Consider the following 110,465-nt stretch of genomic DNA (forward strand, 5'->3'; position numbering starts at 1 on the left):
CTGAGCGGCAAGGCTGACGCCCTCAAGGCGCTGGGCCTCACCGCATCGGTCGGTTCGGGCACCGCGACGGTGCAGGCGAACCGCACCACCGGCACTGGCACGCTGTCCTCGCTGCTCCAGACCAACTCGACGCTGAACGTCAACGGCCATGTCATCAGCTTCAAGGATGGCAATGCGCCCGCGGCGGCCAACGTTCCGGCCGGCTCCGGCGTTGCCGGCAATCTCGTCACCGATGGCAGCGGCAACTCGACCGTCTATCTCGGCGGCGCCACCGCGGCGGACCTCCTGAAGGCGATCGATCTTGCCACCGGCGTGCAGTCTGCATCGAATGCCGGCGGCACCGCGACGGTGACGACGACCACCGGCCAGATCGCCTCGTCGATCAACTCGAGCGGCCAGCTCAAACTCTCGACCGGCGTCAATGCCGACCTATCGATCACCGGCACTGGGAACGCGCTCGCCGCGTTCGGCCTTGCCGGCAACACCGGTACGGCCTCGGCCTTCACCGCGGCACGTAGCGCCGGCACGGGTGGCATCAACGGCAAGAGCTTGACCTTCAGCTCCTTCAACGGCGGCACCGCGGTCAACGTCACCTTCGGCGACGGCACCAACGGCACGGTCAAGACGCTCGATCAGCTCAACTCGCAGCTCCAGGCCAACAACCTGACTGCCACGATCGATGCCAACGGCCTGCTGACCATCAATGCAACCAACGACTACGCGTCTTCGACGCTCGGCTCGGCTTCGGCCGGTGGCGCAATCGGCGGCACGCTGACGAGCGCTCTGACTTTCTCGACGGCTTCGACCCCCGTCCAGGATACGGTTGCCCAGACCTCGCGTGCGAACCTGGTCGGCCAGTACAACAACATCCTTGCGCAGATCGACTCGACCTCGCAGGACTCCTCGTTCAACGGTGTGAACCTCTTGAACGGCGATCAGCTCAAGCTAGTGTTCGACGAGACCGCCAAGTCGAGCCTGAGCATCACGGGTGTGACCTACAACTCCAAGGGTCTGGGTCTTGCCGCGTTGACGCAAGGAACGGACTTCATCGACAACGCTGCGACCAACAAGGTGCTGACAAACTTGAACACTGCGTCGAGCACGCTGCGTTCGGAGGCATCGGCCCTCGGTTCGAACCTGACCATCGTGCAGGTTCGTCAGGACTTCAACAAGAACCTGATCAACGTGCTGCAGACCGGCTCGTCCAACCTGACCCTGGCCGACACCAACACTGAAGCGGCCAACAGCCAGGCGCTGTCGACCCGCCAGTCCATCGCGGTCTCCGCGCTGTCGCTGGCCAACCAGTCGCAGCAGAGCGTGCTGCAGCTGCTCCGCTAACAAGCGGACAACATCGCAAGCAAGACACGACGGCGGGGCTTCGGCTCCGCCGCTTTTTTTCGTGCGTCAGCCGACATTTCGTAGCCACGCAGTGCTCTGAAAAAGTAACCAGCGGTTATGGTTAATGGAGAGTAAGCGCGGATAAAAGCCAATGATTTCAGCCTGATTTGCGGACGGCGACCACGCTTCTGCGCGCTTATGGTGAACGCGCGCTTATGCAGGCGATGTTCGTTTCACCCTTTGTTAGCCATGTCGCGGCACGCTGTCCCCGTCACTCGATCCGAAGCGATCGAACGAAGACGCGTAAACCAGAAGGGTAAGAGTTATGTCCGGTATCGTTCTCTCCACGTCGGTTCGCCAGAACCTGTTGTCTCTCCAGTCCACCGCCGACCTCCTCGCCACCACGCAGAACCGTCTGTCGACCGGCAGGAGCGTCAATTCGGCCCTGGACAATCCCACCAACTTCTTCACGGCCCAGTCGCTCGACAACCGCGCCAGCGACATCAACAATCTGCTCGACGGCATTGCCAATGGCGTGCAGGTGCTGCAGGCTGCCAATACCGGCCTGACCTCGCTGCAGAAGCTGATCGACAGCGCAAAGTCGATCGCCAACCAGGCGCTGCAGACCACTGTCGGCTATTCCTCGAAGTCCAGCGTCTCGACCACGATCGCCGGCGCGACTGCGTCCGATCTGCGTGGCACGACGACCTATGCCAGCTCGACCGCGAGCAGCAACGTGCTGTACTCCGGCGCTGCTGGCGGTGCGACCGCTGCGGCTTCGACCACGAAGCTCGGCGGTGTCTCGGGTGTCCTCACCGGCGCCGTGACGCAGGACAACGCCGGTACCCCCGCCAACATCTCCGGCACCACGCTGATCTACGGTGCGAGCGGCGCTCTGACCACGCAGGCCACCACCAAGTTCGCTGACGGCGATACCTTCAGCGTCAACGGTAAGACCGTCACCGTGAAGTCCGCGGCGACCCCAGGTGCAGCCACTCTGATCGGTGGCACCAGCGGTGTCTTCGGCAACGTCGTCACCGACGGCTCCGGCAACTCGACCGTTTACCTCAATGCCGCCACCACGGTTGGCGACTTCGTCAACGCCCTCGATCTCGCCAGCGGCACGCAAACGGCGACGATCACCTCCACCGCGGGCACGGCGGCCTTCGCGCAGACTGCGGGCCAGACCGCATCGAGCATCACGGGCGGTCAGATCTCGCTGCAGAGCACGACCGGCGCCGATCTGGTGCTGAGCGGCAAGGCTGACGCCCTCAAGGCGCTGGGCCTCACCGCATCGGCTGGTTCGGGCACCGCGACAGTGCAGGCGAACCGCACCACCGGCACCGGCACGCTGTCCTCGCTGCTCCAGACCAACTCGACGCTGAACGTCGACGGTCATGTCATCAGCTTCAAGGATGGCAATGCGCCCGCGGCGGCCAACGTTCCGGCCGGCTCCGGCGTTGCCGGCAACCTCGTCACCGATGGCAGCGGCAACTCGACCGTCTATCTCGGCGGCGCCACCGTTGCCGACCTCCTGAAGGCGATCGACCTTGCCGCCGGCGTGCAGTCTGCATCGAATGCCAGCGGCACCGCGACGGTGACGACGACCACCGGCCAGATCGCCTCGTCGATCAACTCGAGCGGCCAGCTCAAACTCTCGACCGGCGTCAACGCCGACCTCGCGATCACCGGCACTGGGAACGCGCTCGCCGCGTTCGGTCTCGCCGGCAACACCGGCAATGCGTCGGCCTTCACGGCGGCCCGCACGTCCGGCACGGGTGGCATCAACGGCAAGAGCTTGACCTTTTCCGCCTTCAATGGCGGCACCGCCGTCAACGTCACCTTCGGCGACGGCACCAACGGCACGGTCAAGACACTCGATCAGCTCAACTCGCAGCTTCAGGCCAACAATCTGTCCGCGACGATCGATGCCAATGGTCTGCTCACGATTTCTGCCTCGAACGACTATGCGTCCTCGACTCTTGGGTCGACGGTCGCAGGTGGTGCGATCGGCGGTACGCTGACTTCGTCGCTGACCTTCACGACCGCCTCCACTCCGGTGCAGGATGTCGTGGCCCAGTCGACCCGAGCAAACCTGGTCTCGCAGTACAACAACATCCTGAACCAGATCGACACGACCTCGGTCGACTCCTCGTTCAACGGTGTCAACCTGCTGAACGGCGACCAGCTCAAGCTGGTGTTCGACGAGACCGGCAAGTCGAGCCTGAACATCACGGGTGTGACCTACAACTCCAAGGGTCTCGGCCTCGCCTCACTGAGCGTCGGTGTCGACTTCATCGACAACGCCGCAACCAACAGGGTGCTGTCCAACCTTAACTCGGCGTCCAGCACGCTGCGGTCGGAGGCCTCGGCGCTTGGTTCGAACCTCTCGGTCGTGCAGATCCGTCAAGACTTCAACAAGAACCTGATCAACGTGCTGCAGACCGGCTCGTCCAACCTGACCCTGGCCGACACCAACGTCGAGGCGGCCAACAGCCAGGCGCTGTCGACCCGCCAGTCGATCGCGGTCTCGGCGCTGTCGCTGGCCAACACCTCGCAGCAAAGCGTGCTCCAGCTGCTCCGCTAATAAGTATCTGTAATTACAACAATAACTACGAGCGGCGGGGCTTCGGCCCCGCCGTTTTCCTTTGGCGGAGGAACCGTGTGAAACCGGGGGACGGGGCGCTAACCCCGCATTAACCCTATCTCTTAAACCGGCGTTAACCATACTTTAAAGGACAGGCCCTAAGACTGGACAAAAGCCCGCTTCCAGACCCGCGTGGCCGATTCGTATCCGGTTCAAGAGGAAGACTCGCCAATGTCCAACATCGTTCTCTCGGCGTCCGTTCGCCAGAACCTGTTGTCGCTGCAGTCGACGGCCGACTTGCTGGCCACGACGCAGGAGCGGCTGTCGACCGGTAAAAAGGTCAACACGGCGCTCGATAACCCCACCAACTTCTTCACGGCCCAGGGGTTGGACAACCGGGCGAGCGACATCGGCAACCTGCTGGATGGCATCAACAACGGTGTGCAGGTGCTGCAGGCCGCGAACACCGGCATCACCTCGTTGCAGAAGCTGATCGACAGCGCCAAGTCGATCGCCAACCAGGCGCTGCAGACCACGGTCGGCTATTCCACCAAATCAAACGTCTCCACCACGATTCCCGGTGCGACGCCCGCCGACCTGCGCGGCACGACCTCTTATGCGAGCGCGACCGCCAAGAGCAACGTGCTCTATACCGGCGCGGCCGGTGGCGTAACCCCGGTCACGGGAACCGCCGCGCTTGGCGCCTCCCTGGGCTCAAACGCCGGCACGAATGTCGGGTTTGCCGCGACCGCGGCCGACGGCGCGACTGCACTATCCGGTGCCACCACGCTGGTCGGCACCACGACATCCACCACCTTCGGCGCCCCGCCTGCGGACGGCGACACCATCACGGTCAACGGCAAGACCATCACCTTCCGCACCGGTATCGCCCCGACGACGCAGCCGACCGGCTGGGGCCTCAACCCCAGCGGGCACATCGCCACCGATGGTAACGGCAATTCGATCGTCTACGAGGGAACGCCGACTGCGCCCGGCGCGACTGTCAGCGACGTGCTCAGCGCGATCGACCTCGCCAGCGGCGTCAAGACCGCGGCAATCAGTGCAGGCGCAGCAACGATTACGGTCAGCGGTTCGGCCGGTCCGATCGGCACGCTGCAGGTGGCATCGTCCGTCACGGGCGGCCAGGTCACGCTGAAGAGTTCGACCGGCGCCGATCTGAGCCTGACGGGCAAGGCCGACTTCCTCAACAAGCTCGGTCTGACCGCCGCGACCGGCGCGGGCAATGCGAGCGTGACGGCGGACCGATCGACCACCGCGGGCTCGCTCGGCTCGCTCGTTCAAGACGGCTCGACGCTGAACATCGACGGCCACACCATCACTTTCAAGAACGCCCAGTCGCCCCAGACGGCGTTGAGCGTGACCTCCGGCGGCGTCAACGGCAACATCGTCACCGACGGCAACGGTAATTCGACCGTCTACCTCCAGAGCGCGACGCTCTCCGATCTGCTCAATTCGATCGACCTTGCCACCGGCGTCAAGACCGCCAACATCTTCAACGGCGCGGCGACGCTGCAGACCACTGCGGGCCAGATCCCCTCGTCGGTCAACAGCAGCGGTCAGCTTGCGCTCTCCACCGGCATCAACGCCGATCTGTCGATCACCGGTACCGGCAATGCGCTCAACGCGTTCGGTCTCAGCGGCAATACGGGAACGGCGACCGCTTTCGCCGCGGCGCGTAACTCCGGTGTTGGTGGCGTCGCGGGCAAGACGCTGACCTTCACCTCCTTCAACGGCGGCACGCCGGTTAATGTCACCTTCGGCGACGGCACTAACGGCACCGTCAAGACGCTCGACCAGCTCAATGTGCAGCTTCAGGCCAATCACCTGACGGCGACGATCGACGCCAACGGCGTGCTGACGGTCACCACTGTGAACGAGTACGCATCCTCGACCCTCGGCTCGAGTACCGCCGGCGGTACGGTCGGCGGTACGCTCACCGGCGTGCTGGCCTTTACCACCGCGCAGCCCCCGATTCAGGATCCCGTCGCACAGACCGCGCGCTCCGGCCTGGTCAGTCAGTTCAACAACATCCTGGCGCAGATCGACACGACCTCGCAGGACTCGTCCTTCAACGGCGTCAACCTGCTCAACGGCGACACGCTGAAGCTGGTCTTCAACGAGAACGGCAGCTCGACGCTCGGCATCAACGGCGTGGTGTTCAACGCGGCCGGTCTCGGTCTCAGCAATCTCGTTCCGGGCACGGACTTCATCGACAACGGTGCCACCAACAAGGTGCTGGCCAGCCTGAATGCCGCCTCGAGCACGCTGCGCTCCGAGGGTTCTTCGCTCGGTTCGAATCTGTCGATCGTGCAGGTGCGTCAGGACTTCTCCAAGAACCTGATCAACGTTCTGCAGACCGGTTCGGCCAACCTGACGCTCGCCGACACCAACGAGGAAGCGGCGAATAGCCAGGCGCTGTCGACCCGCCAGTCGATCGCGGTGTCCGCGCTGTCGCTGGCCAACCAGTCGCAACAGAGCGTGCTGCAGCTGCTCCGCTAATTTCGCGGCGAAAGGTCGCTCATCGATTTCGCGGCGGAGCTAACGCTCCGCCGTTCATTTTACGGAGATCGCTAAGGCAGGATTAGCTGAGATCGACGCACACCACGCGTGACGTGTTTACAGCGTGCACATGCGCGTCTAGCTTCACGATGACGAAGAACTCCGAGACCCGTAATAATCCGGAGTGCTTCCAAGCACACATGTAAGCAAATCTTAAGCGGTGCTGCCTAGGGTCGGAAAAGAAATCCTTAAGCGCGTTCAACGGGCTAGGTAACCTCCAGGGTGTGATTGATGTCGAATTCCGCTGCCTCGGCCTACGCGCGTGTTGCAACGACCACCGCATCTCCTCGCGACATCGAAGCGCAGACCCTGCTCAAGGCCGCGAACAAGCTTCAGGATGCGATCAACAGCGCCGAGCCGTTCAGCGAGCAGACCACGCAGGCCCTGATGTTCAATCGCAAGCTCTGGACGATTTTCCTGAGCGAGGCCATGCGCGAGAACAATCCGCAGCCGATCGACGTCCGGCAGAAGATCGCCAACATCAGCGTGTTCGTGTTGAGCCAGACCGCCGCGCTGCAGATGAGCCCGCAGTTCGATCACTTCCGTCCGCTGATCGAGATCAACCGCAATATCGCCGCTGGTCTGTCCGGCCGTCCGTGATCAAGGACGGTCGTTTGGCCTCGGCAATACGAAGTTCATGCGGATGGATAGCGGCAAGGCGCAAATCACGAACGTCGTCACCGATCCACCGACCGGTTCGAGCGATCTCGATGTTGCCGTTACGAGGCTCGACGCCTGATGGTCAGGCGCTGCGGTCCGTGCTGGCCGGACGCGAGGGCTCGGATTTCAAATCCTGCGCATGGAAATAGGCCCGCCGGCGCAGCATTGCTTCGTCGGGGAACTGGTTGACCACCGCGTCGGTCCTGTCGTTGACGACCTGGAAGACGAACGACGCCGCCGCCTGGTCGAACACGACCTGGCGTGAGACGTTCTCGTTGCTTCGCAAATCATTACGTGCAGGCGCGCTCGCCTCGCCAGCGGCCACTGTCTGGCTCACGGGCAGATCGGTTTGCACGGCCTCGTTCGCCGCCGCATTCGACGTCGTTACGATCTGCACGGCGACCGGTATCCCCACCGGCCTGATGCTGAAATCTGTACTCATGGCAGCCTCCTGGTTGCCTCACGTGAGTCAAATCCCAACCCCTCTCAATACGCAACCATGGAACACCAGGATTGAACACCCGGTAAGGAAACGTGCCTAACCGCGCGACGATGTTGCCGCGCGGTTTTTCGTAAAATTGTCGCTTGTTGTTGCGCGCGCTCAGAGCGAGCGGCTGACCGCGAGCGGCGTGATGTGGCGCGGGCCCGGCGTGGCGCGGCGTCCCGCGGCCGTGTAGGTGTTCGGCACGTTGCGCTTCTGGATCTCGGCGTTGACGCCGCGCACGACGCTCTCCGACACCGCGTGAGCGGTTGCGAGAACGGTGAGGTTGACCTGGAGCATCGCGCGGAATGCATCGTGGTGCCGATGCAGCGTCGAGAGCAGCTCGGGCGCCGACTTGGCGAGCTGCGCCTGGTTCGCCTTCAACTGGGTGACGGCGCCGACATAATTTCGCGACAGCTCCTGCTTCTTGCTCTCGAGGGTCATCGCCTCGCGGACCTGGCCGGCGCGCACGAGCTCGGTCTCGCGCTCAATCAGACCGAGCAGGGCACTCATCGCATCCATCAACTGCTCGGCGATCTTGCGCGCCTCGGCGCTGCCGGGTGCGGTGTTCGGGCGCTGCGCTTGCACCGGCTGACGCGAGGCGTTGAAGTGGTTCATCTCGTTTGACCTTATGCCGTGCGGATCGTTTTTGCCTGCTGCATGATCAGGGTGCGATAGACGTCGGTGGCGATGCCGACGCCGCCGGCGTTGGCGAAGTTCTTGGAATATTGCTCGGTCAGCATCGAGCGCCACACGCCGGTGCCAGGCGTGTCGCCGAACGGGCCTTCGCCCTTCAGGCCCGAGGTCATCTGCGAGAACATGCTGTTGAGGAACATCGCCTCGAAGTCGGTGGCGATCTTCTGCGCCTTGGCCTGCTGCTTCGGCGAGACCTTTTGCAGTGCCGCGGCGAGATCGAAGTCCGGCCGGCCGTTGCGGCTCTCCACCGAGAAGGCGGAGCTGGCGAGCCGTGCGGGGTTGACCATGCCGGTCTGCATCACATCACCTCGATGTCGGCTTCGATCGCACCGGCGGCCTTGATCGCCTGCAGGATGCTGATGAGATCGCGCGGGCCGATGCCGAGACCGTTAAGGCCGTCGACGAGCTGCTGAAGCGAGACGCCGTCCTTGACGACGGCGAACTTCTTGCCGTCCTCGGTGACGCTGACGCTGCTGCGTGGTGCGACCACGGTCCGCCCCCGCGACAGCGGGTTGGGCTGGCTGACCTGCGGGCTCTCGGAGATGGTGACGGTGAGGTTGCCCTGTGCGACCGCAACGGTGGCGACGCGGACGTCGCGACCCATCACGATGATGCCGCTGCGTTCGTCGATGATGATCTTGGCGGCGAGATCCGGATCGACCTGGAGCTGCTCGATCTCGGTGAGAAAGGCGACGACGTTGCCCTTGAACTCCGGCGGGATCGCCAGCTGCACGGTCGACGGGTCGATCGGCTCGGCGGTCTTGACTCCGAGATAGTCGTTGATCGCGGCGGCGATCCGCTTGGCCGTGGTGAAGTCGGCATTGCGCAGTGCAAGGCGGACGTTCGGCAGGCGATTGAGGGCGAACTCGATCTCCCGCTCGATGATGGCACCGTTGACAATGCGTCCGACGGTCGGCACGCCACGTACGATTTTCGCCGCCTCACCCTCGGCCTGGAAGCCGGATATCGCGAGCGAACCCTGTGCGACCGAATAGACGTTGCCGTCGGCGCCTAGGAGTGGGGTGACGAGCAGGGTGCCGCCCTGGAGATTCTTGGCGTCGCCGAGCGCGGAGACGGTGACGTCCATGCGCGTGCCCTGGGTGGCGAAGGCCGGCAGATTGCCTGTCACCATCACGGCTGCGACGTTGCCGGTGCGGATGGTGGCGCCGCGGATGTTGACGCCCATGCGCTCGAGCATCGCCTGCAGCGACTGCTTGGTGAAGGGGATGTTGTTGAGGGTGTCGCCGGTGCCGTTGAGGCCGACGACGAGGCCGTAGCCGATGAGCTGGTTCTGCCGCACGCCTTCGATGTTGGCGAGATCCTTGATGCGCGATGTCGCGCTTGCAGAATTGACCGAGAGCACCAGCGCTGACAGCGCGGCGCAGGCCACCCCCACAAGTCTCTCCCAACGAACGCTTGGCATCCTCTGCTCCCCGAGGCTCCTCAAATCAAAGGACCATCACGACACTCCCATGACGAGCTGGTCCGACGCTGTCCTTGCGAGCGCTGTGCCAACTCGGGGCAGCGGCGGTAGGTAGCTGAATAGGTTGAATAAATCTGTTTCGAGCGACCTCAGCCTGTGTTGTCCCTGAGGAGCGAAACTGCCGCCTGTCGGCAGATTTTGCCGGGCTGTTTACGGGCCGTTAACCATAAAACGGCGAATGTGGCGCATCGATCACCCGGATTGCTTCCGATGCGCATCTACGGACCGAACGGCACCACGCTTGGAACGCCGGCCAGCCAGGCCAGGCGGACGAGCTCCGGCACCTTCGTGCTGCCCGACACCTCGTCGGCGCCGGAGACGCGAGGCGCCGCCGCACCGAAGGCCGCAGCCAACATCGACGGGCTGCTCGCGCTGCAAGGCATCGAGGAGGATCCCGTCGAGCGTCGCAAGCGCTCGGTCGTGCGCGGAAAGACCGCGCTCGACGTGCTCGACGATCTCAAGATGGGACTTCTGTCCGGCAAGCTCGACGCCTCGACCGTGATGCGGCTGCGTGACGCTGCGGCGAACCTGAAATCGTCCTCCGGCGATCCCGGCCTGGACTCGGTGCTCTCCGAGATCGAGCTGCGCGTCGAGGTCGAGCTCGCCAAGGCTGGGCAGGCATAGCGTCTTACGCCGCTTCATCCTTCAACTGCGAATCGTAGCGGCGCTGGGCGGCGAGCACGTCTTTCAGATTCTGTTCGGCCCAATCGCGCAGCGGATCGACGGCGGCGGCGAGCGTCACGCCAAGCTGCGTGATCGAGTATTCCACGGTCACCGGCACGGTTGCGATGGCGTGACGCTTGAGCAATCCATCGCGCTCGAGCGACTTGAGAACCTGGCTCAGCATCTTCTGCGAAATGCCTTCAATCGTCCGGCGCAACTGATTGAAGCGCATCGGCTCCTCGCGCAGCAGCAGCAGGATCAGCACCGCCCATTTGTCACCGACGCGGTCGAGGATCTGTCGCGTGGGGCAGTTCGCTGCGTAGACGTCTGGCTTCATCGTCGGGTCCTCACGATCCATTCCACTGATTTGCCGGCCGCCGCCGGTTACTCTTGTGTAATCAGGTAAGCACAAAGTGCTCTCTTAACACCAGCGCTCTTTGCGATATCTAGTTACCCATAGTTACCACAGAAGCAAAGGAGCCTTCCATGAAAATCGCAGTTACCGGCGCCTCGGGCCGGGCCGGGTCGGAGATCACCAAGGAACTGTCCCGCCGCGGCCACGCGGTCACGGCCATCGCCCGCAACCCCGAGAAGATCGCGGCCCTGCCGAACGTCACCCCCACCAAAGGGGACGTGCTCGACCAGCCAGGCCTTGCCAAGCTGTGGGCCGGGCACGACGTCGCCGTGAGTTCCGTGCACTTCCTGGCCAGTGACGCGCTCAAGCTGATCGGCGCGGCCAAGGACTCCAAGGTCGGTCGTTACCTCGTCGTCGGCGGAGCCGGCAGCCTGGAGGTCGCTCCGGGCGTCAAACTGGTGACAACTCCCGGCTTTCCGGCTCAGTACAAGGCTGAGGCGGAGGCGGGTTCGGCCTTTCTCGACCTGCTACGGCGGGAAAAGGAGCTGAACTGGACCTTCATCTCGCCGTCGGCCCTGTTCATCGAGGGGGAGCGCACCGGCAAGTTCCGGCTTGGCACCGATCAGCTTCTCGCAGATGCGAACGGCAAAAGCTGGATCACCTTCGCGGATTACGCCATCGCGCTCGCCGACGAGATCGAGCGGCCGGTCCATGAAAGGCAGCGTTTCACGGTCGGCTACTAGGCCGTCGGCCGCTCCCGGGCCCTTCAGGATAAACCTTTCCTGTGCAAGGGCTTGGGGGCGCCGGTCCGGCGATCAGGGAAACATTGTCTGTCACAGGAGGCCGCTATATAACGCCCCGCTCAGCGGACCCCATTCCGCGTACGAGTCGTTGCTTAGACAGATAGGCCGCCCTTGGAAAAGTTGAAAAACTACCGACCGACCGAAAAAGAGCCTTTCATGAACGACCGGCAGAAGGAGTACTTCCGCTTGAAGCTCCTCGCCTGGAAGGATGAGATCCTCAAAGAGTCCAAGCTCACCCTGCAAGCCCTGCAGGAGGAGAACGTGAACCACCCCGATCTCGCCGATCGGGCATCGTCCGAAACCGACCGCGCCATCGAACTCCGTGCCCGCGACCGCCAGCGCAAGTTGATCGCCAAGATCGACGCCGCGCTCCAGCGTATCGAGGACAACACCTACGGCTATTGCGAGGACACCGGCGAGCCGATCTCGTTGAAGCGGCTCGAGGCCCGTCCCATCGCGACGCTCTCGGTGGAGGCGCAGGAGCGCCACGAGAAACGCGAGAAGGTCTATCGCGACGAATAGAGTCCGAGCCGCAGCGATGCGGCTCTTTGTTTTTGAACGCAAGGCGCGCCTTTTCGCGCCGTGATCAGCATTTTGCCTGTCGCTTGCAACCGTGCGTTCGGCGCGCGAGCGCAATCACGAAAAGTGAATCGCGATCAATGGGCTAGACTCAACTCCTCCGAGCTCACGTGAGTTCGGATGAGAAACAGCCTTCACTTCAGGTGCGGGAGGTTTTGCGAGTCGCATCAAGGACATCGACTCGAATGCTGAGGCACGGATCCAGCAGCTTCACGCATTGCTGCAATCAGGCCTGATGCGACGCTGCAAGGCGCGCATCCCCATAAAGCCCGGACCAGCTCAATATTTCCTTAAGCGCCGGCACAGCCCGTGTGGCTTGCCATGATGTGCCCGATCAGCGTTCGCAGCTCATCCAGCTTGGGTTGGCGATGACGTGCTGCCGTGGGGTCTCTTGCGCTTGTCACGCCCCGGCGGGGATGCTGAAGTGCCGCCCTCGATTGTGGTGTGTAGGAGGCGGCGCCGATGGACACAATTCTCGCAGCCGCAAAGGCGATCGCGCTGGCGCGCCGCAACCATGCACCGCTCGCGGCGCTCGAAGTTCCTCCGGCCGATGAAGCCGAGGGCTATCAGGTCCAGCGCGCGCTGCACGATCTACTGCTGCCGCATGTCGGCCCGCTGGTCGGCTACAAGATCGGCTGCACCAGCCAGGTGATGCAGGATTACATCGGCATTCCACACCCTTGCGGCGGCGGCGTGTTCCAGAAAGGCGTCCACGACAGCGGCGTGCAGCTCGCGGCTGCCGACTATGTCCGCGTCGGCGTCGAATGCGAGATCGCGGTGCGGCTGAAGCGCAATCTCGCCGCCGGCGAGGCGCCGTTCACGGCCGAATGGGTCGGCGAAGCCGTCGAGGCCTATCATCCCGCGATCGAGATCGTCGACGACCGCTATGTGAAGTGGGAAACGATGGGGGCGCCGACGCTGATCGCCGACGATTTCTTCGCCGCCGGCTGCGTGCTGGGTGAGGTCGTGCCGCGCTCGTCGGTGCCGGACCTGAAGGCGGTCAAAGGCCGCGCCATCGTCAACGGCGAAGAGGTCAGCCACGGCACCGGCGCCGACGTGCTCGGCCATCCCCACAACGCACTCGCCTGGCTCGCCAACCATCTCGCCGCCGAGGGCAAGGGTCTGCACGCGGGACAGCTCGTGCTGACGGGGAGCCTGGTCAAGACGCTGTGGCTGAAAGCCGGCGACAAGGTGCGAATGGAGCTGGACGGGCTGGGGACGGTGGAGGCGGAGTTTACGTAGGCGCTGCGGGCGCGCTGCGGGCACTACGTCGTCATGCCCCGCGAAGGCGGGGAATCCAGTACGCCGCGGCTTCTCGGTTCATCACTGACGTCTCGAAATACTGGATCGCCCGCCTTCGCGGGGCATGACAGTTGAGAGGGCGGATAGGGGGAGCGGCGTCGCTGCAATCGCGCGTGCCCGACGCGCTGTATGCAGCCGTCGCAAAATACATGCGGCCCTCGCCAGGGGAGCTAGCGAGGGCCGCGTCGTACATCGTCGTCCGCGCCTAGGTTCGCGAACACGATGTGGGAGCTCGGGAGAAGCTAGAAGGGCAGCAGCACGTCCATGACTTGCTGGCCGTAGCGCGGTTGCTGCACGTCCATGATCTGGCCGCGGCCGCCGTAGGCGATGCGGGCCTGCGCGATCTTGGTGGAATCGATGGTGTTGTCGCTCTGGATGTCTTCGGGACGGACGATGCCGGCGACGATGAGCTCGCGGATCTCGTAGTTGACGCGGATCTCCTGCTTGCCTTCGACCACGAGGTTGCCGTTGGGCAGGACCTGGGTGACGACGGCTGCGACGTTGGTCTGCAACGCTTCCTTGCGGTCCACGCTTCCTTTGCCCTCGCTGGACGCGGTCGAGTCGGCGGTGAGGATGCGGCCGGGCAACACCTTCTGCGCTTGGGCGCCCAATGTCTTGGCGCCGATGAAATCAGTGATTCCGGAATCTTCCTTGTTGGTGCGGCTACGCTGGGTGTCGTTTTCGATATTGGCCTTGTCGGTGATGTTCACGGCCACCGTCAGGAGATCGCCGACCTGATGGGCGCGTTGGTCCTTGAAGAAGGCGCGGCTGCCGTTCCGCCACAGCGAGTTCGGATTGTAGGAGGCGACTTCCGGCTTCGGCATCGGCATCTGCACCGGCTTGTAACCGGGCTGCGTCGTCGGATTGTCGATCGCCGATAATTTCGGCTGCTCGCCGATCTGCGACAAGCGGTCGATCGAGGAGCAGCCGCTCGCCAGCGCGCAAGTCGCCAGCAGCAGGGCAGAGATCGCGATGCGACGAAGACGAAAAGCCGAACTGAACGTGGACATGACTTACTCTGACTTGGCTGGAGCTTGCGGGATCTGGGCTTGCGCGATCTGGGCCGGAGATGCCGGGGTCTGGACCAAGTTCCGGACGAGGGCTGCGGTATCGACGGGGGCGGGCGCCTCGTCGCGCTTGAGCGAGGAGGTCTGCTCGACCGCGGCCGGCATCGGCGCGGCCTGGCTGGCGCCCTGGACCGTCACCTGGCCGCGGCCGGTGACGACGCCGCTCAGCGTGCGCTTGGTCTGCAGATTGAGCACGCTGATGGTGTCGCCCTCGGCGCCGCTCTCGATCGCCTTGCCGCGCGTGGTGAGGTAGATTCCGGGGACCTGATAAATAACAGTGACGTTCTGGTCGCGCTGCACGAAGTCGGGCTTGACGATGTCGGCGACGCGGATCGGCGTCCCCGCCCGCATCGGCCGGCGGAGCTGCATGCCGAGCGTGCGATCGCGCGAGGCGGCCTCACCCGTGACCTCGGCCTTCGGCCGGCGCTCCATGGCGACGTCGGAGGCCTTTAGGAGATCGACACGATCGATGTCGCGCGTCAGCACGGCTACTTCCACCGTTTCGATCGCGGTGCCGGTGAAACGCAGCTTGGTCGGCGCCGGATTGTTGTCGTTGTTGATCTCGAAGGCGATGTCGAAACGGCCGCTGCGGGCGTCATAGCGGGTTGCGACCGGCTGCAGCGTGCCGGTGTTGGAGGCATCCAGCCGCATGTCGGCAATGCCGCGGTCGAACGTGACGGTGATGTTGGCGGCATCGCCAAGTCCGAAGCGGCGCTCGAGCGCCGTGGCGACCGCGGTTTCGAGGTCCTTGTTCGCCAGCGTGCGGGCGAGCCGGATGACCTGGACCTCCTTGATGTCGCCGGTCATCACGCCGATCACCTGTTTTGCGCGCAACACCGCCAGCACCTGGGCGACCGGCAGCGCACCGGTGGTGCCGAGATCGGGCGAGCGGTAGACCGGGATCAGCGCGGCCGAGCCGGCATTGTCGATGAGATCGCCGATCCGCACCACGTCCGAGGTCACGGTGATGCTCGCGCGCAGCGTCGGCGTCGCGATGAAATCGTCGGCGGCCCGTGCGGGCAGCGCCAGCACGAGGAGAGCGGAGATCGTGGCGAGGGTGGTGCGGATCATCGTCATCACCTCAGCGGAACAGCGCCGTGGTCGACTGCATCATCTGGTCGGCGGCGCTGATCACCTTGGCGTTCATCTCGTAGGCGCGCTGGGCGGCGATCAGGTCGCTCATTTCCGAGACGACGTCGACATTGGCCTGCTCGAGGCTGCTCTGGGTGATGTTGCCGAAACCCTCGGAGCTCGCGGTGCCGTCCTGCGGCGGGCCGGAGGAGGGCGTCTCGGTGAACTGATTGTTGCCGACCGGCTGGAGGCCGGCCTTGTTGATGAATCGGGTCAGGCCGATCTGGCCCTGGACGGCCGAGGTCGACGAACCCGGCAGCGTCACCGAGACCTGGCCCTGCACGTTGATGGTGAGGCCCGAGGCGTTGTTCGGGATCGTGATCGTCGGTTGCACCGGGTTGCCCTGCGCCGTGACGATGCGCCCCTGATTGTCCATCTGGAAGGTGCCGTCGCGGGTGTACTGGAAGCTGCCGTCGGGCATCAGGATCTTGAAGAAGCCTTCGCCCGTAATGGCCATGTCGAGGTCGTTGCCGGTCTGCGACAGCGTGCCCTGGGTCATGCTGCGCGGCGTGCCGACGGTCTTGACGCCGCCGCCGATGTCGACGCCGACCGGCAGGATGGTGCCCTGGTCGGACGACTGGGCGCCGACGCGGCGGACGTGTTCGTAGATCAGGTCTTGGAACGCGGCGGTCTGCTTCTTGAAGCCGGTGGTGCGCAGGTTCGCGATGTTGTTGGAGATCACCTGAACGTTGAGTTCCTGTGCCGCCATTCCGGTTGCTGCGGTGTGAAGCGCCTGCATGTCAGTTCTCCCTCAATCAGGCCGGAACGTCGGCGAGCTTCTCGATCGCCGACTTGTGCATGTCACTCTGCTGCTGGAGCAGGTTGGCGATGGCGGTGTAGCTGCGCATGACTTCGACCATGCGGCTCATCTCACCGACCGAGTTCACGTTCGACTTCTCGACGTAGCCCTGCTGCACGGTCGACTTGGTGTCGGCCTGCGGAGTCGCGGAGCCGATGTTGTAAAGGTTGGCGCCGAGCTTGGTCAGCTTGGCCGGATCGTCGAACGAGGCCATGCGGATCTTGCCGCGGATCGAGTCGTTCTTGGCCGTGCCCTCGAGCACCGTGACGGTGCCGTCCGGCGCGACGTTGATATCGTGGTCGGTCGGCTGGAAGGTGATCGGGCCGCTGGTGCCCAGCACGAGGTTGCCGTCGGAGTTGACGAGCTGGCCGGTGCTGTTGAGCGAGAATTTGCCGTCGCGGGTGTAGCGCTCGGCGCCATTGGCCTGAACCGCGAAATAGGCGTTGCCGCTGATCGCCATGTCGAGCGGATTCTTGGTCGGTTCCATCGGCCCCTGACCGACGTCGCGGAAGGTGCCGCGGTCCTGCACATAGGAGACCCGGCGGTCGGAGCCGACGAAATTGTCCTCACGCGCGTTCGAGTTGAGGTACTCCTCGAACAGCGAATGGTCGGCCTTGAAGCCGTTGGTGTTGGCGTTGGCGACGTTGTTGGCGATGACATCCATCTGCCGTTCCAACGTCATCTGTCGTGACAACCCGATCAGAAGCGCGTTCTGCATCGGAAATCTCCCCTGAGTGAGATCTGCCAGCTCGCTCTCCCAAGCGCCTTGGCCGATCCCGTGAACGAGACCTCGGGTTCTCCCAAACCCTGGGTCTCGATCCTTTCTCAGCGAAACTCGTGCCAAGCTGGAAAATTGTGTTGTTTCAGTCTCTTGTCTGTTTTTCGAGGGCGCGGGGAGGCGGCAGAAAGGGTCTGTTAGCCATGTTTGCCCGGCAGATTTTTCCTAGTGAAGGCCCAATCGAAAGGTTCCGTTAACCATTATTACCGTAGCGTTTGCGCGTAAGAGGAGCACTGCGCTGGGGCATTTGTATCGCGTCACTGTCTGCCAGGAGCTTCGCTCTTTCGACCCATTTGAGAGATGAGCGAGCGCGGCGATCATGGCAGAGAATGAAGCGGAAGGCGGCGGAGCCGCTGAGGGCGCGGAAGCCGCTCCGCCCAAGAACAAGTTCAAGCTGATGATCATGGTGGTGGGCCTGCTCGCCGTTCTCGGCGGCGGCGCCGCGACCTGGTTCTTCTTTTTCCGTCACGGCGACGACGAGCATCACGCCGAGGCGGCGCCTCCGCCGAAGCCGCCGGCTTTTGTTGAGGTTCCCGACATCATGGTCAACCTCGCCGGCGCGCCGGGCGAGCGCGTGCAATATCTGAAGCTCAAGATCGTGCTGGAGCTGAAGGAAGAGAAGCAGGTCGAGGCGATCAAGCCGACGATGCCGCGCATCACCGACATCTTCCAGACCTATGCGCGCGAGCTGCGCTCCTCTGACCTCAACGGTTCCGCCGGCATCTTCCGCCTCAAGGAAGAGCTGACCAAGCGCGTCAACGCGGCGGTCGCTCCGGTCCAGGTCAGCGCGGTGCTGTTCAAGGAAGTCGTGATCCAGTGAGCATGACGGGCTAGGGATCATGGCAGGCACCGACCAACCAGACCAGGATGCAATTGCCGCCCAATGGGAGGCCTCGCTCGATTCCGAGGATCCCGCCGAGGCCGCGAAGGCTGCTGCTGAAAATGAACTGTCCGAGACCATGGCCCTGCAATGGGCGGCCATGGTCGAGGATGGCAGCCGCGATCTCGGGGCCGGCAAGAATTCCGGCGAACGGGTGCTGTCGCAGGAGGAGATCGACAACCTCCTCGGCTTCGCGGTCGGCGACGTCACGCTCGACGATCATTCCGGCATTCGCGCCATCATCGATTCGGCGATGGTCTCCTACGAGCGTCTGCCGATGCTCGAAATCGTCTTCGACCGCCTGGTGCGGTTGCTGACGACCTCGTTACGCAATTTCACCTCCGACAACGTCGAAGTCTCGCTCGACCGCATCACCTCGGTGCGCTTCGGCGACTACATGAATTCGATTCCGCTGCCCGCCGTCCTCACCGTCTTCAAAGCCGAAGAGTGGGACAATTTCGGCATGGCCGTGGTCGATTCCAGCCTGATCTACTCGATGATCGACGTGCTGCTCGGCGGCCGCCGCGGCTCGAGCCAGCTGCGCATCGAGGGCCGGCCCTACACCACGATCGAGACGGAGTTGGTCAAGCGGCTGGTCGAAGTCGTCATGACCGATGCCGAACAGGCGTTCCGGCCGCTGTCGCCGGTGACCTTCACCATCGACCGGCTCGAGACCAACCCGCGTTTCGCCGCGATCAGCCGTCCCGCCAACGCCGCGATCCTGGTGCGCCTGCGCATCGACATGGAAGATCGCGGCGGCAACATCGAGCTGTTGCTGCCTTACGCGACCATCGAGCCGATCCGGGGCGTCCTGCTCCAGATGTTCATGGGCGAAAAGTTCGGCCGCGACCAGATCTGGGAAGGCCATTTCGCCACCGAGATCGTCCAGGCCGAGATCTCCGTCGACGCCGTGCTCTACGAAGCCGACATTCCGCTCAAGCAGTTGATGCGGCTGAAGGTCGGCGACACGCTGCCGCTGGACATGCGCGCGGATGCCAACGTCACCGTTCGCTGCGGCGACGTCACCATCACCGAAGGACGCATGGGCCGGGTCGGCGATCGCGTCGCGATACGGGTGACGAAACCCTTGCGCAAGCCAAGTACGACACTTGCGATGTTCGAAAAGGTCGACGAGCAGAACAAGATGATGGAGGCCCCATGAACCACTCCCTAGGAATGGCGATCGAGACGCTGGTGGCTATCCTGCTGATGCTGACCATCGTCTACTGCGTCACGCTCAACAAGCGGCTGACGCGGCTGAAGGCGGACGAGCATTCGCTGAAGGCGGTCATCGGCGAGCTGATCACCGCAACCGAGATCGCCGAGCGCGCGATCGGCGGGCTGAAGCTCGCCGTGCGCGACGTCAACGAGAACCTCGGCAGCCAGCTCGCGTCGGCGACCCAGATGTCCGAGCAGCTCTACAAGCAGCTCGGCGAAGCCGATAATGTGGTGCGGCGCCTGTCCAAGATCGCGATCGCCGCGCGCCCCGTGACGAACCCGGAGACGGTCGCCGCGCCCGCAGTCAAGCCCTCGTCGGCGAAGGCGGTGGCGGCTGCGGCCGAAGCCTTCTCCGAGCGCCGACGATCCAACGGTCTTGCCGCATAAAGTCAGGGTATGAAGTCTTTTCGCAACATCCGCGTCATTCCGATCGTGCTGGTTGCCGTTGCTGGCCTCGCCACGCTGAAGGTCACGGGTCTTGTGATCAATGGCGGCTATGTCTTCGACTACAAGCCGAGCCAGACCAAGAAGTCCTGGGCGCAGGAGAATCTGAACTTCCCGGCCAGCCGTGAGGATCCCGACATCACGGGCTCGACCCATGGCGCGCCGAAGGAGGCGCCGAAGCCGGCCGCACCCGACACCAAGTCCGAAGGCGCCGCCGTCAAGGAGGAAGCCCAGTCGCAGATCTCCGCCTCGGAGCGCGCGATCCTGGAACGCTTGCAGTCGCGCCGCCAGGAGATCGAGGCCCGCCAGCGCGAGATCGACATCCGCGAGAGCCTGTTGAAATCCGCCGAGAAGCGCATCGAAAACAAGGTCGAGGAGATGAAGGCGGTAGAAACCCGTATCTCCGCGACACAGGCCGAGCAGAAGGCCGCCGAAGCCCAGCGCATGAAGGGCCTCGTGACCATGTATGAGGGCATGAAGCCCAAGGACGCCGCGCGGGTCTTTGACCGGCTCGAGATGGGCGTGCTGATCGAGATCGCCTCGCAGATCGCGCCGCGAAAAATGTCGGACATCATGGGATTGATGTCCCCGGAGGCCGCCGAGCGGCTGACGGTCGAGATGGCCCGCCGGGCCAATGGCGGCGGCGATCAGTCCGCTTCGGCCGGCGAGCTGCCCAAGATCGACGGCAAGCCGACGCAAAAGCCGAATTGAGGGCTCATACTTAAGAAGTCCTTAATTGCCAAAATCTACAGTCTGGAGCAGGGGCCGGCATCAATACCGGCGTGGACCGTCGAACCGGAAGAAATGCCGCCAATGGCGCGAGAGGCTGCCGCTGGATTTGTGTCGCGAGCCCGCGCCCTGGCGCGGAGGCTGTCGCGTCATGTCCGCGCGGCGCCGCTGCTGGCAGTCAGCCTGCTGATCGGCTTCACGGCGCCTGTCCGGGCGGCCGATGCTGTCAGGGGCGAGGCGACTTTCTCGGCCAGCGGCGGCTTTGCCCGTCTCGTGATCAAGCTCGGGGAGGACATCCCTTCCGAGGTGACGACGGCCGGCTCCATTCTCGTCATCCGCTTCGACCGGGCGGTCGACGTGCCCGTCGACCGCGTCCCGGAAGGTGCGCCCGACTACGTCAACTCCGCCCGCCGCGATCCCGATGGCGGCGCCATCCGTCTGTCGCTGGCGCGGCGCGTCACCGTCAATACCATGAATGCCGGCGAACGAACCTTCATCGACCTCTTGCCGGAGGGTTGGAAGGGGCCACCGCCGAGCCTGCCGATGGACGTGGTCAAGGAACTCGCCGAGCGCGCGCGCGTCGCCGAACGCGCCCTGCGTGCCCAGCGCGCCGCGGCGGAGAGCAAGAAGCACCCGCAGATCCGCGTGCGCGCTTCGGTGCAGCCGACCTTCGTTCGCTTCGTGTTCGAGATGCCCGACGGCGTCGGTGTATCCTCCGTGCTCAACGAGCAGAAGCTCACGCTCGCTTTCAACGCCAACCTCAATTTCGATCTGGCGGACGCGGTCGTCGCAGCGCCGCCGAACGTCGCCTCGATCAAGCAGAAAGGCGATATCGACCAGACCAGTGTCGAGATCGCGCTGATCGGCGATTCCGACGTGCATTCGTTCCGCGACGAGAAGAACTACGTCGTCGACATCTCCTTCCAGCCGGACAAGAGCAAGATGGCCGATTCGGCCGAGGCTGCCATCGCGCAGGCCAAGCCCGCCGCTCATGGACCGGCGCCTGCGCCTGAAAAGCCTGCGGCCGAGAAGCCGATCGCGCCGCCGACGTCCGAGGCGATCGCGCGCGAAGCCAGGATCGACGTGAAGCCCGAGGTGAAGCCGGAGGCGCCCGCCGCCATGCCGCCCGCTGAAGCGCCGAAATCGGTGCCGGCTCCTGCGGCCGAAGTTGCACAAGCGCCCAAAGAAATGTCGAAGCCTGCGCCCCCAGCTGCAGAAACCGCGGTCGCGCCTGCCAAGCCGGTCATGGCCGAAGCGCCTCAAGAGGTCGTGAAAGAAGCTGCCAAGGAGCCCGTCAAGGAGCCGGTCAAGGAAGCCGTCAAGGCCGTGCCGGCAGAGGCGCCCGCCGCGCCGCAGCCGACTGGTGCCAGCGTCGATGTCCGCCGCGACAGCGACGGCCTGCGCGTGACCTTCCCGCTTCAGGTCGCAACGCCTGCGGCGGCGTTCCGCCGTGGCGACACAGTCTGGCTGGTGTTCGATACGGCGAAGCCAATCGACGTCGAGGCGATCCGCACCAAGGGCGGTGCGATGATCGGCGAGGTCGGCCGCGTCCCGCTCGAGAAGGGACAGGCGGTGCGCATCCGTCTCACCCGGCCCCTGGTCTATTCGCTGACGAGCGAGGAGGTCGGCAAGCAGACCAACTGGCTCTTGACCCTCGCCGACAAGATCCAGGCGACGCCGCTGCCGCTAATGATCTCGCGCAACATTACCGACCCGGCGCTCGCCAACATCGCGATTCCTTTTGCCAATCCGGGCCTCCTGCACAAGCTCACCGATCCCGATGCCGGCGACACGCTCTATGTCGTCACCGCGCAGCGGCCGGTGCGCGGCTTCATCAAGCGACAGGACCTCGTTGACCTCGCGCTGCTGGAGTCCGCGCATGGCATCGCGATCCGGCCGAATTCCGACGAGGTCGGCGTCGAGGTGGGAGCCGACAAGGTCATCCTCGGCAAGAAGGGCGGGCTGACGCTGTCGCCGGTCGACATCTCGGCCGAGCGCGCGCCCACCGCAGTGCGGCCGGTCTTCAGTCCCGAAGCCTGGCGCAAGGGCCAGTCGGAAAATTTCATAGCGCGCCAGAACGAGCTGATCACGGCGATCTCCAACGTCGAGCCGGCGATGCGTTCGCTGCCGCGGCTCGACCTCGCGCAATTCTACATGTCGCGCGCGATGTATCACGAGGCCAAGGCCGTCACCGAATTGATGCTGGCCGATCCCCTCAACAAGGAGGAGAGCGGTGCGCTGATCATGCATGCGATCGCGAGCATCCTGATCGGCCGGCCGGCACAGGGCCTGAAGGACCTCGCCAACCCCGTGATCGGCAACAGTCACGATTCTCAGCTTTGGAAGGCGCTCGCCTATGCGCGCCAGGGCAAATGGGCGGACGCGCGCGAGAAGTTCAAGAACGTCGAATTCGCCATCGCCTCGCTGCCGCTCGACATCCAGCGCATCGTGACGATGGAGGCGATGCGCGCTTCGCTCGAGGTGAAGGATTATGCCGGTGCCTCCAAGCGCCGCAGCGAGCTCGAGGTGGTCGGCGTCTCGCCCGAGGCAGCGCCCGGCTTCGCGGTGCTGCGCGGCCGGCTCGCCGAAGCGCTCGGCCACGATAAGGACGCGCTCGACGACTACAAATTCGCGGTCGGCTCGTCCGACCGGCCGGCTGCGGCCGAGGCCAAGCAGCTCGAGGTCGCGCTGCGGCAGAAGCGCGATGAGATCGGCAAGGAAGACGCGTTGCGCGAGCTCGAAACGCTCTCGATGACCTGGCGCGGCGACTCGATCGAGGTCAAGACGCTCCAGATGTTGTCCCAGATGTTTGCCGAGAACGGGCGCTACCGGGATGCGCTCACCGCGGCGCGTACCGCGACAAAGCTGCAGCCGAACGCGGAAGCCTCGCGCCAGGCGCAGGACCTCGCCTCCGACCTGTTCACGCAGATCTTCCTGGGACCCAAGGGCGACGAGCTGCCGCCGATCGAAGCGCTGGGGATGTTCTACGAGTTCCGCGAGCTGACGCCGATCGGCCGCCGCGGCGACGAACTGATCCGACGCCTCTCCGACCGTCTCGCCTCGATCGATCTGCTCGACCAGGCCGCCGAGCTCCTGCAATACCAGGTCGACCATCGCCTCGAAGGCGCGGCGCGTGCGCAGGTCGCCGCGCGACTCTCCATGATCTATCTCGCCAACCGCAGACCCGACATGGCGATCACGGCGTTGCGCGCGAGCCGTATCAGCGACCTCTCGGGCGAGCTCAGGCAGCAACGGCTGCTGCTGGAGGCGCGTGCCCAGAGCGACGTCGGCCGCCACGATCTCGCGCTCGACATCGTCTCCAACGTTACAGGACGCGAGGTGCTGCGGCTGCGCTCGGACATCTTCTGGGCGGCGCGGCGCTGGCGTGAATCCGCCGAGCAGATCGAGCTTTATTACGGCGAGCGCTTCCGTGACTTCAAGCCGCTCAACAGTGTGGAGAAAAGCGACATCATCCGCGCGGCTGTCGGTTATGCGCTCGCCGACGACTCGATCGGCATGTCGCGCTTCCGCGAGAAATATGCGCCGCTGATGAGCGAGAGCGCCGATCGGCTCGCCTTCGACATCGCGAGCAAACCGACCGGCGCCTCCAGCGCCGAATTCGCCGATATCGCCAAGCTGGCTGCCAGCGTCGACACGCTCGACGGCTTCCTGCGCGAGATGAAGCAGCGCTTCCCCGATGCCACCGCCCGCGCGCCGGCCTCTCCGCAGGCCAAGGACGAGTCCGACCACACCGGCTCGTTGCCCACGATTCCCGTCGTGCGGCAGATCAAGATGACGCGGTAGTTTGCAAGATCGTTAGTCAGCAGCACAGCGGATCCGCCACGGCGTCGGTTCTTTGCGCTTTTCAAAATCTCAAAAATGAGATAATGTCGATCCGTGTCCTGGCGGGTTGAAATTCTCGATGAGGCCGTCGCCGCAGAGATTGCGGCTCTGCCGGCCGATATGCAGGCACGTTTTCTGCGGCTCGCAGAGCGCATCGCTTCGGCAGGGCTGGAGAGCCTTAGCGAGCCACACGTGAAACATCTAGAGGGGAAGCTCTGGGAACTGCGCTTGGCCGGTCGCGATGGAATTGCCCGCGCATTATACGTGACTGCGATCGGACGCAGAGTGATCGTTGTGCGCGCGTTTGTGAAAAAGACACAGAAGACGCCGCGTGCCGAGATCGAGCTCGCGCTGCGAAGAGCAAAGGACGTCTCATGACGATCGCTTTTGAGAAGCTGAAGGCGCGTCTGCTCGCCAACCCGAAGGTGAAGGCGGAGTATGACGCGCTGGCGCCCGAGTTCGAGATCGCTGCCGAACTGCTCAGGGCCCGCTTGCGTGCTGGTCTTTCGCAAGCGGAACTCGCGGCTCGGATGGGCACCAGTCAATCTACGATTGCCCGGCTCGAAAATGGCCAGACCCTGCCCAGCACCAAAACGCTTCTGCGCTTCGCCGAGGCGACAGGCAGCAAGATGCATGTGACGCTTTCGGCAGCGTGATGCAGGTCAATGCGACCTCACCGCATGCTGGTGCTGATTGGCGATCAGTTCAGCAAGCAGCACGACGTCTAGGGGGAGGGCGGGCGCTGCCGTATCGCGCGAAGCGCTGCTGGTCGCCCCATTCTCCGTCATCGCGAGCGCAGCGAAGCAATCCAGCGTCTGTCCGCGGCGGCAGCCTGGATTGCTTCGTCGCAAGAGCTCCTCGCAATGACGGGGAGATAGCGGGGCCAAGTCGAGTGCGGGAGGGATGCAAGGCCGGCTCCGCAGTTCGCCCCTGGGCACGCGCCCGCTAACCTCCGTAACTCTGTACCAGACTCCCTGCCACCAGCGACCAGCCGTCGACGAGCACGAAGAAGATCAGCTTGAACGGCAGCGAGATGGTTGCGGGCGGCAGCATCATCATGCCCATCGACATCAGCACGGACGCGACGACGAGGTCGATGATCAGGAAGGGAAGGAACAGCAGAAAGCCGATCTCGAAGGCACGTTTCAGCTCCGAGATCATGAAGGCGGGGACGAGGATGCGTAAGCCGAGCTCGTCGGGGGTTGCCGGCGGCGGCTCGCCGGAGAGATCCAGGAAGAGCTTGAGGTCCTTCTCGCGCACGTTCTTCTGCATGAAGCCGCGCAGGGGGACGGAGGCGCGCTGAAGCGCGTCTTCAACGCCGAGCTGATTGGCGACCAGCGGACGGATGCCTTCGTCGTAGGATTTTTGCAGGACGGGTCCCATCACGAAGAAGGTGAGGAACATCGCCAGCGCGATGATCACCGAGTTCGGCGGGGCGGTCGCGGTGCCCATCGCGGTGCGCAGCAGCGACAGCACGACCACGATGCGCGTGAACGACGTCATCATGATCAGGATCGACGGTGCGATCGACAGCACCGTCAGCAGCGCGATCAGCTGGATCGCGCGCTCGGTGACGCCGCCACCGCCAGCGCCTCCTCCGCCGAGATTGATGCTGATATCCTGCGCATGCGCCGGCATCGCGAGCGAAGCCGCGCCGATCAGGACAGAAAGAAGAAAAACTCTACGCGGGAGGGCCGGCAGCCTCACGAAGACGGCTTCGGACGGCCGAGCAACGAGGCCATCTCGTCTTCGAGATTTTCAAAGCTGGTCTTTTCCGGAGCCGGCTTTGCGGGAGGGGCCGGGGGTGCCGGCGGCTCGCTGCGGGCCACACGCGGAGGAGCGGCCGGGGGCTCCGGGGCGACCGGAGGGGCAAGCGTCTCGCCGGCGGGGCGGCGGAGTGCTGCTTCGAGTCGCTGCGCCATCTCCGCGAGATTTTGCTCGGCGCTCGATGGCGCCGCAGGAGCGGGCGCCGGCGGCGGAACGGGCGGAGCCTGCGGCACGGGCGGAGGTGGTGCGGCGACGCGCTCGGCGCGCACTGGCGGCGCCTTCACCGGCTCGCTCTGGCGCGGCGGACGCGGCATCAGAGGGGGTTCGTTGCGCGCAACGCGCGGCGGAACAGGTTCGGGACGCAGCTCGCGCTCGGGGCGCGGCGCGATCGGCTCGGAGGTGAAGCCGGCCGGTGGCGGCTCGTTGCGGCGTTCGGCCAGCGCGGGAGCGGGCCGGCGCACTTCGTCGGCAAAGGACGGGCGCGCGGGCCGCGGTGGCGGCTCGGGCATGTGCGGCTCGGGATGATCGAGCAGCTCGGGCCGCGGTGCTTCGTCGGCCCAGCTGCTGCTATCATGCATCGGCGCGAGACGCGGCGGCTCGGCAGCATTGGAGCGCTGCGGGAGCTGGTCGCGGCCGGGCGCTGCGCGAACGATGTTGGGTTCGACGACGATGTCCGTGGGGCCGCCGATCATCAGAAGATGCTCGACATTGTCACGCCGGACCAGCACCAGACGGCGGCGGCCGTCGACTGCGGCGGCATCGATCACGGCGAGCCGGGGCATCCGGCCGCGCTGGGTGTTGGCGCCGAGCCGGCTGGTGGCGAATCGGCGAACCAGCCATGCAGCGACGCCGATCAACGCCAGAACGACGATGAACGCGACGATGAAGGTGATAGGACTGCCTTGCATACTTGTCCCCGACAAATGGCGCTTGTCTCGGGCCCGTGGTCAGATGCGCCAACCACTGGCTTACGTTGCCCCAAACTGCGATTTCTTAACGTCCCACGGCAAGTTTTGCCGTCCCCAACTCTTAATAACCCATGAATCGCTCGATCCAAAACGACTTCTTGGCCTGTGCATGCGCCGCCAAGCGGTTGGGTTAATGCCGCTTTTGGAGGCGTAGAATCACGGGGCGTGCGCGTTCGTGTCCCGGCGGGGGGCAACTGCCTGCGACCTCCTTAACCAGCTGTTAACCATACAGGCGGCAAATTCTGCCTAGCTTCGGACCCATGGGTCCTGCGAGGCGGAAGGAGCCGCAACGATGTCCATCAACGATCTTCCGGTGCTATCGGCGCTTCGCACCAAGATGCAATGGCACCAGGAGCGCCAGCGCGTCCTTTCCGAGAACGTCTCCAATTCGGACACGCCCAAATTCCGGCCGCGCGACCTGGTCGAGCCGAAGCTGGACAAGAGCGGTGCCGTCACGGGTTCGATGGGCCCCTTGGCGCTCACCCGCACCAGCGGTTCCCACATGGCGCCGTCAGGCGCGGCCTCCGGATTCGACCAGAACAAGAATGCGGGTTTTGAGACCCGCCCCGCGGGCAACGCCGTCAATCTCGAAGAGGAGATGATGAAGGCCGCCAGCAACCAGATGGATTATGCGGCGGTGACCTCGCTCTATTCGAAGAGCCTGCATCTGCTCAAGACCGCGATCGGCAAAGGCTAGAGCTAGAGGAAGCGCATCATGGCGAATGACAGCAGCGACTTTGCCCGCTCGATGGCGATCGCGACCTCCGGTCTGCGGGCGCAGGCCGGGCGCATGCGGGTGATCTCGGAGAACATCGCAAATGCGGATTCGACGTCGCAGACCGCCGGCGGTGATCCTTACCGGCGCAAGGTGCCGACCTTCTCCTCGGCGCTCGACCGTACACTCGACGCGCAGGTCGTCACCCTCGGCAGGATCAAGCCCGACCAGTCCAATTTCCGCACCAAATACGAGCCGAACAATCCGGCGGCGGATGCGACCGGTAACGTCAAATATCCGAACGTAAACTCGGTGGTCGAGATGACCGACATGCGCGACGCGCAGCGGTCGTACGAGGCCAATCTCAACATCATCAGCGCGACACGCCGGATGATCCAGCGCACCCTCGACATCCTCAAGAGCTGAACAGGACATTTGAACCATGGCAACACCGACAATTGCCGCCAACGCCTATGCAAACCTCGCTCGCGTGCTGGAGAACAGCGGTGCCGGCAAGGGCAACGAGCCGAGCGGGCAGTCCTTCGCCTCTCTTCTGAAAGACACTGTCGGCAGCGTCCTGGAGTCTGGTCGAAAATCCGATGCGCAGACGGTGGCGATGGCCGCCGGCAAGGCCAACGTGATGGACGTGGTGACGGCGGTCGCAGACACCGACGTCGCCGTGTCGACGCTGGTCTCGGTCCGCGACCGTGTGATTGCGGCCTATGAAGACATCATGAAGATGCCGATCTGATTTTTGGCGCTCGCGCCCGCCCCAATCGTCATTGCGAGCGCAGCGAAGCAATCCAGAGTCTTTCCGAAGCGGCAGTCTGGATTGCTTCTCTACGCTCGCAATGACGGGGGATAGGTCTTCGCATCGCTCGCAAGAGCGGTGGGAGGCGAGGAATAAGACAAGGGAATTGTGCAATGACCGGACCGGAAACCCTCGACGTCGCGCGTGATGCGATCTGGACCATCGTGATCGTGTCGTCGCCCCTGATGTTGGTCGGCCTCGTGGTCGGCGTCGTCGTGTCGCTGTTCCAGGCGCTGACGCAGATCCAGGAGCAGACACTGATCTACGTGCCGAAGATCCTGGCCATCTTTGCCACAATGCTGTTGGCCTTGCCGTTCATGGCCGACGCACTGCATTCCCACATGCTGCGGATATCGTCGCGAATCATCGGCGGTTGAGGCACTATGCGCCCATCATGCGCATCGACGTCTCGCTGCTGCCGGCGCTTGCCGCCTCCTTCATGCTCGCCTTTGCCCGGGTCGGCGCGATGGTGATGCTGTTGCCGGGCCTGGGCGAGACCAATATCCCGACACGGATCAAATTGTCGATCGCGCTGCTGCTCACGCTGATCATCCTGCCGCTGCATCGCAACGCCTATCAGGTCGACATGGGTTCGATCGCGCCGCTGCTGGTCCTGATGCTGCATGAGATCGTGATCGGCATCGTTCTGGGGGCGACTGCGCGGGTGACGTTGTCGGCGCTGCAGGTTGCCGGTGCCGTGATCGCGCAGCAGATGGGGCTCGGCTTCGTCACCTCGGTCGATCCGACGCAGGGACAGCAGGGCGTGCTGGTCGGCAACTTCCTGACGATATTGGGGGTCACGCTGCTGTTCGCCACCGACAGTCATCATCTGGTGATCGCGGCACTGAACGACAGCTACACGATCTTCGCGCCGGGCGAGACCGTGTCGAGCGGCGATGTCGCCGCGCTGGCGACGCGCGCCTTTGCCGCCGCGTTCCGCCTGGGTTTGCAACTTTCCGGACCGTTCCTGGTGTTCGGCCTCGTCTTCAACATCGGGCTCGGCGTGCTGGCGCGGCTGATGCCGCAGATGCAGGTCTATTTCGTCGGCGTGCCGCTCTCGATCTTCGCCGGCTTCCTGGTGCTCGCCGTGGTGCTCACGGCGATGATGGGCACCTATCTCGACTATTTCATCGGTGTCATGCACCAGATGATGCCACTCAAGTGACCGGGTGATCGATGGCGGAAGACAATGATCCAGAGAGTCAAACAGAAGACCCGACGCAAAAACGTCTCGAAGAGGCGCTCGAACGCGGTGACGTCGCCAAGAGCCAGGAGATCAATACCTGGTTCATGATTGCGGGCGCCACGCTGGTGGTCTCGAGCTTCTCGGGATCGGTCGGCAGCGGGCTATTGGCGCCGATGCGCAACCTGCTCGCCAATTCCTGGATGATCAAGACCGACGGCAGGGCGCTGCTCGCCCTGATGCAGCAGATCGAAGTCGCTGTGCTCGCGGCGGTGGGCGTGCCGCTGCTGATGCTGGTGCTGGCTGCAATTGCCGGCAACGTGCTGCAGCACCGCCTGGTCTGGTCGGCCGAATCCCTCAAGCCCAAGTTCAGCAAGCTGTCGCCGGCCGAGGGCCTCAAGCGCATCTTCGGCAAGCAAGCGGCGGCGAACTTCCTCAAGGGTCTCGGCAAGCTGATCGTGCTCGGCGCGGTCATGACCATGATCCTGTGGCCGGAGCGGCATCGCATGGAAGCGATGGTCAGGCTCGATCCGGCCGCCCTGCTCGGCGCCTCCACCAGCCTGACCATTCACCTGCTCGGCGCGGTGGTCGCGGCGCTCGCGATCATCGCCATCGGCGACTATTTCTTCCAGTATCGCAGCTGGTTCCAACGGCAGAAAATGTCGCTCCAGGAGATCAAGGAAGAGTTCAAGCAGTCCGAAGGCGACCCGCACATCAAGGGCAAGCTCAGGCAGTTGCGCCAGCAGCGCTCCAAGAAGCGCATGATGGCGGCGGTTCCCAAGGCTTCCGTGATCATCACCAACCCGACCCACTACTCGATCGCGCTGTCCTACGAGCGCGGCATGTCGGCGCCGATCTGCGTCGCCAAGGGCGTCGACAACCTCGCTTTCAAGATCCGGGAGATCGCGCGCGAGCACGACATCCCGATCGTCGAGAACGTGCCGCTCGCCCGCGCCCTCTACGCCACCGTCGAGATCGACGAGGAAATCCCGACCGAGCACTACCATGCGGTCGCCGAAGTGATCGGCTACGTCATGCGTCTGAAGAGCGGATTCGGTGCCAGCCGGCAATAATACCCCTGAAAAGTACTGGAAATGGCCGTAATCTGGGAATCAGCGTACCTTTCGCCCCTGCTGCCCTTGCGTCTGCGGGTCCGATTCAGGCAGGGAGGACCCTGCGCGCCCTGTAGCGCGTTGATTCTCTGCCGACAGGCTGTGCCAGCTTGAGATGACTGCCGAGACCGACCACGACCTCACACGCGAGCCCGTTGCGGCGCACGAGCCGTCGCCGCGCTCGGGCAGCATTGCGCTGGTGCTGCTGGTGGCCGCCGGCCTCGTCGCCGTTGCCGTCGGGTTGATGACGCTCGGGCGCGCGCAGGCCCAGCCCTATATCCTCGGCATCCTCGCCGTGCTGGCGATGGTCGGCCTGTTCAACCTGTTCGCCTTCGCCGCCGGCATCATCCGCTTCGTCGATCGCAATCTCGACGATCCCGTGATGGGGCGCATCGCCGACCACGCCTTTGACGGCCTCGCCGTGACCGACCCGCGCGGCCATGTGGTCTATTCCAATGCGGCCTATCTGACGCTGACCGGCGCCGCCGGGCCACAGGACGTGCGCCCCGTGGAACGCGTCTTCATCGGCAATCCCGACGTCTCCGAGGCGGTGTTCCGCCTGTTGAAAGCCGCGCGCGAAGGCAAGCGGCAGCAGGAAGAGGTGCGCATCTCCGGCCATGACGGCAGCCAGGGCCGCTGGCTGCGCATGCGGGTGCGGCCCCTCGGCACCGGCAAGCGCGAGACGAGATACGCGGTGTGGTCGATCGCCGACATCACCCGCGACCGCGAGCGCCAGGAGGACGTGTTCCAGGAACTCCAGCACGCGATCGAATATCTCGATCACGCGCCTTGCGGTTTCTTCTCGGTCAATCCGGCCGGCGAGCTCGCTTATGTCAACGCGACGCTGGCGAACTGGCTCGACTACGACCTCGCCGAGATCGGCTCGGGCGGGCTGAAGCTCACCGACATTGTCTCCGGCGATGGCGCTTCGCTGCTGACCGCGATCGTGTCGGTGCCGGGCGAGGTGAAGACCGAGGTCTTCGACATCGACCTGCGCATGCGTACCGGCAAGACCATGCCGGTGCGGCTCTATCACAAGCTCGCCTTCGGCGCCGACGGCGCGCCGGGCCCGTCGCGCACGCTGGTGATCAGCCGTGCCCGCGACGAGCGCAGCGATCCGGACCGTGCCGCCGAAGTGCGCTTCATGCGCTTCTTCGACCATACCCCGATGGCGATCGCCACCGTCGACCGCGGCGGCAACGTCGTGCGCGCCAATGCGCGCTACGCCAAGCTCGGGCAGGCGCTAGGGCTCGACAGCGCCAGCAAGTCGATCTTCCGCGCGGTCAATTCGCGCGACCGGCATCTTTTGATCGCGGCCATCAACCAGGCCGCGGAGGGCCAGGCCGACGTCGCGCCGGTCGAAGTGGCGCTCGAAGGAACCAGAGAGCGCTGGGGCCAGTTCTTCGTCACGCCCGTGGACGCGGCCGAGAACGACGCCGAAGTCGCCATCGTGCACATGCTCGAGACCACCGAGCGGCGCGCGCTGGAGAACCAGATCAATCAGTCGCAGAAGATGGAGACCGTCGGCCAGCTCGCCGGTGGCATCGCCCACGACTTCAACAACGTGCTCTCCGCCATCATGATGGCGAACGACTTCCTGCTGAACGCGCACAAGCCGACCGACCCGTCGTTCCAGGATATCATGCAGATCAAGCAGAACGCGACGCGGGCCGCCACGCTGGTGCGGCAGTTGCTGGCGTTCTCACGGCGGCAGACACTGCGGCCGCAGGTGCTCGACCTCGGCGATGCGCTCTCTGATCTCGCCATGCTGCTGCGTCGCCTGATCGGCGAGAAGGTCAAGCACGAGACCATCCACGGCCGCGATCTCTGGCCGGTCAAGGTCGACGTCTCCCAGTTCGAGCAGGTCATCGTCAACCTCGCGGTCAACGCGCGCGATGCCATGCCCGACGGCGGCAAGCTGATCATCCGCACCGCCAACGTCACCACCGAGGAAGCGGCCAGGCTGGCCTACAAGGGCATGCCGGCAGCGGACTACGTGCGGATCGAGGTCGCCGACACCGGTACCGGCATCCCCGCCGATATCCGCGACAAGATCTTCGAGCCGTTCTTCTCGACCAAGGAAGTCGGCAAGGGCACCGGCCTCGGGCTCTCCACCGTGTATGGCATCGTCAAGCAGACCGGTGGCTTCATTTATGTGGACTCCGAGCCGGGGCAGGGCACCTCGTTCCAGATCTTCCTGCCGCGCCATCATGCCGAGCCGGAGGTGCAGGTCGAGCAGCCGGCGCCGGTCGTTGGCGCCAGCAATGGTGCCGCGAAGGAAGCCGGGTCCGTGACGGACGCCAAGCCCCGCACCGATCTCACCGGACAGGGCACCATCCTCCTGGTCGAGGACGAAGAGGGCCTGCGCGCGCTCAACGCGCGCGGTCTGCGCTCGCGCGGCTACACAGTGGTCGAGGCCGAGAACGGTGTCGAGGCGCTGGAGGTACTGGAAGAGCAGAGCGGCGGAATCGATCTCGTCGTGTCCGACGTCGTGATGCCGGAGATGGACGGCCCGACACTGCTCAAGGCGATGCGCGAGAAGAATCCCGACATCAAGTTCATCTTCGTCTCCGGCTACGCGGAAGACGCATTCGAGAAGAGCCTGCCCGAAGGCCAGCAGTTCGACTTCCTGCCCAAGCCGTTCACGCTCAGCCAGCTCGTGGCGGCCGTGAAGGAGACGATGGCGAAGGCGGGGTGAGGGCCTCGACGCCATGACGACGGGAAACCGGAACTCCCGTCGCACTAGTGACCGGTAACCCGCGACCGCGGCTCCTTCGCACGCCCGGCCAAGCTGCCGCCAAAGATGGGCTTTTGCCACATCCCCGCGACTGAGGGCCGCAGCCATAAGTTCCGATAGTGGCTTCCTTTTTACGGAAGGCTGCCCATCTTAGGGGCACGTCCCCATGCCGGGGATCTGGGAAACCAACATGAATTTCTCGCAACGCTCCCGCAGCCTCTTCAAGACGATTGCCGTCGTGCTGGCGCTTGCGCTGCCGACTGCGCTGGCGATCTCGTCCGCCGACGCGCGCGTCGGTGGCGGCATGTCGTCTGGTTCGCGCGGTTCGCGCACCTATTCGGCCCCGCCATCAACCACGACCGCGCCGGGCTCGACCTCGCAGTTCAATCGGACCTACACCCAGCCGGGCGCAGGCATGAATTCGGCTGCCGCCGCACCCGCGCGTGGCGGCCTGTTCGGCCGCGGTGGCGGTTTCCTGGGCGGCCTTGCGGCCGGGTTCCTCGGCGCCGGCCTGCTCGGCATGCTGTTCGGCGGTGGCCTGTTCGGCGGCCTCGGCGGCCTGTCGTCGATCATCGGCCTGATCATCCAGATCGTGCTCGTGGTGCTCGTGGTTCGGCTGGCGATGTCCTGGTGGCAGCGCCGGCACACCCCGCAGGCGGCCTATGCCAACGCTGACGCCGGTGCCGGTCCGGGACCGCAGGCGAATAACCGTGGTGGTCTTGGCGGCGGTCTTGGCGGCGGCTTCGGATTCGGCGCCAACAACGCCCCGCTCGAGATCAAGCCGGACGACTATGAAGCGTTCGAGCGCCTGCTCGGCGATGTCCAGACCGCGTGGTCGAATGAGGACGTGGCCAAGCTGCACACGCTGGCGACGCCGGAAATGGTCTCCTATTTCGAGCAGGACCTCGGCCAGAACCGCGCGCGCAATGTCGTCAACAAGATCAGCGGCGTGAAGCTGTTGCAGGGCGACCTCGCGGAATCCTGGCGCGAAGGCGAGACCGATTACGCGACGGTGGCGCTGCGCTTCGCGCTCACCGACAAGACGCTCGACCGCAATACCGGCGCAATTGTCGCCGGCAGCGAGCAGCCGGGCGAGGCCACCGAAGTCTGGACCTTTGCCCGACGTCCAGGCGGCGCCTGGGAATTGTCGGCGATCCAGCAGACCAACTGATCGCGCGTATAGCGACAAACGAGGGCGTCGTGCTTCGGCACGGCGCCCTTTTTGTTTGAGCGGCAGGTTTAAGGTCAGGCGGCCATTTGGGCGAAGCACTTAATTGCTTGTTGGCCGCGCAGAGCTGCCGCAATTTCGCACATGCCGGTTGGATGAGGAGATATTCCGTGAGCCAGTGTGTCGCGCGCCTCAGGACAAACTACGAAGGCATTGCCAGGAGTTCGTCCCTGCTGCTGGAGGCGATCGGAACGGCGTATGACCGGATCGAGGCCGAGCGCGACCGCAATTGCTGGATCTATCTTCGCCCACGGCAGGAGGCACTCGAAGAATGCCATAAGCTGGTGGCGCGCGCGCGGACGGGCGAAAATCTTCCGCTGCTTGGCATTCCATTTGGTGTGAAGGACAATATCGACGTCGCGGGAATGCCGACAACTGCCGCATGTCCGGCGTTCAGCTACACGCCCTGGCATTCCGCGCATAGCGTCGAACGCCTCACCGCAGCCGGCGCAATTTGCCTCGGAAAGACCAATCTCGATCAGTTCGCCACAGGCCTGTCCGGCGCGCGCTCGCCCCATGGCCCCTGCGCGTCGATTGCCGATGCGCGCTATGTTGCGGGCGGCTCCAGTTCCGGGTCCGCGGTCGCCGTGGCGGCCGGGCACGTCGCCTTTGCGCTCGGCACCGATACCGGCGGCTCGGGGCGCATACCTGCCGGGTTCAACAACATCGTCGGAATCAAGCCGACCGTTGGGCTGGTGTCATCACGTGGCCTGGTGCCGAATTGTCCGACGATCGATTGCGTGTCGGTATTCTGCAATACCGTCAGCGACGGCGAAGCAATCCTCGACATCATCGAAGGGTTTGATTTCGAAGATCCCTACAGCCGCCTGCCCAGAACCTTTTTCTCCGCCAACGGGGCGGCGGCATCATTCCGGTTCGGCCGCGTTGCGCCGGCAGATATCGAATGCTTCGGCATGTCGGAATGCGGCGAACTCTACGAGAGCGCCTGCGAACGTCTTGCTCATATCGGAGGGACGGCGATCGAGGTGGACTTTGCCCCATTCCGCCAAGCGGGGGAGTTGATGTTCAGCGGTCCCTGGGTCGCTGAGCGGCGCTCCGCCATCGCTTCTCTCATCGATGTCGAATCCGGCTCCTTGCTTGATGTCACGAGGACCGTGCTGGGCTCAGCCGCCGGCTATTCGGCGATCGACACGTTTGGCGCCATTCACCGGCTGCACCGGCTTCGCCGCGACGCCGAAGCAATCTTTGCCGGCATCGATGCCCTGGTGGTTCCGACTGCACCGCGGCCGTTCACACTGGAGGAGATGCATCGTGATCCGATCACCCTCAACAATCGTCTGGGCTACTACTCGTACTTTGCCAATCTACTCGATCTCTGCGGCGTCGCCGTTCCGAATGCGAAATTGTCAAACGGCATGCCCATGGGCGTGACCCTGCTAGCGCCGGCCTGGCACGATCGCGCGCTGATCGGACTGGCGCGGCGGTTCGAGGCAGGCGCAGACGGATCGGCGTTCGAATTGAAGTCTGGCGGCTAAAGGGCGGACATTATCCCATCGCCTGCCCGAGCGTAGAAATATCCAGGATCGAAATCACGGATCTTTCGTATCTGATCACGCCTTCGTCCTGGAGCCGCGCGAGTTGCACGGTCACCCATTGGCGGGTGGATCCGATGAGGTTGGCGAGATCCCCGTGGGTGAACGGCATGCCGACGACGACCTCGTTGTCGCGCTTCACGCCGTAGACGTGCGACAGGAAGATCAGCAGGCTGTGCAGCCGCTCGGTCACCGAGCGCGTCCCAAGCATCTGGGCCATCGCCGAATAGCATCGCGCCTTGAATGCGAGGGCATCCAGCAAGGCGACGGCAATCGTCGGCGATTCCAGCGCAAGCCGCCGCAGCGCCGGTCCGGGCATGAACGTCAACCGGCTGCGCTCGGCTGCAACCGATGTCCACATGTGCGGGCCCGTCCCGAATATGTCGGGCCCGCCGACGAAGTTGCCGGGAAACCAATAGGCGAGCGTGACTTCGCGCCCCGACGGTGCAGCATAGTAGCTGCGTATGCGTCCCTCGCTGATCAGGTAGATCCCGGCCTGTGCGTCGCCCTGAGACCAAACCAGTTGGCCGGCTTCCAGGATCTTTTCGCGTCCGATCGCACGCAAGCGATTGCAATCAGCCCGGTTGAGACCATCCAGCAAGCCGGGCAGCGGTCTGACGAGATCGTCCGACTCCGCGAGCATCACACCTGCCGCTATCGCGCTGTTCGCCCTGTGCATGGCCGGCTCCGCATGTGAGACCCGGCATCGAATATTCAAGAACCATGCCAGCCCGCTGCGTCCGCCTCAGACCCGCGGGCTCCGGGTCATCAGTCCGCGTCCGACTGATTGAAAGCCCGCAACCCTTCTACGCGGATGACGTCGAGACAATCCTTCTTGAGCGACAGATAAGCTGGCTCGACCATGACAGAACTCGACCGTGGGCGCGGCAGCTTGACCGCGACTTCGCGCAGGATGCGGCCGGGTCCCGCGCTCATGATGAGAACGCGGTCGGCCAGCACGATGGCTTCATCGATATCATGCGTCACGAATACGATTGTCGCCTTGATCCGGTCGCGCAGCGCCAGCAGATTGTCTTGCATCACCGCGCGGGTCTGCGCGTCGAGCGCCCCGAAGGGCTCGTCCATCAGCAGCACACGGGGCTGATTGGCCAGCGCTCGCGCGATCGCCACGCGCTGTTGCATGCCGCCGGACAGCGTGTTCGGATAAGCGTCGGCGAAACGCTTGAGGCCAACCATCGCGATCAGATCGTCGGCGATGGCATACGCTTCCGTCTTGGACTTCCCGAGCATCCTGGGGCCGTGGGCGATGTTGCTGCGGACGGACTTCCAGGGAAAGAGATGCGGCTGCTGGAACACCATACCGACATCGGGACGCGGACTGTAGACGGGTGCGCTCTCGACTAGGATCTCGCCTTCGAACGGCACTTCCAACCCGGCGATCGTATTGAGCACCGTCGACTTGCCGCAGCCGGAGGGTCCGGCGATGCAAACGAATTCGCCAGGCGCCACGTCAAAGGAAACGCGATCGACCGCGATGACTTGCCCGCGCTTGGTGTCGAAGACGATGCTCAGGTTCGAGACTTGAATGGCCGGTTGTTTCCGCGCCGATTCGACGGAGGCAGGCGAACTTGCCAGCGCCAGTTTCATGCCCGATCGAGATCCCGACATCAGCGCCACCAGACGATACGTTCGGCAAGAGCCGCAAACAGCCGGTCGGCGATGAACGACATCAACCCGAGCGCTGCGAGCCCGCCCATGACCTGGCCCGTTTGCAAATTCTGCTGCGCAATCTCGATCCTGTAGACGATGCCGGCGAAAGCGCCGGCCAGTTCAGCCGCGACAAGCGTATAGAAGGAGATGCTGACGGCGGTGCGCAACCCGACCACAATGTAGGGAAGCGCGCCCAGCAGCACGATCTCCTGCAGCATCTGCCGTCGGGGCGTGCCGAGCATCAACGCCGCCCGAATCAGGCCACGGTCGACCTTCTGCACGCCGATGTGAGTCGAAAGCCATACCGTGAAGAATACGCCCCATACGACGAGGAACAATTTTCCCGCCTCCGACAGGCCGAACCAGAGGATGACGATCGGCACGAACGCAATCGGCGGAATTGGCCGCAAGATATGGAATAGCGGGGACAGCAAGCTCGAGATAACGGGGAATTGGCCGGTGAGAACACCGAGCAGGATGCCGAGCGCGCCGCCTATGATGAATCCCGTGGTGACGCGAAAGAGGCTGGCCAACAGATCGCTAAAGAACTGTCCGCTTCGGATCCATTCAAGCACGGCCGCAGCAACCACCGTGGGCGGCGGAAACAGCACCATGTTGACGGTTCCGGAACGGGAGACAAGTTCCCAGAGCCCAATGAACAAGGGAAGCGAAAGCGCCCCGACCAGAATATTGAGACGGCGAAGCCGAACTGAATTCGGCCGCCGAGCGCGACCGCCAGTGCGGATGGCAATATCGCGTCCCGCTGAAGTGGCTTCCTGCATGGCCGCGCGGGTGCCTATTTCCACGACAGGGTGACGCGTGCGGGATCGACCTTTTTCAGTGGCTCGGTGACGACGAATTTGCTGAAGTCGGGCATCGCCGCTCCCGGAGGATGGTTGCCGCTCTCGAGGCGCCATGCGGAGTGGGTCTTGAGAATCTCGATCAGCCGGTCGTCGAGACGCACCCGGTAAACATAGTCGGCCCAGATGGGCGCGAGTTCGTCCCGCTTCATTCCAACCGCGTCCGCCACTGTCGTGATCGCTTCATCCGGGTGTTCCTTCATCCAGACCTCGGCATCGATCAGTGCGGCGATGAACTTCTCGACCAGCGCAGGGTTGGCATCCAGATAGGGCCTCATGACGACGATGTTGAACGTCTCGGAGTAAGTGCCCGTTGTATCGAGCTCAGCGACGGCTTCGCCCAGGGCCTTCTTCGCGTTGGCGACGTGGGGCTCCCAGGTGTCGATCGCGTCGATGCTTCCGGCTGCAAGTGCCGGCAGCATTTCCTGCGGCCGCAGATTGACGAGGGTGACATCCTTGGGCGTCAATCCCGCCGACTTCAGCAAAGTCGCCGTGTAAACCTCGCTGCCGGTGCCGGCCGTGAAGGCGATTCGCTTGCCGCGAAGATCGGCCTTGGTCTTGACGCCGGCCTTGGCTGCGACGACCGTCTTGAGGTCGGAATATTCCATGCCGGCGACGAAGGCGATGGGCTGGTTTGCCATCGCCGAAGCGGTGACCGGCGCCTCGGCCGTCGTCGCGATGTCGGCGCCGCCCCCGATCACCGTGTCCAGGCACTGCTTGCCGGACGTGAAGTTCGAGACCGTGATGTCCAGTCCGTTCTTTTCGAAGATTCCCTTCGATTTGGCGACGATCGCAATGCCGGAGATCGGTCCGAGGTTTTGCGCAAGTCGGGCTTTGAGCAGTTCCGCGGCCAAGGCGCGGTCCGGACCGATGGCAAGGCAGCAAAGCGCGGCATAGCCGGCAATTGCCGCGCAACGCCTACTAAACTGGCGGCGGACGGTGTTCCAGTGCATGACGATCTCCCCTCGCGCCGCGCCCGGCGCAGCCCCGATGTGATCGCGGATACCGCCCTGAACGGTTCCGCAACAGTCTGCCGCGTCCTCCCCTGGGCGATCGCTTGAGCATCGGCCCACAATGGCTATGCTCGCCCGGCACTGCGGTCTCGGGAAGCAATTAATCGACATGGCCTTCGGGGCGGCCGGCCGCCGGAATAATGCTCGTCGTGACGGGTTCATGTCAGCGGACCAAAGATGGCCCAGGGGCAATCGCAGCAACAATCGGGAGGATAGGATGAGCATTCTTGCCAGGGTCATCGTGCCAGCGGGCGCCGCTCTTGCGGTCTTCGTAAGTCCAGCTGTGCGGGCGCAGTCACCCGACATGACGTTCTTTGTGACCTCCAACGGCCCGGGCAAAGGCGCCGATCTCGGTGGTCTCGATGGCGCCGATGCGCAATGCCAGAAGCTGGCACAGGCTGGTGGCGCTGCTGCCAAGACCTGGCATGCCTATCTCTCCACCCAGGCCGCCGACGGCAAGCCGGCGGTCAACGCGCGCGACCGCATTGGCAAGGGGCCGTGGCAAAATGCAAAAGGCGTCGTGATCGCCAAGGACGTGGCTGAACTGCACAGCGCCAACAAGGTCAACAAAGATAGTTCGCTGACCGAGAAGGGCGAGGTTGTGAGCGGCTATGGCGACCAGCCCAACCGTCACGACATCCTCACGGGATCGCAGCCTGACGGCACGGCGTTCGCAGGCGCCGATGATCGCACCTGCAAGAACTGGACGTCGAGCACGCAAGGCGCAGCGATGCTCGGCCATTCCGACGTCAGCGGCCCGGCGACCAACCCGACGGTGAAGTCATGGAACGCCGCGCATCCCTCGCGCGGCCCGGATGGCGGCTGCTCGCAGGCCGATCTGAAGAGTACCGGCGGCGACGGGCTGCTGTATTGTTTTGCGGTGAATTGAAGCTCTCTCTTCCGTCGTTGCGAGGACGGAGTGTGCGGGCCGGCGGCTCCGTCTCATCCTGACGGAACCTTCGGCTGCATGCTACATTGCTTCCGTCGCTCCCACGCTCACGGACCCCCTCTCATGAAGTACGAGCTCTACTACTGGCCCGAGATCCAGGGCCGCGGAGAATATGTGCGGCTGGCGCTGGAGGAGGCGGGGGCGGCTTATGTCGACGTCGCGCGGGGGCCGCGCGGGACGGCTGCGATGATGAAGATGATGGACGCGCAGAAGGGCACGCCGCCCTTTGCGCCGCCGTTCCTGAAGGCCGGAAAGCTCGTCATCGGCCAGACCGCGAACATCCTGCTCTATCTCGGCGCCCGCCATGGCCTCGCGCCGAAGACGGAAGCGGGAAAACTTTGGGTGCACCAGCTTCAGCTCACCATCACCGACTTCGTGCTGGAGATCCACGATACCCATCATCCGCTCGGACCTTCGCTGTACTACGAGGACCAGAAGCCGGCGGCGAAGAAGCGCACCGCCGATTTCTGGAGCGCGCGCGTGCCGAAATATCTCGGCTATTTCGAACAGCTGCTCGATGACAATGGCGGCACCTATGTCACCGGCCGCAGGCTGACCTATGTCGATCTCTCGCTGTTCCAGATCGTCGACGGCCTGCGCTATGCCTTCCCGAAACGCATGACGGCGTTCGAGGGCGACATCCCCGGCCTCGTCGGCCTGCACGACCGCGTCGCGGCGCGGCCGAACATCAAGGCCTATCTCGCAAGCGAGCGCCGCATCCCCTTCAACGAGCAGGGCATCTTCCGGCGCTACAAGGAACTAGATACCTGAACTACCAGATCCCCGGCAGCAGACGATAGCGCACGCGGGTCGCGTAGTCGGCATAGCCGGGCAGGCCCTCGCGCAGCGTGTGCTCCTCGATGCGGATGCGGACGGCGAACAGCACGAGAAAGACGGGTGCCATCGCTAGTCCCCACCACGAGCCGAGGATCAGCGGCACGCCGGCGAAGAACAGGATCATGCCGCTGTACATGGGGTGGCGAACATGGGCGTAAGGCCCGGTCGAGATCACGCGCTGGGCGCGCTCGGCTTGCAGCTTCACCACGGGTGCGGCGAACGAGTTCTCGCGGAAGACCCACAGCGTGAACAGCGTCGAGGCGAGGAACAGCACCAGGCCGAGCGCCTGCAACGCCAGCGGCACATTGGAGGCAAGATGACGCCGGTCGAGCCCCATCGCGACAAGCCAGCCCAGTATCGCCGCGATGAACACGACCATGAAGGCCTTGTCGGCGGCCGGCTGGTTTTTCTGGATAACCGGCCGCAGGCGTTCGGCGAGAAGTCCCGGATCGATCCGGTAGAGCCACCAGCCGCAGAGCGGGCCGAGCAGGACAGAGGTGACGAGGAACACCCAGGCCGACGGCCAATGCAATGTGCCCGCGGAGGCGAACAACAACGCGCCCATCGCGATGACGAAGATCGTATTCTGCAACAAGAGACGTGCGATCATGCGCGGTTCCCCGGGCAGTCTTGCACGAGTTTGGCCACGCTATCCGGCAAAGATGCGGCCGGACGCGCGAAAAGCCCGATCAACCGGATCGGGCGATCCATCGCAGGCCAGCCGGATCAGGCGAGCTGATCGATCCGCGTGCCCTGGCCCGGCGGCAGCGGCGCGGGCGGCGGCGGCTTATAGGTCGGGTCGTTGTCTTTGGTCTTGATCTGATCGTCCTGCTGCTTGGTCGTGTCGTAGCTCGGCACCACGATCGCGATCGGCGGCGGCGAAACGGTAGAAACGCTCATCCACAAATCCTCACATATGGAAACAATTGACCCTGCGCCGCGAGACGCGAAATTTCCTTCAAGCCAATCGTTAAAATGCAAGGGATCCGGTGCGGTGGAGGAGGCCGCTTTCGCGCCGCCATAAATGCTGTTTCCGCGAGAGGACAGACCTCTCCTCGTCATTGCGAGCGCAGCGAAGCAATCCAGTCTGTCTCCGCAGAGGGATTCTGGATTGCTTCGCTACGCTCGCAATGACGGAGTCTGTAGTGTGCGGTGTGCTGTCAGACGCACACCGCGCGGGAGCCGCCTATTCGTCCTTGCCGCGCGTGATCGCGATGGACGCATCCGTCTTGGTGCGGGTGCATTCCATGTTGAGACGCCGGTAACGCATGCTGATCTTGTCGCCGCGCAAGAGCCCCATCCGCTTCAGGCAGCGTGTCGCGCCCGTCGTCGTATCGTCCTTGGTCACGGTGAAGACGATCGCCGCCATCGACCCCACCAGCGCAAAGAACTCCGGCTTGGGCTTGCGATCGCCCTTGGCATAGAGCTCGATCGAATATTTGTCGCCACGGCAAGCCACGGACAATTCCTTGGCCGCGGGATGAGTCAAGTAGACGACATTGGCGGCGCGGAAATTCACCTTGAGGCGATCGACCTGGTTCGCCAACTCCTTGGCGCTGTCGTCGCAGCGGTCGGCGCGCGCGGGTGCGGCGAGGATCACAAGGCCGGTGATAGCGGCGGCGACCAGGATCGCGCCGCGGACGTGCAAGTTCAATGTCATGATGAAAAGCCCCTTAGCGGGCGCATTCAACCGTCGTCCCGCGCATAGCGCAAGGGGGACATCCCGGGTCTTCACCGGCCTCATGAGGGACACATGTCCGCCTGAGAGCCACCGAAAAGGGTCTCCATGCCGCCGAATCCGGATGCCCTGACCGCACTAGAGCGCCTTCCCTTTGCGGCAAAAAAGCTTAGAACGCTTCTATGAAAGGGATCCATGCGAGGACCCCAAAACCCCGAGATTCCAGCCCATGAACGCTCCCACCGCCTTCCCCGACCCCGCAAAACCCGTTCCGCCCTACAAGCACACGCCGCTGTTTCCGCTGGGCAAGGACGAGACGCCGTACAAGAAGGTCACGGCCGAGGGCGTGCGAGTCGAGAAGGTCTTGGGCCGGGACATGCTCGTGGTATCGCGTGAGGCGCTGCGGGCCCTGTCGGAAGCGGCCTTTGGCGACATCAACCACTATCTGCGGCCGGGGCATCTGAAGCAGCTCCGCGCGATCCTGGAGGATGGCGAGGCGAGCCCGAACGACAAGTTCGTCGCGCTGGACTTCCTCAAGAACGCCAACATCGCCGCCGGCGGCGTGCTGCCGATGTGCCAGGACACCGGCACCGCGATCATCATGGGCAAGAAGGGCTGCAACGTCATCACCGACGGTGACGACGAGGCGGCGCTGTCGGAAGGCGCGCGCGATGCTTACCTGCGCCGCAATCTGCGCTACTCGCAGGTCGCGCCGCTGTCGATGTACGAGGAGAAGAACACCGCCAACAACATGCCGGCGCAGTGCGAGATCTACGCCGAAGGTGATGACGCCTACAAGTTCATGTTCATGGCAAAGGGCGGCGGCTCCGCCAACAAGAGCTTCCTGTTCCAGGCCACGCCCTCGGTGCTGACCAAGGACCGGCTGCTCGCCTTCCTGAAGGAGAAGGTCTTGACGCTGGGCACCGCGGCGTGCCCGCCCTATCACCTCGCCATCGCGATCGGCGGCACTTCGGCCGAGCTCTGCATGAAGACGGTTAAGCTGGCGTCGGCTCGCTATCTCGACGCGCTGCCGCCCCACGGCTCGCCCGACGGCAACGCGTTCCGCGATCTCGAGATGGAGCAGGAAATTCTCAAGATGACGCAGTCGCTCGGCGTCGGCGCGCAGTTCGGCGGAAAATATTTCTGCCACGACGTCCGCGTGATCCGCATGCCGCGTCACGGCGCCTCGCTCCCCATCGGGCTCGGCGTGTCATGCTCGGCCGATCGCCAGGTGCTCGGCAAGATCACCAAGGACGGCGTCTATCTCGAAGAGCTCGAGCACAACCCGGCGCAGTATTTGCCTGAGGTCGAGCAGTCGCTGGGCGGCGAGGTCGTCAAGATCGATCTCAACCAGCCGATGAAGGATATCCTGGCCACCTTCTCGAAGTACCCGACCAAGACGCGGGTCTCGATGACCGGCACCATGATCGTCGCGCGCGATTCCGCGCATGCCAAGCTGCGCGAGCGGCTCGACAAGGGCGAGCCGCTGCCGGACTATTTCAAGAACCATCCCGTCTATTACGCCGGCCCCGCCAAGACGCCCGAGGGCTACGCCTCCGGTGCGTTCGGCCCCACCACCGCTGGCCGCATGGATTCCTTCGTCGATCAGTTCCAGGCCGCCGGCGGCTCGATGGTGATGGTCGCCAAGGGCAACCGGGCGCCGGCCGTGCGTGAGGCTTGCAAGAAATATGGCGGCTTCTATCTCGGCTCGATCGGCGGTGCCGCGGCGAATCTTGCCGAGCACTGCATCAAGAAAGTCGAGGTGCTCGAATATCCCGAACTCGGCATGGAAGCGATCTGGCGCATCGAGGTCGTCGACTTCCCGGCGTTCATCATCATCGACGACAAGGGCAACGACTTCTTCAAGGAGCTGAATCTGGGCTAGCTCTTCGCCTCGCTCCGGAGTTCGAGACGCCCGCTTTGGCGGGCTCCTCACCATGAGGGTCTGATATCTCGCCGCGAAACATGACCTCATCCTGAGGGCCCGCCGGAGGCGGGCGTCTCGAAGGATGGGCCGCAGGCTAACTGCAATTCGTGACCTGATTGGAACACAGCCCGCGCCACCAGCCGCGGACGCCGTCCTCGCTCTCGACGAGGCCCCAGAGGCCGCTGCAAGCAAAGATGTGCTTCGGCCCGCCATCGGTGTCGATCGGACCGCCGAGCTCGCGCTGGGCCGCCATCCATTTCGCATCGACGAAGGGCGCCTGGAACAGGCCGCCCATGCGGGTCGCGCCATTGGCGTAGGCCGCGCCGACCTTGTTGGAGGCGACCCAGCCGCGTCCGGCATAGGGCTTTGGCGCGCTGCGCGGATATTTCTTGTCGTCCTCGTAGTCCTTGCCCGGCGGCTTGGCGCCTTCGATCAGAAACCAGCCGTTCTTGAAGCCGATGATGCGGAATTCGGTGAGCCAGCCGCCATCCGGCGTGTTCTCGCTGCCGCCGAGCTTGAGTAGGTAGGGCGGCGGAAGCGTGCCGAGCACACGCGCCTTGGTCGATGGTTCGGCACGCACGTTGAGGCCATCAGGATCCTTGTCGACGGACCATGCGCCGAAATCGCAGGGCTCGGTACCGTCGGGAAGCGTCGAGCGCTTGGCGGCGAGATCGGCATGCAGCTTTGCGAAATCGGTGTCATCGTTGTCAGGATCGGGCCCGCTACGCGGCTTCAATGCGGCCGAGATTGCGCGCGTCGCATCCGGCGTCAGCGCGACCACGAGAGCCTGGCGCGCGCCGAAAACGCTTGCAGGCGACTTCGGATCGTTCGACGAGATCGGATAGACGGCGAGGTAGCCCGTCGAACCTTCGGTTCGATAGGCCGTGCCGGCAACATAGCCTGCCGGTAGCATGGCGAGCGCGCTTGCCCGCCACGCCGGTTCGGCGTCGTCCGCGCGCGCCGCTTGTGTCGCGACACACAGGATCGTCGCCGCGATGAGACCGAGCGCGCGCACGGTTGCCGCGCGGCTTAGGCGCGCGTGCCGGTGAACGGGAAGCTGCCCATCGGGCCGATGCCCATCTCACCGCTCATGCTGTCGCCCGAGACGGTTCCGATGAATTCGAGCGTCAACGGCATCGGATTGGTGATCGAGACCTTCCAGTTGACGGCATCGCCGCTGACGGTGCCGTCGAATATCTCGGCTGTATCGCCTTCCGCACCCTGCGTCCCTGTGAGCGTGCCGCCGGCAGCCGTCAGGCTCAGCGTCGCCTTGCGCTCGCCCATGGGGGTTGTCAGGGTCAGAGTCCAGTTGCCGTCGACGGCCATTCGCGTCTCCCAAGATCCCGGCGGACCGCGACGATCCGCGGGCCAGTCCCGGCCGAGCGTATAGCGCAACTCGCCGCCCGCGCCTAACGCTCCGTCGGAGGCATTTAGGCGCGGGCGGCGGCGCGCCGTCGGCTGGTGACGATGAGACGGAGCACGACATATTGCACGGCGAAAGCGAGGATCTTGGCGCCGCCCGCGACCACCGTGATGTAGAACGCCCACAGCTTCAGATCGCCTGTGGAGGCGATGGCGATCGTGCCGGCGCCGATCACGAACATCAGCGCGGCCCAGGCATAACCTGCAGCCGTCACATATTCCGGAACGGTCTCGACGACGATCGGCGGCATGTAGCGCAGCATCCAGCCGCGCTTGAGCATGATGGCGCCGATCGCGAAATGCGCGATCGAGGGCTTTGCGAGCATGAAGCGGGGATCGTGGGTCAGCAGCGTGACCGTGCCGAGCACGACGACGAGCGCGACGCTCGCATAGGTCATGTAATTGACCTGCTGCCCCTTGACGCGCGCATAGATCAGCTGCGCGATCGCTCCGGCAATCGCCACCGACGTTGCTAGGACGACGTTGTCGGTCACGAGATAGATGACCAGGAAGACGATGGCGGAGAAGAGGTCGGAGGCGAGGCGGGCGAATACGTCCTTCATCGTCGATCCTTCAGCGGGAGTTGGGCAATGCGCTGGCCGGCGGACCGTACTTGATCTGCCGATATTCGGGATACCATTTTGTGAAGTACATCGCGCTGTTGCGGGCGGCGAAGGCGACCGCAAGGCTCGACCAGAGCGGCAGGCCGGGGACATAGAGCAGCACGAGATTGGCGGCCGCCATCAGCAGCGCAGCCGCGGTCCATGCGCCGGTGATGATGTAATTGGCGTAGAGAAAGCCGGGCATTGCCGCGGTCTCGGCCGGCACGGCCTCCAGCGCGTATTGCAGCGTGAATGGACGGCGGACCAGCATCGAGCCGAGCGAGATGACGAAGATGCCGATGTCGACCGACAGCTTGACACCGAGTGTGCCGAGCGCCGGATCGAACAGCGCGAGGTGGATGTCGATTGCGGCGAATAGCAGCGCCGAGCTCATCGCCAGGATCTTCACCGATCGACCGCGCACGACATCGATCGCGACGGTGGCGAGACAGATTGCCGAGGCCACGAATACGCTGATCGTGGCCGATGTCATCAGCATCAGGAAGGTGAAGGCGCCGTAGGGCGCGAGGATCAGGAAAATCGCCATGGTCCGCCTCGGTCAGGCCTTATCTTTACGATGTAAAGATCAATAAGTCACGGGCGGAGCGGGGTCAAGCAAAATCTTTACAGCGTCAAAATGACGTAAGCGACTTCCAAAAATTGAATTGCTGCAACGGCTTGGTCGGCCATTTCGTCGATGAATCCGGCCCAGGGCAGGTAGGGCAGCGCAGGTAACGCACAGGCGACCGAGAGGACGAAGGCGAGCAAGATACCGCCGTTGAAGACGGTTTGGCCGCTCCGCCGCGGCTGGATCATCTGAAGTGTGAGCGCGGCGCAGATCAGGACCAGGACGACGAGGTAGCCCGCAGTGATCGATTGTATGTGCATCAGAGACCTCTTTGGTGGCATCCGTGATGACGAGGAACAGCTACTGCGCGCCGACCCAATTGCCGTGAAAACCGTCGGGCACGCGATGTCCGAGCTGCACCAGCGCCACGGGACCGGCCTCGATATCTCCAGCGTTGAACACGGCGAGGTCGCTCCGGTTCTCCCGCGCGCGCCAGACCACCGCCAGCAGCCAGCCATCGCCTTCTGCCGCATCTTTCGACCGCTCGACGAAGACCGGTTCAGAAATGGTGTCGCCGGCCGGCAGCAGATAATGGCCGAGGCGCTTGCCCTTGCCATCGACATGGACGACGCCGGACAACGCGCCGAACATCGGCAGCGTCGGATTGGCGCAGGCGTACCAGCCGTGACCGCTCTTCAATCCGGCGCGGCGGTCGTCGATGCGCGGGAATTCGCCGGTGAGATCGTCGAGATAGGTCTGCTGGAAGCGGTCGGTATTCCCGGCAAGATCAAACGTCCAGCGGCAATGGCGGGCGAAGGATTTCTCGGGATTGGTGGGCGTGCCGTCGGGATGCGTGAACAGTGGTGCTTCCTCGAACTGCATGACGTCGGCGATGATGCGGTCACCTTCCTCCCACGCATTCATGACGTGGAAGACGTAGCAGGCCTCAGCGCGAAACCAGACGATGTCCTTCGCGCTGCCCTTGCGCTTGATCACGCCGACATAGGCGCCCTTGTCCGGCTCCCAGGCGTAGGGCGGCCGCCCGCTCATCGCGCGCTCCATGCTGCCGGTGAGGGGCAGGATCGGAAACAGCAGGTGGTTTTCCGTGACGATGAAGTCGTGCACCATGCTGGCATAAGGCGCCTCGAAGCGTTCGAAGCGCGTCGCCTTGCCGGACGCATCGATCGATCCGTAGGAGAGGGCAGGCGTCAGCGGACCCGCCGCATTGTAGCCGAAGAACACCAGCTCGCCGGTGACGGGATCGATCTTCGGGTGCGCGGTGAAGGTGCCGGCGATCCGGCCCTGATAATTGTGATAGCCGCGCGTCGCCAGCTTACCGGGCTCGATCTCAGTCGGCAGATGCAACTCCTCCAGCGCAAGCAGCTTGCCGGCATGGAAGATGATGTTGGTATTTGCAACGCCGCCGTCGGTCAGGTTCGCCGGGGCATCCGGCAGCTTGCGGCCAAAGCCGCCGAACAACGCGCGGCCGGCATCGTGCTCGGCCAGCCATTTCGACGTGCGGATCCAGCGGTTGCGATGGCTGGCGCGCCCGTTCTCGAGATGAAAGGCGTGCAGCATGCCGTCGCCGACGAACCAGTGCGCGCCGGGCGACTCGAACTGCGGATAGGGGCCGTTGCGATAGAGCGTGCCGTTCAGCTCGCGCGGCAATTCACCGATGATTTTCAGGAAGGGCGCGTCGGCCTCGAACGGAATCGGACCGAGATTGTGGCGGCGTTCGGCAACGGCGTCCTGCTGCACGGCGTATCCTCCCTCATCTTTACATCGTAAAGATCAAATAATCGTACGAAGAGTTCTGGTCAAGTGAAATCTTTACACTGTAAATATTGCGTCTTATAGCTGGCCTATGGGCAAGAGCGAAATCAGGACAGCAACCGCGCGAGGTGCGCGCACCCCAAAGAAGGCGAGCGCCCCGGCGCGCCTCGCGCGACGGACGGCGAGCGTCAAGTCCGAGGCGCCCTATCACCACGGCGCGCTGCGCGAGGCGCTGCTCCAGGCCGCCGAACGGGTGCTGGAGCGTGACGGGCTCGCCGGCCTGACATTGCGCGCCGTGGCGCGCGAGGCGGGCGTCTCGCATGCCGCGCCCACCCATCATTTCGGCGACCTCACCGGGCTTCTCAGTGAGCTCGCGGCGGTCGGCTTCCGCCAGTTCAATGCGGCGATGGCGTCGTCCTCCGACTCCGCCACCACCCCGCTCGAGCGCGCGCTGGCGCGGCCGAAAGCCTATGTTGCCTATGCCCAGGCTCATCCCGGCATGTACGGCATCATGTTCCGCACCGAGCGCCTCGACTATTCCAGGCCGTCGCTGCACGAGGCCGCCGAGGCGTCCTTTGCCGGGCTCGCCAATGCCGTCGGCATGATGCGGCAGGAGCAGATCAGCGGCGACGCGCTGACGCTCCATCAGGGCGCCGCGATCGCGCGCGCGTGGTCGATGGTACATGGTTTTACCATGCTGCTGCTCGATGGGCGGCTGGAGGATATTCTGGGGCGCCTGCCCGAGGGCACGACTCCCGAACGCCTGCTCGAGGCCATGCTGATGTCCCCCGTGACGGGGAAGCCGCCGGGCCCTTGATGGCTCGCCGCGAGCGCCTAGCGCATCGTCGCGAACTCGACGGCTCGGCCGCGCGCGCCGACGATCTTCACCTCGTCCTTGCCGCAGGTAAAACTGCGGGCGAACTCGTCCGCGGCCTTGCGCGCGAGCTCATTGGCGTTCGGGTTGGCGATCGCGTCGACATAGGCGACGTGGCAGACGGGGCCGGGCGGCAGTCGGGTCACGATGAGCATGGCCTTGGTGTTCGGCCGCCCCTCCTTGTCGGGATCGGTGCCATCGGCGATGTGCCAGCGCTGGATGATCGCAAACGGCCTGGCGGCCGCGGTGCGCCATTCGACGGTGGTCTCGGACGAGTTGAACGGGGCGAACCAGACTTTTGCCGCCGGTTCCTCGGCCGCGGCCCTGCGATTGCGGCCGACGGAGACGATTTCGCGAAGATCGTCCTCGGCGATCAGGACCACGAGGCCATCCTTCCCCTTGCAGACCCGCGTGGTGCTGCCGTCGAGCTCGCTGGGCTTGCCGATCTGGTGGCAATCCTTCGGGGCAGTCGAGGTATATTGGCTGCCCACGGATTGGGCGTCGGCGCGGTCGAGACCGCTGCACATCAGCAACATGGCCAGGAGCAGTATGGCCAAGCCTGCGGTGGTGATGCGGAACATGACGACGCCTTTGATCGAGCGGGAACTCCGTACCATCAGACGTCTTGATTGTGGGCAAGGTTCAAACAGTCTCGACAGACACCTGACAGCGGCGCGGAATCGTTCTAGAAGGGCGGCTTCGCTTGGGCTCTTTCAGCCTCATTCGCGTCCTCGTTTTTCGTGATCATGCCAGCCACCTCGTCGAACAAACCTTATCGCGTCGGCCGCTCGAAGACCGGGCTCGGCCTCTTCGCCACCAAGCCGATCAAGAAGGGCACCCGGATCATCCGTTATTACGGACCGATCCTGGACTCCCGGATTCCCGAGCACGACGACATCGAGAACAAGTACCTGTTCGAGCTCAACGGCCGCTGGACGATCGACGGCTCGGTGCGCAAGAACCTCGCGCGCTACATCAACCATTCGTGCCGGCCCAACGCCGAATCCGACGTCCGGCCGCGCGAGCGCAAGGTCTTCATCCGCGCTATCAAGAACATCGAGCCGGGCGACGAGATCAATTACGACTACGGCACTGATTATTTCAAAGCCTATCTGAAGCCGATCGGCTGCAAGTGCGAATCTTGCGAGAAGAAGCGCAAGAAGCTGCGCGCCGAAGCGCGGACCGAGCGCGCCAAGGTGAGGGCGCGCGCGGAGCGTAAAGCGCAGAAGGCGGGGGCAAAGCCCGCCAAAAAGAAGAAGCTCAACGGCGTCGCTGTTGGCAAAGCCAACGGGCGCGCGCGGGCGTAGCCTGAGTTCGAGCTTCTGGCACAACTGTCATGCCCCGCGAAAGCGGGGCATCCAGTACGCCGCGGCCTTTTCGTATGCGACGACTGCCTCTGGAATACTGGGTCGCCCGGTCAAGCCGGGCGACGACAGCGAGTGATGCGGCCTCACGCAGCCAGCATACTCCCGCTCTTGCGCAATCCCACATATTGCAGTTCGGCAAACACGCCGGTCGCGATCGCCTGCGCCACGACCATGAGCTCGCCGGCAAGATTCGGCGACACCGCGCCCGAGAGCAGCAGCGCGATGCTGCCGACCGTCCAGGCCGCGTTGCCGACCACGACCAGCAGCACGAGCGGCTTTGCCACGGAGCCGCGCGAGGCGAGCCAGCCGACGAGCGCGGTGTAGGCGATCAGGAACAGGCCGGTCTCGCGCAGCAGCGCTTCGGGCAGGTTGAACAGCGACGCGAACGCGCTGGCGCCGAAAGTGAAACCGAGAGCGGCGACGCCGCTGAAGATCGCGTCGGCAAGAAGCGCGCGGCGAAGCAAGGTGGATGCGTCAATCATCGTGGTCTCCATGGTTGGGTTGGGCTCGAGGTGAAAGTCAGTGCAATCCGCGCCACCAGGCGCGGAGCAGGCGGGCGAGACGGAACGGGCAAAGGCTCCTGCCGACGCCGTGCTCGAAGGCTGTGACTTGCGCGACGGCATAGTCGCCAGTCGAATGCACCAGCGGCTCCGGCATGTTGAGGCCGCGCGCCAGCATCCGGGTTGCGAGTGCCATGGCCCAGGGAACAAGGTAGTCTGCGACGGTCCGGTAGAGCAGCAGTGCGATCATGGTCGTCTCCTGTTGCGACCCAAGATGCGCCGGCCCGAGGCCCAATTCGATTACCTCCGACGTAATGGAAGGGCCGAAATCTGCGTGCTAGGTTTTCGACCATGAACGCACATGCATCCACGGCACAGGCCGAACGCAGCCAGCCGGTCCATGTCGGCGACCATCTGCGCGAATGGCGGCAGCGCCGCCGCATGAGCCAGCTCGATCTCGCCGGCGAGGCCGAAATCTCGGCGCGGCATTTGAGCTTCGTCGAGACCGGCCGCGCCGCACCCTCGCGCGACATGGTGCTCAGATTAGCCGAGCGCCTCGACGTGCCCTTGCGCGAACGCAACGTGCTGCTGGTCGCCGCCGGCTATGCCCCGGCCTTTCCGCAGCGCCCGCTGGAGGATCCCGCCTTGAAATCAGCCCGTCAGGCGATCGACCTCGTCCTTAGGGCGCATGAGCCCAATCCGGCGCTGGCCTATGACCGGCACTGGAATCTGGTCTCCGCCAACCGCATGCTGGCGCCGCTGCTCGCCGGCATTCCGCAGCGACTGCTCGGTCAGCCCTTCAACGTGCTGCGGCTTGCCTTCCATCCCGAGGCGCTGGCGCCACGCACGGTCAATCTCGCGGAATGGTGCGGGCATCTCCTGGAGCGGTTGCACCGGCAATGCGAGGCGACGGCCGATCCCGAGCTGATCAAGCTGTACAACGACCTGAAGAGCTATCCGATCCCGGCGCGCGCGGCGCCGCTGTCGAGCGACAATGTCGCGATCCCTTTCAAGCTGCGACATGACGGGGAGATACTCAGTTTCTTCTCCACCACCATGGTGTTTGGTACGCCGGTCGATATCACGCTGTCGGAGCTGGCCCTGGAAACCTTCTTCCCGGCCGACGAGCGCACTGCCGAGCGGCTCCGACAAATGGCAGCAGCCATGAGCTAGCGGCCTTGCCTCGGAATGGGTTCGGCTTATCTTTGGGCACAACCCGCAACGCCCGAAGGAGGCGCTCATGAGCACCCTAAAGCCGCTCCAGATTGACGTCGTCTCCGACGTGGTATGCCCCTGGTGCTATATCGGCAAGCACCGGATCGAGAGCGCGCTGGCGCTGGTGCCCGACGTTCCGGTCAAGCTCAATTTCCGTCCCTTCTTCCTCAATCCCTGGGTGCCGTCCGAGGGCATCAGCCGGGAGGAGTATCTCACCAAGAAGTTCGGCTCGGTCGAGGCCTATAAGGGCATTGCGGGACGCGTCGTTGCGGCCGCGGGCGAAGAGGGGCTCGTCTATCGGCCAGAGCTGGTCGCGCGTCAGCCCAACACCACCGACTGCCACCGCCTGATCCTCTGGGCCGAGGCGATCGGCAAGGCGCCCGAGATGAAGCAGCGCCTGATGGAGCTCTACTTCCGCGACGGCGGCGACCTCACCGATGTGAACGTGCTTGTGCAGGCGGCTGCCGATGTCGGCCTCGATCCCGACGACGTGCGCAAGCGCCTCGCCACCGACGAGGACGTCGCGCGCGTATCGGCGGACGCGCAGGAAGCCGCCGAGAAGGGCATCTCCGGCGTGCCGACCTACGTGTTCGCGCAAAAATACGCCGTCTCCGGTGCGCAGGATCCCAACATGCTCGCGCGCGCCATCCGCGAGGTCTCGGCGGAGATCAACGCCCAGGCGGCTGAGTAGGAGCTATCCTATTTACGAAGCAGGCGAACTGCGCGGCGCGCCGCCGCGTAGGCGATGCCGTGCGCCGCGAGCGCTCCGTGAACGAGCGCCACGATGGGGTCGTTCCGCCGCAGCGGTATCAGCACGTCGCCGACTGCGAAGCGCCCGCGCCAGATCGGGTTGATCATGGGGTGATCGGCGCTCGCGGTGGAATCCGCGCTGGCAATGGCCGGATCGGCGCAGAGGCGGCGGGTAAGCTCGAGCGTAAGCTGCACGCCCGGCGAATATCTTGCGAAGCGCTCGTCGATGCCGAGCTTGAAGAAGAAGGCGCGGTCCTGATGGCGCAGTACGATGCCGGCGGCCACCGGCGTCGCGCCGGCGCGAAGGGTGACGATCTCGCATTGCGCGGTTTCTGCCAGTGCGGGAACGGCACGGCGGATGAAGGTTGCATCGCCGGCATGCTGGACCAGCGCGGTTCCGCGCTTGCCCTTCCAGCCACTGGCTTCGAGCTGCAAAAATGTCTCGAGCGCCGGCCTGATCTCGTCGAGGCTGCGCGCGACGTCGAACACGGCCGCGCCGTGTTCTTCGAGACGATGGCGCTGGCGGCGTAGCTCCTTGAGCTTTTTGGTGCCGAGCGCATCGCGAAGCAGCGTCTCACCGTCCTGGGTCGCGTCGAGGCTGGCGCGGATGTAGGAGTTGAGGAGGCGCGGCTTCAGGCCGTCGCGATTCAGAACCTGGTTGAGGGCGGTCATTGCCGCCCCATCGAGCGCGACATCGTTCAGCACGAGCGCATGCGCTCCGGCCGCGCGGGCCTGCTGCAACAGGCGCGCCGCTGCCTCGATCGGGGCATCGCGGTCGATCAGCGGGCTGCACAGCGTACCATAGGGATGCGCGCTCACCAGCGCGGGCAGGGGGATCTTCCATGCCCGCCAGAGCGAGATCACCGGCATCAGCCCGATCAGCCGCGATCCATCGCATGCGGAAAGCGCCGAGGCATCGGTGCGGCCGCGCGCGGTTGCGCTGACAGCGAGCTCCCAGCCCGGCAGGTAATATCCGTTCGGCTCGATCGCGCGCTGCGCGAGTGCGCGCCACTGGCTGGGTTCGATCGCCGTAAGCGGGACACGCGCGCGCGCCGCCGCGGCATGCTTTGCCGATGCCGAATTGATCGCAGCCTGGTGCGCGATATCGACCACGTCCCGTCGTCCCCGTTCAGGAGGCCATGCTTAGCGCAAAGATTGGAAAATACCGTTGGGACGCCGCTTCAATTCGAGTGGTAATATTAACGTCCCGTTGAGCATGCGGCCACGAGCCGCCGCATGGCGATTGCATAGGGTGGCAGAAGGCTGCCGGACGACCTCGGCCCTGCATGGTTCGAGACGCCCGCTTGGGCGGGCTCCTCACCATGAGGGTCTGAAATCTCGCCGCAAACCGCGACCTCATCCTGAGGGCCCGCCCCAGGCGGGCGTCTCGAAGGATGGCCGCAAGCAAGCTTTCCGCCGCATCTTTCAGCTGCGATAGGCCTGGCATGCAGCGGGAGACAGCTGGCTATCGGTCACCCGGCACGAAATGGTCGCGCGCGCTTGCTCGTCCGCCGCCGGCAGTGTCGGTGATCCCGATGTCGATGTCGCGCGAGGTCTGCGGCAGCTGGGCCGGGCCGACCTGCACCGACAGCCGGACCTCGCGGGTCTGATCCTGCCCGACCTCGACGACGGGCTTGCCGTCAGCTCCAAACTCGATGCCGGCGACGCGAATTGTCGCGCCCGGCAGGCCGGAGACCTCGAGCGCAAACGACCGCTGCTCGCCCTTGTTGAGGATGCGCAGGGTGTAGTCGTTGCGGACGCCGCCACCGGCGAGCTGAACGAAGAGTGGATTGCGCTCGTGTAGCACGTTGACGTCCATCGTCGCACGCGTGGCGAGCGCGTAGAGCATGATGCCGCCAGCGATGGCAATGGCCGCGGTATAGATCAGGGTGCGCGCGCGGATGATGCGGTAAATCGGCGCCTTGCCCTCGCTCCGGCGCTGCATGTTGATGTCGGTATCGTAGCCGATCAGGCCGGCGGGCCGGCCGATCTCCCGCATCACGTTGTCGCAGGCGTCGATGCACAGGCCGCATTGGATGCAGCCGAGCTGGATGCCGTGCCGGATGTCGACGCCGGTCGGGCAGACATTGATGCACTGGTGGCAGTCGATGCAGTCGCCCGCGATGTCGCCATGGGTGCGGGCGACCTGCGCCTTCTTCACCGACATGCGTGGCTCGCCACGGTCGCGGCGATACGTGACGTTGAGCGCCCATTCGTCGGTCAGCGCCGCCTGGATGCGCGGCCAGGGACACATGTAGATGCACATCTGCTCGCGGGCGTGACCTGCAAAGACGTAGGTCGTTGCGGTCAGGATGCCAATCCAGAGATAGGCGATGAACGGCGCCTGGAAGGTGGCGAGCTCCTTCACCAGCGTCGGCGCGTCGGCGAAATAGAGCACCCAGGCGCCGCCGGTCCACCAGGCGATCATGATCCAGAGAAAGTGCTTGGTTGCGACCTTCCGGATGTGACCAAAGGTCCAGTAGCGCTTGTCGCCCAGCATGCGCTCGCGCCGGTCGCCCTCGACCCAGCGTTCCACTGCATAGAACAAATCGGTCCATAACGTCTGTGGGCACATGTAGCCGCACCAGATACGACCGGCCACCGCGTTCATCAGGAACAGCACCATGGCGGCAATGATGAGCAGGCCCGTGAAGTAATAGACCTCCTGCGGCCACAGTTCGATGAAGAAGAAATAGAACCGGCGATGCGGCAAGTCGACCAGGACAGCCTGGTTCGGCAGGCCGGGTCCGCGGTTCCAGCGAATGAAGGGCAGCAGATAATAGGTCCCGAGCGTGACGCAGAGGATCGCCCATTTGATGCGACGGAACGGCCCGTGGACCGATTGCGGGTAGACCTTCTTCCGCTTCTCGTAGAGCGGTCCCTCGATAATGGTGTCGTCGGTCATCCTGCGCTCCTCGCGTCTAGCGCAAGCGAGAGGCCTATCCGGGAGTGCAGAAGAGGCGGTACAGCGTCTCCAGCAACGCGCGGACTTCCTGGCTCGCGATACTGTAGTATATCGTCTGACCATCCCTTCTGGGTTTGACCAGGCTCAATGCGCGCATCTTGCCGAGATGCTGAGATAGTGCGGCCGACGACAGGCCCGCGATGTCGGCGAGTTCGCCGACCGACTTCTCGCCGTCCAGCATGTTGCAGAGGACCAGCAGTCGCTTCGGATTGCCCATGGCCGTGAGGAGGCGGGAAGCCTCCTCGGCCTTCTCCTCAAGCGCGACCAACTCTTGATTGCGGAGCTTGCGTTTCATGGCCGACATATATATTAGTATATTCGAAAATACGAAAGAACTAAAGTAAAGGTATCCGCCCGCGCCGGGCGTGCTCGATCCGGAGGTCGCATGGTCTCGACATCATTTACGCCAATCGCCTCCCTTGTTGGCGGTGCGCTGATCGGCTTGTCTGCCGTTCTGCTGATGTGGGCGACGGGGCGGATCGCCGGCGTCAGCGGCATCGCGGCGCGGCTGTTTCCCCCTTACGAGGACCGCCAATTTCCTGGCCGGCTTGCCTTCATCGCAGGCCTCGTCGCCGCGCCCGTGCTCGTGCTGCTCGTCACCGGAAGCCTGCCGGCGCAGACAATCGAGGCGAATCCGGTCGTTTTGATTGTCGGCGGCTTGCTTACGGGCTTCGGTTCGGTCTGGGGCAGTGGCTGCACCTCCGGCCACGGCGTCTGCGGCCTGTCGCGGCTCTCGGCGCGCTCGCTGGTCGCGACCATGACCTTCATGGCGACCGGCATGGCGACGGTCCTCGTGATGCGGCACTGGAACTGATGGCGATGGCTATACCGGTTCAATTCTTGATCGGCATGATTTTCGGCCTGGGCCTGATCGTCTCGGGCATGGCGAATCCGGCGAAGGTCCTGAACTTCCTCGACGTCGGCGGCATCCCGGCGGGGACGTGGGATGCGAGCCTTGCCTTCGTGATGGCCGGCGCGGTGGCCGTGACTTTCACCGGCTTCAAACGCGTCCTGAAGCTCGCGCGGCCCTACTTCGCCGAACGATTTTATCTTCCGACGCGCAACGACATCGATCCCAGGATCATCGCAGGCCCCGCGATCTTCGGTGTGGGTTGGGGACTGGCGGGCTTCTGTCCGGGGCCGGCGCTGACCGCGCTCGGATTTGGCTCCGTGTCTGCCGTCATCTTCGTCGCTGCGATGAGTGCCGGCATGGCGCTCGCCCGCTTCGTCGCTCACCTGCCGTCATTGACGCGCTTCGTCACGCCGGCCGATCCGTTCGACACCTAGAGTAAACGCAGAGAGTAAGTCATGGACAAGAATTACCCCGAGATCACCCGCCAAATCTCCGCCAACATGCGCAAGCTGCGCAGCGACATTCCCGACACCATGAAGGGATTTTCCGCGCTTGCCCAGGCCGCCACGCGCGACGGCGCGCTGGACAAGAAGACCAAGGAAATGATTGCGCTCGCGCTCGGCGTTGCCGCGCATTGCGAGGGCTGCATCGGCTTCCATACCGAAGCCCTGGTCAAGCTCGGTGCAACGCGCGAGGAGGTCGAGGAGACGCTCGGCATGGCCGTCTACATGGGCGGCGGGCCGTCGCTGATGTATGCCGCGGATGCGATCGCGGCCTACGAGCAGTTCCAGCAGCAGGCAGTTGCCGCCTGACGTCTGCGATACGAATCGCATGGGCGGGACCGGTCGAGTTGTCTCGTTCGGTCCCGCCTGTCATGTCATCATTGATTACCAGCGGTCCCCGCCGACACCGACGCCAACGCTGACGCCGGGCGCGCGGATACCGACGCCGCCGCGCGGACCATCGTCCCAGTCGCGATAGGTGCGGCGCTCATAGTAGCGGTCGCGCGGCATGGTCGCATAGGAGTCGCGCACGATCACGCGCGAGCCGCCGCGGGTGCGATAGCAATTGCCGGAATCGTCGCAGACCAGCCGCACTTGTTGGACGAGATCGGGGCTGGTGTATTCGCTGGTCGTATAGACGTCGGCGGCCTTTGCGCCGCTCACCGCTGCCAGGGCTCCGACACCAGCCAGCAATGCAATCGTGAATGTCCTCATCATGTCCTCCTCGAAACTGCCCTCGGCGGTAACAAGAAGGGGAGGCCATGATCGTTCCGGCCAAATTACAGGTTTTTCCCGGAACCGGATCGGATGCCGGCTTGATCTGCTTCCTAGATCGGCTCGTAGCTTTCCGACCCGCAGATGTCGTCCGCTTCGGCGCGGCGGCGATCGACCACCTTTCCGCCCGATATGGTCACGATGTAGGTCTGTGGCCCGAGCGGCGAACCGGTCGCCGAGGTGAGCTGGGCGCGGACGCAAGCTGTCCAGCCCGGTCCCCGCACCTCACGATGGGGTGAGGCGACATGCACCTCACGCGGATAGGACGTGCTGAGGAAGACGAATTCGATCTGCTCGCGCACGACGCGTTTGACGTTGGGGGCGCTTCGGGCGGCGGCTGCTCGGCCTCCTTCATGCGCATGAACTCGGGCACCGGTGCGCGGCTGTCGGCAAAGCCGCAGGCCCCGAGCGCGAGCGCGCTGGCCAGCAGCGCGGCGTGAGCAATAATCCGTAACATCCGTGAAGGTCCCCTGCGGGCCAAAATATAGGCACGAATGCGATCCGACGAAGACCCGGCCAATCAAGATTTGCTGAAGCCAGGATTTCTTGAAGCCAAGATTTCCTGGAGCAAGATTTCCTGGAGCCAGATTTCCTGAAGCCCTGGACCCCGCGGCATTGGCTATTCCATAATTGCCGGCTAGTTTGTACCCCAGACGAGGGGGATTGCGCCCATGAGGATTTTGGTCATAGCGGCCGCCGTGCTGGCGCTGGCGGTTGCCTCCGCGCAAGCGCAGATGGGCGGCGGCAGGCGTCAGCCTAACGAGGGCGGCCAGAAGGCGGACAACAAGCCCAAGGTCGACGAGAAGGCCTACAAGGCCGCGCTCGAGCGCATTCCCGAGTCCAAAGAGAAGTACGATCCGTGGAGCGGGGCGCGTCCGCCTGACCCCGCCAAGAAGCCGAAATAGGTGCGGCGGGCGCTGGCGACCCGCCCCCGGTATTTGGCAGCTCTCATCACGCTCCTCTTGTTTTCGGCGCGGCCAGGCCTCGCCTGGGAGAGCTGGGGTGGCGATCCCGGTGGCTCGCGCTTCTCGCCATTGCGAGAGATCACGCCCGACAATGTCGGCAACTTGGTTCGGGCCTTCGAATTCCAGACGGGCGATCTCGCGGCGCGGCCGCCCGGAGTGATGCGGCGAACCAAATTCCAGGCGACGCCGCTGTTCGTCGAGGACAGCCTGGTCCTCTGCTCGCCTTTCAACGAAGTGATCGCGCTCGATCCCGGCACGGGCGCGCAGAAATGGCGCTACGATCCGAAGATCGCAATCAACCAGCGTCCCGCCAACCGCTACGTCTGCCGCGGCGTCACCTACTGGATCGACGACGAGGCGCCTGCGGATGCCGCATGTCGATCGCGTATCTTCATGGGCACGAACGATGTGCGCCTGATCGCGCTCGATGCGAAGACGGGCATCCCCTGTGCCGGCTTCGGGGAGGACGGTGAGGTCAGGCCCGATATCGGCATGAAGCTGGAATGGCCCGGCGAATTCCAGATCACGTCGCCGCCGGCGGTCGGCCGCGGGGTCGTCGTGGTCGGCTCCGCGATCGGCGACAACCGCCGCGTCGACGCGCCGAGCGGTGTGGTGCGCGCGTTCGATGCGCGTAGCGGTCAGCCGCGCTGGACGTTCGAGCCGCTCAAGCGCGACGGCATCGAAGCCGGTCACGCCAATGTCTGGGCGCCGATGTCGGTCGACGCGGCGCGCGGACTGGTATTCCTGCCGACGTCCTCGCCGTCGCCGGATTTTTGGGGCGGCAAGCGGCCGGGCAACAACGAGCATGCCAATTCGGTGGTCGCGCTGCGCATTGAGACCGGCGAACTCGTATGGGCATTCCAGACCGTGCATCACGACGTCTGGGATTACGATCTGCCGGCGCAACCGACGCTCACGCGCATCGACACCGGCGAAGGTCAGCGCGATGTCGTGATCCAGCCGACCAAGCAGGGCTTTGTCTTTGTGCTCGATCGCGATACCGGCAAGCCGGTGTGGCCGGTCGAGGAGCGCAGCGTTCCGCAGGGGGCCGCGGAAGGTGAACGGCTGTCGCCCACGCAGCCATTCCCGACGCATGTGCCACCGCTGATGTCGCAAAAAATCTCGACTGAGGATGCGCTCTCGCTCGTTCCTGGCCTGCGCCGCTCAGCTTGCGAGACGCAGTTTGCGGAGGCACGCAACGAGGGCCTGTACACGCCACCCTCAACGCAAGGCACGCTGGAGTTTCCCTTCACCGGCGGCGGCGTCAACTGGGGCAGCGCAGCCTTCGATCCCGTCAACCAGGTCCTCTATGCCAACACCAGCCGGGCCGTTCATCTCATCAAGCTGATTCCGCGGGCGGAGGCGGCCGGATTCGATCCTCCGCCCGGTCATGATTTCGGCCAGCAGAATGGTGCGCCGTTTGCGATGTCGCGTGCGGTGGCAATGTCGCCGCTCGGGTTTCTTTGCAACAAGCCGCCCTGGGGCGAGATGGTCGCGGTCGATCTGAAGGCGGGCAAGATCCTCTGGCGTTCGACGGTCGGCACCACCGAGGATCTCGCCCCGCTCGGCGTGCCGCTGCCGTGGGGTGCGCCGCTCGTCAACGGGCTCGCTGTCACGGCAGGCGGGCTCGTCTTCACCGGAGCGATGGACGCCTATTTGCGCGCCTTCGACGCGCGCAGCGGCAGTGAGCTGTGGCAGGGTCGGCTGCCCGTGCCAGGCGTCGCCAATCCGATGACCTATTTCTGGAAGGGCGAGCAGTATGTCGCGATCGGCGCCGGCGGCCACTCCGAGGCAGGCACCTCGATCGGCGACAGCGTCGTTGCGTTTCGCCTGGCACGGCCCGGCGAGGGGCCGTCGTTATGGTCGCGTACCATTGATCGTCCCGGTGGGCGATTTTTTGCGGCATCATCGGCGATCGCGCTCGCGATTATCGCGCTTGTGGTTGCAGGACTGCGCTGGCGGCGCCGAGGTCGTATCGCGCGAACATGACGCAGCATCGCGCGCGATGCGAACCATCATTCACATCATATGCACTACTGTACGAAAGCGAGGCCGATGCGCCTCTCGCTGCGCCAATTACGTTGAACTAAATTCAATACTGGCGCTACTTGCACAGCGCTTCAGATTTCGTTTACGACGTCGAAGCGGAAGTGACTCCGCCGATTTTCCCTCAAGCCGTTCCTTTGTGGCGCTACGCGCCGATGGAGATATTGATGAAGACCACGTTTTCGCTTCTGTTCGCCGCAGCGCTCTCGCTGTCGTCCATGCCCGCCCACGCCACCAAGCTCGATCTCGCGACCATGAGCTGCAAGCAGTTCTTGGAGAGCGGCGACGACACCATCAAGATGGTGCTGACCTGGATGGACGGCTGGTACAAGGGCGACGAAGAGAACGCGATCATCGACACCGACGTGTTCGTCGAGAATGCCAAGCAGTTCGGCAGCTATTGCGGAAAAAATCCGAACGTCAGCATCGTCACGGCGGCTGACGAAGTGCTCGGCAAGTAACGTCTCCCGCGTGACGGCGCGAAGCGCGATCGCGCTTCCTGTCTCGACATGACGCCATCGAGAGCCGCGGTGCGCTTTGCGCTCACGCGGCTTTCCTCTTTTCGGCTGATACTCACCCCGGCAGCATCGCGAACGCGCTCGACACCATCGCCACCGGCTTGTTGTCGGTGGCCGAGAGCAGCGTGACCCGGCCAAAGCTCATGCTGCGTCCGAGCCGCACCACGCGGGCGTCGGCCAGCACGTCCGACGAGGAGACCGCGCGCATGAAATGCGTGGTCTGGTCGACCGTCGTCATCGGTCGATAGCCGCGGTTGGCGGCGAGGTTCGCGATCACCATCGCGGTGTCGGCGAGCGCCATCAGCGCTTGGCCGCAGACCACGCCGCCGTTGCGGCACAGGCGCTCCGAGAACGGCATGCGCAGGAGCGCTGCCGGCTGCCAGTCCGGCACGTCCGGCGGCGGCAGGTGCTCGATGCGCTCGACCGACAGGTTGAGATCCTGGACCCAGGGCGCAAAGACCTCGCCGAGGATGCGTCGGGCCTCAGTGATGCCGAACTCGGCTTCTGGATGCGATGGCATTGCTGTCGTTCCCTCCGTATTGTCGGATGTTCGGCATTCCGAGCAGACCGGCGCGGCAAAGTCACCCGGCCTGCCGCGGGTCCCGTCGGCTTGAAAATGCCTGACTTCGCCCGGTATGATGCCACGGAGTGGGTATGGGGTGGGTGATGTTGCGTCGGTATATCCTCGTGTTTTGTCTGGCCGGGCTCGGCCTGTTGCTGAACGGGTGCACCAAGTGCGGCCCGATCTGGGACGACTGGCTCCACGCGCCGAAATCGTGCAAATCGGACCGGCTCTAGCGGGCCGAGCGGCCCTTGCGGTTGTGGCCGGGGCGACAAGGCGCGGGCGACCCGCGCCGCCATGGATGATCAAGGAGCCAATGATGAAGCTTTTCCCTATGGCCGCGGTGCTGGCTGTTCTGGCGGGACCGACCGTGCTGGCGGGACCGGTCTATGCGCAAATGCCCAATCTCAATTTGCTGCAGGAGGGGCCTGGCAAAACCCCCGAGGAGAAGGCCGCGGAAGCCGAGCGTGACAAGGCCTACAAGGAAACGCTGAAGAAGATTCCGGATTCCAAGGCTTCCAACGATCCCTGGGGCGGCATGCGCTCCGACCCGCCGAAGCAGGCGGCGGCGCCAAAGGCCTCGGCCGCGACCGGTGCGCCGAAGAAGAAGTCCGGCACGTCTGCCAATTGACCAGTTGATGCCTCCGGCCGGGACTCCTCTTCGGTCGGCCTGCTTCCTACATTGCGCGAGAGCGTATTGCGTAAAGGAGGCGGAACATGGCCGATCGTCCGCGGGATCTCGCCGAGCGGATGGCGCGCCGGCGCACGATGGGCGGCAAGCCCGGCGCGACGGCCGGCGACGGCTATCTGCGCGAGACCTTCACGCTGCCGCGCGCGGCGGCGCGGGAGAGGGCGCAGGCTTTCTTCGCCCGCTACCCCAAGGCCGGCTATATGAGCGCGGTCGAGACCTGGCGCGAGTTGCCCGGCGGCGACATCGAATTCACGATGCGGCGGCTGCCCAGCGCGGATTAGGGCCGGCCCCTATTCGAAGGTTTCGGATGTGATGCGGATCCGGAACACGGGCTCCTTGACCTCGTCCAGCAGCTCCATGTTCCATTCGGAATTTTCCTGGAGCTTGCGGGCGATGCCGGCGGCCATGTCGGCGCAGACGCTGGTCATCTCCTTCCAGGCCGAATCGCGATTCGCAAATTCCGACGCCTGGTCGGCACAGCCGGAATAGCTGCCGTTCCGGATTCGAAAGAAGTAGAGCGGCATGGTTCGCACCGATCGCGCCTGATGGCTCCGTCCCCACGGCCAAATTCGCGGGCAGTCCAATCCCAAACCATCGGCAGATCAATTCCGGGCGGCTACGGAATAGCCCACATGGACGCGGCTGCGCCCCTGCAAGCCATGCCGCCGACGATCTCGGTCCGGCCACTCAGGTCGCGTTGCGCCCGATCGCCTTCAGCTCCCGATCGATGCGCAGCTGCACCCGCCGGATCGCCAACAGATCGATCTTGGTCTCGGTCCTGCCGGTCTTGATCTGCTCGCCGATCCGGAACTGCCACTGCCAGATGCCGGGAAGTGCCGTCTTGGCGACGGTGAACTCGATGCCCCTGTGATTCATGGCCTTCTCCCACGATTCACTCCCATCCCTGAGAACATGCCGGGCGGCATAATATCCAGGGAAAGCCAAATCAGTCGGTAAGTCCCGGATAGCTCACGGCTATCTCGCAGACGCACGCGCTGCCGCCCAGCGGCGGCGCGAGGCCTCTCCGTGGTTCTCCGGCCAAGAACAGAGTTCCTGGGATGGGTAAGGGCGCCTTCCGGAACGCGGCGGCATGTGCCTTGCTTGGTCCGATGACGGTCAGCAACATGGGCGCGTCATGCCGGGTATTCCCCGCCGCTATTCTCATTTCGTGTTCGGAATCATCCAGTCCGGACTGACCTCGCTGATCGCCGCAGGCATCGCCAGCCTTCCCGCAGGGAACGCGCTGGACTTCCTCGCGCACTGGCTCGTGTCGTGGCTGATCGCATGGGCGGCGATGCTGCCGATCGTGCTGCTCGCGGCGCCGGCGATCCGCGCCTTCTCGCTGCGCCTGACGCAGGAGGAGGGCGGTTCGCAAACCGGCCGGCCGGCATGAAAACCGGCATGAAAATCGGCAAGAAAATCAGCATGAAAAAACCCCGCTTGGGAGAGCCAAGCGGGGAGAAGGTTATTGGAGGCTGAGGTGCTGGGCTGCAACACCATAGCCAGGCGACCCTAGCCGGCTCAGCTTACGACAGCCTGACAAGGCCCGGCGGTGGCAGCGAAAGCCGGAGCTCGGGGGCCGCACACTGGCCCTGCACCGGTCCCAATTTCGACATCCGTTCGCACAACTCAGGACACAACCGCAGGCGAGATTTCGCAGCGACGGTGCTGCCATGGGGGAAACGTGGCGCACCGGCAACGGGGTGGCATCATGGACAACGTAGAGCGGTCATTCGCCGCCGCGACGGCGGCTGGCTTCGTCGTGCTGGTGATCGGCATCGGATTGCTGGTTCTGCTGTAGGCGGGGTTGGGTGCCGGGAGACGGCTCCGGGGTGGAAGGGCCCATGCGCGCCTTTCAAAAACGCGAAAACAACCCCATGCACAGTAGCCCGCCCACAAATTCCGTCGTGCGATCAATGGCTTACTGGTAGTATTTAGATACCATATGGGCACGGACTCGCCTCCATGGCCGTCCGAATCCCGATTCCCTGAGATCAAAGGACGCTGCTCCGGGATCGTCGCCAGCGCGTTGCCGCTGGCAAACACCGCCGCCTGCCGAGTCGGCAAGCGGGCCTCGGTCAGCTCCTAAGCGCTCGTCCTCGCGGCCTAATGAACCTTGATCGCGTCCAGCGGCAAATGGAGCTCGGCGGCACGCTCTTCGCGATCCTTCTTGCGGAACTCGTTTTCCTTGCGCTCGAACTTGATCATCTCCTCCCGCGCCGCCTCCAGCAGCGGATTGCGCCGGGTCGTATCGTGATGCGTGTTGTTCGTCATGACTGAGGTCCCCAGAGTTGCGGTCCCGTCCAAGAGCCCGATGCAAGACTCCCATGCAAGAGTCCCATCCCAGAGAAGGCCGCAGACCGCGAAAAGGTTCGGTGCCGCAGGATTACGGAATTCTGACGGCGCGCAGGGCATCCGTCTTTGATGCGCGTCATTTAAAGCGCAAATCCGCAAAAGAACATATTGCGAACCTAGAACAAATGGGGTACATTGCTTTTATCGCCGCGCCGCCTCGCCAATCGTTTGTCCCTCACGCGAATCCTCGTCATAAGGAGCACGACCCGATGTCCACCACTGCCCTGCGTATCGTCGAAGGATCCTCCATGGACAAGAGTAAAGCTCTCGCCGCCGCGCTCTCCCAGATCGAGCGTCAGTTCGGCAAGGGCTCGGTGATGAAGCTCGGCAAGAACGACCGCTCGATGGATGTCGAGGCGGTCTCGTCGGGCTCGTTGGGGCTCGATATCGCGCTCGGGATCGGCGGCCTGCCGAAGGGGCGCGTCGTGGAGATCTACGGGCCGGAATCCTCGGGCAAGACCACGCTGGCGCTGCACACGGTGGCGGAAGGGCAGAAGAAGGGCGGCATCTGCGCCTTCATCGACGCCGAGCACGCGCTCGACCCGGTCTATGCACGCAAACTGGGCGTCAACATCGACGAGCTCCTGATCTCGCAGCCGGACACCGGCGAGCAGGCGCTGGAAATCTGCGACACGCTGGTGCGCTCCGGCGCGGTCGACGTGCTGGTGATCGATTCGGTCGCGGCCCTGGTGCCGAAGGCCGAACTCGAGGGTGAGATGGGCGATGCGCTGCCGGGTCTGCAGGCTCGTCTGATGAGCCAAGCGCTGCGCAAGCTGACGGCGTCCATCAACAAGTCCAATACCATGGTGATCTTCATCAACCAGATCCGCATGAAGATCGGTGTGATGTATGGCTCGCCGGAAACCACCACCGGCGGCAACGCGCTGAAATTCTATGCCTCCGTCCGCCTCGATATCCGCCGCATCGGCGCGATCAAGGAGCGCGACGAAGTGGTCGGCAACACCACGCGCGTCAAGGTCGTCAAGAACAAGCTGGCGCCGCCCTTCAAGCAGGTCGAGTTCGACATCATGTACGGCGAGGGCGTCTCCAAGATGGGCGAGATCCTCGATCTCGGCGTCAAGGCCGGCATCGTCGAGAAATCCGGCGCCTGGTTCTCCTATGACAGCCAGCGTCTTGGCCAGGGCCGCGAGAATTCGAAAGCGTTCCTGAAGGCCAACCCCGACATCACCGCCAAGATCGAGACCTCGATCCGCCAGAACTCCGGCCTGATCGCCGAGCAGATCCTCGCCGGCAGCCCCGAGCGTGACGCCGACGGCGAGGAGCCGGGGGACGAGTAAGCTTCAACCGGCAGAGTTTTTCGCGAGGAGCGGGCGCTGAGGACGTTGAGTTGCCGACGTCCTCGGCGCCTGTTTCGTTTAGGATCGGTCGTGCTCGGGGGGCGCGATGAAGCGGTTGATTCTGACCAGTTCGTCCGGAAGCGCGCTCGCACGATCGGGTTTGGCGGAGCTTGTCATTTCATCCTCGTTTCACTTTGAGTGGGGACCGCTGCCCTCGCCCGAGAAGCTCGCAGCTTATTTCGCGGCGCGTTCGGCGAATCTCGGGCCTAGTGATCATTGGTCTGATTGGGGCATCCGGTGGCCCAAAGGCATCAACGACCGCAAAGACTTGTCCCTTGCGGACTTCTGCGAGCAATATGACGTGGTTGAACTTTGGTTCGACCCAGCTCCCCGGGATCAATTGCAGCTCGTCTGGCTGCTGGACCACCTCAGCTCCTGCTCCTCGCTGGTGCGAAAGCTTAAACTTCGACTTGTGGCATCCGAGCTGACGACGGAACGCGGTGAAGATCTCGCTACATCCGAGCCGCACATTCATGTCGTGCCTGTTAGGGCCCAGGAGTTCGAGACTGCCCGGTTGGCGTGGTCGGCCTACCGCGCGATGACCCCTGAGGCGTGCGTCGATCTCCTTCACCAGGATCTCAGTGCATTGCTGATGCTGCGCCCGGCCTTGCTCGATCTCCTAGCAGAACTCCCGTCGCCTTCGACGGGACTCGGTGCGACGGAGATGCGATTCCTGGAACTCCTTGCCAGAGGGTTTGCGAATACGGGTTCGTTGTTTCACCTGCGCTAGCATCGGCGCACGTTCGTGTTTGGAGAGACTGAGTTGGGTCGGTTGCTCGACGGGCTCGCGCTCGACCCCAAGCCCGCGGTGGCCGGATTGGACGACGGGCTCCGCACGATCGATCGCGAGAATCACAGGGATCGCCACGCCGCATATCTACGCAGCCGACTGTCACTGACGGAGTTCGGGGAGGCTGTCCTGGCCCATGAGGAAGATTTCAGTCGTCACAACCCGATCGACCGCTGGTGGGGCGGCACGCACCTGACCAATGATCGGCTGTGGCGTTACGGCTCTGTTTTGACGAAGCCATCGTGAAGTCATGGGTATGACGCACCCTGTTTCGACGACAGATTTGGCCATTGCCGACGCCACGCAGCGCGCCGGACTCCTTTGAGAGGTGATCGTGTCACATCTGATTCTGACCACGAACCATCTTGCGGCAGCCACGCTTCGGCAAACTAAACTGGCGAATATCGCACTCGGCTTCTGCACGCGCTTCGTCTTCGGCCAATTGCCCTCCGCAGAGCAGCTCCTGATGGGGCTGGAACGACGATCGGAAAAGCATTGCAATCCTGGTGATCACTGGCTCGACGACCTTTGTCGAGACTGCCTGCAGGGTTTCGGCACGCGCGATATTGGTTTCTTCGAACTCTGCATGAAGTTTGACTCGATCGAATTGTGGGTTGATCCTCGACCAAACGATCAGCTCGTGCTGGTCTGGCTGCTCGACCTGCTTCGCCCCTACAAGGAGATCACAACGAAGCTGAGCCTGGTGCATACAGACGATCATGCTGCGAGCTATGCTCCAGAGTCTGTCGCAAAATGGAAGCTGCCGCCCTTCAAGGTGACCGACAACCATTTGGTGACGGCCAGCCGCGCCTGGCAGGCCTATCGAGCTGAAACGCCAAAGCCCTGTTTCGATCTTCTGATGACGGATCTGGCGATGCTGCCGAGACTTCGACCGGCGCTCATTGCGTTGCTTGAAGAGCTTCCGGACAGCGTCACGGGTCTAGGTGCCAGCGAAATGGATATTCTGGACTTTGTGAACGACGGGCACACGGACCCGAGGCGTGTCACCGAAGCGTGGTGGATGCGCGATGTGTTCGACGAAAACGACGCGCGCGATGCTTTGCTCGAGTTGGGGGCACATTCGGCGCCGGCGGTCCTCTTGGGCGATCCGGCGTTCGACAATGAGGCCCGCTACTTCGGCAAGAGCGAGTGGAAGGTCACGCTGACCGAACTCGGGCGTTCAATTTTTGCGCGCGAAGACGACATGTGGCGCCACAACCCGATCAAGCGCTGGTGGGGTGGGACTGAACTGACCAACGAGCGGCTGTGGCGATGGGATCGCGAGACGCGCTCGCTGGTCAAGCCCTGACATGCATCCAGAGTGCAGGGGTCGGTAGGGTGGGCAAAGGCGCGCAAGTGCCGTGCCCACCATATCTCAACTCAGACAAAGGTGGTGGGCACGCTTTGCTTTGCCCACCCTACGAAACCTCCGTCGGGTCCTACTCCGCCGCCTCCGCGTAATCGCTCACCGGCGGGCAGGAGCACACCAGATTGCGGTCGCCATAGACATTGTCGACGCGCCCGACCGGGGACCAGTATTTGTCGTTGCGCGAGGTGCCCGCGGGGAAGCAGCCTTCGGCGCGGGTGTAGGCGCGCTTCCAATCGTCGTCAGCGATGTCGTGCACGGTGTGCGGGGCGTGACGGAGCGGCGAGGCCTCGATCTTGAAGCGGCCGCCTTCGACCTCGGCGATTTCCTTGCGGATCGCGATCATGGCATCGCAGAAGCGATCGAGCTCCGCCTTGGATTCCGATTCGGTCGGCTCGATCATCAGCGTGCCCGGCACCGGGAAGCTCATGGTCGGCGCGTGGAAGCCGTAGTCGATCAGGCGCTTTGCGATGTCGTCGACGGTGACGCCTGAGGTCGTCTTCAGTGCGCGGGGATCGACGATGCACTCATGCGCGACGCGGCCTTTCTCGTTCTTGTAAAGCACCGGGAAGTACGCATCGAGCCGGGCGGCGACATAGTTGGCGTTGAGGATCGCGATCTCGGTGGCGCGCTTGAGGCCTTCGCCGCCCATCATCAGGATGTAGATGTAGGAGATGGTCAGGATCGAGGCTGAGCCGAACGGCGCTGCCGAGACTGGGCCGACCGGCGCATCCCCGTTCGCCGATGGATGCCCCGGCAGGAATGGCGCGAGGTGCGCCTTGACGCCGATCGGGCCCATGCCCGGGCCGCCGCCGCCATGCGGGATGCAGAAGGTCTTGTGCAGGTTGAGATGGCTGACATCGGCGCCGTAATCGCCGGGCCTGCTAAGGCCGACCTGCGCGTTGAGGTTGGCGCCGTCGAGATAAACCTGCCCGCCATGGCCGTGCACGATGTCGCAGATCTCGCGGATGTGCTCCTCGAACACGCCATGAGTCGAGGGATAGGTGATCATGACGGCGGCGAGGTCGTTCGAATGCTTCTCGGCCTTGGCGCGGAGATCGTTGACGTCGACGTCGCCGTTCTTCTCGCAGGCGACCACCACCACGTCCATGCCGACCATCGCGGCCGAGGCCGGGTTGGTGCCGTGGGCGGAGGAGGGGATCAGGCAAATCTTGCGATGCGTCTCGCCACGCGCCGCGTGATAGCCGCGGATGGCCAAAAGCCCGGCATATTCGCCTTGCGCGCCCGAATTCGGCTGTAGCGAGATCGCGTCATAGCCGGTGATGTCGCACAGCCACTTCTCCAGGCGCGCGAACAGCGCGTGGTAGCCCTTGGCCTGCTCGCGCGGGGCGAAGGGATGCAACGAGCCGAACTCGGGCCAAGTCAGCGGCATCATCTCGGTGGTCGCGTTCAGCTTCATGGTGCACGAGCCGAGCGGGATCATCGCGCGGTCGAGCGCGAGGTCGCGATCGCTGAGCTTGCGCATGTAGCGCAACATCTCGGTCTCCGAGCGATGCGCATGGAAGACGGGGTGGGTGAGGAAGGAGGTCGCGCGCTTGAGCGCCTCCGGCAGCGCCTCACGCGTGGTCGCGTCGATCTCGGCGTAGGCAAGCTGGCCGCCGAAAGCGCGCCAGACCGCTTCCACCGTCGCGGGCGTGGTGGTCTCGTCCAGCGCGATGCGCAAGCTGTCGTCGCCGACACCGAGATTGATTTTCTCGGCCGCCGCGCGCGCGACGATCTCGGCACGCTTCGCGCCTGTAACCACGCTGAGCGTATCGAAGAAGCTGTCGGACTGCAGCGCAAAGCCGAGCTTGCGCAGGCCCGCGGCGAGCACCGCCGTGCGGCGATGCACATTGCGCGCGATCTGCGTCAGGCCTTCGGGGCCGTGATAGACCGCATACATCGAGGCGATCACGGCGAGCAGCACCTGCGCGGTGCAGATGTTGGAGGTCGCCTTCTCGCGGCGGATGTGCTGCTCACGGGTCTGCAGTGCGAGGCGATAGGCAGGCATCCCGCGCGAGTCCACGGAGAGGCCGACGATGCGGCCGGGCAGCGAACGCTTCAGCGCATCGCGCACCGCCATATAGGCCGCGTGCGGCCCGCCATACCCCATCGGCACGCCAAAACGTTGCGCCGAGCCGATGGCGATGTCGGCGCCGAGCTCGCCGGGCGAGGCGAGCACTGTCAGCGCCAGCAGATCGGCAGCGATGATCGCGAGCGCGCCCTTGGCCTTCAGGCTGGCGATCGCGGGCCTGAGGTCGCGCACAGCGCCTGACGAGCCCGGGTATTGCAGCAGCGCGCCAAGCACGTCCGTCTTGTCGAGATCGGTGAGGGGATCACCGACGACCAGGGTCCAGCCCAGGGGCTCCGCGCGGGTGCGCATCACGGCGAGTGTCTGCGGATGCACGTCCTTGTCGACGAAAAAGGCCTTTGCTTCGACCCGCGAGTGCCGCTCCGCGAGCGCCATCGCTTCGGCGGCCGCGGTGGCTTCGTCGAGCAGCGAGGCGTTGGCGACGTCGAGCCCGGTGAGGTCGCAGATCATGGTCTGGAAGTTGAGCAGCGCCTCGAGCCGGCCCTGGCTGATCTCGGGCTGGTAGGGCGTGTACGCCGTGTACCAGGCCGGGTTCTCCAAGATGTTGCGCTGGATCACCGCAGGCAAGATCGTGCCGGAATAGCCCTGGCCAATCAACGAAGTGAAGACCTGGTTCTGGGCGGCGAGTTCGGCCATATGCGCGATGGCCTCGGTTTCGCTGAGCGGCTTGCCGAGATCGAGTGGGGCGGCCTGCCGGATCGAAGCGGGAAGCGTCTGCGCCATCAGCGCATCGACGCTGTTCGCGCCGACGGCCTCGAGCATCGCGGTGACGTCGCGTGCCGAGGGGCCGATGTGGCGGCGAACGAAGCTGGTGGTGTCGCCGTTGGATTTGCGGTGTGCGGTCATCATGGGTCCTCGCTTCAGATGTTCTTGTCGCCGTCATGCCCCGCCTAGTGCGCACTTGCGCACGGGGGCGGGGCATCCAGTAAACGCAGCCGCTTCGGCTAGGGCCGATGGGCCGCGGCGTACTGGATCGTCCGCCTTCGCGGACGATGACACCGAATATGAGGTCAGAGTTCGCATCATCTCACGCCGTGTGGGCCTTGTACGCCGCTTCGTCCATCAGACCGCCGAGCTCGCTCTTGTCGGCAATCTTGATCTTGAAGAACCAGGCCGTGCCTTGCGCATCCGAGTTCACCAGCGCGGGCTCGGCGGCCAGCGCAGCGTTGGTCTCGAGCACTTCGCCCGTCACAGGCGCGTACACGTCCGAGGCGGCCTTCACCGATTCCACGACGGCGGCGGCTTCCGCCTTCTTCAGCGTGCGGCCGAGCTTGGGCAATTCGACGAACACGACGTCGCCGAGCTGCGATTGCGCGTAGTCGGTGATCCCGACGGTGGCGACATCGCCGTCGATCGCGAGCCATTCGTGGTCGGAGGTGTAGAGCGTCGTGGTCATTTTCTCAGTCCTCAGCGTTTGTAGGTGTTTTTCACGAAGGGCATGGCGGCGATTTGCACGGCCAGGCGTTGGCCGCGCACCTCGGCGAAGAGTTTTGTGTCGAGCGCGCTCAGGCTCGTGGGCACATAGCCCATCGCGACCGGCGCATTCAGGCTCGGGCCGAAACCGCCCGAGGTGACCTTTCCGATCGGCTCGCCGGAGGTTGCGTCCGCAAACAGCAGCGCGCCCTCGCGCACCGGCGCGCGACCCTCGGTGCGCAGGCCGACGCGGCGGCGGGATGCGCCGCGGTCGAAATGGACCAGAATCTTTTCCGCGCCGGGAAAGCCGCCGGCGCGCGCGCCGCCGGTGCGGCGGCTCTTCTGCACCGACCATTCCAGCGCGGCCTCGACCGGCGTGGTCGCGGTATCGATGTCGTGGCCGTAAAGACAAAGTCCGGCCTCGAGCCGCAGGCTGTCACGGGCGCCGAGCCCGATCGGCATGACGTCCGGATTGTCCAGCAGGGCCTTGGCGAGCCGCTCGGCGTCGCCGGCAGGAACCGAAATCTCGAATCCGTCTTCGCCGGTATAGCCGGAGCGCGAGACGAAGCAGTCGAGGCCGGCGACCTTGTGCGGGCCGGAATCCATGAACTTCATGGCGGGCGCCTCTGCGCATAATTTCGCCAGCGCGGATTCCGCCTTCGGCCCTTGCAGCGCGATCAGCGCGCGGTCGGCCAGCGAATCGATGACGCAGGCGTCGGACAGATTCGCGCGCAGATGCGCCTCGTCCTCGGCCTTGCAGGCGGCGTTGACGACCAGGAAGAGGTGATCGCCGAAATTGGCGACCATCAGATCGTCCAGAATCCCGCCGTCGGCATTGGTGAACTGGGCGTAGCGCTGCCGGCCCGGCGCAATCGCCAAAATATCCTGCGGCACCAGCCGTTCCAGCGCGCGGGCGGCGTCCTCGACCTTGCCGGATTTCGGCCTGAGTGCGATCTGGCCCATGTGGGAGACGTCGAACAGGCCGGCCGCGTGGCGGGTATGAAGGTGCTCCTTCAGCACTCCGGCCGGATATTGCACGGGCATGTCATAGCCCGCGAACGGCACCATCTTGCCGCCGAGCGAGACATGCAGATCGTAAAGGGGGGTGCGTTTCAGGGAGTCTTTGTCGTCACGCGCAAGCATCGGGGGGCCCTCGGCGGTTCCCCGGGAACGATTTCCCGTGGACACCAATCGAAGCCCCATCTGTCGCTGTGCCTGAGAGTATTATCCCGTCGGCGGACGCCATCCGGGTTAGCCGGTCGGCGCCTCTTTCCAGATGCTGTCAAAGCCACGCGGTCCGTTTGCCTGAGAGTTTCCGGGGCGGTTGCTCCTTCGGCGCCGGCACCAGTGCCGGTCTCTCCCGACGTGGCCGTACGATACAGATAGGTAAAGACCACAGGCCGGCCAAGCCTGTCAACGCGACATCGGCGGCTTTCCAATGGATTACGCGACTGCGGCAACGCCTTGATCTGTCTGCACAGTTTCTGGACAGCGAAGCCGGCCTTGTCTAAAAGCGCTTTGACCCGCAGATATCAGCCCAAACTCGCGGTTTGGATGGCTGGAAGGCGGGTGCAAGCACACCCGATTGGATGAACATGAGCGGCGTCAACGAGATCAGGTCGACCTTTCTGAACTTCTTTGCCGAGAACGGCCACGAGATCGTGTCGTCCTCGCCATTGGTGCCGCGCAACGATCCGACGTTGATGTTCACCAATGCCGGCATGGTGCAGTTCAAGAACGTCTTCACCGGCGTCGAGAAGCGGCCCTATCAGCGCGCCACCACCTCGCAGAAATGCGTGCGCGCCGGCGGCAAGCACAACGACCTCGACAATGTCGGCTACACCGCGCGCCATCTCACCTTCTTCGAGATGCTCGGCAACTTCTCGTTCGGCGACTATTTCAAGGAGCGCGCGATCGAGCTGGCCTGGAAGCTCATCACGAAGGAGTTCGGGCTCAAGAAGGACAAGCTGCTCGTCACGGTCTACCACACCGACGACGAGGCGGCGGACCTCTGGAAGAAGATCGCCGGCTTCTCCGAGGACCGCATTATCCGCATCCCGACCTCGGACAATTTCTGGGCGATGGGCGACACCGGCCCGTGCGGCCCGTGCTCGGAGATCTTCATCGATCGCGGCGAGCACATCTGGGGCGGGCCTCCGGGCTCCCCGGAGGAGGACGGCGATCGCTTCCTCGAATTCTGGAACCTGGTGTTCATGCAGTACGAGCAGGTGACGAAGGAGGAGCGCGTGCCGCTGCCGCGTCCCTCGATCGACACCGGCATGGGGCTGGAGCGCATGGCCTGCATCATGCAGGGCGTCGACAGCGTGTTCGAGACCGACCTGTTCCGTCATTTGATCGACGCGACCGCGTCGGCTCTCGGAAGCGGACCGGACGAGAAGACCGTGGCCTCGTTCCGCGTCATCGCCGATCATCTGCGTTCGTCGGCCTTCCTGGTCGCCGACGGCGTGCTGCCCTCGAACGAGGGCCGCGGCTATGTGCTGCGCCGGATCATGCGCCGCGCGATGCGCCATGCCCAGCTGCTCGGTGCGCAAGAACCGCTGATGCATCGCCTGGTCTGGGCGCTGGTGCGCGAGATGGGCCAGGCCTATCCGGATTTGATGCGCGCGGAAAATTTGATCGAGGAAACGCTGCGGCTGGAAGAGACCCGCTTCCGCAAGACGCTGACGCGCGGCCTCGCCATCCTCGACGAGAAGAGCGCGTCCTTAAAGAAGGGCGACATGTTCGACGGCGACGTCGCCTTCACGCTGTACGACACTTATGGCTTCCCGCTCGACCTGACGCAGGACGCGCTGAAGTCGCGCGGCATCAGCGTCGATCAGGCGTCGTTTACCGATGCAATGGAGCGCCAGAAAGCCAAGGCGCGCGAGTCCTGGAAGGGGTCTGGCGAAGCCGCTTCCGAGGCGATCTGGTTCCCGCTGCGTGAGAAGCTCGGCGCAACCGAATTCCTGGGTTACGAGACCGAGAGCGCCGAAGGCGTGGTGACCGCGCTGGTCAAGGACGGCAAGGAAGCCATGAGCCTCAAGGCCGGCGACACCGGCGCGATCGTGCTGAACCAGACGCCGTTCTACGCGGAGTCCGGCGGCCAGGTCGGCGACACCGGCGTATTGACCGGCGAGGGCGGCATCAAGTTCCGCGTCACCGACACCCAGAAGAAGCTCGGTGATTTCTTCGTTCACGTCGGCACATTGGAGAGCGGCGAGCTGAAGCTCGGCACCCCCCTGCAGCTCGAAGTGGATCACGGCAGGCGCTTTTCGATCCGCGCGCACCACTCGGCCACGCATCTCATCCACGAGGCGCTGCGCCAGGTGCTCGGCGATCACATCGCCCAGCGCGGCTCGATGGTCGCGCCGGATCGGCTGCGTTTCGACTTCGTGCATCCGAAGCCGATCACGGCGGAAGAGCTCGCGCGCGTCGAGGATATCGCCAACGACGTGGTGCTGGAGAATGACGAGGTCTCGACCCGCGTCATGGGCGTGGACGAGGCCCGCGAGGCCGGCGCACGCGCGCTGTTCGGCGAGAAATATGGCGACGAGGTTCGCGTCGTCTCGATGGGCCGGACCGCGCGCGAGCGCGGCGCCAACGCGCTCGGCTGGTCGGTCGAACTGTGCGGCGGCACGCATGTCAGGCGCACCGGCGACATCGGGCTGATCACGCTGACGGGCGAGAGCGCGGTCGCCTCCGGCGTGCGCCGCATCGAGGCGCTGACCGGCAACTACGCGCGCAAGCACGCCAACGAGACCATGGCGCTGGCGAAGACCGCGGCCCACGAGCTGCGCACGTCGATCGACGACGTCCCGGCGCGCATTGCCGCGCTGATGGAGGAGCGCAAGAAGCTCGAGCGCGAGCTCTCCGACGCCCGCAAGAAGCTGGCGATGGGCGGCGGTGCAGCTTCGAGCAACGGCGCGGCCTCCGGCGTGCGCGAGGTTGGCGACGTCAAGCTGATGGCGCGCGCGGTCGAGGGCATCGAGATGAAGGATCTCAAGAGCCTTGCCGACGACGGCAAGAAGCAGATCGGCTCCGGCGTCGTCGCCATCGTCGGCGTCACCGAGGACGGCAAGGCCGGCGTCGTGGTCGGCGTCACCGCTGACCTCACCTCGCGCTTCAATGCGGTCAATCTGGTGAAGGTCGCCTCCGAGGCGCTCGGCGGCAAGGGCGGCGGCGGGCGGCCCGACATGGCGCAGGCCGGCGGCCCCGATGGTGCGAATGCGGCCGCGGCGCTCACGGCGATCGAAAAAGCCATGACTGAACAAAAATCGGCCGGCGCGTAGCCAGGTGCGCCCCGTTCCGCGAGGGCGTGGCTCAACTGATCCCAATCTGAGGGATCGCCTCTACGAATTGCTGGAGCACGATCCGCTGGCCTACTCGGTCGGGTCGCGCTTCATCCAGCTGGTCATTGGCGTCATCGTGCTCGACGTCGCCGCCATGATCCTTGCCTCGGTGCCGGAGCTGGACGCGCAATTCGGTACGCTGTTCGCAGGCATCTCCATCCTGTCCGTGATCGTGTTCGCGCTGGAATATGCCGCGCGGCTGTGGACCGTGGCGGGCCATACCCAGCGCACGGCGTCCGCGCTGTCCGACCGGCTCGGCTATGTCTTCTCCGCACTCGGCATCATCGACCTGCTCGCGTTCCTGCCGGCTGCGATCGTGCTCGCCACCGGCCGGCATGCGACGCTGGCAGCCCTCGGCGTGCTGCCGTTCTTCAAGCTGGTGCGGTACTCGCCGGCGATGCGTTCGCTGCTCGCGGCCGTGCACGCCGAGCGGCGGGCGCTGATCGGCTGCATCGTCATCCTGATCGGCGCGGTTCTGACGTTTGCCTCGCTGCTCTACGCCATCGAGCGCGACGTGCAGCCGGACAAGCTCGGCACCATTCCGCAGGCGATGTGGTGGGCGATCGTGACGCTCGGCACCGTCGGCTATGGCGACGTCGTGCCGGTGACGGCGCTCGGAAAGTTCATCTCCGTCTTCACCATCATCAGCGGGTTTGCCATGATCGCGCTGCCGGTCGCGATCATCTCGACGGCCTTTGCGGAAGAGGTGAAGCGGCGCGACTTCGTGGTCACCTGGGGCATGCTGGCGCGGGTGCCGCTGTTCTCGCATCTTAGCGCATCCGAGATCGCCGACATCATGCGGCTGCTGCGGGCGCGCACCATCGAGCAGGGCGAGATATTGGTGCGGCGGGGCGATGCGGCTTCGTCGATGTACTTCATCACCGCCGGCGAGGTCGAGATCGCGCTGCCGAACCAGCAGGTGCGGCTCGCGGATGGCACCTTCTTTGGCGAGATCGCGCTGCTGCACAAAACCAAACGCAGCGGCACGGTGACGGCGACGCGCAAGACCCGGCTGCTGGTGCTCGACGCCCAGGACTTCCACGCCCTGATCGAACGCATGCCGACGCTCGCCGCGCACGTCCACAAGACGGCGAAGGCGCGGCTGGAGGGCAGCGGCGACCTTGCCGTGGCGGAACTGGCGCAGGCGGAGCGCGAAGGCACCGACCGCTGAGGGCTCAGCCCTTCTTCAGGAAGACGTAGTCGGCCGAGTAGGGCGCGCTCTTGAAATCGCCGGCCTTGTCGCATGCGCCGTCGAGCTTGCCGCCACGGGTGTTGATGCGCTGAACCGTGGTCACGGGCGTGAGGACACCGCTGCCGCGGTGGGTCGTCACTTCCAGCTTCAGCCAGGGAATGTCGCCAGCGGTGGTACCCGGGGCGTTGCCGGCGGCCTTGGCGGCCACGGCGCTGCCGTCGGCATGCTCCCAGTTCGGCCCGGCATAGTGCCGGCCGATGGTCTTGCCCTCGACGAGCAGCGTCGCGATCGGCTCGCGAAAGGCCCAGGCGAGCTTGCCGTCGGTGCCGGCCTTGCACTCATAGACCTGCGCGCCCTCGGCGTGGACACTGAGCACGACAGTCTCTCCGGGCGCTGCGATGGCGTCGGGGAGCGGGTCGGCGGCGAATGCGGGCGTGCTGGTCAGCACGAGAACTGCAAACGCAAGACTCTTGAGTGTCGTCATGGTGCTTCCTCAGGCAAAAGTCTCGTCATTGCGAGGAACTCTTGCGACGAAGCAATCCAGTATCTCTCCGCAGAGACAGTCTGGATTGCTTCGCTTCCCTCGCAATGACGGGGTGGAGGCAGCTTACGCCGCCAGCGCCTTCCCGAGGTTCTCGGCGACCTTGTCGAGGAAGCCGGTGGTCGAGAGCCAGCGCTGGTCGGCGCCGACCAGGAGCGCGAGGTCCTTGGTCATGTAGCCTTCCTCGACGGTGTCGACGCAGACCTTCTCCAGGGTGTTCGCGAACTTGGCGAGCTCGGCATTGTTGTCGAGCTTGGCGCGGTGCGACAGGCCGCGGGTCCAGGCGAAGATCGACGCGATCGAGTTGGTCGAGGTCTCCTTGCCCTTCTGGTGCTCGCGGTAATGGCGGGTCACCGTGCCGTGGGCGGCCTCGGCTTCCACTGTCTTGCCGTCGGGGGTGAGGAGGACCGAGGTCATCAGGCCGAGCGAGCCGTAGCCCTGCGCGACCGTGTCGGACTGCACGTCGCCGTCGTAGTTCTTGCAGGCCCAGACATAGCCGCCCGACCATTTCAGCGCCGAGGCCACCATGTCGTCGATCAGGCGGTGCTCGTAGGTCAGGCCCTTGGCCTCGAATTCCTTCTTGAACTCGCGGTCGTAGATGTCCTGGAAGATGTCCTTGAAGCGGCCGTCATAGACCTTGAGGATGGTGTTCTTGGTCGAGAGATAGACCGGGTAGTTGCGCAGCAAGCCGTAATTGAGCGAGGCGCGGGCGAAGTCGATGATGGAATCGTCGAGATTGTACATCTGCATGGCGACGCCGGCGCCGGGCGCCTTGAACACTTCCCGCTCGATCACGGTGCCGTCCTCGCCGACGAACTTCATCGACAGCGTGCCCTTGCCCGGGAACTTGATGTCGGTGGCGCGGTACTGGTCGCCATAGGCGTGGCGACCGATGATGATCGGCTTGCTCCAGCCCGGAACCAGGCGCGGCACGTTCTTGCAGATGATCGGCTCGCGGAAGATCACGCCGCCGAGGATGTTGCGGATGGTGCCGTTCGGCGACTTCCACATCTGCTTGAGGTTGAATTCCTTCACCCGGGCCTCGTCCGGGGTGATCGTGGCGCACTTGACGCCGACGCCGACCTTCTTGATGGCCTCGGCGGCGTCGATCGTCACCTGATCGTTGGTCTCGTCACGGTACTCCATCCCCAGGTCGAAATAGAGCAGCTCGACATCCAGGAATGGGTTAATCAGCTTGTCCTTGATGTACTGCCAGATGATCCGGGTCATCTCGTCGCCATCGAGTTCGACGACGGGGTTGGACACCTTGATTTTTGCCATGATCGGGGAAGCCTCTTGGGAACGGCGCTTTGGCGCGCCACGGGAATATCCGCCGCCTCTTAGCACCTGATAGCAGCGGGCGAAAGCCAAGGGATTATGCACTTTTAGCTCATCCAGCCCCCGCAGATGGGGGTTCGAGGAGCCCCGTCGCGAGGGCAGGGCTGAAGTTTCAGGCGAGATTCAAAAGTCGAATCCAACCCGTTATTTCCCTTGAGAATTTTGTCAGGACGGGCAAACGACAGGCGAACGGGCAGCCGGCCCGAGAGCAGGTCAAGACCGGGTCGAGACCAGGTCAGGACCGGCCTTGAATCATTTCATCAAGAGGGCCTGTCCAAGGCCTTGAGAACCAGTGTGAAAGCGAAGCGAGATGTCGGGGACTGACAAGAGCAAGGCGGGCCTTTCCCTCGACGGTCCCATCGTCATCCTGGTCGAGCCGCAGCTGGGCGAAAACATCGGCATGGCCGCGCGCGCCATGGGCAATTTCGCGCTTGGCGCCTTGCGCATCGTCAACCCGCGCGACGGCTGGCCCAACATCGCCGCTCAGCGCGCCGCGGCCGGGGCCGACTATATTCTGGACAAGGTCGAATTGTTCGACACGGTCGGTGAGGCCGTCGCCGATCTCGACCTGCTGTTCGCCACCTCCGCGCGCCCCCACGACCAGGCCAAGCCGGTGGTGGGGCCGGAAGCCGCAGCTAGTGAGATTTCCGGGCACGTCGCCGCCGGCGGAAAGGCCGGTATCCTGTTCGGCCGGGAGCGCTGGGGCCTGACCAATGAGGAGGTCGGGCTTGCCAACCGCATCATTACCTTCCCGGTCAATCCGGGCTTTGCCTCGCTCAACCTCGCCCAGGCCGTGCTGCTGGTCGGCTACGAATGGTTCAAGCGCGCGACCTCCGGCGAGCTGCCGCACGCCATGCCGGAGCGCTCCGAGCGCGCCTCGCAGCACCAGATGCAGGCCTTCTTCGACAATTTGATCCGCGAGCTCGACCGGGTCGAATTTTTGCGCCCGGCCGAGAAGCGCGACACCATGCTGGTGAACCTGCGCAACATCTTCACTCGGATGGAGCCGACCAAGCAGGACATGCACACCCTGCACGGTGTCGTGATGGCGATCGCGGAAGGGCGCAAGGGCCCGGCCAAGGGCGGCGTGCTCGACGGCGAGCAAGCCACGCGGCTGCGCGCGCTTTTGGCCGAGCACGGGCAGGGCGGCGGCGTGCCCGACAGTGGCTCCACCGTACGCGGCCTCGCCCGCCTGCTCCGCCGCAACCCAACCGACGCCGAACGCCTGCTCTGGCAGGCGCTCACACGCGATCGCCGCTTCGCAGGAGGGTTCAAGCGCCAGACCCCGGTGGGGCGGCACATCCCGGACTTCGTCTCGTTCCCGCACCGGATCGCGATCGAGCTGGTGAACGCGGGTGAGAACGAGGCGATCGTCGCGGATCGTGCGTCGCGGCGGGCGTGGCTGGAGGCGCGCGATTATCGGGTGCTGGAGATTCGGGCGGCGGATGTGGAGCGCGATATCGAGGCGGAGCTGGAGCGGCTGCAGGGAATGATACAGCAGAGCGCTTAGATTTCGTCGAAAAGCAAAGCGGATTGTCGGTCTCGCTCACCTTGGCCGATCAGCGCCGGTTCAGCGCTGAAAGACAACCTTGCCGCCGACCAGGGTCAGGTCCACCTTGATGTCCTTGATCTGCTCCTCCGGCACGGCCGCGTAGTCGGCGGAGAGCACCACGATGTCCGCCAGCTTTCCGGGTTCGATGGTCCCTTTGCGCGCTTCATCGAACGTGTAGCGCGAAGCCGCGCTGCTGTAGAGCCGGAGGGCCTGCTCGCGCGTAATGGCTTCTGCCGAGCCGTAGACGTTTCCGTTGGGGTCCTTCCTGGTCACCATGATGTACATGTTGAGGAAGGGGTTGATCGGGTTGACCGGAAAATCCGTCCCGGCGCCGAGGCTGTTGAGCCCCATTTTTTCGATCAACGTTCTGGTCGGTACGGCGCGGTCGGCGGTCGCTTTCCCGAGAAATCGTTCGACGGTCGCTGCCTTATCCCACATGAAAACGTTCTGGAAATCGATGCGGACTCCGAGTCTCTGCGCACGCTCCATCTGTTCTGGCCGGATCAGGCTGGCGTGGATGAGGACGAAGCGACGATCGCGGATCGATTTTTCTTTATCCGCTGCCTCGAAGGCATCGAGCACCTGGTCAACACCCAGGTCGCCCACCACGTGGACACCGACACGCCAGTCATAACGGTTGCTGACGGCGATGAGTTGCTTCAGCCGCTCGGGAGTCTGCTGCGTGATGCCGTGATAGTTGTCGTGTGAATCGGGATACACGTCACGCATGAGCGCCGTCTTCAGCGTCATGCCGCCGTCGTAAAAGATCTTGATGCCGGCGAACTTGAGCCAATCGTCACCGAACCCTGATGAGGCGCCATTGCCTGACATGATCGCTTCCCATGCAGTCAGATCAGCTGGGGGCTCCGGTCGAAACATCACGCCGGTGCGCAAAGTGGCCTTCCCGGCTGCGACAAGCTTCTGCAGCGTGCGGACGTCGCGTGGCTCTGTTGCGCCTTCGATCACACTGGTGATGCCAAAACTGTTCAGCACACCTTCGGCAATGGTGAATTGCCGCATTTCGTCGTCTTCTGTCCAGGGTGGTACGGCCTTCTCGACCCGATCGATCGCCGTCTCCACGAGCACGCCGGTCAATTCACCGGCTGCGTCGCGTTCAAACTTTCCACCACTCGGATCCGCGGTGGTCTTGTCGACACCGACCACTTGTAGAGCCATGGTGTTCGCCATCGAGAAATGCCCGACGGTGCGAAGATAGACCGGGTTGTCTGGAGCAACGCTATCGATCTCCTGCCTCGTCAGATAGCGCTTCTCGGCCAATTGTGAGGGTGGATGCCACGCGCCACCTACAATCCACTCACCCGGCTTTTTCTTCGTGGCGAATGATTTGATGGCCTCGAGCGCGTCCGCAACGGTCTTGGCTCGGCCCAGGCTTACGACATAGTCGCCCAGACCAGCGGCTTTGTAGTGAGCGTGTGTATCGATCAATCCGGGGATGACGGTCTTGCCAGACACATCGAGCACGCGGGTCCGGGCGCCTGCAAGCGCCTTGATCGAAGCACTGGTTCCGGTCGCGATGATCTTTCCATCCGCGACGGCGACTGCCTCCGTGACGGTCGATCGGTCGTCTAACGTCAGAACCTTGCCATTAACGAGGACTAGGTCAGGCGCATTAAGCTCCGGCTGCTGTGCCTCGGCATTTGCGACGCCAGCGATGAACGTGCCCGTAGCAAGGATTGCAAATGCCGTTAACTTGCGGATCATCGCGTACCCCCTTGGATCTTTTTTGCGTTGGCGACAGCTGCAAGGGTATCTTTGATCAAATAGGGGTTCAATGCTTCTCGACGCTTGGCAGCGTCGCACGGTGGGCAAGGTGGAGTGCTCTCTTGGCTAGCCGAAAGCTGGCTGGCTCCGTACCGGGCGCATATCCCCTCTACGAAAGGCGCCCGAGCTGCACCTCGCGCTCCACCGCAATCCATGTCGTGCGCGCCACCGCGAGCAATTTCCCGGCTCCATCATGCACCGCGGCGTCGGCCATGCGCTTGCGGCCGTCGCGGGCGGTTGGCCAGGCCGTGATGATGCAGCGGTCTCCCGGGCGCGGGCGGGCGTCGATGTGAGCCGACATCCGCCCGAGCAGGAGCGGTGTCTTTTCGAAGCCGCCGCTCTGCTGATCGTAATTGCAGGCAAAGCCGGTGGGGCAATCGAGCGCCGACCAGAGGAATTCGGGTGCGACCAGGCCGTCCTCGGCGGCGAGGTTCGAATCTGGTGCCCAGGTCGCCGCGAGGACAGGAATCTGCGCATGACGGCTGAGCGGCCCGGCGAAGATGCGCAGGCCGTCGCCTTTCGCACGCGCGGGACCGCAAACGAAGCAATTCGGCAGCGGATGCTCGTGCGGCTGGACTAGCGCCAGCAATTCGGCGGCGCGTGCTTTCTCCAGGCTCGCTGTCTCCAGCCGCGCAAGCTCGACGCTTGCCGGCCGCCCGGTCGCGACGATCTTGTCGCTGTCGTGAAGCTCCCATGTGCCGTCGTTCGTCGCGACCGCATCAAGCGGGGTGTCCAGCGGCGGCGGTGCGCGCAGCGTTATCTCCGCGGCGCCGGCAATGTGGCGGGCCAGCCGCCCACAGACATAGCCGCCGTTGCCGGAGTTGGGAGGACCGCAAAAGCGTTTGTCGATGATGATCTGTGTCATCGGTTTTGTTCTCTCTTCCCCGTGCACTTTACCTGATCTTGAGGACAATTCGCCCCTGAACCGTTCGGTTGGCCACGGCACGCATGGCTTCGCCGGCCTCCTCCAAAGGGAGGACGCGATCGATATGCGGGCGGATTTTTCCGCCGGCCAGCAATTGCATCAGCGTGGCATTCATACGCGCGGCGTCCGCGGGAAATTTCTCCGCCCAGGCGCCGACGAAGACGCCGAGGATGGAATAGTTCTTCAGAAGCGGAAGGTTCATCGGGAGCTGTGGAATTTCGCCGCTGGTGAAGCCGATCGGCATCAGCCGTCCGCCCCATTTCACCAGCCGGGCCATCTGCTCGAAAATCGCGCCGCCGATCGTGTCGAAGCCGATGTCGATGCCTTCTCCTGACGTGATCGACTTGATGCGGTCGCGCAGATCCTCACTGCGATAGTTGACGATGTCGCTCGCCCCATAATTGCGAACCAGGGCGGCCTTGTCATCGGAGCCGATACCGGCGACGACGCGCAGGCCGAGATGGCGGCCGAGATCGACCACAGCAAGGCCAACTCCGCCGGCAGCACCGGTGACGAACAGCGTTTCGCCGCGCTGTGCCCGGGCCCGCTCGACCAGCGCATAATAGGCCGTGCCGTAATTATGCAGGACCGTCGCCGCGGCCTCGAACGCGACGTCGCCAGGCAGACGCACGCACTTTGAGTCCTTGGCTATCATCCGTTCGGCGTAGCCGCCGGTCCAGGCGCTGCATGCCACGCGGTCGCCGGGCGCGAATGCCGTGACCTCGTCGCCGACCGCGACGACCACACCGGCCGCTTCCGTGCCGGGCACGAAGGGCGTCGGCGGCCGCATCTGGTAGAGGCCCGAGACCACCAACTGGTCCATGAAGCTGACAGAGGCCGCATGGACGTCGATCAGGATCTCGTCGCCGGCCGGCTTCGGCTCGTCGATCTCGCCGAGGCGCAAATCGCCGGGGCCGGTGAACGATGTGCACAGAATCGCTTTCATCGGGGCGCTCCGAAAAGACGCGGCAGCAGCATGGGAACGTGTCGGCGGTAGTCCTGGTAGGTGGCGCCGAATTCGGCGATCAGGTCGCGCTCCTCGAACTGAAGCGCGGCCAGGATGTAGGCGGTGTTTGCGAGCGCAAACAGAAGGTGGCCGACAGTCATCTCGGGCGTGGCCCAGAACGCGAGCAGAAAGCCGAGCATGATGGGATGCCGCACGAGCCTGTAGAGCAGCGGCGTCCTGAACGATTGACCTGGTATCTCGCGCCCGCGGAACGCGACGAAGGCCTGGCGGAGGCCGAACAGATCGAAATGATCGATCATGTGGGTCGAGGCGAACGCGATCAGCCAGCCAAGCCAATGCACGCCGATCAGCAGCCAGGCCGCCATGCCGCTCGTTTGCCAGACCGGCGTCGGGATCGGACGCCACTGCCAAAACAGCAGCAGCAAGATCAGGCTGGAGAGCAGCACATAGGTGCTGCGCTGGCAGGCTGCGGGGAGGAATTTGACCAGCCATCGCTTGAAACCCGGGCGCGCCATGACGCTGTGCTGGATTGCAAACAGGCTCATCAGCAGCAGGTTGACGACGATGGCCACGCTCAGGTCCGTCGGGCTGCCGACGCCGATCGGCATGTTGATCGACTTATCAATCGACTTGGGTACGACATAATTGCCGACGAAACCGAGCGCATAGAGAAATGAGACCGTGAAGATGACGTAGCTCACGATGGCGTAGAGCAGGATCAGAAGGCGCGAGATCATGTTTTTTCCTATTGTGCCTGATGCAGCCGTGCCGCATGCAGGAGCCTGAGTTGCTCGCCGGCGAGCAGGCTCGATCTGCCCCGACTGCTATCGCTGGACCGTCCCCTGTGCGTCCCCCGGGGGCGCCGCGAGGGGAGGGAGGACTTTCATGACGGTTTTCTCGCTGGGGACGTTCGGGTTCCCGGAGGTCCACGCCGACGGCCGCCCGATCAAGTTGGCCCTGCGCAAGGGCCTCGCGCTGCTGGTCTATCTCGCGGAAGCCAAGGGCGCTGCGGCCCGCGACGTGGTGGCCACGCAGCTGTGGCCCGAGGCCGACCGCGAGACCGGCCTTGCGCGATTGCGGCGGCTGCTTCACCGCATCGAGCTGACGCTGGGTCAGCAGGTGTTCGAGACCGATCGGACTAGTCTGCGATGGTCTCCGGCAGTCGCGCTGCAGGTCGATGCACATCTGTTCGAGAGCGCCTGCGATCGCGGTGACTTTGACGAGGCCTGCCATATTTATCGCGGAGATTTCCTCGCAGGCTTCTCGCCGGAGGACTGTCCGGAATTCGACGACTGGGCTTTCTTTCGCCGCGAGGCGCTGCGGGGACGGCTCGTTCACGCGCTGGAGCGCCTGGTGCAGGACAAGACCGCCGCCGGCAACTACTTTTCCGCGGCCACGCATGCGACCCGTCTGGTCGAGCTCGATCCTTTGAGCGAGGTCTACGGCCGGCATCTGATCCGCAGCCTGCTACTGGCGGGTGACCGCAGCGCGGCAGAACGGCACCACGCGGCGCTGACGCAGCGGCTCAAGGACGAGCTTGGCGTTGCGCCCGAGGCCGAGACCGAGGCGTTGATGAGTCCTGCGGCGGCAGCCGACGTTCCAGCGACGCGCTACGTCAAGGGCGCCGGTGTGCATCTGGCGTATCAGACCTATGGCAGCGGTCCGCTCGATATCCTGGTCATGCCCGGCTTCGTGTCGCATGTGGAACGCGCCTGGGAGCATCCCGCGAGCCGGACGTTTCTGGCCTCGCTGATGAAGCTGGGGCGGCTGATCGTATTCGATCGTCGCGGCATCGGGTTGTCCGACCGGGTTGGATCTGCGCCCGGTATCGACCTCACTGCGGAGGATATCGGTACCGTGTTGCGGGCGACGGATTCGCGCCGTGTCGTGCTGTTCGGCGCATCCGAGTGCGGGCCGGCCTGCATCAAATTTGCGGTCGACGAGCCGCGACTCGTGGCCGGACTCATTCTGTTCGGTGCATTGGCCAAGGGCTGCTGGTCGCAGGACTATCCGCACGCGTTGCGCGCCAGCCAGTACGACGCCTGGAGCAAGCACCTCATTGCGCAATGGGGAGGACCGGTAGAGATTGAAACCTTCGCGCCCAGCCTTGCCGGCGATCCCCAGGCCCGCGCCTGGTGGGCGGGGCTATTGCGCGCGGCCTCCAGTCCCGGCGGCATCTCGGCCGTGCTCGAGGCGTTTCGCGACGCCGACGTGCGGCAGCTTTTGCCGCAGATTGCCATGCCGACATTGGTGCTGCATCGTCGGGACGACAAGGCCGTACGGATTGCGGCCGGCCGCGATCTCGCGAGCCGGATCAAAGGTGCGCAATTCGTCGAGCTCGACGGCCATGATCACTGGTTCTTTGCAGGCGATCAGGGACTGGTGCTGGGGGCGATCAGGCGGTTCATTGCTGCGTTACCGCGCGAGCGGCTGCGAGTGCTGTAGCCCGGATGAGCGACGCGACATCCGGGGACGGTCGTCCCGCATGTCGCTGCGCTCATGCGGGCTACGGGATGGGAGCGATCACACCGCCTCGAGCTGATCCGCCGCGCGCTTCTTCTTTGCCTTGGACTGGCTGAGCAGGGGACCTGCCGTCAGCGCCGCCGTATCCGCCACACCCGGATCGCGCGACACCATCGCCGCGACGATCGCGCCGTCGATCAACAGGCCGAGCTGGTGCGCGAGCACGATGGGTTCGTTCGATCCGAGCTCGCCGGCGAGCTTCTCGATATGGCCGAGCACGATCTTCTTGTGCTTCAGCGCGATGTTGCGGAACTGCTTGGCGTCCTTGTCGTGCTCGCCGACCGCGTTGATGAAGGGGCAGCCGTAGAAGCGCTCTTCGGCGAACCAGCTCTTCAGGGCCGGGAAGATGCGCGTGAGTTTGGCTTGCGCGTCGCCGCCGCCTTCTTCCATGGCGCCGATGAACCATTCGCGCCACTGCTTGCCTTCGCTCTCCAGCACCGCGTTGACGAGATTGGTCTTGGAGCCGAACAGTTTATAGAGCGTGGTCTTCGCGGTGCCGGCTTCCGCGATGATTGCGTCGATGCCGGTGGCGTTGATCCCGTTCTTGCAGAACAGATGCGTCGCGGCGTTGAGCAGGCGTCCGCGCGCGGAATCGTCTTCGCTGGTGCCGCTGTGCGGTAAATGAGACATCTTCTTCGACGTCTTCTTGGGTAAGGGCTTGGCCATGGATGCAACTTAATCGCAGCCGCGCTGCATCAGCAAGCCGCATCTGTCCGCGCTGAAAAGATTCGCACGGGAAAGCCCCTCTGCATTGTCTTTGAGCAAACGGTCGCTGATCAATCCGCGGGCAGCGTTCGCTAAGAGGCTCCAATGTTTCGCCTTTTGATTTTGGCCGGCTCTGGCACGCTCCATGCAAGGAAACAGACCGTTCGGTATCCTGCCGATTTCCACTTCTGCCAGGGAGAAGATGATGACTGCCGTCGTTCAGAAGACAGTGCTGACGGGTTGCCTCGCGCCCATCGACAAGAATGGCCTCGAGCAACTGATCGCCAACGGCAAGGCCAATCCGAAGGTCATCAAGACCTTGAAGTGCAAGACGGTCGCGGAAGGAAAATTCCGCCATGCCAACTACATCCGCAATTTGCCGCCCTACATCGTCGACGAGCCGCCGGGGCTTCTGGGCGACGACACTGCGCCCAATCCGTCCGAAGCCTCGCTGGCCGCGCTCGGCTCCTGCCTTGCCGTCGGCCTGCACGCCAACGCCGTGCATCGCGGCTGGATCGTCAACAAGCTCGAGCTCGAGCTCGAGGGTGACCTCAACATTACCGCGGTGTGGGGCACCGGCGACATGTCGGACAAGCCGGTCGGCTTCACCGACGTCCGCGTCAAGGTCGACATGGAATGTGAGGGGATCTCGCCGGACGAGATCAATGCGCTGGTGGCCCATGTGAAGCAATGGTCGCCGGTCGCCAACACCTTCACCCGCCCGGTCAATCTCGAGGTCGGCATCTGAGCTGACGGCAACAGGACAAGGTGCGGAGACGATCATGGGTTCACTGGCTTTATCACGGACCGAAGTTTTGGATCAGCCCGCACCGTCCATTGCAGGAGAGGTGGCGCGAATCGCGCGGGAGCAGCTCGCGCCGCTCGCCGCCGGCATCGACGACGGCTCGGTCTATCCGGCCGAAGTGCTGCGCAAACTTGGCGAGGTCGGTGCCTGGGGCAGTCACATGCCCCACGAAGGTCCCGCCGATTTGCGCTGTGCCATCCAGGCGATGTCGGCGATCGGCGAGGTCTGCGGCAGCACCGCCTTCATGGCGTGGTGCCAGAACACGCTGGTCTGGTACGCCGCCAACTCGACCAACATGAAGCTGGCAAAGCGCTTCGGCGATGCGTTCTCGACCGGCCGCGTGCTCGGCGGCACCGGGCTCTCCAATCCGATGAAGAGCTTTTTCGGCATCGAAAAGCTCAAGCTGAAGGGGCGCAAGGTCGACGGCGGCTACATCGTACGCGGCGCGCTGCCCTGGGTCTCCAATCTCGGCCCCGGCCATTATTTCGGCACCATCTTCGAGCGCGAAGACGAGCCGGGCACTGTCATGTTCCTGGCCGACTGCGCCGATCCCGCGATCTCGCTGACGCCATGCAAGCCGTTCCTCGCCATGGACGGCACCGGCACCTATGGCGTGCAGTTCCGTGACGCCTTCGTGCCTGACGAGCTGATCCTGGCCGATCCCGCCGCGCCGTTCGTCAAGAAGATCCGCGCCGGGTTCATCCTGCTGCAGGCCGGCATGGCGCTCGGGCTCATCAAGGACTGCATCAACATCATGGACGAGGTCGACAACCCGCTCGGCCACATCAACCGCTATTTGCCGCAACAGCCGGTGCACTTCCGCGATCTCGCCGCCGAGCTCGAGGCCGAGACCATGGCGCTGGCGCGCGATCCCTACAATGAAGAGGAGACCTACTGGCGCAAGGTGATCGCGCTCAGGCTTCGCGCCGGCGAGGCCAGCGTCGCGGCGGCGCATGCGGCGATGCTGCATTGTGGCGCGCGCGGCTACCTCAAGTCCCACCGCGCGCAGCGCCGCCTGCGCGAGGCCTATTTCGTCGCGATCGTCACGCCTGCCACCAAGCAGTTGCGCAAGATGCTTGCCGATTCCTGAGTTTTACGAGCCCACCCACCATCTAACCTCAACGGAGAGGCTGCCAATGACGGACGTTCTGATCTCTGCCAGCGAACTTGCCGATCTCTTGAAGACCGAGCCCTGTGTCGTGATCGACACCCGCAACCCCGACGCCTATGGCGCCGGGCACCTTCCCAATGCCGTGAACGTGCATGAGATATTCACGTTTCTTGCGACCTCGACGCCGGAGGGCATGGCCGAGCTGAAGACCAAGTTCGCCGACGCCTTTGGCGGCGCGGGCCTGTCCGGCAAGGAGACCGCCGTGATCTACGAGCAGTCGATGAACTCCGGCTTCGGCCAGTCCTGCCGCGGCTACTACCTGCTCACCATGCTCGGCTATCCCAAGATCAAGGTGCTGCATGGCGGCTTCGATGCCTGGGCTGCCGCAGGTCTTCCGGTGACGAAGGATGTGCCGGCGCCGGCGAAGGCGTCGTTCGGAATCGTGCCTGAAGCGGGCGATATCCTGATCGACGCCAAGACCATGCTGGCGGCGGTCGGCAAGCCGGGCGTCGCCATTCTCGACGTGCGCGACGTCGACGAATGGATCGGCGACAGCTCGTCTCCGTACGGGAAGGATTACTGCCCGCGCAAGGGTCGCATCCCCGGTGCGGTGTGGCTGGAATGGTATCGCATGATGAAGCCAACCGCCGAGGGCCCGCGCTTCAAGTCCAAGGACGAGATTTTGGCGGAATGCGCCACTGTCGGCATCTCGCCCTCCACGCCGGTCTATCTCTACTGCTTCAAGGGCGCGCGCGCCTCGAACACGTTCCTGGCGCTGAAAAACGCCGGCGTGAAGGACGTGCGGATGTATTTCGGCTCCTGGAACGAATGGTCGCGCGATCCGTCGCTGCCGATCGAGCAGGGATTGCCGATCGCATCGGAGGTGACGACCAAGGCGGCGTGATCGCCGCTAACCGAGGGCACGCGGACGGGGCGCGATTCCCAGCGCCTTGATCCGCGAGGCCAGCGTGGTCGGCTTGATATCCAGCATCTCGGCCGCGCCACCGGGGCCGAACACTTTTCCGGCGCAGCCCTCGAGCGCGGCCAGGATGTTGGCGCGCTCGTGATCGCGCATTTCGGATGACGTCATCACAGCGGGCCGTGCGTCAGCCTTCTGCCGCGTGGCGCCAACCGGGGCCTGCGTGCCGGAGGAGTCGGGCAGATCGATCCGCAAACGGCCGTTCTGCGACAGGATCGCAGCGCGCTCGATCACGTTCTGCAGTTCGCGGACATTGCCCGGCCAGTCATAGCGCGTCAGCCGCCGCGCATCGCCTTCCGACAAGCGCAGATTCGATTTCAGCGCCTTGCTCTCGCGGGTCAGAAAATGCTGGGCGAGCAGTGGAATGTCCTCGCGCCGTTCGCGCAGCGGCACCGTCTCGATCGGAAACACGTTGAGCCGGAAATAGAGATCCTCGCGAAAACGGCCGCGCTGCACCTCCTGCTTGAGGTCGCGGTTGGTCGCGGCGATGACGCGGACGTCGACCGCGCGGGTGCGCTCCTGGCCGACCCGCTCGAAATTGCCCTCCTGCAACACGCGCAGCAGCTTGCCTTGCAATTCGAGTGGAATCTCGCCGACCTCGTCGAGGAACAGCGTGCCGCCATCGGCGAGCTCGAAGCGGCCGATGCGGTCGCGCGTCGCGCCGGTGAAGGCGCCGCGGACATGGCCGAAGAACTCGCTCTCGAACAATTCGCGCGGGATCGCGGCGCAATTGACGCGGATCAGCGGCCGGTCGCTGCGGGTGGAATCCTCGTGGATGGCGCGTGCGATCAGCTCTTTGCCGGTGCCGGACTCGCCGGTGATCATCACCGCCGCGCTGGTCGGCGCCACCAGCTTGACCTGGCGCAGCGTCGTCTGGATCGCCTCGCTGCCGCCGATGATGCCGCGCGGATTGGTCTCGATGCGGATCTCTTCCTGGAGATAGGCGTTTTCGAGCTCGAGACGTTCGCGCAGGCGATCGACCTCGGCGAGCGCGGCGTGCAGCTTCTCGTCGGCCTCGCGGCGCTGGCTGACGTCGCGAAACACCACGACGGCGCCGACCACCACGCCGCGGTCGCGGATTGGCGTGGAGGTGTATTCGACCCAGGCCGGCGAGCCGTCCTTGCGCCAGAACACCTCGCCGTCGACCTGGTGCACGGCCCCGTCGCGGAACGCCGCGTAGATCGGGCAATCATGGTTGTGATAGTGCCGCCCGTCATGGTGGGTGTGGTGCATGATGGGATGGATTTCCTTGCCGACCAGCTCCTCGGCAGTCCAGCCCAGCATCCGCTCGGCGGCGGGGTTCACGAAGGTGGTCTTTCCTTCCGCGTTGACGCCGTAAATGCCTTCGCCGGCGGCGCGCAGGATCAGCTGGTTCTCGCGCTCGATGTCCTGGAACACGCGCTCGACCCGCTGCCAGGTCGAGATGCCGCTGCGCATGTGGTCTTCGGCGGCGGCATCGACATTGCGGCGGCGGCGCGCTTCGAGATCGGTCAGGGTGAGCTGGACCAGCGTGCGCCCGTCATGGGGCAGGACGCAGCCGGCATATTCGAGCCGGAGATTTTGCCCGGTGGCATGGCGCGGGTTGAGCGCCGTGGTCCAGTAGGCGCCCTTGTGCAGCACGGCCTGGGTGAACACGGTCAGCGCCGGAAGTTCGCCGGCATGCAGCGTGCTCGCCCTGGTCTGGCGCAGCAGCGCGCGGTCGTAGCCGAGCAGGGCGCAGGCGGCGGGATTGGCATCGACGATCAGGTCGCCGAAGGGGTCGATCAGCAGCGTCGCCTCGACCGAGGATTCGAAGGCCGCGATGCGCGGATCGATGGTCGGGGCCACATCGTCGTGGGCGAGTATCGGCGTCGTTGCCATTACGAAATCTCGTTATTCAACTACGAAATGTCGTTTATCACGAATTTTCGTAATGACCAAGTGTGAGCGAAAGTGCTGCGTCATCAAGGCACTGGTGGGCGCGAAGGTGGTGGCATGCTCCTTGCGTAATTCTCCTCGCAACGACGCGCAGGAGGTCCGATGTCCACTTTCGACAATCCGTTTGATCCCAATCGCAACCTGCGAGCCGGCTGTGCCTGTGGTCAGCATCAATCCGCGGCGGAGCATGAGCAGGCCACCGCGTTGCGCTGTGATCCCGTCGAGAGCGAGGAGAAGCGCTACGAGGGCGTGGTCGCCTCTGCCGTGATGCGCGCGATGTTTCCGCAGGACGTGGCGCGGCGAGCATTCCTGAAGTCGGTCGGGGCCTCCACCGCGCTGGCCGCGCTGTCGCAGTTCTTCCCGCTTCAGACCGCGACCGAGGTTTTTGCGCAGGCCGGCACGCCGGAAAAGAAGGATCTCAAGGTCGGCTTCATCCCGATCACCTGCGCCACGCCAATCATCATGGCGGCGCCGCTGGGCTTCTATGCCAAGCACGGCCTCAACGTCGACGTGGTCAAGACCGCCGGCTGGGCCGTGATCCGCGACAAGACCATCAACAAGGAATACGACGCCGCGCACATGCTGGCGCCGATGCCGCTCGCGATCTCGCTTGGCCTAGGTGCCAACGCGATTCCGTTTGCCGTGCCCGCGATCGAGAACATCAACGGGCAGGGCATCGTGCTGGCGAGCAAGCACAAGGACAAGCGCGACCCGAAGGATTGGAAGGGCATGAAATTCGCCATCCCCTTCGACTATTCCATGCACAATTATCTGCTGCGCTACTATCTCGCCGAACACGGGATCGACCCCGACACCGATGTGCAGCTGCGTTCGGTACCGCCGCCGGAAATGGTGGCAAACCTGCGCGCCGACAACATCGACGGCTTCCTCGCGCCCGACAATATCTGCCAGCGCGCGATCTATGACGGCGTCGGCTTCATGCATCTCTTGTCCAAGGAAATCTGGGACGGCCATCCCTGCTGCAGCTTCGCGGCCAGCCGCGAGTTCATCACGACGGCGCCGAACAGCTTTGCCGCGCTGACGCGCGCGATCGTCGATGCCACGGCCTATGCGTCGAAGGCGGAGAACCGCAAGCAGATCGCGGAAGCTATCGCGCCGGCGAACTACATCAACGCGCCGGTCACGGTGCTGGAACAGGTCTTGACCGGCACCTATGCCGACGGCCTCGGCGGCGTGAAGACGGATGAAAAGCGCGTCGATTTCGACCCGTTCCCCTGGCAGTCTTTCGCGGTGTGGATGCTGACGCAGATGAAGCGCTGGGGCCAGATCAAGGGCGACGTCGACTACAAGGCGATCGCCGAGCAGGTCTATCTCGCAACCGACACCAGGAAGCTGATGACCGAGATGGGCCTGGCGCCGCCGGCCGGCAGCTACAAATCGTTCGCGGTGATGGGCAAGACTTTCGATCCGGCCAAGCCCGAGGATTATTTGGCGGGCTTCAAGATCAGGAAGGCGTCGTGAGCGGCCGCGCTCTCTTTTCACCTCGCCCCGCTTGCGGGGAGAGGTCGGATTGCATCGTTAGATGCAATCCGGGTGAGGGGGACTCTCCGCGAGTTCGTCGCTCACCGAATATGCGGAAGCATGCCCCTCACCCCGACCCTCTCCCCGTAAGAACGGGGAGAGGGAGATGACCACCGCCTCCCTCCGTCTCCGCGCCGGCCTGGTCTCGATCGTGCTGCTCGCCGCCTTCCTGGGCGTCTGGCATCTCGCCGTGCGCTCGACGGCGCCGGTGGCCACGATGAGCGCGGAATACGCCAAGCTGATGGGCCTGACCGCGACCCAGGGCAAATCTGCCATGCCCGGGCCGCTCGATGTCGGCGCAAAACTCTGGGAGCATGTGAGGAGGCCGTTCTACGACAACGGGCCGAACGACAAGGGGCTCGGCATCCAGCTCGGCTACTCGATCGCGCGCGTCGGCACCGGCTATCTGCTTGCCGTGCTCGTCGCCATCCCGCTCGGCTTCCTGATCGGCATGTCGCCGCTGCTAAGTCAGGCGCTCGATCCCTTCATCCAAGTGCTGAAGCCGATCTCGCCGCTCGCGTGGATGCCGCTCGCGCTCTACACCATCAAGGATTCCTCGATCTCGGCGATCTTCGTGATCTTCATCTGCTCGATTTGGCCGATGCTGCTCAACACCGTGTTCGGGGTCGCGAGCGTACGCAAGGAATGGATCAACGTCGCGCGAACGCTCGAGGTCGGAACGCTCAGGCGCGCTTTCACCGTGATCCTGCCGGCGGCAGCACCGACAATCCTGACCGGCATGCGCATCTCGATCGGCATTGCGTGGCTGGTGATCGTTGCGGCCGAAATGCTGGTCGGCGGCACCGGCATCGGCTATTTCGTCTGGAACGAGTGGAACAACCTCTCGATCACCAACGTCATCATCGCGATCCTGCTGATCGGGGTCGTCGGCATGCTGCTCGACCAAATCCTTGCGCGTTTCACGCGCATGGTCACGTTTCCGGAGTAGGGCCGTGACCGAAAAATTCATCTCCATCGAAGCCATCGCAAAGCGCTATCCGGGCGCGGACGGCGCGACGACGGCGGTCTTCGAGAATCTCTGGCTGTCGATGGCGCGTGGCGAGTTCTGCTGCGTGATCGGCCATTCCGGCTGCGGCAAGACCACGGTGCTCAACATCCTCGCCGGCCTCGATGCGCCGAGCGAGGGCGCGGTGATCGTCGACGGGCAGGCCATTTCAGGCACCAGCCTCGACCGTGCCGTCATCTTCCAGAGCCATGCGCTATTGCCCTGGCGCACCGTGCTCGGCAACGTCGCTTACGCCGTGAGCTCGAAATGGCGGAGCTGGGATCGCGCCAAGGTGAAGGCGCATGCGCAGACTTTTATCGATCTCGTCGGCCTGACGGGTTCGGAACACAAGCGACCTTCCGAGCTTTCCGGCGGCATGAAGCAGCGCGTCGGCATCGCGCGTGCGCTCTCCATTACGCCAAAGATGATGCTGATGGACGAGCCGTTCTCGGCACTCGACGCGCTGACGCGCGGCACGCTGCAGGACGAGGTGCGGCGCATCTGTCTGGAGACCGGGCAGACCGCGTTCATGATTACCCATGACGTCGACGAGGCGATCTATCTCGCCGACAAGATATTCCTGATGACCAACGGTCCCGGCGCGGTGCTGGCCGAAGTGGTCGTGAACCCGCTGCCGAGGGACCGCGGCCGCACCGATTTGCACCGCCACCCGTTGTACTACGCGCTGCGCAACCACATCGTTGATTTCCTGGTGACGCGCAGCAAGACTTTCGCGGCCGAGACGCCCGCTCACGATCCGCGCAATGTGCCGGTGGTGCATATCGGCAAGCCCGGACTGACCGTCGCGTCCAGTGGAGACGAGCAACGACAGACCTGGATACCCGGGACGAGTCCCGGGCTGACTGCTTGAAAAAGGAGACCCTGACATGAAACGCGAAGACCTCACCGAGAAGCTGCTCGACATCAAGCGCGAGAAGGGCTGGACCTGGAAACATATTTGCGAGCAGATCGGCGGCTATTCCGAGGTGCTGATAACAGGCGCGATCCTCGGCCAAATGAAATTGACCAAGCCGCAGGCCGCGAACGCCGCTGAACTGTTCGGCCTGACGAAGGCCGAGACCACGATGTTGAACGAGACGCCGATGCGCGGCATGCCGATGCCGCCGACCGATCCCTTGATCTATCGCTTCTACGAACTGGTCATGGTCAACGGTCCGGCCTGGAAGGCGCTGATCGAGGAGGAGTACGGCGACGGCATCATGTCGGCGATCGATTTCGACATGGTGATGGAGCGCCTGCCCAATCCGAAGGGCGACCGCGTCAAGATCACCATGAGCGGCAAATTCCTGCCGTATAAATATTACGGCGCCAGCGGCAACGTGCCGGAGTATGGATTCAAGGAGGGGTGATCGATCCCTCCGTCATTCCGGACGCCGCGATAGCGGCGATCCGGAATCTCGAGATTCCGGGTTCGGTCCTGCGGACCGCCCCGGAATGACAGTGCGTGCGGATGCCGCTTTCGCCTTATTTCCCGGCCTTCACCTCGGCCGCCGCCACCGCGATCAACTCGTTCATCTTGGCCCGAATCGCCTGTTCGGTGATGGCGACGTTCTTCGCGGCGAAATCGGCCATGACCTTGCGCAGGACGTCGGCGTCACCGGCTTCCTCGAAATCGGCCGCGACCACCTCCTTGGCATAGGCCGTGGCGGCATCGCCGGTAATGCCGAGCTTTTCGGCCGCCCACAGCCCGAGCAGGCGGTTGCGGCGGGCTTCCGCCTTGAATTTCTGCTCTTCGTCGAGGGCGAACTTCTTCTCGAAGCCTTCCTCGCGCTTGTCCAACGTGCTCATGCCTTTTCCAATTCCCTGCTGACTGGACCCGGCCGGCCCTCGTTGCGAGAGCCCCGGTGCATGCCTAGATAGGGGGCACGAATCGGCAAAACAACGAGCCGTTAAGCCGCAGGCAAGGCGGTATAAGTTTGATGCCGGACGCCCGGATCGATTGTGCTTGGACAGCCAATCGGATAGGTTGCCTCAGGCTGGGTTCCCGTTCTGTTTCTAGGGGTTCCGGGCCGTTCACGGCAGCTCCGCTGTGGGTCGTAGTCTCGTCAACCGGAGCACACCAAATACATGGATTTCAACAAAACACGGTACATCCCCATGAGCCGTCGGCGTCGCATTTATGAAGGCAAGGCAAAGGTTCTTTACGAAGGCCCGGAGCCCGGTACCCTGATCCAGCACTTCAAGGATGACGCCACCGCGTTCAATGCGAAAAAGCATCAGGTGATCGAGGGCAAGGGTGTCCTCAACAACCGGATCTCGGAGTACCTGTTTCAGCACCTCAACGACATCGGGGTGCCGACCCATTTCATTCGCCGCCTCAACATGCGCGAGCAGTTGATTCGCGAAGTCGAGATCGTGCCGCTGGAAGTGGTAGTGCGGAACGTTGCCGCCGGCTCGCTGTCGCAGCGCCTCGGCATCGAGGAGGGCACGCAGCTGCCCCGTTCGATCATCGAGTTCTATTACAAGAACGACCAGCTCAACGACCCCATGGTGTCGGAAGAGCACATCACCGCTTTCGGCTGGGCGACACCGCAGGAGATCGACGACATCATGGCGCTTGCCATCCGTGTCAACGACTTCCTCACCGGTCTCTTTCTCGGCATCGGCATCCGCCTCGTCGACTTCAAGATGGAGTGCGGCCGGTTGTTCGAGAACGACATGATGCGGATCATCGTCGCCGACGAGATTTCTCCGGATAGCTGCCGTCTGTGGGACATCAAGTCGAACGAGAAGCTCGACAAGGATCGTTTCCGCAGGGATCTCGGTGGGCTCCTCGAGGCCTATACCGAAGTCGCCAAGCGTCTCGGCATTCTCATGGAGAACGAGCGTCCTGCGGGCTCCGGCCCGGTGCTGGTGAAGAGCTAAGAGGGATCTGACGTGAAGGCACGTGTTACCGTGACGTTGAAAACGGGCATCCTCGATCCGCAGGGCAAGGCGATCGAGGGTGCGTTGAAGTCGCTCGGCGTCGACGGCGTCGCCAGCGTTCGCCAGGGCAAGGTGTTCGATATCGAGCTCGCGGGCGCGGACAAGGCCAAGGCGGAGGCGGCGTTGAAGGACGCCGCCGACAAGCTGCTGGCGAACACCGTGATCGAGAATTATCGGGTCGAGCTGATCGGGTGAACGGGATGGCTCACAGCCACCCGACCCGACGAAAACGCCAGTACAGCGCCCCGCACGAGACCAGCATCACGCCGAGCAGCATGTAGTAGCCGTACTCCCAGTCCAGCTCCGGCATGTGCTTGAAGTTCATGCCGTAGATGCCGGCAAGTGCGGTCGGGATCGCGATGATCGCGAGCCAGGAGGCAAGTTTCTTGGAGACCGCCGTCTCCTGGGCCTGGCCGACCAGCAGGCTCGCTTCGAAGGCGAAGGCCAGCACCTCGCGCATCGAATCGATCCGCTCCTGGATGTTCCTGACGTGGTCGGTGACGTCGCGGAACAGCGGCTGCATCGTCGCGCGCACCATCGCCAGCTCGTCATGCTCGAGCCGGCGGCAGACCTCGACCAGAGGGCCGATCGCGGTCCGGAGCCGCAAGAGGTCGCGGCGCAGCATATAGAGCCGCTCGATCTGCGCCTTGCTGATCGCCTTGGAGAGCACGTCATCCTCGATGCTCTCGACCTCTTCGTGAATGCTCTCGAGCACGGGCGAGTAGTTGTCGACGATAAAATCGAGAATGGCGTAGAGGATGTAGTCCTCGCCGCGCGCGAGCGCTCGCGGGCAGCTTTCGCAGCGTTCGCGCACCGGCGTGTAGGACGTCGACGCGCCGTGGCGCACCGAGACCAGATAGCCTTCGCCGACGAAGATGTGCGTCTCGCCGAAGGCGATCCGGCCCTCGATCAGTTGCGCCGTGCGCGCCACGATGAACAGGGCCTCGCCATATTGCTCGATCTTCGGTCGCTGATGGGCATGGTTGGCGTCCTCGATGGCGAGCTCGTGCAGGTCGAACTGCTTCTGCACCGCGCTGAGCAGCGCCATGTCGGGCTCGTGCAGCCCGATCCAGACCACGTGGCCGGGTTTCGCCCGCCAGCTCGAGGCCTCACTGATGGCGATATTGGCGACGCGCCGACCGTCGACATAGGCACCGGCCGCGATGACGCCCTCGGTGGACACCGGCTCGGAGAGGGATGCGGGCAGCGAGGGGACATTCATGGCTTTGATCCCGGGCGAATCGATCGGCCGAATGGCGGGCTATGGCCTGTGCACAACGCTCGCGAGCAAGGCTAGCACTGGTAAATTCCCCGTCAAATAGTTATGTCTGCTGCCGATTTGGCAGCCGTGCCAGCCCCATTCAATCCTCGTTCGGAACCTCTGCCATGAAAGCCGCCATCCTCGTCTTTCCCGGAATCAACCGCGAGCGCGACATGGCGCGTGCCTTGAGGCTGATCTCGGGCAGCGATCCCACAATGGTCTGGCATGCCGAGACGTCGCTACCTGATGGTACCGACCTCGTGGTGGTGCCCGGCGGGTTCTCCTATGGCGATTACCTGCGCTGCGGCGCGATTGCGGCGCGGGCGCCGGTGATGGACGCGGTGCGCGATTATGCGGCCAAGGGCGGCCTCGTGCTCGGCGTCTGCAACGGATTTCAGATCCTCTGCGAGTCCGGTCTCTTGCCCGGCGTCCTGATGCGCAATGCGCGGCTGAAATTCATCTGCCACGACGTGCATCTCCGCGTCGAGCGCTCCGACACGCCGTTCACGCGCGGCTACAATGCGGGGCAGGTGATCCGCGTGCCCATCGCGCATGGTGAGGGCAATTATGCGGCGGACGCGGAGACTATCAAGCGGCTCGAAGGCGAGGGTCGCGTGCTGTACCGCTACTGCTCGGCCGACGGCACGATCGACGATGTCAGCAACATCAATGGCGCCGCGCAATCCATCGCCGGCATCGTGAACGACAAGGGCAACGTGCTCGGCATGATGCCGCATCCGGAAAACCACGTCGAAGACATCATGGGCTGCACCGACGGCCGCGGTCTGTTCGCTGGCCTCACCGCGCATCTGGAAAAAGCCGCGTGATTGCGTTCGTGCTGAAGCGGCTGCCGGCCGCTGTCGCCGTCGTTGCGTTCGCGACAGCCGCGCTCGCGCAGGATTTCCCCAAGCGTCCCGTCACCATGATCGTGCCGTTCGCGGCTGGCGGCACCTCCGACGTGATCGCGCGCACCGTTGCCGAGCAGATGGGCATCGCGCTCGGCCAGACCATCGTGATCGAGAACGTCGCCGGCGCCGGCGGATCGACCGCACTGGCGCGTGCCTCCCGCGCCGAGCCCGACGGCTACACCATTGCGATCGGCAATGCCGGTACCAACGCCGCGACTTATACGATCTATCCAAAACTGCCGTTCACGCCGGACTCCTTCGTGCCGATCGCCATGGTGGCGAAGACGTTCGGCATCATCGCCGTGCGCAAAGATTTTCCGGCAAAGGACCTGAAGGAGTTCATCGCCTACGCCAAGGCGAATCCGGGCAAGATCAATCTCGGCCATGCCGGCGTCGGCTCTTCGAATTACCTGATCTGCAAGAGCTTCGTCACAGCCGCCGAGATCGACGCGACGCTGGTCGGCTATCGCGGCGCCGCGCCCGCGCTCACCGACGCGATCGGCGGCCAGATCGACGGCGTCTGCGATGCGGCAGCCTCCGTCTCGCAGTCGATCAACGAGAAGCTGGCGCGCGGGCTCGTGGTCGGCTCGACCGTCCGGCTCGCCACAGTGCCGGACCTGCCGACGTCGGCCGAAGCCGGCCTGCCCGAATTCGAGGCGCAGGGCTGGAACGGCCTGTTCGCGCCCAAGGGCACCCCGCCGGCGATCATCGCCAGGCTGAATGCCGCCGCGCGTACGGCCGTGGAAACCGACGCGGTGAAGAAACGGTTCGCCGACCTTTCGACCGTGGCACCCGATCCCGACGAGCACACGCCCGAGGTGCTGCAGAAGCTCGTGACGCGCGACGTCGAGAAGTATCGCAAGATGCTGGCGGACGACGCCAAGTAATAGCTAGCATCGTTTCAGCCGTTCCGTCGGCATCGTCATCGCGGCGACGCCCGCCATGACCAGCACCAGGCCCAGCGCCAGGTTCGAGGGCACGCTCTCGCCGAGCAGCAGCACGGAGAGGCCGACGCCGATCGGGATGCGCAAATAGCCTTGCGCGTTCGTGGTCAGCGTGCCGAGCCGTCCCAGGCACATGTAGAACAGCATCAGCCCCAGGGCGCTGGAGACGATGCCCATGACGATGGTGGCTGTGATCGCGGTCGGCGTCGGGTGCAACGTCCAGGGCTGGTCGATGATCAGTGAAGGCGGCAGCAGCACGAGGCCGCCGAACAGCAGCGAGCCGGCCGCCACCACCATCGGATCGTATTCGGACAGCCGCAGGCCGAAGATCGTGGCGCAGGCGAACGAGATGGTGGCGAGCAGGATGGCGATCTCCGCCACGATCTCGCTCCCGAAGCCGCGCAGCGCATCAAGGCCGACGATGACGATGGTGCCGGCAAGGCCGAGAATCGCGCCCAAGAGCTTCAGCAGCGTTGCCGGCTCGTGCCGCGTGATCAGCGAGGTGATCAGGAAGGCGAAGATCGGCGTGGTCGAGGCCAGCACCACCGTGTTCGACGCCGGCACATATTGCTGAGACCAGGTGATGATCAGGAACGGAAAGGTCGAGTTGATCAATTGCTGGGTCGCGAACAGCTTCCAGGCCTTCGCATCGGTCGGAATCCTGACGCCGCGCATCCACAGGATCGCGAACAGGAAGGCGGCCGCGATCAGCGAGCGCGCCGAGATGAAGGTCACAGGCGGGATCGTATCCAGCGCGAGCTTGGCCAGCGGATAGGTTGAGCTCCAGCAGCAGGCCAGCGCGACCAGCAGCGCATAGTCACGCCAGTTGCGCGCGCTGGTGGCGGGCATGGACGGCAGCGGCGAGGCCGAGGCGCGACCCGTCGGCGGTGTGCTCTGCGGCACCTTGGTGTTGCTCCCGGCGCGACAGCGCTGGACCCAAGTCTGGGCGACGGGGCGCCAAAAGGGAAGGCGGCGAGCTATGCGTTTGGCTGTGGTGCCGGCTTCCGCTTCACCCGCTTGATCGTGCCGGAGAAGGTGAACAGGGGCCGCCCGCCTGATGTCAGCTTGCCGCGCAGGAAGATCAACGAGCCGCCGGCGCGGGAGACCTCGCCGACGCATTCGATCAGCTCGCCTTCGCGTGCCGCGTCGAGGAAGTCGCAGGCGAAATTGGTGGTCACGGCCGGCCCATCCAGCTCGTGGGTGGCGATCGCGAACAGGCAATAGTCGGAGAATGCCATGAAGCAGCCGCCATGGACGTTTCCGGAGCCGTTGAGGTGCTTCTTCTCGACCCGGAACGCCGAGCGGACGCTGCCGTCGTCCTCGATCCTGTGCCAGAACGGGCCGATATGGCTCTCAAAACTGTCGCGAATCCAGGTTCGCCAGCCCTGGAATTCCCCATCGGTGGCGACGTGGAGGTCGGGGCGGCGGGGCGGGGGCGCTTTGGTCAATTCGTGCAAGGAAATGGGCCTTCAATTGCGAGTCGTTTGCCCTTAAATCCGATCTGTCCACGCTGTGCAATTCCTGTTCCCGCAGCCCCCGGCCGCAAAACGTGGGACAGCGGGAAAATGCGCCATAAAGGGCTTTTCCAAGCCGTCCGATGTTCCTAAGAACGGCCCACCGCCGTCGAAAGCCTCGAATCCATGAAGAACGAACCCAAGATCACTCCCGAGCTTATTGCCGCCCACGGGCTCAAGCCGGACGAGTATGAGCGCATTCTGAAGCTGATCGGGCGGGAGCCAACTTTCACCGAGCTCGGCATCTTCTCGGCGATGTGGAACGAGCACTGCTCGTACAAATCCTCGCGCCTCCATCTGAAGGGCCTGCCGACCAAGGCGCCCTGGGTGATCCAGGGCCCGGGCGAGAATGCCGGCGTGATCGACATCGGCGACGGCCAGGCCGTGGTCTTCAAGATGGAGAGCCACAACCACCCGAGCTACATCGAGCCGTACCAGGGCGCGACCACCGGCGTCGGCGGCATCTTGCGCGACGTCTTTACGATGGGCGCGCGCCCGATCGCCTGCCTCAATGCGCTGAGCTTTGGCGCACCGGAGCATGCCAGGACGCGGCATCTCGTCTCCGGCGTCGTCGCCGGGGTCGGCGGCTATGGCAATTCCTTCGGCGTGCCGACGGTCGGTGGTCAGGTCCGCTTCCACACCCGCTATGACGGCAACATTCTCGTCAACGCGATGGCGGTCGGCCTCGCCGATACCGACAAGATCTTCTATGCGGCCGCCTCCGGCGTGAACATGCCGATCGTCTATCTCGGCTCCAAGACCGGCCGCGACGGCATCCACGGCGCCTCGATGGCCTCGGCCGAGTTCGACGACAAGTCCGAAGAGAAGCGTCCGACCGTGCAGGTCGGCGATCCCTTTGCCGAGAAGCTGCTGTTAGAGGCCTGTCTCGAGATCATGGAGAAGGGCTGCGTTATCGCGATCCAGGACATGGGCGCGGCGGGTCTGACCTGTTCGGCGGTCGAGATGGGCGCCAAGGGCGATCTCGGCGTCGATCTCGATCTCGATGCGGTGCCGACGCGCGAGATCGGCATGAGCGCCTACGAGATGATGCTCTCGGAGAGTCAGGAGCGCATGCTCATGGTGCTCAAGCCCGAGAAGGAGAAAGAGGCCGAGGCGATCTTCAAGAAGTGGGGCCTCGATTTCGCCGTGGTCGGCTACACCACGCCGAGCAAGCGCTTTGTGGTCAAGCATGGCGGCGACGTCATGGCCGATTTGCCGATCAAGGAACTCGGCGACGAGGCGCCGCTCTATGACCGCCCGCATGTCCCCTCCGCCGCTTTGCCTGTCGTGCATGCGCGCGAAGTGGCGGCGCCGATGAGTCTCGGTGCCGCGCTCGAAAAGCTGATCGGCACGCCCGACATGTGCAGCAAGCGCTGGGTCTGGGAGCAGTACGACCACGTCATTCTCGGCAACACCATGCAGCGTCCCGGCGGCGATGCCGCGGTGGTGCGCGTGCAGGACGGCCCGAAGGGCCTGGCGCTGACCGTCGACGTGACGCCGCGCTATTGCGAGGCCGATCCTTATCAAGGCGGCATGCAGGCCGTGGCGGAAGCCTGGCGCAACATCACTGCGGTCGGCGGCAAGCCGCTTGCGATCACCGACAATCTCAATTTCGGCAATCCCGAGCGGCCCGAGATCATGGGCCAGTTCGTCGGCTGCCTGAAGGGCATCTCGGAAGCCTGCCGCACGCTCGACTTCCCGGTCGTCTCCGGCAATGTCTCGCTCTACAACGAGACCAACGGCCGCGCGATCCTGCCGACGCCCTCCATCGGCGGCGTCGGCCTGCTCGACGACTTCACCAAGTCGGCCTCGCTCGCCTTCAAGGCCGAAGGCGAGGCGATCCTCCTGATCGGCGAAACTCACGGCTGGCTCGGTCAGTCCGTTTACCTGCGCGACATCTGCGGTCGCGAGGAGGGGGCGCCGCCGCCGGTCGATCTCGCAGCCGAGAAGCGCAACGGCGACTGCGTGCGCGGCATGATCCATGCGGGCACTGCGACCGCCGTGCACGATCTCTCCGACGGCGGTCTTCTGATCGCGCTGGCCGAGATGGCGATGGCGAGCGGCATCGGCGCAAAGCTGCTGGCGGCGCCGACCGCGTTGGTGCCTCAGGCCTATTGGTTCGGCGAGGACCAGGCGCGCTATCTCGTCACCGTGCCTGAGACGGAAGCCGGCCGCGTGCTCGCCAAGATGCGCGGCTGCGAGGTGCCCTGCGTGCGGATCGGTACCACCGGCGGCGACGCGATCGCGATCGCGGGCGAAGCGCCTGTTGCGATCGACACGCTCAGGGCATCGTTCGAGCGCTGGCTGCCGGAGTATATGGGCGGGAAAGCGGCCTGAGGCGCTGAACCGGTAGCCCGGATGAGCGAAGCGACGTCCGGGTCTTTGTCGTGAGGTTTCCCGGATATCGCTACGCTCATCCGGGCTACGGGTATCGTGCCTCACAGCACGTGCGAGGCCCCCGGAATCTTCCGCAAGCCCGCCGTCAGTCCCCAGCTCAGGATCACCGTGAGCACGAAGCCGATCGTGGCTTTCACGATCGCAGGCCAGCTGTAGTCGTACAGCGCGTACTGGATCCACAACGCGATCGGGTAGTGCACCAGGAAGATGCCGTAGGCATCCGCCTGCATGCGGTCGAGCAGGTTCGGGCCCGGCGACTTCTGGTGCAGGAAGAAGGCGAGGATCGCGAGCAGGATCGAGCCTGAGAACAGCACGAAGAACGTGCCGTAGATCGCCTGATACCAGTGCGGCTGCGGGTCTGGATTGCCCAGAACTTCGCGCTTGATGTAGATCATGCCCCACATCAGGCAGTAGGGGATCAGCGTGGCGATCACCCAGAGCCAGCGTTGTTTCGGCAACTGGCCGCCGGCGCTGAGGATGCCGCGATCGAAGTTCGCCGCTCCAACGCTGACGCCGATGAAGAAATAGGCGAAGTAGAGCAGGATGCGGCTCGCCTGCACCGAGAACGGCCCGAGCTCGAACCATTTGCTTCCGCCGAAATAGAGCAGCGCCGGCACGTAGGCGATTGTCGTCACGACGACGAGCAGCAGCCAGAATACGGCCGGCTGGTCGAATCCGCGTAGCGACACGCGGTTGCCCGGGTCGACCAGATGCGCGGAGACCCGGTAGAGCAAGCTCGCGGTCAGGTCGAACGCCAGCAGCACCCACACGAACCAGATCGGGCCGCTCGGCCACGGGCCAACCGTGATCGTCTTCCACCAGAACGCCGTGAAGCTCAGCCCGGGATCGTGCCGCAGTGCGATCGCGTAATAGGCGAGGGGAATCACGGTGAACGCCGCGATCGCGAACGGCAGCCCGAGCCGCAACAGGCGGTCGCGGAGAAAAACTGACGGCGCCTTGCGCGCGATGCCCGGCCAGGTGAACAGTCCTGACAGGAAGAAGAACATGGCCATGAAGAAGCTGTCGGTGGCCAGCACGACGATGTCGAAGCCGATCCAGGACGCCGGATCGGTGTGCCCGAAATAGGTGTAGGGAATGACGGCGTGGTGCAGCAGCACCACCAGCGTGAGGAAGGTGCGGGCGCGATCGAGCGACAGATTGCGCGCCTTGGCCTTCGGCACCGCGTGCGCCTCTGCTCCGATCGTCGCTGAATGTGACATCGTCATCGTGGCCGCCCCGGTCGCGCTTTCCGTCCCGGCCGGACTTTGCCGCCGGGAACCGGATTCAGCAAGGGTCGTTTGGGACGCCCGCAGGTCTCGAGACCGCTAGGAACCAGTTCCCTGCGACGAAGTTAGCGTTCGCCAAAAGGGCTTGGGACCGCGGCAAGCGGTACAATTTCGGAGCTGGCGATGACGATCCTGAAATGGGCGCTGATCTTCCTACTTGTCTCGATCGTGGCCGGCGTGCTCGGCTTCACCGGCATCTCGGCCGCTTCCGCCGACATCGCCCGCTTCCTGTTCTACGTGTTCGTCGCGATTTTCCTGGTGCTGCTGATACTCGGGCTCACGATATTCAGGGCGTAGCGGGGCTCGCGTCAGCATTCCCAGTCGTCGTGCCCGGGCTTGCCGTCTTCGCTGAAGCTACGCCGGCCCAACACCCGTAGCCCGGCGAAGCCTTGGCGGAGCCGGGTCCCGGGCATCCACGTCCTGTGTATCCGCGGCAGCCAAGAACGTGGATGGCCGGGACAAGCCCGGCCATGACAGCAGGCCCTATGTGGGCTTACCCCACTTCCTCGATCTTCACCTTGTCCGGATAGAAGGCGAGATGGCCCGAAATCTCGGTCATCGCGGGGAAGGGCGCCTCATAGGTCCAGATCGCGTTGTCCAGCGTCTTGCCGTCGGCCTTGACGCTGTAATAGCTCGCATCCCCTTTGTAGGGGCAATGTGTGACGCGGTCGGTGCGCTCCAGCAGCGCCATATTGGCGTCCTGTCGCGGCACATATTGCACCGCCGGATATTTCGCCTCTTTCAGCGTCAGCGCCTTGGTGGTCTCGGCGATCACGATATCGCCGGCCGTGACGCGGACGCGCCGGGGATTTGGGGTAATGGTGATGGGGTGGTCGGGCCCTGGAAGCTTCATGATTTCACGCCTTTTTCGATCACTCTGCCGCGCGCGGCACTTTGTCGTGGCTTTATCCAGATCGGATCACCGATATAGTGCCGGAAGGCGTGACGTAGAAGGCCGTTCACGCTAAGTTTGGGCCCGCCGGCAAGTTTGGCTTTGCAGATCCGGACCCCGGCAGCGATTCGACGACAAGGCTGATTGCAGCCGAGACAGGAGCACGACCCGAATGCCAATGGACGCCCACGATATCGAGGCGATGATCAAGGCGGCGATCCCCGATGCCGAGGTGACCATCCGTGACCTCGCCGGGGACGGCGATCACTATGCCGCGACCGTGATCTCGGAAACCTTCCGCGGCAAGTCCCGCGTCCAGCAGCACCAGATCGTCTATCAGTCCCTGCGCGGCCAGATGGGCGGCGTGCTGCATGCGCTGGCGCTGCAAACCGGTGTGCCGGGCGCCTGATCTGCTCGTGACGGGGGGATGACGATGGCTGCGGACAATCCGCGCGGCGCGATGTTTCGCGTCATCCTGCCAAACCAGCACAGCCGCGTCACCAATGCCGAGCTGTTCTTCGACCTGGTCTTCGTCTTCGCGATCACGCAGGTCTCGCACACATTGCTGCACCATTTCACGCCGCTCGGTGCGGTGCATGTCGCGGTGCTGTTTCTCGCGGTATGGTGGGTGTGGGTCTACACCGCCTGGGTCACCAACTGGCTCGATCCCGAGCTGACGCCGGTCCGCATCCTGATCTTCCTGATGATGCTGGGCGGCCTCGTGCTGTCGACGACGATCCCTACCGCCTTCGAGGGGCGGGGCCTGTGGTTTGCGATCGCCTACGCAACGATGCAGGTCGGCCGCACCGCCTTCTGGATGTTCGCAACGCCGCGGCATCGAACTGCGGTCCGGCACAATGCGATCCGCATCCTGACCTGGCTCTCGGTCTCCGCGATCTTCTGGATCCTCGGCGGCCTCACCCATGACGAGGCGCGGCTGTGGTTCTGGATCGTGGCACTGACGATCGAATACATCTCGCCGGCGGTGCGCTTCTGGGTCCCCAAGCTGGGCTTCTCGTCGGTCGAGGCCTGGGCAGTCGAGGGCGGCCACATGGCCGAGCGCTGCTCGCTGTTCGTCATCATCGCGCTTGGCGAGGCCGTCGTCGTCAACGGCGCGACCTTTGCCGAGCTGGACTGGACCGCGGACAACATTCTGGCCTTCGTCTCTGCGTTGGTCGGCAGCATCGCGATGTGGTGGGTCTATTTCCACAAGGGCGCCGAGGCCGGCGCCGAGCGCATCTCGAAATCCGCCGAATCCGGCCGGTTGGCGCGGCTCGCCTACACCTACCTGCATATGCCGATCGTCGCTGGCATCATCCTGACCGCGGTCTCCGAC

Annotated in this window: 116 protein-coding genes and 1 riboswitch (1 of these 117 running past the window's edge); of the genes, 63 read left to right on the forward strand and 53 right to left on the reverse strand. The window is 64.3% G+C overall.

From position 1 onward, the window contains the following. The 4 genes from ABIB91_RS00005 to flaF all read left to right on the forward strand — a co-directional run. The coding region (locus tag ABIB91_RS00005) for a DUF1522 domain-containing protein (protein ID WP_354159268.1) at positions 1–1,338 on the forward strand (1,338 nt) is incomplete at its 5' end. Between the two features lie 325 nt (positions 1,339–1,663). Beyond that, a complete protein-coding gene (locus tag ABIB91_RS00010; protein WP_354159266.1) occupies positions 1,664–3,925 on the forward strand; it encodes a DUF1522 domain-containing protein in 2,262 nt (753 codons plus the stop codon). 231 nt (positions 3,926–4,156) lie between these two features. Beyond that, on the forward strand, positions 4,157–6,445 hold the full coding sequence (locus ABIB91_RS00015; protein WP_354159264.1) for a DUF1522 domain-containing protein: 2,289 nt from the start codon (positions 4,157–4,159) through the stop codon (positions 6,443–6,445). Between the two features lie 291 nt (positions 6,446–6,736). Beyond that, on the forward strand, positions 6,737–7,105 hold the full coding sequence (gene flaF, locus ABIB91_RS00020; protein ID WP_007612319.1) for a flagellar biosynthesis regulator FlaF: 369 nt from the start codon (positions 6,737–6,739) through the stop codon (positions 7,103–7,105). 142 nt (positions 7,106–7,247) lie between these two features. Here the strand turns inward: flaF and ABIB91_RS00025 are convergent, their stop codons facing one another. The 4 genes from ABIB91_RS00025 to ABIB91_RS00040 form a co-directional block, all read right to left on the reverse strand. Next, positions 7,248–7,607 carry a hypothetical protein gene (locus ABIB91_RS00025; RefSeq protein ID WP_247406883.1) on the reverse strand — a complete coding sequence of 120 codons (360 nt, stop codon included), beginning with the start codon at positions 7,605–7,607 and terminating at the stop codon, positions 7,248–7,250. A gap of 159 nt (positions 7,608–7,766) precedes the next feature. Then, a complete protein-coding gene (locus ABIB91_RS00030) occupies positions 7,767–8,264 on the reverse strand; it encodes a hypothetical protein (RefSeq protein ID WP_027518929.1) in 498 nt (165 codons plus the stop codon). A gap of 11 nt (positions 8,265–8,275) precedes the next feature. Then, positions 8,276–8,641, reverse strand: a complete 366-nt coding sequence (flgJ, locus tag ABIB91_RS00035; RefSeq protein ID WP_354159261.1) for a flagellar assembly peptidoglycan hydrolase FlgJ — start codon at positions 8,639–8,641, stop codon at positions 8,276–8,278. Continuing rightward, on the reverse strand, positions 8,641–9,765 hold the full coding sequence (locus ABIB91_RS00040; RefSeq protein WP_354159259.1) for a flagellar basal body P-ring protein FlgI: 1,125 nt from the start codon (positions 9,763–9,765) through the stop codon (positions 8,641–8,643). Before ABIB91_RS00040 ends, flgJ begins: the two co-directional genes overlap by 1 nt. Before the next feature lie 270 nt (positions 9,766–10,035). On the opposite strand from ABIB91_RS00040, the gene ABIB91_RS00045 reads away from it, so the two are divergent. Further along, positions 10,036–10,449 carry a flagellar assembly protein FliX gene (locus ABIB91_RS00045; RefSeq protein WP_007602121.1) on the forward strand — a complete coding sequence of 138 codons (414 nt, stop codon included), beginning with the start codon at positions 10,036–10,038 and terminating at the stop codon, positions 10,447–10,449. Between the two features lie 4 nt (positions 10,450–10,453). Here ABIB91_RS00045 and ABIB91_RS00050 read toward each other — a convergent pair whose 3' ends face one another. Then, on the reverse strand, positions 10,454–10,825 hold the full coding sequence (locus tag ABIB91_RS00050) for a winged helix-turn-helix transcriptional regulator (RefSeq protein WP_007602122.1): 372 nt from the start codon (positions 10,823–10,825) through the stop codon (positions 10,454–10,456). Between the two features lie 149 nt (positions 10,826–10,974). On the opposite strand from ABIB91_RS00050, the gene ABIB91_RS00055 reads away from it, so the two are divergent. The 3 genes from ABIB91_RS00055 to ABIB91_RS00065 all read left to right on the forward strand — a co-directional run bounded on the left by ABIB91_RS00055 (position 10,975) and on the right by ABIB91_RS00065 (position 13,467). Then, positions 10,975–11,586 (forward strand): NAD(P)-dependent oxidoreductase, encoded by a 612-nt coding sequence (locus ABIB91_RS00055; RefSeq protein WP_354159257.1) that lies wholly within the window; start codon positions 10,975–10,977, stop codon positions 11,584–11,586. 216 nt (positions 11,587–11,802) lie between these two features. Continuing rightward, positions 11,803–12,168 (forward strand): RNA polymerase-binding protein DksA, encoded by a 366-nt coding sequence (gene dksA, locus ABIB91_RS00060; RefSeq protein WP_008554760.1) that lies wholly within the window; start codon positions 11,803–11,805, stop codon positions 12,166–12,168. Positions 12,169–12,687: 519 nt separating this feature from the next. Next, complete coding sequence (locus ABIB91_RS00065) at positions 12,688–13,467, forward strand: 2-keto-4-pentenoate hydratase (protein WP_354159254.1); 780 nt, start codon at positions 12,688–12,690, stop codon at positions 13,465–13,467. Between the two features lie 302 nt (positions 13,468–13,769). On the opposite strand, the gene flgH is transcribed toward ABIB91_RS00065, so the two are convergent. Genes flgH through flgF form a run of 4 tightly spaced genes read right to left on the reverse strand, consistent with a single transcriptional unit; the run spans position 13,770 to position 17,242 of the window. After that, on the reverse strand, positions 13,770–14,537 hold the full coding sequence (gene flgH / locus ABIB91_RS00070; protein ID WP_027518924.1) for a flagellar basal body L-ring protein FlgH: 768 nt from the start codon (positions 14,535–14,537) through the stop codon (positions 13,770–13,772). 3 nt (positions 14,538–14,540) lie between these two features. Next, complete coding sequence (gene flgA / locus ABIB91_RS00075) at positions 14,541–15,665, reverse strand: flagellar basal body P-ring formation chaperone FlgA (RefSeq protein WP_354159252.1); 1,125 nt, start codon at positions 15,663–15,665, stop codon at positions 14,541–14,543. Between the two features lie 10 nt (positions 15,666–15,675). Then, positions 15,676–16,464, reverse strand: coding sequence for a flagellar basal-body rod protein FlgG (flgG, locus tag ABIB91_RS00080; RefSeq protein WP_219685050.1), 789 nt, complete (start codon positions 16,462–16,464; stop codon positions 15,676–15,678). A gap of 16 nt (positions 16,465–16,480) precedes the next feature. Continuing rightward, the gene (gene flgF, locus ABIB91_RS00085) at positions 16,481–17,242 is read right to left on the reverse strand and encodes a flagellar basal-body rod protein FlgF (protein WP_354159250.1); all 762 of its coding nucleotides are present in this window, start codon (positions 17,240–17,242) and stop codon (positions 16,481–16,483) included. Positions 17,243–17,621: 379 nt separating this feature from the next. Here flgF and fliL point away from each other — a divergent pair, with 379 nt between their 5' ends. The 7 genes from fliL (at position 17,622) to ABIB91_RS00120 (ending at position 25,072) form a co-directional block, all read left to right on the forward strand. Then, positions 17,622–18,122: a flagellar basal body-associated protein FliL gene (gene fliL, locus ABIB91_RS00090; protein ID WP_007602133.1), complete on the forward strand. Its 501-nt coding sequence runs from the start codon at positions 17,622–17,624 to the stop codon at positions 18,120–18,122. A gap of 19 nt (positions 18,123–18,141) precedes the next feature. Beyond that, positions 18,142–19,344, forward strand: coding sequence for a flagellar motor switch protein FliM (gene fliM / locus ABIB91_RS00095; RefSeq protein ID WP_007602134.1), 1,203 nt, complete (start codon positions 18,142–18,144; stop codon positions 19,342–19,344). Next, positions 19,341–19,787 carry a DUF6468 domain-containing protein gene (locus tag ABIB91_RS00100; protein WP_354159247.1) on the forward strand — a complete coding sequence of 149 codons (447 nt, stop codon included), beginning with the start codon at positions 19,341–19,343 and terminating at the stop codon, positions 19,785–19,787. Before fliM ends, ABIB91_RS00100 begins: the two co-directional genes overlap by 4 nt. 9 nt (positions 19,788–19,796) lie before the next feature. Then, positions 19,797–20,555: a MotE family protein gene (locus tag ABIB91_RS00105; RefSeq protein WP_219685048.1), complete on the forward strand. Its 759-nt coding sequence runs from the start codon at positions 19,797–19,799 to the stop codon at positions 20,553–20,555. Between the two features lie 102 nt (positions 20,556–20,657). Then, the gene (locus ABIB91_RS00110) at positions 20,658–24,377 is read left to right on the forward strand and encodes a tetratricopeptide repeat protein (RefSeq protein WP_354159245.1); all 3,720 of its coding nucleotides are present in this window, start codon (positions 20,658–20,660) and stop codon (positions 24,375–24,377) included. Between the two features lie 93 nt (positions 24,378–24,470). Then, on the forward strand, positions 24,471–24,794 hold the full coding sequence (locus ABIB91_RS00115; protein WP_354159243.1) for a type II toxin-antitoxin system RelE/ParE family toxin: 324 nt from the start codon (positions 24,471–24,473) through the stop codon (positions 24,792–24,794). After that, positions 24,791–25,072, forward strand: coding sequence for a helix-turn-helix domain-containing protein (locus ABIB91_RS00120; RefSeq protein ID WP_354159241.1), 282 nt, complete (start codon positions 24,791–24,793; stop codon positions 25,070–25,072). Before ABIB91_RS00115 ends, ABIB91_RS00120 begins: the two co-directional genes overlap by 4 nt. A gap of 289 nt (positions 25,073–25,361) precedes the next feature. Here the strand turns inward: ABIB91_RS00120 and fliP are convergent, their stop codons facing one another. Both fliP and ABIB91_RS00130 read right to left on the reverse strand, forming a co-directional pair. Continuing rightward, the gene (gene fliP, locus ABIB91_RS00125) at positions 25,362–26,123 is read right to left on the reverse strand and encodes a flagellar type III secretion system pore protein FliP (RefSeq protein ID WP_035994574.1); all 762 of its coding nucleotides are present in this window, start codon (positions 26,121–26,123) and stop codon (positions 25,362–25,364) included. Continuing rightward, positions 26,120–27,091: a flagellar biosynthetic protein FliO gene (locus ABIB91_RS00130; RefSeq protein ID WP_354159239.1), complete on the reverse strand. Its 972-nt coding sequence runs from the start codon at positions 27,089–27,091 to the stop codon at positions 26,120–26,122. Before ABIB91_RS00130 ends, fliP begins: the two co-directional genes overlap by 4 nt. Before the next feature lie 352 nt (positions 27,092–27,443). Here ABIB91_RS00130 and flgB point away from each other — a divergent pair, with 352 nt between their 5' ends. The 9 genes from flgB (at position 27,444) to atzF (ending at position 36,433) form a co-directional block, all read left to right on the forward strand. Further along, positions 27,444–27,848 (forward strand): flagellar basal body rod protein FlgB, encoded by a 405-nt coding sequence (gene flgB / locus ABIB91_RS00135; protein ID WP_007602147.1) that lies wholly within the window; start codon positions 27,444–27,446, stop codon positions 27,846–27,848. Between the two features lie 18 nt (positions 27,849–27,866). Continuing rightward, on the forward strand, positions 27,867–28,292 hold the full coding sequence (gene flgC, locus ABIB91_RS00140; RefSeq protein WP_007602149.1) for a flagellar basal body rod protein FlgC: 426 nt from the start codon (positions 27,867–27,869) through the stop codon (positions 28,290–28,292). A 16-nt stretch (positions 28,293–28,308) separates the two neighbouring features. Then, positions 28,309–28,617, forward strand: coding sequence for a flagellar hook-basal body complex protein FliE (gene fliE, locus ABIB91_RS00145; protein WP_007602151.1), 309 nt, complete (start codon positions 28,309–28,311; stop codon positions 28,615–28,617). A gap of 173 nt (positions 28,618–28,790) precedes the next feature. Further along, on the forward strand, positions 28,791–29,054 hold the full coding sequence (gene fliQ / locus ABIB91_RS00150; protein WP_007602153.1) for a flagellar biosynthesis protein FliQ: 264 nt from the start codon (positions 28,791–28,793) through the stop codon (positions 29,052–29,054). A 17-nt stretch (positions 29,055–29,071) separates the two neighbouring features. Continuing rightward, the gene (gene fliR, locus ABIB91_RS00155; protein ID WP_007602155.1) at positions 29,072–29,842 is read left to right on the forward strand and encodes a flagellar biosynthetic protein FliR; all 771 of its coding nucleotides are present in this window, start codon (positions 29,072–29,074) and stop codon (positions 29,840–29,842) included. Between the two features lie 11 nt (positions 29,843–29,853). Further along, complete coding sequence (gene flhB, locus ABIB91_RS00160; protein ID WP_007602156.1) at positions 29,854–30,933, forward strand: flagellar biosynthesis protein FlhB; 1,080 nt, start codon at positions 29,854–29,856, stop codon at positions 30,931–30,933. A 154-nt stretch (positions 30,934–31,087) separates the two neighbouring features. Then, positions 31,088–33,670, forward strand: coding sequence for a cell cycle histidine kinase CckA (gene cckA / locus ABIB91_RS00165; RefSeq protein WP_354159235.1), 2,583 nt, complete (start codon positions 31,088–31,090; stop codon positions 33,668–33,670). A gap of 205 nt (positions 33,671–33,875) precedes the next feature. Further along, entirely contained in the window at positions 33,876–34,880 is a 1,005-nt protein-coding gene (locus ABIB91_RS00170; RefSeq protein ID WP_354159233.1) for a Tim44 domain-containing protein, read from the forward strand. A gap of 167 nt (positions 34,881–35,047) precedes the next feature. Next, entirely contained in the window at positions 35,048–36,433 is a 1,386-nt protein-coding gene (atzF, locus tag ABIB91_RS00175) for an allophanate hydrolase (RefSeq protein ID WP_354159231.1), read from the forward strand. A gap of 10 nt (positions 36,434–36,443) precedes the next feature. Here atzF and ABIB91_RS00180 read toward each other — a convergent pair whose 3' ends face one another. From ABIB91_RS00180 to ABIB91_RS00195, 4 genes are all read right to left on the reverse strand, one after another. Continuing rightward, a complete protein-coding gene (locus ABIB91_RS00180) occupies positions 36,444–37,169 on the reverse strand; it encodes a Crp/Fnr family transcriptional regulator (protein ID WP_354159229.1) in 726 nt (241 codons plus the stop codon). A gap of 89 nt (positions 37,170–37,258) precedes the next feature. Beyond that, a complete protein-coding gene (locus ABIB91_RS00185; RefSeq protein ID WP_354159311.1) occupies positions 37,259–38,098 on the reverse strand; it encodes an ABC transporter ATP-binding protein in 840 nt (279 codons plus the stop codon). A 20-nt stretch (positions 38,099–38,118) separates the two neighbouring features. Beyond that, positions 38,119–38,943, reverse strand: a complete 825-nt coding sequence (locus tag ABIB91_RS00190; protein WP_354202300.1) for an ABC transporter permease — start codon at positions 38,941–38,943, stop codon at positions 38,119–38,121. A gap of 14 nt (positions 38,944–38,957) precedes the next feature. After that, positions 38,958–39,974, reverse strand: a complete 1,017-nt coding sequence (locus tag ABIB91_RS00195) for an NrtA/SsuA/CpmA family ABC transporter substrate-binding protein (RefSeq protein WP_354159227.1) — start codon at positions 39,972–39,974, stop codon at positions 38,958–38,960. A 277-nt stretch (positions 39,975–40,251) separates the two neighbouring features. Here ABIB91_RS00195 and ABIB91_RS00200 point away from each other — a divergent pair, with 277 nt between their 5' ends. Beyond that, on the forward strand, positions 40,252–40,923 hold the full coding sequence (locus ABIB91_RS00200) for a lectin (RefSeq protein WP_354159225.1): 672 nt from the start codon (positions 40,252–40,254) through the stop codon (positions 40,921–40,923). A 123-nt stretch (positions 40,924–41,046) separates the two neighbouring features. Further along, entirely contained in the window at positions 41,047–41,754 is a 708-nt protein-coding gene (locus ABIB91_RS00205) for a glutathione S-transferase (protein ID WP_354159223.1), read from the forward strand. 1 nt (position 41,755) lies between these two features. Here ABIB91_RS00205 and ABIB91_RS00210 read toward each other — a convergent pair whose 3' ends face one another. The 3 genes from ABIB91_RS00210 to ABIB91_RS00220 form a co-directional block, all read right to left on the reverse strand. Beyond that, complete coding sequence (locus ABIB91_RS00210) at positions 41,756–42,430, reverse strand: methyltransferase family protein (protein ID WP_354159221.1); 675 nt, start codon at positions 42,428–42,430, stop codon at positions 41,756–41,758. 116 nt (positions 42,431–42,546) lie between these two features. Further along, on the reverse strand, positions 42,547–42,720 hold the full coding sequence (locus tag ABIB91_RS00215; protein ID WP_007612258.1) for a hypothetical protein: 174 nt from the start codon (positions 42,718–42,720) through the stop codon (positions 42,547–42,549). A gap of 286 nt (positions 42,721–43,006) precedes the next feature. After that, positions 43,007–43,480 carry a hypothetical protein gene (locus ABIB91_RS00220; RefSeq protein ID WP_354159219.1) on the reverse strand — a complete coding sequence of 158 codons (474 nt, stop codon included), beginning with the start codon at positions 43,478–43,480 and terminating at the stop codon, positions 43,007–43,009. Positions 43,481–43,727: 247 nt separating this feature from the next. On the opposite strand from ABIB91_RS00220, the gene ABIB91_RS00225 reads away from it, so the two are divergent. Beyond that, on the forward strand, positions 43,728–45,383 hold the full coding sequence (locus ABIB91_RS00225; RefSeq protein ID WP_354159217.1) for a fumarate hydratase: 1,656 nt from the start codon (positions 43,728–43,730) through the stop codon (positions 45,381–45,383). A gap of 136 nt (positions 45,384–45,519) precedes the next feature. On the opposite strand, the gene ABIB91_RS00230 is transcribed toward ABIB91_RS00225, so the two are convergent. From ABIB91_RS00230 to ABIB91_RS00255, 6 genes are all read right to left on the reverse strand, one after another. Next, positions 45,520–46,440: an SH3 domain-containing protein gene (locus ABIB91_RS00230; protein WP_354159215.1), complete on the reverse strand. Its 921-nt coding sequence runs from the start codon at positions 46,438–46,440 to the stop codon at positions 45,520–45,522. Between the two features lie 14 nt (positions 46,441–46,454). Further along, positions 46,455–46,751, reverse strand: a complete 297-nt coding sequence (locus ABIB91_RS00235; protein ID WP_007602176.1) for a hypothetical protein — start codon at positions 46,749–46,751, stop codon at positions 46,455–46,457. A 104-nt stretch (positions 46,752–46,855) separates the two neighbouring features. After that, a complete protein-coding gene (locus tag ABIB91_RS00240) occupies positions 46,856–47,410 on the reverse strand; it encodes an inner membrane-spanning protein YciB (protein WP_354159213.1) in 555 nt (184 codons plus the stop codon). Between the two features lie 10 nt (positions 47,411–47,420). Then, on the reverse strand, positions 47,421–47,996 hold the full coding sequence (locus tag ABIB91_RS00245) for a hypothetical protein (RefSeq protein ID WP_354159211.1): 576 nt from the start codon (positions 47,994–47,996) through the stop codon (positions 47,421–47,423). A gap of 77 nt (positions 47,997–48,073) precedes the next feature. Continuing rightward, positions 48,074–48,337 (reverse strand): hypothetical protein, encoded by a 264-nt coding sequence (locus ABIB91_RS00250; RefSeq protein WP_354159209.1) that lies wholly within the window; start codon positions 48,335–48,337, stop codon positions 48,074–48,076. A 40-nt stretch (positions 48,338–48,377) separates the two neighbouring features. After that, positions 48,378–49,775 (reverse strand): carotenoid oxygenase family protein, encoded by a 1,398-nt coding sequence (locus tag ABIB91_RS00255; RefSeq protein ID WP_354159207.1) that lies wholly within the window; start codon positions 49,773–49,775, stop codon positions 48,378–48,380. A gap of 106 nt (positions 49,776–49,881) precedes the next feature. Here ABIB91_RS00255 and ABIB91_RS00260 point away from each other — a divergent pair, with 106 nt between their 5' ends. Beyond that, the gene (locus ABIB91_RS00260; RefSeq protein ID WP_354159205.1) at positions 49,882–50,607 is read left to right on the forward strand and encodes a TetR/AcrR family transcriptional regulator; all 726 of its coding nucleotides are present in this window, start codon (positions 49,882–49,884) and stop codon (positions 50,605–50,607) included. A 17-nt stretch (positions 50,608–50,624) separates the two neighbouring features. Here ABIB91_RS00260 and ABIB91_RS00265 read toward each other — a convergent pair whose 3' ends face one another. Further along, entirely contained in the window at positions 50,625–51,245 is a 621-nt protein-coding gene (locus tag ABIB91_RS00265) for a hypothetical protein (protein ID WP_354159309.1), read from the reverse strand. Between the two features lie 165 nt (positions 51,246–51,410). Between ABIB91_RS00265 and ABIB91_RS00270 the strand changes: the two genes are divergently transcribed. Beyond that, the gene (locus ABIB91_RS00270) at positions 51,411–51,971 is read left to right on the forward strand and encodes an SET domain-containing protein (protein WP_007602184.1); all 561 of its coding nucleotides are present in this window, start codon (positions 51,411–51,413) and stop codon (positions 51,969–51,971) included. A 143-nt stretch (positions 51,972–52,114) separates the two neighbouring features. Here the strand turns inward: ABIB91_RS00270 and ABIB91_RS00275 are convergent, their stop codons facing one another. After that, positions 52,115–52,513, reverse strand: a complete 399-nt coding sequence (locus ABIB91_RS00275) for a hypothetical protein (RefSeq protein WP_354159203.1) — start codon at positions 52,511–52,513, stop codon at positions 52,115–52,117. 37 nt (positions 52,514–52,550) lie between these two features. Beyond that, complete coding sequence (locus tag ABIB91_RS00280; protein ID WP_354159201.1) at positions 52,551–52,781, reverse strand: hypothetical protein; 231 nt, start codon at positions 52,779–52,781, stop codon at positions 52,551–52,553. A 101-nt stretch (positions 52,782–52,882) separates the two neighbouring features. Here ABIB91_RS00280 and ABIB91_RS00285 point away from each other — a divergent pair, with 101 nt between their 5' ends. Both ABIB91_RS00285 and ABIB91_RS00290 read left to right on the forward strand, forming a co-directional pair. Further along, entirely contained in the window at positions 52,883–53,704 is an 822-nt protein-coding gene (locus tag ABIB91_RS00285) for a helix-turn-helix domain-containing protein (RefSeq protein WP_354159199.1), read from the forward strand. 67 nt (positions 53,705–53,771) lie between these two features. Further along, entirely contained in the window at positions 53,772–54,437 is a 666-nt protein-coding gene (locus tag ABIB91_RS00290) for a DsbA family oxidoreductase (RefSeq protein ID WP_354128052.1), read from the forward strand. A gap of 8 nt (positions 54,438–54,445) precedes the next feature. Here the strand turns inward: ABIB91_RS00290 and ABIB91_RS00295 are convergent, their stop codons facing one another. The 3 genes from ABIB91_RS00295 to ABIB91_RS00305 all read right to left on the reverse strand — a co-directional run bounded on the left by ABIB91_RS00295 (position 54,446) and on the right by ABIB91_RS00305 (position 57,756). Beyond that, positions 54,446–55,609, reverse strand: a complete 1,164-nt coding sequence (locus tag ABIB91_RS00295) for a GNAT family N-acetyltransferase (RefSeq protein ID WP_354159197.1) — start codon at positions 55,607–55,609, stop codon at positions 54,446–54,448. 352 nt (positions 55,610–55,961) lie between these two features. Continuing rightward, a complete protein-coding gene (gene ccoG / locus ABIB91_RS00300) occupies positions 55,962–57,401 on the reverse strand; it encodes a cytochrome c oxidase accessory protein CcoG (protein WP_354159195.1) in 1,440 nt (479 codons plus the stop codon). Between the two features lie 34 nt (positions 57,402–57,435). Continuing rightward, positions 57,436–57,756 (reverse strand): ArsR/SmtB family transcription factor, encoded by a 321-nt coding sequence (locus tag ABIB91_RS00305; protein WP_007602193.1) that lies wholly within the window; start codon positions 57,754–57,756, stop codon positions 57,436–57,438. 90 nt (positions 57,757–57,846) lie between these two features. Here ABIB91_RS00305 and ABIB91_RS00310 point away from each other — a divergent pair, with 90 nt between their 5' ends. The 3 genes from ABIB91_RS00310 to ABIB91_RS00320 are packed head-to-tail and all read left to right on the forward strand — an operon-like array spanning position 57,847 to position 59,126. Continuing rightward, the gene (locus tag ABIB91_RS00310) at positions 57,847–58,275 is read left to right on the forward strand and encodes a YeeE/YedE family protein (protein ID WP_007602194.1); all 429 of its coding nucleotides are present in this window, start codon (positions 57,847–57,849) and stop codon (positions 58,273–58,275) included. Positions 58,276–58,280: 5 nt separating this feature from the next. Beyond that, the gene (locus tag ABIB91_RS00315) at positions 58,281–58,748 is read left to right on the forward strand and encodes a DUF6691 family protein (protein WP_354159193.1); all 468 of its coding nucleotides are present in this window, start codon (positions 58,281–58,283) and stop codon (positions 58,746–58,748) included. Between the two features lie 21 nt (positions 58,749–58,769). Continuing rightward, positions 58,770–59,126 carry a carboxymuconolactone decarboxylase family protein gene (locus ABIB91_RS00320; RefSeq protein WP_354159191.1) on the forward strand — a complete coding sequence of 119 codons (357 nt, stop codon included), beginning with the start codon at positions 58,770–58,772 and terminating at the stop codon, positions 59,124–59,126. A 75-nt stretch (positions 59,127–59,201) separates the two neighbouring features. Here the strand turns inward: ABIB91_RS00320 and ABIB91_RS00325 are convergent, their stop codons facing one another. Together ABIB91_RS00325 and ABIB91_RS00330 are read right to left on the reverse strand one after the other, a co-directional pair. Further along, on the reverse strand, positions 59,202–59,534 hold the full coding sequence (locus ABIB91_RS00325; RefSeq protein WP_035994586.1) for a hypothetical protein: 333 nt from the start codon (positions 59,532–59,534) through the stop codon (positions 59,202–59,204). Positions 59,535–59,644: 110 nt separating this feature from the next. Then, positions 59,645–59,893 carry a hypothetical protein gene (locus ABIB91_RS00330; protein WP_354159189.1) on the reverse strand — a complete coding sequence of 83 codons (249 nt, stop codon included), beginning with the start codon at positions 59,891–59,893 and terminating at the stop codon, positions 59,645–59,647. A 369-nt stretch (positions 59,894–60,262) separates the two neighbouring features. Between ABIB91_RS00330 and ABIB91_RS00335 the strand changes: the two genes are divergently transcribed. The 3 genes from ABIB91_RS00335 to ABIB91_RS00345 all read left to right on the forward strand — a co-directional run bounded on the left by ABIB91_RS00335 (position 60,263) and on the right by ABIB91_RS00345 (position 63,063). Beyond that, positions 60,263–60,496: a hypothetical protein gene (locus ABIB91_RS00335; protein WP_354159187.1), complete on the forward strand. Its 234-nt coding sequence runs from the start codon at positions 60,263–60,265 to the stop codon at positions 60,494–60,496. A gap of 33 nt (positions 60,497–60,529) precedes the next feature. Next, positions 60,530–62,545, forward strand: a complete 2,016-nt coding sequence (locus tag ABIB91_RS00340) for a pyrroloquinoline quinone-dependent dehydrogenase (protein WP_354159185.1) — start codon at positions 60,530–60,532, stop codon at positions 62,543–62,545. A 224-nt stretch (positions 62,546–62,769) separates the two neighbouring features. Beyond that, a complete protein-coding gene (locus ABIB91_RS00345; protein WP_007602202.1) occupies positions 62,770–63,063 on the forward strand; it encodes an HdeA/HdeB family chaperone in 294 nt (97 codons plus the stop codon). Between the two features lie 112 nt (positions 63,064–63,175). On the opposite strand, the gene ABIB91_RS00350 is transcribed toward ABIB91_RS00345, so the two are convergent. Further along, the gene (locus ABIB91_RS00350; RefSeq protein ID WP_354159183.1) at positions 63,176–63,640 is read right to left on the reverse strand and encodes a PaaI family thioesterase; all 465 of its coding nucleotides are present in this window, start codon (positions 63,638–63,640) and stop codon (positions 63,176–63,178) included. A gap of 361 nt (positions 63,641–64,001) precedes the next feature. Between ABIB91_RS00350 and ABIB91_RS00355 the strand changes: the two genes are divergently transcribed. Both ABIB91_RS00355 and ABIB91_RS00360 read left to right on the forward strand, forming a co-directional pair. Further along, a complete protein-coding gene (locus ABIB91_RS00355; protein WP_219685015.1) occupies positions 64,002–64,313 on the forward strand; it encodes a hypothetical protein in 312 nt (103 codons plus the stop codon). 86 nt (positions 64,314–64,399) lie between these two features. After that, positions 64,400–64,654 (forward strand): hypothetical protein, encoded by a 255-nt coding sequence (locus ABIB91_RS00360; RefSeq protein WP_219685014.1) that lies wholly within the window; start codon positions 64,400–64,402, stop codon positions 64,652–64,654. 9 nt (positions 64,655–64,663) lie between these two features. On the opposite strand, the gene ABIB91_RS00365 is transcribed toward ABIB91_RS00360, so the two are convergent. Together ABIB91_RS00365 and ABIB91_RS00370 are read right to left on the reverse strand one after the other, a co-directional pair. Then, positions 64,664–64,897, reverse strand: a complete 234-nt coding sequence (locus ABIB91_RS00365) for a DUF6894 family protein (protein WP_354159180.1) — start codon at positions 64,895–64,897, stop codon at positions 64,664–64,666. 163 nt (positions 64,898–65,060) lie between these two features. Then, positions 65,061–65,249 (reverse strand): hypothetical protein, encoded by a 189-nt coding sequence (locus ABIB91_RS00370; protein ID WP_007602208.1) that lies wholly within the window; start codon positions 65,247–65,249, stop codon positions 65,061–65,063. Positions 65,250–65,508: 259 nt separating this feature from the next. On the opposite strand from ABIB91_RS00370, the gene ABIB91_RS00375 reads away from it, so the two are divergent. Beyond that, complete coding sequence (locus ABIB91_RS00375) at positions 65,509–65,766, forward strand: DUF2798 domain-containing protein (RefSeq protein WP_007602209.1); 258 nt, start codon at positions 65,509–65,511, stop codon at positions 65,764–65,766. Positions 65,767–66,479: 713 nt separating this feature from the next. On the opposite strand, the gene ABIB91_RS00380 is transcribed toward ABIB91_RS00375, so the two are convergent. After that, on the reverse strand, positions 66,480–66,647 hold the full coding sequence (locus ABIB91_RS00380; RefSeq protein ID WP_219685012.1) for a hypothetical protein: 168 nt from the start codon (positions 66,645–66,647) through the stop codon (positions 66,480–66,482). Between the two features lie 290 nt (positions 66,648–66,937). Between ABIB91_RS00380 and recA the strand changes: the two genes are divergently transcribed. From recA to ABIB91_RS00400, 4 genes are all read left to right on the forward strand, one after another. After that, positions 66,938–68,026: a recombinase RecA gene (gene recA / locus ABIB91_RS00385; protein WP_007602214.1), complete on the forward strand. Its 1,089-nt coding sequence runs from the start codon at positions 66,938–66,940 to the stop codon at positions 68,024–68,026. A gap of 106 nt (positions 68,027–68,132) precedes the next feature. After that, positions 68,133–68,816, forward strand: a complete 684-nt coding sequence (locus tag ABIB91_RS00390; protein WP_354159177.1) for a hypothetical protein — start codon at positions 68,133–68,135, stop codon at positions 68,814–68,816. Positions 68,817–68,849: 33 nt separating this feature from the next. Continuing rightward, a complete protein-coding gene (locus ABIB91_RS00395; RefSeq protein ID WP_354159175.1) occupies positions 68,850–69,122 on the forward strand; it encodes a hypothetical protein in 273 nt (90 codons plus the stop codon). A gap of 88 nt (positions 69,123–69,210) precedes the next feature. Continuing rightward, positions 69,211–70,185 (forward strand): hypothetical protein, encoded by a 975-nt coding sequence (locus ABIB91_RS00400; RefSeq protein WP_354159173.1) that lies wholly within the window; start codon positions 69,211–69,213, stop codon positions 70,183–70,185. A 130-nt stretch (positions 70,186–70,315) separates the two neighbouring features. Here the strand turns inward: ABIB91_RS00400 and gcvP are convergent, their stop codons facing one another. The 3 genes from gcvP to gcvT form a co-directional block, all read right to left on the reverse strand. Continuing rightward, complete coding sequence (gene gcvP, locus ABIB91_RS00405) at positions 70,316–73,180, reverse strand: aminomethyl-transferring glycine dehydrogenase (RefSeq protein ID WP_354159307.1); 2,865 nt, start codon at positions 73,178–73,180, stop codon at positions 70,316–70,318. 181 nt (positions 73,181–73,361) lie between these two features. After that, complete coding sequence (gene gcvH / locus ABIB91_RS00410) at positions 73,362–73,730, reverse strand: glycine cleavage system protein GcvH (protein WP_354159170.1); 369 nt, start codon at positions 73,728–73,730, stop codon at positions 73,362–73,364. Between the two features lie 11 nt (positions 73,731–73,741). Beyond that, positions 73,742–74,890 (reverse strand): glycine cleavage system aminomethyltransferase GcvT, encoded by a 1,149-nt coding sequence (gcvT, locus tag ABIB91_RS00415; protein ID WP_354159168.1) that lies wholly within the window; start codon positions 74,888–74,890, stop codon positions 73,742–73,744. A 141-nt stretch (positions 74,891–75,031) separates the two neighbouring features. Next, positions 75,032–75,120: riboswitch (glycine riboswitch) on the reverse strand. A 222-nt stretch (positions 75,121–75,342) separates the two neighbouring features. Between gcvT and alaS the strand changes: the two genes are divergently transcribed. Then, positions 75,343–78,036, forward strand: a complete 2,694-nt coding sequence (gene alaS, locus ABIB91_RS00420; protein ID WP_354159166.1) for an alanine--tRNA ligase — start codon at positions 75,343–75,345, stop codon at positions 78,034–78,036. Positions 78,037–78,040: 4 nt separating this feature from the next. Continuing rightward, entirely contained in the window at positions 78,041–79,267 is a 1,227-nt protein-coding gene (locus ABIB91_RS00425; protein ID WP_354159164.1) for a cyclic nucleotide-gated ion channel, read from the forward strand. A 4-nt stretch (positions 79,268–79,271) separates the two neighbouring features. On the opposite strand, the gene ABIB91_RS00430 is transcribed toward ABIB91_RS00425, so the two are convergent. Together ABIB91_RS00430 and ABIB91_RS00435 are read right to left on the reverse strand one after the other, a co-directional pair. Then, on the reverse strand, positions 79,272–79,772 hold the full coding sequence (locus tag ABIB91_RS00430; RefSeq protein WP_354159162.1) for a DUF3455 domain-containing protein: 501 nt from the start codon (positions 79,770–79,772) through the stop codon (positions 79,272–79,274). Positions 79,773–79,895: 123 nt separating this feature from the next. Then, the gene (locus tag ABIB91_RS00435) at positions 79,896–81,110 is read right to left on the reverse strand and encodes an NADP-dependent isocitrate dehydrogenase (protein WP_007602224.1); all 1,215 of its coding nucleotides are present in this window, start codon (positions 81,108–81,110) and stop codon (positions 79,896–79,898) included. A 367-nt stretch (positions 81,111–81,477) separates the two neighbouring features. Here ABIB91_RS00435 and ABIB91_RS00440 point away from each other — a divergent pair, with 367 nt between their 5' ends. Next, positions 81,478–82,677, forward strand: coding sequence for a TrmJ/YjtD family RNA methyltransferase (locus ABIB91_RS00440; protein ID WP_354159160.1), 1,200 nt, complete (start codon positions 81,478–81,480; stop codon positions 82,675–82,677). 60 nt (positions 82,678–82,737) lie between these two features. Here the strand turns inward: ABIB91_RS00440 and ABIB91_RS00445 are convergent, their stop codons facing one another. The 4 genes from ABIB91_RS00445 to mddA form a co-directional block, all read right to left on the reverse strand. Then, positions 82,738–84,441 carry an amidohydrolase gene (locus ABIB91_RS00445; RefSeq protein ID WP_354159158.1) on the reverse strand — a complete coding sequence of 568 codons (1,704 nt, stop codon included), beginning with the start codon at positions 84,439–84,441 and terminating at the stop codon, positions 82,738–82,740. Positions 84,442–84,610: 169 nt separating this feature from the next. After that, positions 84,611–85,366 carry a PaaI family thioesterase gene (locus ABIB91_RS00450; RefSeq protein ID WP_219685002.1) on the reverse strand — a complete coding sequence of 252 codons (756 nt, stop codon included), beginning with the start codon at positions 85,364–85,366 and terminating at the stop codon, positions 84,611–84,613. Between the two features lie 28 nt (positions 85,367–85,394). Next, a complete protein-coding gene (locus tag ABIB91_RS00455; protein WP_354159155.1) occupies positions 85,395–86,372 on the reverse strand; it encodes an NADPH:quinone oxidoreductase family protein in 978 nt (325 codons plus the stop codon). Further along, positions 86,369–87,130: a methanethiol S-methyltransferase gene (gene mddA / locus ABIB91_RS00460; protein ID WP_354159153.1), complete on the reverse strand. Its 762-nt coding sequence runs from the start codon at positions 87,128–87,130 to the stop codon at positions 86,369–86,371. Before mddA ends, ABIB91_RS00455 begins: the two co-directional genes overlap by 4 nt. Positions 87,131–87,278: 148 nt before the next feature. On the opposite strand from mddA, the gene ABIB91_RS00465 reads away from it, so the two are divergent. After that, on the forward strand, positions 87,279–88,838 hold the full coding sequence (locus ABIB91_RS00465) for a bifunctional AfsR/SARP family transcriptional regulator/alpha/beta hydrolase (RefSeq protein ID WP_354159151.1): 1,560 nt from the start codon (positions 87,279–87,281) through the stop codon (positions 88,836–88,838). A gap of 78 nt (positions 88,839–88,916) precedes the next feature. Here ABIB91_RS00465 and ABIB91_RS00470 read toward each other — a convergent pair whose 3' ends face one another. Further along, complete coding sequence (locus tag ABIB91_RS00470; RefSeq protein ID WP_354159149.1) at positions 88,917–89,582, reverse strand: TetR/AcrR family transcriptional regulator; 666 nt, start codon at positions 89,580–89,582, stop codon at positions 88,917–88,919. A gap of 244 nt (positions 89,583–89,826) precedes the next feature. On the opposite strand from ABIB91_RS00470, the gene ABIB91_RS00475 reads away from it, so the two are divergent. Genes ABIB91_RS00475 through ABIB91_RS00485 form a run of 3 tightly spaced genes read left to right on the forward strand, consistent with a single transcriptional unit; the run spans position 89,827 to position 92,441 of the window. Beyond that, on the forward strand, positions 89,827–90,369 hold the full coding sequence (locus tag ABIB91_RS00475) for an OsmC family protein (RefSeq protein WP_007602244.1): 543 nt from the start codon (positions 89,827–89,829) through the stop codon (positions 90,367–90,369). Positions 90,370–90,403: 34 nt separating this feature from the next. Then, complete coding sequence (locus ABIB91_RS00480) at positions 90,404–91,516, forward strand: acyl-CoA dehydrogenase family protein (RefSeq protein ID WP_354159147.1); 1,113 nt, start codon at positions 90,404–90,406, stop codon at positions 91,514–91,516. A 46-nt stretch (positions 91,517–91,562) separates the two neighbouring features. Next, positions 91,563–92,441, forward strand: coding sequence for a sulfurtransferase (locus ABIB91_RS00485; protein ID WP_007602248.1), 879 nt, complete (start codon positions 91,563–91,565; stop codon positions 92,439–92,441). 6 nt (positions 92,442–92,447) lie between these two features. Here ABIB91_RS00485 and ABIB91_RS00490 read toward each other — a convergent pair whose 3' ends face one another. Further along, complete coding sequence (locus ABIB91_RS00490; protein ID WP_354159144.1) at positions 92,448–94,376, reverse strand: sigma 54-interacting transcriptional regulator; 1,929 nt, start codon at positions 94,374–94,376, stop codon at positions 92,448–92,450. Positions 94,377–94,535: 159 nt separating this feature from the next. Here ABIB91_RS00490 and ABIB91_RS00495 point away from each other — a divergent pair, with 159 nt between their 5' ends. From ABIB91_RS00495 to cynS, 4 genes are all read left to right on the forward strand, one after another. Beyond that, positions 94,536–95,915 (forward strand): CmpA/NrtA family ABC transporter substrate-binding protein, encoded by a 1,380-nt coding sequence (locus ABIB91_RS00495; protein WP_354159142.1) that lies wholly within the window; start codon positions 94,536–94,538, stop codon positions 95,913–95,915. Between the two features lie 166 nt (positions 95,916–96,081). Next, positions 96,082–96,924 (forward strand): nitrate ABC transporter permease, encoded by an 843-nt coding sequence (ntrB, locus tag ABIB91_RS00500; RefSeq protein ID WP_354159140.1) that lies wholly within the window; start codon positions 96,082–96,084, stop codon positions 96,922–96,924. A 4-nt stretch (positions 96,925–96,928) separates the two neighbouring features. Continuing rightward, entirely contained in the window at positions 96,929–97,852 is a 924-nt protein-coding gene (locus tag ABIB91_RS00505; RefSeq protein ID WP_219684993.1) for an ABC transporter ATP-binding protein, read from the forward strand. A 16-nt stretch (positions 97,853–97,868) separates the two neighbouring features. Further along, positions 97,869–98,351 carry a cyanase gene (gene cynS, locus ABIB91_RS00510; RefSeq protein WP_219684992.1) on the forward strand — a complete coding sequence of 161 codons (483 nt, stop codon included), beginning with the start codon at positions 97,869–97,871 and terminating at the stop codon, positions 98,349–98,351. A gap of 115 nt (positions 98,352–98,466) precedes the next feature. On the opposite strand, the gene ABIB91_RS00515 is transcribed toward cynS, so the two are convergent. Beyond that, positions 98,467–98,790 (reverse strand): DUF1476 domain-containing protein, encoded by a 324-nt coding sequence (locus ABIB91_RS00515; RefSeq protein WP_007602260.1) that lies wholly within the window; start codon positions 98,788–98,790, stop codon positions 98,467–98,469. Between the two features lie 309 nt (positions 98,791–99,099). Here ABIB91_RS00515 and purC point away from each other — a divergent pair, with 309 nt between their 5' ends. Beyond that, a complete protein-coding gene (gene purC, locus ABIB91_RS00520) occupies positions 99,100–99,867 on the forward strand; it encodes a phosphoribosylaminoimidazolesuccinocarboxamide synthase (RefSeq protein ID WP_171944915.1) in 768 nt (255 codons plus the stop codon). Positions 99,868–99,879: 12 nt separating this feature from the next. Next, the gene (purS, locus tag ABIB91_RS00525; RefSeq protein ID WP_007602264.1) at positions 99,880–100,122 is read left to right on the forward strand and encodes a phosphoribosylformylglycinamidine synthase subunit PurS; all 243 of its coding nucleotides are present in this window, start codon (positions 99,880–99,882) and stop codon (positions 100,120–100,122) included. 10 nt (positions 100,123–100,132) lie between these two features. On the opposite strand, the gene ABIB91_RS00530 is transcribed toward purS, so the two are convergent. Further along, entirely contained in the window at positions 100,133–101,149 is a 1,017-nt protein-coding gene (locus ABIB91_RS00530) for a magnesium and cobalt transport protein CorA (protein WP_007602266.1), read from the reverse strand. A gap of 164 nt (positions 101,150–101,313) precedes the next feature. Between ABIB91_RS00530 and purQ the strand changes: the two genes are divergently transcribed. Both purQ and ABIB91_RS00540 read left to right on the forward strand, forming a co-directional pair. Beyond that, positions 101,314–102,015, forward strand: a complete 702-nt coding sequence (purQ, locus tag ABIB91_RS00535) for a phosphoribosylformylglycinamidine synthase subunit PurQ (RefSeq protein WP_354159136.1) — start codon at positions 101,314–101,316, stop codon at positions 102,013–102,015. Further along, positions 102,012–102,983: a tripartite tricarboxylate transporter substrate binding protein BugD gene (locus ABIB91_RS00540; protein ID WP_354159134.1), complete on the forward strand. Its 972-nt coding sequence runs from the start codon at positions 102,012–102,014 to the stop codon at positions 102,981–102,983. Before purQ ends, ABIB91_RS00540 begins: the two co-directional genes overlap by 4 nt. 3 nt (positions 102,984–102,986) lie before the next feature. Here the strand turns inward: ABIB91_RS00540 and ABIB91_RS00545 are convergent, their stop codons facing one another. Beyond that, positions 102,987–103,943, reverse strand: coding sequence for a DMT family transporter (locus ABIB91_RS00545; RefSeq protein ID WP_354159132.1), 957 nt, complete (start codon positions 103,941–103,943; stop codon positions 102,987–102,989). A gap of 74 nt (positions 103,944–104,017) precedes the next feature. After that, positions 104,018–104,497, reverse strand: coding sequence for a PaaI family thioesterase (locus ABIB91_RS00550; RefSeq protein ID WP_007602274.1), 480 nt, complete (start codon positions 104,495–104,497; stop codon positions 104,018–104,020). 183 nt (positions 104,498–104,680) lie between these two features. Between ABIB91_RS00550 and purL the strand changes: the two genes are divergently transcribed. Beyond that, on the forward strand, positions 104,681–106,891 hold the full coding sequence (gene purL / locus ABIB91_RS00555; protein ID WP_354159130.1) for a phosphoribosylformylglycinamidine synthase subunit PurL: 2,211 nt from the start codon (positions 104,681–104,683) through the stop codon (positions 106,889–106,891). Between the two features lie 101 nt (positions 106,892–106,992). On the opposite strand, the gene ABIB91_RS00560 is transcribed toward purL, so the two are convergent. Beyond that, complete coding sequence (locus tag ABIB91_RS00560) at positions 106,993–108,171, reverse strand: acyltransferase family protein (protein WP_354159305.1); 1,179 nt, start codon at positions 108,169–108,171, stop codon at positions 106,993–106,995. 189 nt (positions 108,172–108,360) lie between these two features. On the opposite strand from ABIB91_RS00560, the gene ABIB91_RS00565 reads away from it, so the two are divergent. Next, on the forward strand, positions 108,361–108,534 hold the full coding sequence (locus ABIB91_RS00565; protein ID WP_007602280.1) for a DUF1328 domain-containing protein: 174 nt from the start codon (positions 108,361–108,363) through the stop codon (positions 108,532–108,534). 196 nt (positions 108,535–108,730) lie between these two features. Here the strand turns inward: ABIB91_RS00565 and ABIB91_RS00570 are convergent, their stop codons facing one another. After that, the gene (locus ABIB91_RS00570; RefSeq protein ID WP_027567668.1) at positions 108,731–109,090 is read right to left on the reverse strand and encodes a DUF427 domain-containing protein; all 360 of its coding nucleotides are present in this window, start codon (positions 109,088–109,090) and stop codon (positions 108,731–108,733) included. A 211-nt stretch (positions 109,091–109,301) separates the two neighbouring features. On the opposite strand from ABIB91_RS00570, the gene ABIB91_RS00575 reads away from it, so the two are divergent. Both ABIB91_RS00575 and ABIB91_RS00580 read left to right on the forward strand, forming a co-directional pair. Further along, positions 109,302–109,538 carry a BolA/IbaG family iron-sulfur metabolism protein gene (locus ABIB91_RS00575; protein WP_007602284.1) on the forward strand — a complete coding sequence of 79 codons (237 nt, stop codon included), beginning with the start codon at positions 109,302–109,304 and terminating at the stop codon, positions 109,536–109,538. 24 nt (positions 109,539–109,562) lie between these two features. After that, positions 109,563–110,465 carry the 5' portion of a low temperature requirement protein A gene (locus tag ABIB91_RS00580; RefSeq protein WP_354159303.1) on the forward strand. The gene runs 315 nt beyond the window's last position, so the window shows 903 of its 1,218 coding nt (coding positions 1–903); it begins with the start codon at positions 109,563–109,565; its stop codon lies off the right edge, out of view.

Source organism: Bradyrhizobium sp. JR4.3, from assembly GCF_040547695.1.
GTDB lineage: Bacteria > Pseudomonadota > Alphaproteobacteria > Rhizobiales > Xanthobacteraceae > Bradyrhizobium > Bradyrhizobium canariense.

Bases quoted from the DNA above. Each gene is read 5' to 3' on its own strand.
- ABIB91_RS00010 (WP_354159266.1), top strand. From the start codon at position 1,664: ATGTCCGGTATCGTTCTCTCCACGTCGGTTCGCCAGAACCTGTTGTCT.
- ABIB91_RS00015 (WP_354159264.1), top strand. From the start codon at position 4,157: ATGTCCAACATCGTTCTCTCGGCGTCCGTTCGCCAGAACCTGTTGTCG.
- flaF (WP_007612319.1), top strand. From the start codon at position 6,737: ATGTCGAATTCCGCTGCCTCGGCCTACGCGCGTGTTGCAACGACCACC.
- ABIB91_RS00025 (WP_247406883.1), bottom strand. From the start codon at position 7,607: ATGAGTACAGATTTCAGCATCAGGCCGGTGGGGATACCGGTCGCCGTG.
- ABIB91_RS00030 (WP_027518929.1), bottom strand. From the start codon at position 8,264: ATGAACCACTTCAACGCCTCGCGTCAGCCGGTGCAAGCGCAGCGCCCG.
- flgJ (WP_354159261.1), bottom strand. From the start codon at position 8,641: ATGCAGACCGGCATGGTCAACCCCGCACGGCTCGCCAGCTCCGCCTTC.
- ABIB91_RS00040 (WP_354159259.1), bottom strand. From the start codon at position 9,765: ATGCCAAGCGTTCGTTGGGAGAGACTTGTGGGGGTGGCCTGCGCCGCG.
- ABIB91_RS00045 (WP_007602121.1), top strand. From the start codon at position 10,036: ATGCGCATCTACGGACCGAACGGCACCACGCTTGGAACGCCGGCCAGC.
- ABIB91_RS00050 (WP_007602122.1), bottom strand. From the start codon at position 10,825: ATGAAGCCAGACGTCTACGCAGCGAACTGCCCCACGCGACAGATCCTC.
- ABIB91_RS00055 (WP_354159257.1), top strand. From the start codon at position 10,975: ATGAAAATCGCAGTTACCGGCGCCTCGGGCCGGGCCGGGTCGGAGATC.
- dksA (WP_008554760.1), top strand. From the start codon at position 11,803: ATGAACGACCGGCAGAAGGAGTACTTCCGCTTGAAGCTCCTCGCCTGG.
- ABIB91_RS00065 (WP_354159254.1), top strand. From the start codon at position 12,688: ATGGACACAATTCTCGCAGCCGCAAAGGCGATCGCGCTGGCGCGCCGC.
- flgH (WP_027518924.1), bottom strand. From the start codon at position 14,537: ATGTCCACGTTCAGTTCGGCTTTTCGTCTTCGTCGCATCGCGATCTCT.
- flgA (WP_354159252.1), bottom strand. From the start codon at position 15,665: ATGATCCGCACCACCCTCGCCACGATCTCCGCTCTCCTCGTGCTGGCG.
- flgG (WP_219685050.1), bottom strand. From the start codon at position 16,464: ATGCAGGCGCTTCACACCGCAGCAACCGGAATGGCGGCACAGGAACTC.
- flgF (WP_354159250.1), bottom strand. From the start codon at position 17,242: ATGCAGAACGCGCTTCTGATCGGGTTGTCACGACAGATGACGTTGGAA.
- fliL (WP_007602133.1), top strand. From the start codon at position 17,622: ATGGCAGAGAATGAAGCGGAAGGCGGCGGAGCCGCTGAGGGCGCGGAA.
- fliM (WP_007602134.1), top strand. From the start codon at position 18,142: ATGGCAGGCACCGACCAACCAGACCAGGATGCAATTGCCGCCCAATGG.
- ABIB91_RS00100 (WP_354159247.1), top strand. From the start codon at position 19,341: ATGAACCACTCCCTAGGAATGGCGATCGAGACGCTGGTGGCTATCCTG.
- ABIB91_RS00105 (WP_219685048.1), top strand. From the start codon at position 19,797: ATGAAGTCTTTTCGCAACATCCGCGTCATTCCGATCGTGCTGGTTGCC.
- ABIB91_RS00110 (WP_354159245.1), top strand. From the start codon at position 20,658: ATGGCGCGAGAGGCTGCCGCTGGATTTGTGTCGCGAGCCCGCGCCCTG.
- ABIB91_RS00120 (WP_354159241.1), top strand. From the start codon at position 24,791: ATGACGATCGCTTTTGAGAAGCTGAAGGCGCGTCTGCTCGCCAACCCG.
- ABIB91_RS00130 (WP_354159239.1), bottom strand. From the start codon at position 27,091: ATGCAAGGCAGTCCTATCACCTTCATCGTCGCGTTCATCGTCGTTCTG.
- flgB (WP_007602147.1), top strand. From the start codon at position 27,444: ATGTCCATCAACGATCTTCCGGTGCTATCGGCGCTTCGCACCAAGATG.
- flgC (WP_007602149.1), top strand. From the start codon at position 27,867: ATGGCGAATGACAGCAGCGACTTTGCCCGCTCGATGGCGATCGCGACC.
- fliE (WP_007602151.1), top strand. From the start codon at position 28,309: ATGGCAACACCGACAATTGCCGCCAACGCCTATGCAAACCTCGCTCGC.
- fliQ (WP_007602153.1), top strand. From the start codon at position 28,791: ATGACCGGACCGGAAACCCTCGACGTCGCGCGTGATGCGATCTGGACC.
- fliR (WP_007602155.1), top strand. From the start codon at position 29,072: ATGCGCATCGACGTCTCGCTGCTGCCGGCGCTTGCCGCCTCCTTCATG.
- flhB (WP_007602156.1), top strand. From the start codon at position 29,854: ATGGCGGAAGACAATGATCCAGAGAGTCAAACAGAAGACCCGACGCAA.
- cckA (WP_354159235.1), top strand. From the start codon at position 31,088: ATGACTGCCGAGACCGACCACGACCTCACACGCGAGCCCGTTGCGGCG.
- ABIB91_RS00170 (WP_354159233.1), top strand. From the start codon at position 33,876: ATGCCGGGGATCTGGGAAACCAACATGAATTTCTCGCAACGCTCCCGC.
- ABIB91_RS00180 (WP_354159229.1), bottom strand. From the start codon at position 37,169: ATGCACAGGGCGAACAGCGCGATAGCGGCAGGTGTGATGCTCGCGGAG.
- ABIB91_RS00185 (WP_354159311.1), bottom strand. From the start codon at position 38,098: ATGAAACTGGCGCTGGCAAGTTCGCCTGCCTCCGTCGAATCGGCGCGG.
- ABIB91_RS00190 (WP_354202300.1), bottom strand. From the start codon at position 38,943: ATGCAGGAAGCCACTTCAGCGGGACGCGATATTGCCATCCGCACTGGC.
- ABIB91_RS00195 (WP_354159227.1), bottom strand. From the start codon at position 39,974: ATGCACTGGAACACCGTCCGCCGCCAGTTTAGTAGGCGTTGCGCGGCA.
- ABIB91_RS00200 (WP_354159225.1), top strand. From the start codon at position 40,252: ATGAGCATTCTTGCCAGGGTCATCGTGCCAGCGGGCGCCGCTCTTGCG.
- ABIB91_RS00205 (WP_354159223.1), top strand. From the start codon at position 41,047: ATGAAGTACGAGCTCTACTACTGGCCCGAGATCCAGGGCCGCGGAGAA.
- ABIB91_RS00210 (WP_354159221.1), bottom strand. From the start codon at position 42,430: ATGATCGCACGTCTCTTGTTGCAGAATACGATCTTCGTCATCGCGATG.
- ABIB91_RS00215 (WP_007612258.1), bottom strand. From the start codon at position 42,720: ATGAGCGTTTCTACCGTTTCGCCGCCGCCGATCGCGATCGTGGTGCCG.
- ABIB91_RS00220 (WP_354159219.1), bottom strand. From the start codon at position 43,480: ATGACATTGAACTTGCACGTCCGCGGCGCGATCCTGGTCGCCGCCGCT.
- ABIB91_RS00225 (WP_354159217.1), top strand. From the start codon at position 43,728: ATGAACGCTCCCACCGCCTTCCCCGACCCCGCAAAACCCGTTCCGCCC.
- ABIB91_RS00235 (WP_007602176.1), bottom strand. From the start codon at position 46,751: ATGGCCGTCGACGGCAACTGGACTCTGACCCTGACAACCCCCATGGGC.
- ABIB91_RS00240 (WP_354159213.1), bottom strand. From the start codon at position 47,410: ATGAAGGACGTATTCGCCCGCCTCGCCTCCGACCTCTTCTCCGCCATC.
- ABIB91_RS00245 (WP_354159211.1), bottom strand. From the start codon at position 47,996: ATGGCGATTTTCCTGATCCTCGCGCCCTACGGCGCCTTCACCTTCCTG.
- ABIB91_RS00250 (WP_354159209.1), bottom strand. From the start codon at position 48,337: ATGCACATACAATCGATCACTGCGGGCTACCTCGTCGTCCTGGTCCTG.
- ABIB91_RS00260 (WP_354159205.1), top strand. From the start codon at position 49,882: ATGGGCAAGAGCGAAATCAGGACAGCAACCGCGCGAGGTGCGCGCACC.
- ABIB91_RS00265 (WP_354159309.1), bottom strand. From the start codon at position 51,245: ATGTTCCGCATCACCACCGCAGGCTTGGCCATACTGCTCCTGGCCATG.
- ABIB91_RS00270 (WP_007602184.1), top strand. From the start codon at position 51,411: ATGCCAGCCACCTCGTCGAACAAACCTTATCGCGTCGGCCGCTCGAAG.
- ABIB91_RS00275 (WP_354159203.1), bottom strand. From the start codon at position 52,513: ATGATTGACGCATCCACCTTGCTTCGCCGCGCGCTTCTTGCCGACGCG.
- ABIB91_RS00280 (WP_354159201.1), bottom strand. From the start codon at position 52,781: ATGATCGCACTGCTGCTCTACCGGACCGTCGCAGACTACCTTGTTCCC.
- ABIB91_RS00285 (WP_354159199.1), top strand. From the start codon at position 52,883: ATGAACGCACATGCATCCACGGCACAGGCCGAACGCAGCCAGCCGGTC.
- ABIB91_RS00290 (WP_354128052.1), top strand. From the start codon at position 53,772: ATGAGCACCCTAAAGCCGCTCCAGATTGACGTCGTCTCCGACGTGGTA.
- ccoG (WP_354159195.1), bottom strand. From the start codon at position 57,401: ATGACCGACGACACCATTATCGAGGGACCGCTCTACGAGAAGCGGAAG.
- ABIB91_RS00305 (WP_007602193.1), bottom strand. From the start codon at position 57,756: ATGAAACGCAAGCTCCGCAATCAAGAGTTGGTCGCGCTTGAGGAGAAG.
- ABIB91_RS00310 (WP_007602194.1), top strand. From the start codon at position 57,847: ATGGTCTCGACATCATTTACGCCAATCGCCTCCCTTGTTGGCGGTGCG.
- ABIB91_RS00315 (WP_354159193.1), top strand. From the start codon at position 58,281: ATGGCTATACCGGTTCAATTCTTGATCGGCATGATTTTCGGCCTGGGC.
- ABIB91_RS00320 (WP_354159191.1), top strand. From the start codon at position 58,770: ATGGACAAGAATTACCCCGAGATCACCCGCCAAATCTCCGCCAACATG.
- ABIB91_RS00325 (WP_035994586.1), bottom strand. From the start codon at position 59,534: ATGATGAGGACATTCACGATTGCATTGCTGGCTGGTGTCGGAGCCCTG.
- ABIB91_RS00335 (WP_354159187.1), top strand. From the start codon at position 60,263: ATGAGGATTTTGGTCATAGCGGCCGCCGTGCTGGCGCTGGCGGTTGCC.
- ABIB91_RS00345 (WP_007602202.1), top strand. From the start codon at position 62,770: ATGAAGACCACGTTTTCGCTTCTGTTCGCCGCAGCGCTCTCGCTGTCG.
- ABIB91_RS00350 (WP_354159183.1), bottom strand. From the start codon at position 63,640: ATGCCATCGCATCCAGAAGCCGAGTTCGGCATCACTGAGGCCCGACGC.
- ABIB91_RS00355 (WP_219685015.1), top strand. From the start codon at position 64,002: ATGAAGCTTTTCCCTATGGCCGCGGTGCTGGCTGTTCTGGCGGGACCG.
- ABIB91_RS00360 (WP_219685014.1), top strand. From the start codon at position 64,400: ATGGCCGATCGTCCGCGGGATCTCGCCGAGCGGATGGCGCGCCGGCGC.
- ABIB91_RS00365 (WP_354159180.1), bottom strand. From the start codon at position 64,897: ATGCCGCTCTACTTCTTTCGAATCCGGAACGGCAGCTATTCCGGCTGT.
- ABIB91_RS00370 (WP_007602208.1), bottom strand. From the start codon at position 65,249: ATGAATCACAGGGGCATCGAGTTCACCGTCGCCAAGACGGCACTTCCC.
- ABIB91_RS00375 (WP_007602209.1), top strand. From the start codon at position 65,509: ATGCCGGGTATTCCCCGCCGCTATTCTCATTTCGTGTTCGGAATCATC.
- ABIB91_RS00380 (WP_219685012.1), bottom strand. From the start codon at position 66,647: ATGACGAACAACACGCATCACGATACGACCCGGCGCAATCCGCTGCTG.
- recA (WP_007602214.1), top strand. From the start codon at position 66,938: ATGTCCACCACTGCCCTGCGTATCGTCGAAGGATCCTCCATGGACAAG.
- ABIB91_RS00390 (WP_354159177.1), top strand. From the start codon at position 68,133: ATGAAGCGGTTGATTCTGACCAGTTCGTCCGGAAGCGCGCTCGCACGA.
- gcvP (WP_354159307.1), bottom strand. From the start codon at position 73,180: ATGACCGCACACCGCAAATCCAACGGCGACACCACCAGCTTCGTTCGC.
- gcvH (WP_354159170.1), bottom strand. From the start codon at position 73,730: ATGACCACGACGCTCTACACCTCCGACCACGAATGGCTCGCGATCGAC.
- gcvT (WP_354159168.1), bottom strand. From the start codon at position 74,890: ATGCTTGCGCGTGACGACAAAGACTCCCTGAAACGCACCCCCCTTTAC.
- alaS (WP_354159166.1), top strand. From the start codon at position 75,343: ATGAGCGGCGTCAACGAGATCAGGTCGACCTTTCTGAACTTCTTTGCC.
- ABIB91_RS00430 (WP_354159162.1), bottom strand. From the start codon at position 79,772: ATGACGACACTCAAGAGTCTTGCGTTTGCAGTTCTCGTGCTGACCAGC.
- ABIB91_RS00435 (WP_007602224.1), bottom strand. From the start codon at position 81,110: ATGGCAAAAATCAAGGTGTCCAACCCCGTCGTCGAACTCGATGGCGAC.
- ABIB91_RS00440 (WP_354159160.1), top strand. From the start codon at position 81,478: ATGTCGGGGACTGACAAGAGCAAGGCGGGCCTTTCCCTCGACGGTCCC.
- ABIB91_RS00445 (WP_354159158.1), bottom strand. From the start codon at position 84,441: ATGATCCGCAAGTTAACGGCATTTGCAATCCTTGCTACGGGCACGTTC.
- ABIB91_RS00450 (WP_219685002.1), bottom strand. From the start codon at position 85,366: ATGACACAGATCATCATCGACAAACGCTTTTGCGGTCCTCCCAACTCC.
- ABIB91_RS00455 (WP_354159155.1), bottom strand. From the start codon at position 86,372: ATGAAAGCGATTCTGTGCACATCGTTCACCGGCCCCGGCGATTTGCGC.
- mddA (WP_354159153.1), bottom strand. From the start codon at position 87,130: ATGATCTCGCGCCTTCTGATCCTGCTCTACGCCATCGTGAGCTACGTC.
- ABIB91_RS00465 (WP_354159151.1), top strand. From the start codon at position 87,279: ATGACGGTTTTCTCGCTGGGGACGTTCGGGTTCCCGGAGGTCCACGCC.
- ABIB91_RS00470 (WP_354159149.1), bottom strand. From the start codon at position 89,582: ATGGCCAAGCCCTTACCCAAGAAGACGTCGAAGAAGATGTCTCATTTA.
- ABIB91_RS00475 (WP_007602244.1), top strand. From the start codon at position 89,827: ATGACTGCCGTCGTTCAGAAGACAGTGCTGACGGGTTGCCTCGCGCCC.
- ABIB91_RS00480 (WP_354159147.1), top strand. From the start codon at position 90,404: ATGGGTTCACTGGCTTTATCACGGACCGAAGTTTTGGATCAGCCCGCA.
- ABIB91_RS00485 (WP_007602248.1), top strand. From the start codon at position 91,563: ATGACGGACGTTCTGATCTCTGCCAGCGAACTTGCCGATCTCTTGAAG.
- ABIB91_RS00490 (WP_354159144.1), bottom strand. From the start codon at position 94,376: ATGGCAACGACGCCGATACTCGCCCACGACGATGTGGCCCCGACCATC.
- ABIB91_RS00495 (WP_354159142.1), top strand. From the start codon at position 94,536: ATGTCCACTTTCGACAATCCGTTTGATCCCAATCGCAACCTGCGAGCC.
- ntrB (WP_354159140.1), top strand. From the start codon at position 96,082: ATGACCACCGCCTCCCTCCGTCTCCGCGCCGGCCTGGTCTCGATCGTG.
- cynS (WP_219684992.1), top strand. From the start codon at position 97,869: ATGAAACGCGAAGACCTCACCGAGAAGCTGCTCGACATCAAGCGCGAG.
- ABIB91_RS00515 (WP_007602260.1), bottom strand. From the start codon at position 98,790: ATGAGCACGTTGGACAAGCGCGAGGAAGGCTTCGAGAAGAAGTTCGCC.
- purC (WP_171944915.1), top strand. From the start codon at position 99,100: ATGAGCCGTCGGCGTCGCATTTATGAAGGCAAGGCAAAGGTTCTTTAC.
- ABIB91_RS00530 (WP_007602266.1), bottom strand. From the start codon at position 101,149: ATGAATGTCCCCTCGCTGCCCGCATCCCTCTCCGAGCCGGTGTCCACC.
- purQ (WP_354159136.1), top strand. From the start codon at position 101,314: ATGAAAGCCGCCATCCTCGTCTTTCCCGGAATCAACCGCGAGCGCGAC.
- purL (WP_354159130.1), top strand. From the start codon at position 104,681: ATGAAGAACGAACCCAAGATCACTCCCGAGCTTATTGCCGCCCACGGG.
- ABIB91_RS00560 (WP_354159305.1), bottom strand. From the start codon at position 108,171: ATGTCACATTCAGCGACGATCGGAGCAGAGGCGCACGCGGTGCCGAAG.
- ABIB91_RS00565 (WP_007602280.1), top strand. From the start codon at position 108,361: ATGACGATCCTGAAATGGGCGCTGATCTTCCTACTTGTCTCGATCGTG.
- ABIB91_RS00570 (WP_027567668.1), bottom strand. From the start codon at position 109,090: ATGAAGCTTCCAGGGCCCGACCACCCCATCACCATTACCCCAAATCCC.
- ABIB91_RS00575 (WP_007602284.1), top strand. From the start codon at position 109,302: ATGCCAATGGACGCCCACGATATCGAGGCGATGATCAAGGCGGCGATC.